At 45.1% G+C, this 115,343-nt stretch carries 90 protein-coding genes, 5 tRNA genes and 1 pseudogene (1 of these 96 running past the window's edge); 58 read left to right on the top strand and 38 right to left on the bottom strand.

What is annotated here, in order from left to right; all coding sequences use genetic code 11:
• Both HC752_RS11530 and HC752_RS11525 read left to right on the top strand, forming a co-directional pair.
• Positions 1–336: the final stretch of a fumarylacetoacetate hydrolase family protein gene (locus HC752_RS11530; protein ID WP_190335271.1), read on the top strand. The gene continues 798 nt to the left of window position 1, outside the view; the window shows 336 of its 1,134 coding nt (coding positions 799–1,134); its start codon lies beyond the left edge, outside the window; its stop codon occupies positions 334–336.
• Positions 337–382: 46 nt separating this feature from the next.
• Positions 383–1,921 carry an aldehyde dehydrogenase (NADP(+)) gene (locus HC752_RS11525; RefSeq protein WP_190335270.1) on the top strand — a complete coding sequence of 513 codons (1,539 nt, stop codon included), beginning with the start codon at positions 383–385 and terminating at the stop codon, positions 1,919–1,921.
• Between the two features lie 597 nt (positions 1,922–2,518).
• On the opposite strand, the gene HC752_RS11520 is transcribed toward HC752_RS11525, so the two are convergent.
• The 5 genes from HC752_RS11520 to HC752_RS11500 all read right to left on the bottom strand — a co-directional run bounded on the left by HC752_RS11520 (position 2,519) and on the right by HC752_RS11500 (position 6,834).
• The gene (locus HC752_RS11520; protein ID WP_190335269.1) at positions 2,519–3,451 is read right to left on the bottom strand and encodes a dihydrodipicolinate synthase family protein; all 933 of its coding nucleotides are present in this window, start codon (positions 3,449–3,451) and stop codon (positions 2,519–2,521) included.
• A complete protein-coding gene (locus HC752_RS11515) occupies positions 3,448–4,173 on the bottom strand; it encodes a 2-dehydro-3-deoxy-6-phosphogalactonate aldolase (RefSeq protein ID WP_190335268.1) in 726 nt (241 codons plus the stop codon). Before HC752_RS11515 ends, HC752_RS11520 begins: the two co-directional genes overlap by 4 nt.
• Complete coding sequence (locus tag HC752_RS11510) at positions 4,163–5,062, bottom strand: 2-dehydro-3-deoxygalactonokinase (RefSeq protein WP_190335267.1); 900 nt, start codon at positions 5,060–5,062, stop codon at positions 4,163–4,165. Before HC752_RS11510 ends, HC752_RS11515 begins: the two co-directional genes overlap by 11 nt.
• Positions 5,063–5,154: 92 nt before the next feature.
• Entirely contained in the window at positions 5,155–5,871 is a 717-nt protein-coding gene (locus tag HC752_RS11505) for a FadR/GntR family transcriptional regulator (RefSeq protein WP_190335266.1), read from the bottom strand.
• Positions 5,872–6,438: 567 nt separating this feature from the next.
• Positions 6,439–6,834, bottom strand: coding sequence for a glyoxalase superfamily protein (locus HC752_RS11500; RefSeq protein ID WP_190335265.1), 396 nt, complete (start codon positions 6,832–6,834; stop codon positions 6,439–6,441).
• 199 nt (positions 6,835–7,033) lie between these two features.
• Between HC752_RS11500 and yjjG the strand changes: the two genes are divergently transcribed.
• Positions 7,034–7,708 carry a pyrimidine 5'-nucleotidase gene (gene yjjG / locus HC752_RS11495; RefSeq protein ID WP_190335264.1) on the top strand — a complete coding sequence of 225 codons (675 nt, stop codon included), beginning with the start codon at positions 7,034–7,036 and terminating at the stop codon, positions 7,706–7,708.
• Positions 7,709–7,832: 124 nt separating this feature from the next.
• Positions 7,833–8,045 carry a hypothetical protein gene (locus HC752_RS11490; RefSeq protein WP_190335263.1) on the top strand — a complete coding sequence of 71 codons (213 nt, stop codon included), beginning with the start codon at positions 7,833–7,835 and terminating at the stop codon, positions 8,043–8,045.
• Positions 8,046–8,213: 168 nt separating this feature from the next.
• On the opposite strand, the gene HC752_RS11485 is transcribed toward HC752_RS11490, so the two are convergent.
• Positions 8,214–8,573, bottom strand: a complete 360-nt coding sequence (locus HC752_RS11485; protein WP_190335262.1) for a glutaredoxin domain-containing protein — start codon at positions 8,571–8,573, stop codon at positions 8,214–8,216.
• Between the two features lie 284 nt (positions 8,574–8,857).
• On the opposite strand from HC752_RS11485, the gene HC752_RS11480 reads away from it, so the two are divergent.
• The 7 genes from HC752_RS11480 (at position 8,858) to HC752_RS11450 (ending at position 15,099) form a co-directional block, all read left to right on the top strand.
• The gene (locus HC752_RS11480) at positions 8,858–9,793 is read left to right on the top strand and encodes an iron chelate uptake ABC transporter family permease subunit (protein ID WP_190335261.1); all 936 of its coding nucleotides are present in this window, start codon (positions 8,858–8,860) and stop codon (positions 9,791–9,793) included.
• On the top strand, positions 9,786–10,733 hold the full coding sequence (locus HC752_RS11475) for an iron chelate uptake ABC transporter family permease subunit (RefSeq protein WP_190335260.1): 948 nt from the start codon (positions 9,786–9,788) through the stop codon (positions 10,731–10,733). The genes HC752_RS11480 and HC752_RS11475 overlap by 8 nt, the downstream gene beginning before the upstream one ends.
• A 115-nt stretch (positions 10,734–10,848) precedes the next feature.
• Positions 10,849–11,607, top strand: coding sequence for an iron ABC transporter ATP-binding protein (locus HC752_RS11470; protein WP_190335259.1), 759 nt, complete (start codon positions 10,849–10,851; stop codon positions 11,605–11,607).
• 43 nt (positions 11,608–11,650) lie between these two features.
• Positions 11,651–12,412 (top strand): siderophore-interacting protein, encoded by a 762-nt coding sequence (locus HC752_RS11465; protein WP_190335258.1) that lies wholly within the window; start codon positions 11,651–11,653, stop codon positions 12,410–12,412.
• Positions 12,413–12,499: 87 nt separating this feature from the next.
• The gene (locus HC752_RS11460) at positions 12,500–13,249 is read left to right on the top strand and encodes a response regulator transcription factor (RefSeq protein WP_190335257.1); all 750 of its coding nucleotides are present in this window, start codon (positions 12,500–12,502) and stop codon (positions 13,247–13,249) included.
• A gap of 226 nt (positions 13,250–13,475) precedes the next feature.
• Positions 13,476–14,390 carry a siderophore ABC transporter substrate-binding protein gene (locus HC752_RS11455; protein WP_190335256.1) on the top strand — a complete coding sequence of 305 codons (915 nt, stop codon included), beginning with the start codon at positions 13,476–13,478 and terminating at the stop codon, positions 14,388–14,390.
• 148 nt (positions 14,391–14,538) lie between these two features.
• Complete coding sequence (locus HC752_RS11450; RefSeq protein WP_190335255.1) at positions 14,539–15,099, top strand: sugar O-acetyltransferase; 561 nt, start codon at positions 14,539–14,541, stop codon at positions 15,097–15,099.
• 191 nt (positions 15,100–15,290) lie between these two features.
• Here HC752_RS11450 and HC752_RS11445 read toward each other — a convergent pair whose 3' ends face one another.
• The 8 genes from HC752_RS11445 to HC752_RS11410 form a co-directional block, all read right to left on the bottom strand.
• Complete coding sequence (locus HC752_RS11445; protein WP_190335254.1) at positions 15,291–15,836, bottom strand: hypothetical protein; 546 nt, start codon at positions 15,834–15,836, stop codon at positions 15,291–15,293.
• Positions 15,836–16,375: a YaeQ family protein gene (locus tag HC752_RS11440; RefSeq protein ID WP_190335253.1), complete on the bottom strand. Its 540-nt coding sequence runs from the start codon at positions 16,373–16,375 to the stop codon at positions 15,836–15,838. Before HC752_RS11440 ends, HC752_RS11445 begins: the two co-directional genes overlap by 1 nt.
• Before the next feature lie 123 nt (positions 16,376–16,498).
• Positions 16,499–17,458 (bottom strand): sensor histidine kinase, encoded by a 960-nt coding sequence (locus HC752_RS11435; RefSeq protein ID WP_190335252.1) that lies wholly within the window; start codon positions 17,456–17,458, stop codon positions 16,499–16,501.
• A gap of 14 nt (positions 17,459–17,472) precedes the next feature.
• Entirely contained in the window at positions 17,473–18,771 is a 1,299-nt protein-coding gene (locus HC752_RS11430) for an HD domain-containing phosphohydrolase (protein WP_190335251.1), read from the bottom strand.
• Positions 18,772–19,012: 241 nt separating this feature from the next.
• The gene (locus tag HC752_RS11425; protein ID WP_190335250.1) at positions 19,013–20,731 is read right to left on the bottom strand and encodes a sensor histidine kinase; all 1,719 of its coding nucleotides are present in this window, start codon (positions 20,729–20,731) and stop codon (positions 19,013–19,015) included.
• Positions 20,732–20,736: 5 nt separating this feature from the next.
• Positions 20,737–21,132: a hypothetical protein gene (locus tag HC752_RS11420; RefSeq protein WP_190335249.1), complete on the bottom strand. Its 396-nt coding sequence runs from the start codon at positions 21,130–21,132 to the stop codon at positions 20,737–20,739.
• Between the two features lie 311 nt (positions 21,133–21,443).
• The gene (locus HC752_RS11415; protein WP_190335248.1) at positions 21,444–22,748 is read right to left on the bottom strand and encodes an inosine/guanosine kinase; all 1,305 of its coding nucleotides are present in this window, start codon (positions 22,746–22,748) and stop codon (positions 21,444–21,446) included.
• Positions 22,749–22,867: 119 nt separating this feature from the next.
• Positions 22,868–23,344, bottom strand: a complete 477-nt coding sequence (locus HC752_RS11410) for a CreA family protein (RefSeq protein WP_190335247.1) — start codon at positions 23,342–23,344, stop codon at positions 22,868–22,870.
• A 131-nt stretch (positions 23,345–23,475) separates the two neighbouring features.
• Here HC752_RS11410 and HC752_RS11405 point away from each other — a divergent pair, with 131 nt between their 5' ends.
• Positions 23,476–24,138 carry a flavodoxin gene (locus HC752_RS11405; RefSeq protein WP_190335246.1) on the top strand — a complete coding sequence of 221 codons (663 nt, stop codon included), beginning with the start codon at positions 23,476–23,478 and terminating at the stop codon, positions 24,136–24,138.
• A gap of 290 nt (positions 24,139–24,428) precedes the next feature.
• Entirely contained in the window at positions 24,429–25,118 is a 690-nt protein-coding gene (locus tag HC752_RS11400; protein WP_190335245.1) for an HAD-IA family hydrolase, read from the top strand.
• Positions 25,119–25,691: 573 nt separating this feature from the next.
• Here HC752_RS11400 and HC752_RS11395 read toward each other — a convergent pair.
• Positions 25,692–26,900, bottom strand: a complete 1,209-nt coding sequence (locus HC752_RS11395) for an aromatic amino acid transport family protein (RefSeq protein ID WP_190335244.1) — start codon at positions 26,898–26,900, stop codon at positions 25,692–25,694.
• A 371-nt stretch (positions 26,901–27,271) separates the two neighbouring features.
• On the opposite strand from HC752_RS11395, the gene HC752_RS11390 reads away from it, so the two are divergent.
• Both HC752_RS11390 and HC752_RS11385 read left to right on the top strand, forming a co-directional pair.
• Complete coding sequence (locus tag HC752_RS11390) at positions 27,272–27,919, top strand: acyl carrier protein phosphodiesterase (protein ID WP_446751436.1); 648 nt, start codon at positions 27,272–27,274, stop codon at positions 27,917–27,919.
• Positions 27,920–27,999: 80 nt separating this feature from the next.
• Complete coding sequence (locus HC752_RS11385) at positions 28,000–29,250, top strand: DEAD/DEAH box helicase (protein ID WP_190335242.1); 1,251 nt, start codon at positions 28,000–28,002, stop codon at positions 29,248–29,250.
• A gap of 174 nt (positions 29,251–29,424) precedes the next feature.
• On the opposite strand, the gene HC752_RS11380 is transcribed toward HC752_RS11385, so the two are convergent.
• Entirely contained in the window at positions 29,425–30,693 is a 1,269-nt protein-coding gene (locus HC752_RS11380) for an outer membrane protein transport protein (protein ID WP_190335241.1), read from the bottom strand.
• Between the two features lie 509 nt (positions 30,694–31,202).
• Here HC752_RS11380 and HC752_RS11375 point away from each other — a divergent pair.
• On the top strand, positions 31,203–32,414 hold the full coding sequence (locus HC752_RS11375) for a glycerophosphodiester phosphodiesterase family protein (RefSeq protein ID WP_190335240.1): 1,212 nt from the start codon (positions 31,203–31,205) through the stop codon (positions 32,412–32,414).
• Positions 32,415–32,667: 253 nt separating this feature from the next.
• Here the strand turns inward: HC752_RS11375 and ltaE are convergent, their stop codons facing one another.
• The gene (ltaE, locus tag HC752_RS11370; RefSeq protein ID WP_190335239.1) at positions 32,668–33,687 is read right to left on the bottom strand and encodes a low-specificity L-threonine aldolase; all 1,020 of its coding nucleotides are present in this window, start codon (positions 33,685–33,687) and stop codon (positions 32,668–32,670) included.
• Positions 33,688–33,692: 5 nt separating this feature from the next.
• Entirely contained in the window at positions 33,693–34,214 is a 522-nt protein-coding gene (locus HC752_RS11365; protein ID WP_190335238.1) for an NUDIX hydrolase, read from the bottom strand.
• Between the two features lie 280 nt (positions 34,215–34,494).
• On the opposite strand from HC752_RS11365, the gene HC752_RS11360 reads away from it, so the two are divergent.
• The 13 genes from HC752_RS11360 (at position 34,495) to HC752_RS11300 (ending at position 46,912) form a co-directional block, all read left to right on the top strand.
• Positions 34,495–36,153: an ATPase RavA domain-containing protein gene (locus HC752_RS11360; protein WP_190335237.1), complete on the top strand. Its 1,659-nt coding sequence runs from the start codon at positions 34,495–34,497 to the stop codon at positions 36,151–36,153.
• A gap of 14 nt (positions 36,154–36,167) precedes the next feature.
• On the top strand, positions 36,168–37,616 hold the full coding sequence (viaA, locus tag HC752_RS11355; protein WP_190335236.1) for an ATPase RavA stimulator ViaA: 1,449 nt from the start codon (positions 36,168–36,170) through the stop codon (positions 37,614–37,616).
• Positions 37,617–37,811: 195 nt separating this feature from the next.
• A tRNA-Cys gene (locus HC752_RS11350) sits at positions 37,812–37,885 on the top strand.
• Between the two features lie 117 nt (positions 37,886–38,002).
• Positions 38,003–38,089, top strand: a tRNA-Leu gene (locus tag HC752_RS11345).
• 122 nt (positions 38,090–38,211) lie between these two features.
• A tRNA-Cys gene (locus HC752_RS11340) sits at positions 38,212–38,285 on the top strand.
• Between the two features lie 499 nt (positions 38,286–38,784).
• Positions 38,785–41,343: a nitrite reductase large subunit NirB gene (gene nirB, locus HC752_RS11335; protein ID WP_190335235.1), complete on the top strand. Its 2,559-nt coding sequence runs from the start codon at positions 38,785–38,787 to the stop codon at positions 41,341–41,343.
• Between the two features lie 20 nt (positions 41,344–41,363).
• Positions 41,364–41,687 (top strand): nitrite reductase small subunit NirD, encoded by a 324-nt coding sequence (nirD, locus tag HC752_RS11330; protein WP_190335362.1) that lies wholly within the window; start codon positions 41,364–41,366, stop codon positions 41,685–41,687.
• Positions 41,688–41,853: 166 nt separating this feature from the next.
• Positions 41,854–42,666 carry a formate/nitrite transporter family protein gene (locus HC752_RS11325; RefSeq protein ID WP_190335234.1) on the top strand — a complete coding sequence of 271 codons (813 nt, stop codon included), beginning with the start codon at positions 41,854–41,856 and terminating at the stop codon, positions 42,664–42,666.
• A gap of 153 nt (positions 42,667–42,819) precedes the next feature.
• A complete protein-coding gene (gene cobA, locus HC752_RS11320) occupies positions 42,820–43,539 on the top strand; it encodes a uroporphyrinogen-III C-methyltransferase (RefSeq protein WP_446751438.1) in 720 nt (239 codons plus the stop codon).
• Between the two features lie 281 nt (positions 43,540–43,820).
• Positions 43,821–43,907 (top strand) — tRNA-Leu (locus tag HC752_RS11315).
• Positions 43,908–43,970: 63 nt separating this feature from the next.
• Positions 43,971–44,044: transfer RNA gene (locus tag HC752_RS11310), tRNA-Cys, on the top strand.
• A 656-nt stretch (positions 44,045–44,700) separates the two neighbouring features.
• Positions 44,701–46,377, top strand: coding sequence for an amidohydrolase (locus HC752_RS11305; protein WP_190335232.1), 1,677 nt, complete (start codon positions 44,701–44,703; stop codon positions 46,375–46,377).
• Positions 46,378–46,696: 319 nt separating this feature from the next.
• Positions 46,697–46,912, top strand: a complete 216-nt coding sequence (locus HC752_RS11300) for a DUF3820 family protein (RefSeq protein WP_190335231.1) — start codon at positions 46,697–46,699, stop codon at positions 46,910–46,912.
• A 90-nt stretch (positions 46,913–47,002) separates the two neighbouring features.
• On the opposite strand, the gene HC752_RS11295 is transcribed toward HC752_RS11300, so the two are convergent.
• Entirely contained in the window at positions 47,003–47,251 is a 249-nt protein-coding gene (locus HC752_RS11295) for a hypothetical protein (protein ID WP_190335230.1), read from the bottom strand.
• Between the two features lie 416 nt (positions 47,252–47,667).
• Between HC752_RS11295 and HC752_RS11290 the strand changes: the two genes are divergently transcribed.
• Positions 47,668–48,954 (top strand): DEAD/DEAH box helicase, encoded by a 1,287-nt coding sequence (locus tag HC752_RS11290; RefSeq protein ID WP_190335229.1) that lies wholly within the window; start codon positions 47,668–47,670, stop codon positions 48,952–48,954.
• 167 nt (positions 48,955–49,121) lie between these two features.
• Here the strand turns inward: HC752_RS11290 and HC752_RS11285 are convergent, their stop codons facing one another.
• Positions 49,122–50,090: a DUF6929 family protein gene (locus HC752_RS11285; protein WP_190335228.1), complete on the bottom strand. Its 969-nt coding sequence runs from the start codon at positions 50,088–50,090 to the stop codon at positions 49,122–49,124.
• A gap of 382 nt (positions 50,091–50,472) precedes the next feature.
• Between HC752_RS11285 and HC752_RS11280 the strand changes: the two genes are divergently transcribed.
• Positions 50,473–51,855, top strand: coding sequence for a DNA-3-methyladenine glycosylase 2 family protein (locus HC752_RS11280; protein ID WP_190335227.1), 1,383 nt, complete (start codon positions 50,473–50,475; stop codon positions 51,853–51,855).
• Positions 51,852–52,340, top strand: a complete 489-nt coding sequence (locus HC752_RS11275; protein ID WP_190335226.1) for a methylated-DNA--[protein]-cysteine S-methyltransferase — start codon at positions 51,852–51,854, stop codon at positions 52,338–52,340. Before HC752_RS11280 ends, HC752_RS11275 begins: the two co-directional genes overlap by 4 nt.
• A gap of 149 nt (positions 52,341–52,489) precedes the next feature.
• Here the strand turns inward: HC752_RS11275 and HC752_RS11270 are convergent, their stop codons facing one another.
• The 6 genes from HC752_RS11270 to HC752_RS11245 all read right to left on the bottom strand — a co-directional run bounded on the left by HC752_RS11270 (position 52,490) and on the right by HC752_RS11245 (position 59,629).
• Entirely contained in the window at positions 52,490–53,413 is a 924-nt protein-coding gene (locus tag HC752_RS11270) for a LysR family transcriptional regulator (protein ID WP_190335225.1), read from the bottom strand.
• A gap of 75 nt (positions 53,414–53,488) precedes the next feature.
• Positions 53,489–55,216: an amylo-alpha-1,6-glucosidase gene (locus HC752_RS11265; protein ID WP_190335224.1), complete on the bottom strand. Its 1,728-nt coding sequence runs from the start codon at positions 55,214–55,216 to the stop codon at positions 53,489–53,491.
• 11 nt (positions 55,217–55,227) lie between these two features.
• Positions 55,228–56,040 carry a carbohydrate ABC transporter permease gene (locus HC752_RS11260; RefSeq protein ID WP_190335223.1) on the bottom strand — a complete coding sequence of 271 codons (813 nt, stop codon included), beginning with the start codon at positions 56,038–56,040 and terminating at the stop codon, positions 55,228–55,230.
• A gap of 106 nt (positions 56,041–56,146) precedes the next feature.
• Entirely contained in the window at positions 56,147–57,085 is a 939-nt protein-coding gene (locus tag HC752_RS11255) for a carbohydrate ABC transporter permease (RefSeq protein ID WP_190335222.1), read from the bottom strand.
• Positions 57,086–57,183: 98 nt separating this feature from the next.
• Complete coding sequence (locus HC752_RS11250) at positions 57,184–58,413, bottom strand: ABC transporter substrate-binding protein (protein WP_190335221.1); 1,230 nt, start codon at positions 58,411–58,413, stop codon at positions 57,184–57,186.
• 25 nt (positions 58,414–58,438) lie between these two features.
• Positions 58,439–59,629: an ATP-binding cassette domain-containing protein gene (locus HC752_RS11245; RefSeq protein ID WP_190335220.1), complete on the bottom strand. Its 1,191-nt coding sequence runs from the start codon at positions 59,627–59,629 to the stop codon at positions 58,439–58,441.
• 463 nt (positions 59,630–60,092) lie between these two features.
• Here HC752_RS11245 and HC752_RS11240 point away from each other — a divergent pair, with 463 nt between their 5' ends.
• Positions 60,093–60,989: a lysine exporter LysO family protein gene (locus tag HC752_RS11240; protein WP_342029469.1), complete on the top strand. Its 897-nt coding sequence runs from the start codon at positions 60,093–60,095 to the stop codon at positions 60,987–60,989.
• A 163-nt stretch (positions 60,990–61,152) separates the two neighbouring features.
• On the opposite strand, the gene HC752_RS11235 is transcribed toward HC752_RS11240, so the two are convergent.
• From HC752_RS11235 to HC752_RS11215, 5 genes are all read right to left on the bottom strand, one after another.
• Positions 61,153–61,698: a beta-galactosidase subunit beta gene (locus tag HC752_RS11235; RefSeq protein ID WP_190335219.1), complete on the bottom strand. Its 546-nt coding sequence runs from the start codon at positions 61,696–61,698 to the stop codon at positions 61,153–61,155.
• Positions 61,695–64,811, bottom strand: coding sequence for a beta-galactosidase subunit alpha (gene ebgA / locus HC752_RS11230; protein WP_190335218.1), 3,117 nt, complete (start codon positions 64,809–64,811; stop codon positions 61,695–61,697). The genes HC752_RS11235 and ebgA overlap by 4 nt, the downstream gene beginning before the upstream one ends.
• A gap of 402 nt (positions 64,812–65,213) precedes the next feature.
• Positions 65,214–65,420, bottom strand: coding sequence for a hypothetical protein (locus HC752_RS11225; RefSeq protein ID WP_238930496.1), 207 nt, complete (start codon positions 65,418–65,420; stop codon positions 65,214–65,216).
• A 71-nt stretch (positions 65,421–65,491) separates the two neighbouring features.
• The gene (gene gabT, locus HC752_RS11220) at positions 65,492–66,772 is read right to left on the bottom strand and encodes a 4-aminobutyrate--2-oxoglutarate transaminase (RefSeq protein WP_190335216.1); all 1,281 of its coding nucleotides are present in this window, start codon (positions 66,770–66,772) and stop codon (positions 65,492–65,494) included.
• Positions 66,773–66,820: 48 nt separating this feature from the next.
• Positions 66,821–68,293: an NAD-dependent succinate-semialdehyde dehydrogenase gene (locus tag HC752_RS11215; RefSeq protein WP_190335215.1), complete on the bottom strand. Its 1,473-nt coding sequence runs from the start codon at positions 68,291–68,293 to the stop codon at positions 66,821–66,823.
• A gap of 110 nt (positions 68,294–68,403) precedes the next feature.
• Here HC752_RS11215 and HC752_RS11210 point away from each other — a divergent pair, with 110 nt between their 5' ends.
• From HC752_RS11210 to HC752_RS11180, 7 genes are all read left to right on the top strand, one after another.
• Positions 68,404–69,336, top strand: a complete 933-nt coding sequence (locus HC752_RS11210; protein WP_190335214.1) for a LysR family transcriptional regulator — start codon at positions 68,404–68,406, stop codon at positions 69,334–69,336.
• Positions 69,337–69,392: 56 nt separating this feature from the next.
• Entirely contained in the window at positions 69,393–70,310 is a 918-nt protein-coding gene (locus HC752_RS11205) for a LysR family transcriptional regulator (protein WP_190335213.1), read from the top strand.
• A 110-nt stretch (positions 70,311–70,420) separates the two neighbouring features.
• Positions 70,421–71,593: an ABC transporter substrate-binding protein gene (locus HC752_RS11200; RefSeq protein WP_190335212.1), complete on the top strand. Its 1,173-nt coding sequence runs from the start codon at positions 70,421–70,423 to the stop codon at positions 71,591–71,593.
• Between the two features lie 78 nt (positions 71,594–71,671).
• Entirely contained in the window at positions 71,672–72,697 is a 1,026-nt protein-coding gene (locus tag HC752_RS11195) for an ABC transporter ATP-binding protein (RefSeq protein ID WP_190335211.1), read from the top strand.
• Positions 72,690–73,640, top strand: a complete 951-nt coding sequence (locus HC752_RS11190; protein ID WP_190335210.1) for an ABC transporter permease — start codon at positions 72,690–72,692, stop codon at positions 73,638–73,640. The genes HC752_RS11195 and HC752_RS11190 overlap by 8 nt, the downstream gene beginning before the upstream one ends.
• Positions 73,630–74,439, top strand: a complete 810-nt coding sequence (locus HC752_RS11185) for an ABC transporter permease (protein ID WP_190335209.1) — start codon at positions 73,630–73,632, stop codon at positions 74,437–74,439. Before HC752_RS11190 ends, HC752_RS11185 begins: the two co-directional genes overlap by 11 nt.
• A 21-nt stretch (positions 74,440–74,460) precedes the next feature.
• Positions 74,461–75,900 (top strand): gamma-aminobutyraldehyde dehydrogenase, encoded by a 1,440-nt coding sequence (locus tag HC752_RS11180; protein ID WP_202987894.1) that lies wholly within the window; start codon positions 74,461–74,463, stop codon positions 75,898–75,900.
• 403 nt (positions 75,901–76,303) lie between these two features.
• Here the strand turns inward: HC752_RS11180 and HC752_RS11175 are convergent, their stop codons facing one another.
• Entirely contained in the window at positions 76,304–78,001 is a 1,698-nt protein-coding gene (locus HC752_RS11175) for an RluA family pseudouridine synthase (protein WP_190335207.1), read from the bottom strand.
• A 232-nt stretch (positions 78,002–78,233) separates the two neighbouring features.
• Between HC752_RS11175 and HC752_RS11170 the strand changes: the two genes are divergently transcribed.
• A complete protein-coding gene (locus HC752_RS11170; RefSeq protein ID WP_190335206.1) occupies positions 78,234–78,587 on the top strand; it encodes a YciI family protein in 354 nt (117 codons plus the stop codon).
• Positions 78,588–78,740: 153 nt separating this feature from the next.
• On the opposite strand, the gene HC752_RS11165 is transcribed toward HC752_RS11170, so the two are convergent.
• On the bottom strand, positions 78,741–80,051 hold the full coding sequence (locus HC752_RS11165) for an RNA polymerase sigma factor (protein WP_238930495.1): 1,311 nt from the start codon (positions 80,049–80,051) through the stop codon (positions 78,741–78,743).
• Between the two features lie 194 nt (positions 80,052–80,245).
• A complete protein-coding gene (locus HC752_RS11160) occupies positions 80,246–80,746 on the bottom strand; it encodes a gluconokinase (protein WP_190335205.1) in 501 nt (166 codons plus the stop codon).
• A 672-nt stretch (positions 80,747–81,418) separates the two neighbouring features.
• On the opposite strand from HC752_RS11160, the gene HC752_RS11155 reads away from it, so the two are divergent.
• The 7 genes from HC752_RS11155 (at position 81,419) to HC752_RS11125 (ending at position 98,916) form a co-directional block, all read left to right on the top strand.
• Positions 81,419–82,321 (top strand): DUF808 domain-containing protein, encoded by a 903-nt coding sequence (locus HC752_RS11155; RefSeq protein ID WP_190335204.1) that lies wholly within the window; start codon positions 81,419–81,421, stop codon positions 82,319–82,321.
• A gap of 462 nt (positions 82,322–82,783) precedes the next feature.
• Complete coding sequence (locus tag HC752_RS11150; RefSeq protein WP_190335203.1) at positions 82,784–83,728, top strand: 2-dehydro-3-deoxygalactonokinase; 945 nt, start codon at positions 82,784–82,786, stop codon at positions 83,726–83,728.
• Positions 83,729–83,880: 152 nt separating this feature from the next.
• Positions 83,881–84,264, top strand: a complete 384-nt coding sequence (locus HC752_RS11145; protein WP_190335202.1) for a hypothetical protein — start codon at positions 83,881–83,883, stop codon at positions 84,262–84,264.
• A gap of 10 nt (positions 84,265–84,274) precedes the next feature.
• Positions 84,275–85,657: a class II fumarate hydratase gene (locus HC752_RS11140; RefSeq protein ID WP_190335201.1), complete on the top strand. Its 1,383-nt coding sequence runs from the start codon at positions 84,275–84,277 to the stop codon at positions 85,655–85,657.
• A 1,171-nt stretch (positions 85,658–86,828) separates the two neighbouring features.
• A complete protein-coding gene (locus HC752_RS11135) occupies positions 86,829–87,701 on the top strand; it encodes a hypothetical protein (RefSeq protein WP_190335200.1) in 873 nt (290 codons plus the stop codon).
• Between the two features lie 11 nt (positions 87,702–87,712).
• The gene (locus HC752_RS11130) at positions 87,713–98,053 is read left to right on the top strand and encodes a non-ribosomal peptide synthetase (RefSeq protein ID WP_190335199.1); all 10,341 of its coding nucleotides are present in this window, start codon (positions 87,713–87,715) and stop codon (positions 98,051–98,053) included.
• A gap of 62 nt (positions 98,054–98,115) precedes the next feature.
• The gene (locus HC752_RS11125; RefSeq protein ID WP_190335198.1) at positions 98,116–98,916 is read left to right on the top strand and encodes an HAD family hydrolase; all 801 of its coding nucleotides are present in this window, start codon (positions 98,116–98,118) and stop codon (positions 98,914–98,916) included.
• A 216-nt stretch (positions 98,917–99,132) separates the two neighbouring features.
• Here HC752_RS11125 and HC752_RS11120 read toward each other — a convergent pair whose 3' ends face one another.
• Positions 99,133–100,503, bottom strand: a complete 1,371-nt coding sequence (locus HC752_RS11120) for an MATE family efflux transporter (RefSeq protein WP_190335197.1) — start codon at positions 100,501–100,503, stop codon at positions 99,133–99,135.
• Between the two features lie 368 nt (positions 100,504–100,871).
• On the opposite strand from HC752_RS11120, the gene HC752_RS11115 reads away from it, so the two are divergent.
• Positions 100,872–101,597, top strand: coding sequence for a carbonic anhydrase (locus HC752_RS11115; protein ID WP_190335196.1), 726 nt, complete (start codon positions 100,872–100,874; stop codon positions 101,595–101,597).
• A 127-nt stretch (positions 101,598–101,724) separates the two neighbouring features.
• Here the strand turns inward: HC752_RS11115 and gatY are convergent, their stop codons facing one another.
• Together gatY and HC752_RS11105 are read right to left on the bottom strand one after the other, a co-directional pair.
• On the bottom strand, positions 101,725–102,582 hold the full coding sequence (gene gatY / locus HC752_RS11110) for a tagatose-bisphosphate aldolase subunit GatY (RefSeq protein WP_190335195.1): 858 nt from the start codon (positions 102,580–102,582) through the stop codon (positions 101,725–101,727).
• A 97-nt stretch (positions 102,583–102,679) separates the two neighbouring features.
• Positions 102,680–103,963 (bottom strand): D-tagatose-bisphosphate aldolase, class II, non-catalytic subunit, encoded by a 1,284-nt coding sequence (locus tag HC752_RS11105; protein ID WP_190335194.1) that lies wholly within the window; start codon positions 103,961–103,963, stop codon positions 102,680–102,682.
• Positions 103,964–104,373: 410 nt separating this feature from the next.
• On the opposite strand from HC752_RS11105, the gene HC752_RS11100 reads away from it, so the two are divergent.
• From HC752_RS11100 to HC752_RS11060, 9 genes and pseudogenes are all read left to right on the top strand, one after another.
• Complete coding sequence (locus HC752_RS11100) at positions 104,374–105,258, top strand: substrate-binding domain-containing protein (protein ID WP_190335193.1); 885 nt, start codon at positions 104,374–104,376, stop codon at positions 105,256–105,258.
• A 75-nt stretch (positions 105,259–105,333) separates the two neighbouring features.
• Positions 105,334–106,836 (top strand): sugar ABC transporter ATP-binding protein, encoded by a 1,503-nt coding sequence (locus tag HC752_RS11095; RefSeq protein ID WP_190335192.1) that lies wholly within the window; start codon positions 105,334–105,336, stop codon positions 106,834–106,836.
• Entirely contained in the window at positions 106,829–107,770 is a 942-nt protein-coding gene (locus HC752_RS11090) for an ABC transporter permease (protein WP_190335191.1), read from the top strand. The genes HC752_RS11095 and HC752_RS11090 overlap by 8 nt, the downstream gene beginning before the upstream one ends.
• Positions 107,767–108,687 (top strand): sugar kinase, encoded by a 921-nt coding sequence (locus tag HC752_RS11085; RefSeq protein ID WP_190335190.1) that lies wholly within the window; start codon positions 107,767–107,769, stop codon positions 108,685–108,687. Before HC752_RS11090 ends, HC752_RS11085 begins: the two co-directional genes overlap by 4 nt.
• A 166-nt stretch (positions 108,688–108,853) precedes the next feature.
• Positions 108,854–109,618, top strand: a complete 765-nt coding sequence (agaR, locus tag HC752_RS11080) for a transcriptional repressor AgaR (protein WP_190335189.1) — start codon at positions 108,854–108,856, stop codon at positions 109,616–109,618.
• Between the two features lie 443 nt (positions 109,619–110,061).
• On the top strand, positions 110,062–112,461 hold the full coding sequence (locus tag HC752_RS11075) for a sensor domain-containing diguanylate cyclase (RefSeq protein ID WP_190335188.1): 2,400 nt from the start codon (positions 110,062–110,064) through the stop codon (positions 112,459–112,461).
• 356 nt (positions 112,462–112,817) lie between these two features.
• Positions 112,818–113,024: a helix-turn-helix domain-containing protein gene (locus HC752_RS25435; RefSeq protein ID WP_446751437.1), complete on the top strand. Its 207-nt coding sequence runs from the start codon at positions 112,818–112,820 to the stop codon at positions 113,022–113,024.
• Positions 113,017–114,200 (top strand): annotated as a pseudogene (locus HC752_RS11065) (MFS transporter). Before HC752_RS25435 ends, HC752_RS11065 begins: the two are co-directional and overlap by 8 nt.
• 113 nt (positions 114,201–114,313) lie before the next feature.
• On the top strand, positions 114,314–114,658 hold the full coding sequence (locus HC752_RS11060; RefSeq protein WP_190335186.1) for a HopJ type III effector protein: 345 nt from the start codon (positions 114,314–114,316) through the stop codon (positions 114,656–114,658).
• Positions 114,659–114,807: 149 nt separating this feature from the next.
• On the opposite strand, the gene HC752_RS11055 is transcribed toward HC752_RS11060, so the two are convergent.
• Positions 114,808–115,343, bottom strand: a 536-nt coding sequence (locus HC752_RS11055) for a transketolase-like TK C-terminal-containing protein (RefSeq protein WP_274602124.1), incomplete at its 5' end; no start/stop codon positions are given.

Here is a 115,343-nt window from a genome sequence, read left to right as displayed (position 1 = left end):
CTTTCCATTGAAGGAAGCGATGGGTTTTCTTTGCATGAATCGTCCGACATGGGAAAAATCAGCCGTTCACCCGAGCAGCTGGTGAGCCAATTGATGGGCAACCATCATCAATACCCCGATGGCGTTGCGCTGTTTTTGGGGACGATGTTTGCACCCATCCAAGATCGGGATGAACAAGGAAGCGGCTTTACCCATAAAGTGGGCGATATCGTGCGCATTCATTCTCAACATTTAGGGCGGCTGCAAAACACGGTCGATCACTGTGAAAAGTTGCCACCGTGGACGTTTGGCGTGCGTGCGCTGTATCGGTATTTGAATACTCACCAGTCAAACTAGGGTCAACCGACTCTAAAACGGCGTTTGGATAAAAGGATGAATCTTTATGGTGAACCTAGGAAAAATCGTGATCGGAGGAGGGTGGGAAAGCGGAGAAGGAGAGCCCATCTATGCCGCGAACCCCAACAACAATCGCCCTCTTTCGCAAGCGTTTCACTCTGCGAGCCTTTCGCAAGTGGAAAGGGCATGCAGAGAAGCAGGGAATGCGAGCATGGCATTCTCTAACAGTGCAAACATCACGCGAAGTGAATTTTTGCGTACCATTGGTGAAGGGTTATTAAGCCGAGAAGCCGATATCGTCCAATTCGGTACGCTCGAAACTGGGTTACCAGAAGCGCGCCTAAAGGGAGAGTTACAGCGAACCGTTGGTCAGCTTAACCTGTTTGCCAACCTACTGGCGAATGGGCATGCGTTTGATGAACGGTACGATGAAGCCCTGCCAGACAGGACGCCGCTCCCAAGGCCCGATTTACGCTTAGTGAAACGCGCAATAGGATCGGTGGCGGTGTTTGGTGCCAGCAATTTTCCCTTGGCATTTTCTGTTGCGGGTGGCGATACAGCTTCGGCATTGGCTGCTGGGTGCCCTGTGATTGTTAAAGCGCATTCTTCGCACCCTTATCTGTCTTATTTTGCGGCTTCAGCCATCGTGGAAGCGGCACAGAAAACCGACATACCTACTGGTGTTTTCAGTATGATTTATGGCAGTGGGAACACCGTTGGTCGTCATTTGGTGACTCACCCAGCCGTGAAAGGCGTTGGGTTCACCGGTTCGAAACAAGGTGGGTTAGCGTTAAACCGTTTGGCGCAGGGGCGCGACGTGCCCATTCCGGTTTATGCGGAAATGAGCAGCGTTAACCCTGTTTTTCTTTCTGCCAAATCCTTAGCTAACCACTCGGAATCGTTAGCAAAAGGGTTATCTGATTCGGTGTGCCTTGGTGCTGGGCAATTTTGCACTAATCCTGGGCTGATTCTTGTTTGTGAGGGAAATGAGACCGAGCCGTTTATACAAAGGTTAACGATGAACACCCACGCTCAACCCGCTCAAACCATGCTCAATAGAGGGATCTATGAGGCTTACTATGCGGGAATAGAACGCTTGGAGTCACTGGGTGCCACGGCGTTAAAGTCGGGCATGAGATCTACAGGTGGTGTGAGCTCGCAAGTCAATGGTAAAGAGAATCAATGTGAACCTGCGTTATATCGCATTTCTGGAGAGCAATTCTTAAACGCGCCGAATGATTGGCAGCCGGAAGTTTTTGGGGCATCAACACTCGTCGTTGTAGCCAAGGATGAAGCGGAGGTTTTGGCGATTCTTCACACGATGGAAGGTCAGCTAACCGTTACATTTTGGCTGGATGCGGAAGAGGATCCCGAAATACACAAACCGTTGATAGCACAAGCGGAGCACATCGCTGGTCGAATCATCTTTAATGGCTTCCCCACCGGAGTCGAGGTGTGTCAGTCGATGGTTCATGGGGGGCCCTTTCCTGCCACAACCAATGGCCAATTCACTTCCGTAGGCTCAACGGCTATAGAGCGATGGTTACGACCGATTTGTTTTCAAAATGCGCCTGACTGGCTGTAAGACCGATTGGGTGTAAGAATGGATAAAAAAAAGCCCGCATGCAGCGGGCCTCTTGTTTTAACCAAGCGAAATCATATATTGACGATGGCATTGTGCCTGAATGCCTCATGATTACCACGTTTGAATTTATTCTCATTCTGAATTTTCGATGTACCACAAATTGATCATGTAACTGACAAGTTAGAAGCTTTTGCATTTAATTTATCCCTAAGCATTTGGGGTTACTTAGGTAGAGCTCCGTCCCTCAATGTTGATTAGGTTTGTTGGCTTTTTGTGAGCTCTATTTTGAATGATCTGAATTTCCCTTTTTTCGTTGGAGTTTGTGTTGGTCACAAGGCGAAGTTACGTGCGGCTTTGATCTTATTTTACTTATATTTGATGGGGTTAATGGAAAAATAGCCAATGGAAACGGGGCTTTTATCTGACATTTCGGGCAAACGCATAAAAATTTTTAAATAAAACTTGCGTATAAATAAGGATGTTCTAAATTTTAATTAAGCTCATTAAGAAAGCTTACTTCCTATAGATGATGTAGATTTTATCCTCTGGGTGGAGGAGAGGCGCCTTTGGCAGAGCTTGACTGTCAAAGGCGTTTTTTTATTTTTCAGATGTGCCTAGGTCAACACGTTCCAAATGGTGAGAGAACGATGAAATGAAGTCATCAATGTCTTGTCTGTCTTCATCGGACAGCTTGTAGTCCGGTTTTCGGCAGTACGACGTTGCAATGAGCCCACGCCTTTTTAGTATTTCTTTTTCTACCGCAATAATGTACTCACAGTGCGTCATCCATTTATTGATGTATTGGAATAACTGCTTGTGCAGTGCCAATGCCTTACTTTGATAACCAGACTGTTGTAGCCGATAGATTTCAACGTAGATTTCAGCAAATGAGCAGCCCGGCATCACCCCTTTTCCTCCGATGTTTAACATATCCAACATATACAGGCCCGCGTAGCCGTTCATGATGACGGCACTGGGGAGTAATGACAGTAAAGCCTGAGCGTATTCTATAGGTGGGTTGCACTCTATTTTGAATACCGCGTGAGAATGACCTTCTGTGATGGCTTTCATTTGCTGTGGTGTTATGGTGACCCTCGTTTCGGTAGGAGCGTACTGAATGAGCACGGGAATATCGACGGCACTCAACACACTTTGGATATGGTGAATAATGTGTTCAGCTCCAGGGTTTAGAAAGTAGGGCGGAAGTAGCATGAGTGAATCCGCGCCTTGCTCTTGGTACGCAATGGCTTGTTGTACCGCCAACTCGGTTGCGTGCTCGGTAACGGATATACAGCTAAAGACGCCTGAATTTGCGGTGGTTTCACAAAACCAACGTGAGAGTGACGTTTTTTCTTTTTGGCTGAGTTTGTAAAATTCACTGGCAATGCCAAATAAAGTGAGCCCTTGGCAGCCTGTACCAATGAGATGAGAGACTAACTTTTTAAAGCTTTTTGTATCGACATGGCCCTTGTCATCGAATGGCATCGCAACGATTGGGTTTACGCCGTAGATATCTTGTGAACGCATCATTTTAATATTGCCCCATGCCTGCTACTCGATTCATTGGTGGATGCTTCTCGGGTAATCCCGTTTAGGCTAGAATCCTGCGGCTCTAGTGACATCCAACTGTCTCGATACGCTTTCGCGCGCCGCTCTAAATCCGAAGGCTTGATGCCTTTCTTATATAAACCGGATCCTAAACCAAACCCATCAACCCCAACATCTCGGTAGGATTGCATCTGCTTAGAATTGGCCTCAATACCGCCTGTAGGGCAGCAAATCATGTCGGGAGGCAACACCGATTTGATGGCTTTCACACCTTGGGGTTGTATTAACTCTGCCGGGAAAAATTTCAGGGCGGTTGTACCATGTTCAATGGCGGCAAAGGCTTCGGTGGGGGTTTGAATACCTGAAAAGACCACGCAATCATGTGCCCGAGCTGTGCGAATAACGTCTGGGCTCATATTGGGTGTGACAATTAATTTAGCGCCCGTCTCGATAACGGGCATCAATTGCTCTACGTTTGTGACGGTTCCTGCACCAATTAACGCTTCACCCTCAAAAGTTTGCATGAGCTGCGTTATGCTTTGAATCGCATTGGGTGAATTCAGTGGCACTTCAATAAACCGGAAGTCATGCTTTATGAGAATACGCGCGATTTCAATAACGTTGTTAGGTTCTACTCCGCGTAATATTGCGATAAGCGGTAAAGCCTTAAACCATTCGTGATCTCTTAATTGTTTAGTATTCATGATTATTTCCACTTTTGTATATTTTAGTCATCCCCTTTAAGAAGCACTGGTCGCCATCCATCCGTTGGTGTTTTATATTTAAATGACTTAGGGCATCGGAATAGGGTTGGCTTAAATGATTGGAACCAATCAGGTAGAGTTTGTTGTCTTTGTTCACTAAAGACAATTCGTGACCAATTAAAAGGCCGGAAATAAACGCATGAACATGCTCTTGCTTTATTTTATTGGTTAAACGGAATGTTCTGGCGCTAAATAGTATGTGATTTAATGGGTTACTGATTCCCATATCCATTCCTTTATAAAACACATCGTTATTGTTCGTTTGTTTTGGCAAAGCTTTACCGAGCAAACTGTGTTCGACCAGTATGGAATACAGCTCCCCTGTCATAACGGTGGAAAATTGGATGAGTTTGCCGTTCTTCCAGTGGGCGTGTTTACTGTGTGTACCGTAGAGAATGGCACTGAAATCTTGGCTCAGTAATTCACTTAATCCAATCAGTTGAACTTCCTCCCCACGCATCACATCAGGGTAGCCAAACGCGTTCTGACAACGGATACCAGGGATGATTTTTCCGATAGCACCAGACAGCAATGGCACGGTTTTGATACCACGTACAATCTCATTAACGGATGCAGGAGCCGAGGCGTAGGGCACTTCACACCAACCCTGCTGGGAGCCTACCATTCCGGCCATGAGTACAGGTAGTGGATCCGATTCCGTTATCCAGCGATCGATAAGGTGGTCGAATTCTGCTGAAAACTGGTTAGGTTTAATGGAAAGAAGCCCTTTCTTCGCGCGAATGGAGTCCAAGCATTCGCCGGATTCCGACATCAAAAATGCTCTAAAGTTGGTTGTTCCCCAATCGACGGCAATCCAGTTTCCCTTCATATATGACTCCATGTATTACTTTATTTTCACTCTTGTAATACAAGAGTGTTAAGCGCAAAACAGTGTATTGTCCTCTTACGATGGTTGGCGAACTAGCGTATTAAATAACGACCGTCCATGTCCTTAACGGTCTTGCTTATTGCACCTAAAACAATGTCACGCATTAGCTCTCGGGCGCGCTCTGGGTTTCTCATTCGGACGGCATTCATCACTCTGTAGTGATCTTCGAGTGCGGGTTTGCTTAGTGTGACGTTTTGTTCCAACGTTCTTGAAAACGATACCGCCATGGTGGTTGTAAGCGCATCGCCGAGTGACATCAAAAATGGGTTTTTAGTTGCCACTAACAATTGCTTGTGAAACGCTATATCGCCACTATGGATCTGTTTTCTGTCACTTTTTTCTAGCCCTTCTGCCATCATGTTGTAGCTTTTTTCAATAGCAGCAAGGTTATCGCCAGTAGCGTTTAATGCGGCAAGCGCTGCTGCGTCGGGCTCTACCATTAAACGAACCTCTAATAAATGGGGCAGAAAAGTGTCAGAGTCCTTGTACTGCGTAACCCAAGAGAGCACGTCATGATCGAGCCAGTTCCATTTGTCTGGCGTATTGGCCACACTTCCTACTTTTGGGGTTATCGTGATTAGCCCTTTACTCGCCAATGTTTGCAATGCACTTCTTACTGATGTTCGAGAGACGCCCATTGCTTGCGCCAATTCGTTTTCTCCTTTGAGGAAGGAGCCTGCCGGAATGTTTTCCTTTAACACGTCGTAAACAATTTGATCTATCGCTAGCGTAGATTTGGATTTCTTCATTTATGAATGCATGATTTCAGTTCTTGTCATACATGCTAGGTTAAAAAGTAACCATAAACAGTGAGGGGTATCTCATTAATGATGTGATTGCAACGAGTCCACTGAGGGGAGCGAATACGTTTAACGGCCTGATATTAATGAGTGAACGTGTTTAAGTAGTGAGTTTCATTTCTTCTGAGGGAAGATCGTTCACTTGTTCAATAAGGTAAGAAAAATGCGCAGTGGCTTGATGCCCAGTCTATTTTTCGGATGGTTATCTTGTTGATAGCTAGGATACTGATGGTTATGGTGTTGATAGCTAGAGTACTGATAGATAGAGTACTGATAGTTATGATAGCGACAGTTTTGATCGTTGTGTTAATAAAAGCGGCGTGGTGATAAATAAGAGGCGTGGTGATAAATAAGAAAAGAGGCAGCTTAATTTTCCTCGACACCGATAAGAGTTGGCGTGTGCCGAGGGGGTCTGAAAATTAAACAGCCAAAGACAAGGATGAGAGATGAACCCTAACATTTACGACGTTAGGCTCTTTATTATTTGCCATTCTGTGTGACCAGAAATGCCATTTTTTATTCGAATCGACCGTCCCGCTCGATGAACTCAATCTTGTACCCATCTGGGTCTTGCAAGAAAAAGAACTTAGCCAAACGCTCGTTATTGTGGAAAAACTCTTTCACTGGTGTTGGGTCTAATCCAAACTCAGTGACGGTATGATAGTGCTTATCGATGTTGTCTACTGATACTGCCAAATGACCGTAACCCGAACCGTGTGTATAGGGTTCTTTCTGATCATGATTGTAAGTCAGCTCAAGCTCGAAACGGGTTTCTTCATTTCTAAGATAGATAAGAGAAAAGCCATCAAAGTCAAAGCGATCTGCGACAGATAAGCCAAGGGCTTTGTGGTAGAAATCGAGCGATTTATCTAAATCGAAAACACGAATCATGGAGTGTATTGCTTTCGTCATGTATTGCTCCTGATCGTTGTTGGTCGCTATTATTGTAGGATTTTGTGATTTGGTGGTGGTATTGGAATACTACATTTCAATTTTATTACATCGTTTTTGAGGTGATGAGCATATAAAATCCGTTTCATTCATTATGAAGCCTCATTATTGAGGTAGGTGACGAGAAACCAAACGCACAAAAATGCAAAAGGAACGTAGTATGAAATACAGTTGGGTATTGTTTGATGCTGATGAAACGCTGTTCAGTTTTGATGCATTCAAAGGCTTACAAACCATGTTTTCCCGCTTAAATGTTGAATTCAGTCAGGAAGATTTTGAAGAATACCAGTTGGTGAATAAACCTTTGTGGGTAAAGTATCAGGATGGGGAAGTCTCCGCGAAGCAACTCCAGGAGGATCGTTTTGTCGTTTGGGCAGAAAGGCTTAATGTGCATCCATCTGAATTGAATCGGTTATTTCTGGATGCAATGGCTGATATTTGTCAACCGCTGCCTTTCGTTGCAGAAACGTTGGAACAAATCAGCCAACATGCTCGCCTTGGGATCATCACGAATGGGTTTACTCAGCTGCAAAGTATTCGCCTAGAACGAACGGGGCTAAGCCATTTCTTCGATCATGTCATCATTTCTGAAGAAGTTGGAACGGCAAAGCCTGATGTCGCTATTTTTGATGCTGCGTTTGAAAGGATGGGGCATCCTGAAAAAAAACAAATCTTAATGGTGGGTGACAACCCTCACTCGGATGTGTTGGGGGGATTGAATGCTGGCATTGATACCTGCTGGTTAAATGTTGATGGAACGCCAGCGCCAGAAGGCATTACACCACACTATGAAGTGAAGTGCTGGAGAGAATTACAAGCTCTGTTACTGGGTTAAATTTGGACTGCACCTCACGGTTTTAAACCACTATTGGTCTGTGTAAGCTTTCTTTGTTTTGTATCATGATTTCCAGAAAAGCGCCGAATTACTATGACCTTAGATTACTAAAGAGAGTGATGTTATGAAGCGTTTTTTTCCTTCGTCTGTCATGCTTACGCCGTTTGTTGTCCGATATTACAATAGTGACAATGCTTTATTCGAATCGGGACGCATCAATTCAGATAACGATGAAGTTCATGAAATGGAAACGGAAAGCAATGAAAGCAAAGAAGCTGAGGAGTCAGGGGCTTCGGCTACGCAATCAATGAGTGAGGCGGGGCAGATTCAAAGTTAAAGCTTGCGTATCTGCCCAAGCATATGAGAACACTTCAGTATAGGAGTGCCGCAGTATAGGAGTGCCGCAGAGAAAATGGCGACGTTTGCCTATTCATCTATTCATCTGTTTGTCTATTTACTCTTTGTTCAGACTGAGTCTGACTCGGTACAGACTAACAAAATCGAGTTAAGCGAACTCTTTTTGTAAGTAAGAAACGATATCACCGGATTCATACATCCACGTTGTTTCGCCGTCTTTTTCAATACGAAGGCAAGGGACTTTGACTTTGCCTCCACCATTTTCTAATTCTTCTCTATGGGTTGCGTTATTTTTTGCATCGCGCAATTCAGTGTTCAGTGATTGTCTTTTCATTTGACGGCGCACTTTCACGCAGAATGGACAAGCATCGAATTGATAAAGGGACAGTTGTTTGGTTTTTTGGTCGATGATTTGCTGTTCATTTTGATCGCGTTTTACTCCTCTTGGAGAGAAAACAAAATTCAACCCTAGGATGACCTTACCCAAAAACCAACGTATCAACTTCATTGTTTGCTCCTTACTGCAGATGTTGCACTGATAATTATGTCGAAACGACCAAGAACTTATCTTAAATCCTGCTCATTGCCAACCAATTGAGAGACTATGTGATATTGAGGATCGCGGTCGGAACGCTGTATATCTAAAGGCGTTTGAGCGTATACCTTTTTAGAAAACGCAATTGCGTGTGCAGAAAGACAAATATTGCAGAGAGAACTGGGATTTTAACGGAGGATAGTATATTTTAAACCGCCTTTGAATAAGAATGATTACTATTGAGGTTTCTGTCGGCGGTGTTTAAGTTCGTTTTTATTTTACTTGTTTTGAGTGCTGGTTCACTTTTTGTTGGTGTTGCTGACTTAAGCTTGCAAAAGTTACTGGTAGGCGATGAAGCCACATGGGAAATTTTGCTCATAAGCCGTATTCCGCGTTTGCTTGCGATTTGGTTGGCAGGCGCGGGTTTGAGTATTGCTGGTTTGATCATGCAGCAGATCAGTCAAAACCGGTTTGCGGCGCCATCGACGTCTGGCACCATTGAATGCGCGATGCTCGGGTATTTAATGAGCATTCTTATCTTCGGGCACGGTGAAAATCTCTTTCTTATCTTTGGCACTTCCATCCTAGGTACGTTGCTTTTCGTACGATTCATTCACACCATACAGTTTAAGAATGCCATTTATGTCCCCTTAGTTGGCATCATTTTCGGTAATGTGGTGTCGGCCGCTTCGACCTTTATTGCTTATAAATTTAACCTTGTTCAAAGTTTATCGACGTGGGCTATCGCGAACTTTTCTACCGTTTTACAGGGGAATTATGAATTACTTTACATCGCCGTACCTATCGCCGTATTCAGTTACGCGTATGCAGCGAGATTCTCTGCCGCGGGAATGGGGAAGGATTTCGCTACAAATATAGGGCTCAATTATCAACAGGTCGTCATTGTTGGCGTGATATTGGTCTCTATGACTTCCGCAAGCATTGTGATGATTGTTGGCGAACTGCCTTTTTTAGGGCTGATCATCCCCAACATTGTGGCGGCTTATATGGGAGATAACATTCGTCGCAATATCCCTTACACAGCGTTATGCGGCGCCATTCTTGTCTTAATTTGCGATGTGGCTGGCAGGTTAATCATCTTCCCTTATGAAGTTCCTATCTCAATGATCATCAGCATTCTTGGTGGATTCGCTTTCTTGTTCCTTATTTTGAAGGGGAAGCATAATGCGTGACAGAGTCGTCTTAACGGGTTTTTTAATCGTCGCTTTGTTGTTTATTTTTCTGTTTGTTGGGTTGGGGCTCAACGCAGATAACTATGAATACTTTTTATCCCGCCGAGTGCCTAAAGTGATGGCGATTGTTATCGCTTCCATTGCGATTGCGCAATCTTCTTTGGTGTTTCAAACCATTACACATAATCGGATATTAACCCCGAGCATCATGGGATTTGATTCGCTCTATGTGCTTATCCAAGTGTGCATTTTAGCCGTTTTAGGTGGGGTGGGTTCGGTGCTGCTAAGTTCCTTTGTTAACTTCTCAATATCCGTCGCTGTTATGGTGGGATTCTCGTTAGTACTTTTTGGTTTCTACTTTCGGAGAGAAAACGCTAACATCATGACGCTTCTACTGACCGGTGTGATTTTCGGGCAGTTATTTTCCAATATAGCGGGCTTCTTTATGATGATAATGGACCCGACAGAATTTTCCTTCCTCCAAGGTGCCATGTTTGCGAGCTTTAATAACGTGAACAGTGATTTGGTTTATATAGTTTTAATTCCGCTTTCCATTGTGATTGGCTGTTTGTATTTCTTACATAATAAGTTGGACGTTTTCTGGCTTGATAAAGATAACGCGTTGAGCCTAGGTGTGAACGTAAGCAAAGTAACGAAGCAAGTCTTGGTGCTGGTTTCTATTTTAATAGCGGTTTCCACTGCACTGGTTGGCCCCATTCTTTTCTTTGGCTTGCTCGTCGCTAACCTGACGAGGCAATGCTTTCAAACCTATCGCCATAAAATACTAATGACGGGTGCTGCTTTAATGGGCGTTTGCATGTTGCTGAGCGGGCAATGGGTGATAGAACGTGCATTTGAATTTGAAACAACACTGAGTGTTATCGTGAATTTTGTTGGTGGTCTGTATTTTCTGTCCCTGCTGATCCGGCGGAAAGTGTAGTTGATGAGACAGAAAATGCCGTTGAGAAGACAGAAAATGCCGTTGAGAAGACAGAAAATGCTGTTGAAAAGACAGAAAGTGCCGTTGAAAAGACAGAAAGTGTAGTGGTTACATCATGATTAAAATTGAAAAACTGACCAAAGCATTTGGTCACTATAAAGTCGTCGACCAAGCCAGTGCGTCTTTTGTAAAAGGTGAGGTGACGTCCATCATTGGTCCCAATGGTGCAGGTAAAAGCACACTGTTGTCCATGGCGAGCCGTTTGCTGCAAAGGGATGAAGGGCAAGTCTTTATCGATACAAAAGAAATCGCAGATTGGGATACGAAGGAACTGGCCAAGCGTTTGGCAGTGCTCAGGCAGTCCAATAACTTGAATATGAGGTTTACGATCCGCGAGCTTGTGTCGTTTGGTCGCTTTCCTCACAGCGGTGGAACGTTAGATAAACATGACATTGACGTTGTCGATAAAGCCATTAACTACTTAGATCTTACGGAAATACAAGACAAATACCTTGATGAACTGAGTGGTGGGCAGAGGCAACTGGCTTTCATCGCAATGGTGGTCGCGCAAGATACGGATTACGTTTTTTTGGATGAACCGCTTAATAACCTAGACATCAAGCATTCACTTCAGATCATGAAGAACATACGGATTCTAGCGCATGATTTAAAGAAAGCGGTGGTGATTGTGATTCACGATATCAACTTTGCATCTTGTTATTCAGACAACATCGTGGCGCTAAAAAAGGGCAGGGTTGTTGCTTGTGGAACCGTGAGTGAGGTCATTCAACCTAAAGTCTTAGCAAAGATTTATGAAACGGATTTCCACATACATGAAGTGAATGGTCAGCGTATTTGCATGTATTACCAATAACTCTGTTACCAATTCAGCTATACCCAATACAAAGGACAAATTAATGGCTCAAGTGTTAAGTGTTAAATCAAAATCGTTTGTCACTCCATCCATGCTCAGAATTACGTTTAGTGGTGAGTGTGTTCAGGCATTTTCTGACGATTTTGCGGGTGCATACATCAAATTAGAGTTAACCGAACAAGGTCAAAGCCACATTGAAAAGGGTGCGTTAGGCAACCCAATACTGAGAACGTATTCCATTCGCCGCCTAGACAAAGAAAACAATGAAATTGATGTGGATTTTGTAACACATGGCAATTGTGTTGAATCGGGACTTGCGTCTTATTGGGCACAACAATCTGAAGTGGGTGAGCGGTTATCTGTTCGAGGTCCCGGCAGTGTTAAGACGATAGAATCGAATGCAGATTGGTGCTTCATCGTGGCTGACATGACAGGCTTGCCCGCGGCATCGACCATACTTGAGAGCCTAGATCGCAGCATGAAAGGGTACGCAGTTTTTGAAGCGAATACGCCTGAAGATATTCAAAAGATTGAGGCACCGGAAAGTGTGAAAATCCAATGGGTGATCAAAAGTGGAGATGAATCACTGGTTTCTGTAGTCGAAAAGCAAGAATGGCTAGAAGGCAAGCCAGGGGTATGGTGTGCGAGCGAATTCACAATAATGAGACAGCTTAGACAATACTTTAGAAATGATCGTGAAGTAGAAAGAGAAGCAATCTACATCAGCAGTTACTGGAAGCACGGGCGTACAGAAGATCAGCATAAAATCGACAAGAAAAAGGACGCAGATCAACAAGCAAAATAAACGCAATAATATTAAACCGTTCACATTGATTTTGCTTCATAATGGGATGATAATGATTCTCATTATTGTCGGTTTGGATATGGAAATATGTTTGACGCGGTCAGGAACTTTAGGCTTTCATCGGCATTGGAAAGCAGCACCAATGAGAAAGTCATTAACCTGTTATTGGTCGAGAATGACCCCGATCTTAATTCTCAACTTTCGGCTTTACTGTCGTCCCAACAATACAATGTAACAAGCTTTGAATTAGGAACGGAAGCACTCGAATGCATAAAGAAGGGCTCGTTTGATTTGATTGTATTGGATATGGATTTACCGGATATAGATGGTTTTGAGCTATTCAATGTTGTCCGTGAACAGTCAAGCGCGCCCATCATTATACTGACGGCTTACGGTGCGGAAACACACGGGCTGAAATTTGGTGCCGATACTTACATCGCTAAGCCGTGCAGCTTCACTGAAATTTGTTTGCGAATTGAAGCCATACTGAGACGCACGCCGTCTTGTGGTCAATCCATAAGACGCTCGTCTCAACTTACCCATGAAGAACTTATCCTAAATAAGTACACGCAGGTCGTAACCGTTCAAACAAAAGAAGAGCCTGCCGATGTTCAACTGACCCCTATTCAGTTCAAGCTGTTATGGACGTTAGCTCAAAATAAAGGCCAGGTGCAATCTAAGTCTTATTTATACCGAGCCGTACTTGAACGTGATTTTTGCCAATATGATCGAAGCTTGGATATGCATTTGAGTCGAATTCGAAAAAAACTGGTTGCAGAAGGCATGCCTTCAACTCGGATAAAAACCGTTCACGGTAAAGGCTACCTGTTTGTATGAAGCAAGTGCGCCTTGAGCGACGGTTTCGCCTCCTTCAAAAAGGAGCGGCCAGCTTTTTTAGCCTTGCAGTATGACGATCCCCTTATCGAAAAGAAGCCGAAAGCCATCGTATCAAATCGCTTGTTGTATTCGAAAGTGCAGGCGAAGAGATCAGATTCAACGTGAGTTGGTCACTCTAACCAACTTTTTTAAGCTAAAACTAGAAAGAGTAAATTAAGGAAAAATAATGAAAACATCGCAAACCTTGCTGAAAAGTGCGCTTATCGGATTAAGCGTATTGTTTGCCAGTGCAGTCACAGCAAAGTCCATTACGGTAGAGCATCAAATGGGGAAAACGACGTTAGAGTCTAAGCCTCGAAATGTGGTGGTTTTAGGTCAAGACAGCCTTGATGTGCTGGATGCTATTGGTATTGAACCTGTAGGGGTTGTGAAGTCGCACTTACCCGCTTATTTAAGCAAGTATAAAAACGACAAGTATCAGGCTGCGGGATCATTGTTTGAGCCTAATTTTGAAGCGATTTACAGCATGAAGCCCGACCTGATTATTGTGAGTAACCGCAGTTCTGGTGCTATGGAAGAGCTTTCCAAAATTGCCCCTACGATCCCATATTTGGCAGAACCTCAAGACTACTGGGGTTCAACAAAGAAAGCTTGGCGTATGCTGGGAGAGATATTTGAAAAGCAAGACGTGATCGAAGCGCTTATTGCTGACAAGCAAAGCCAAATTGAAGAACTTCAAAAACTATCAAAGGATTCAGACGCTAAAGCTTTGGCGATCATTACGGGTGGCGGCAAACTTGCCGCTTTTGGTACCGACTCTCGTTATGGCTACATTCATACGTTGTTTGGTTTCCAGCAAGCGGTAGATAACATTCAAGCTAAGTCTCACGGTGATAACATTAGCTATGAGTTCATTGCCAAGGCGAATCCGGATGTTCTTATCGTATTAGATCGTGACGAAGCCATTGGGGCGTCCAAAGGTGAAGCCAAGAAGCAGCTTGATAACGAACTTATCAAGAAAACCAATGCGTTCAAAAATAACAAAATCACTTATGTCAATGCGCCCGTTTGGTACATTACAGCGAGTGGCGTGACAGCGACTCAAATCATGATCGATGATATGAAGAAAGCACATAATTAGGTCAATAGATCCTAATAATGCAAAGACAGAAAAGTATAAAAAGATCGCAGAGTGTGATCTTTTTTTTTGTCCTTTGAGTTCCCCCTTCTTTTGGTATGACAGAAGCCGCTAATATGAATGACAAAAAATTCAAATTGAAGGTGCCTGAATGTCCACTGAAAAAGAAAAGATGCTTGCGGGTGATTTATATCAGCCTTGGGATGATGAAATTCACAGCGAGCGCGTTGCTTGTCGGCGTTGGATGCAAAAGTTAAATCAGAGCTTACCAAATAGCAAAGAGTGGCAAGATGCCATTGCAGCACTACTGCCTGAAGCGAAAGGTGAGGTTTATTTAGAACCCCCTTTTTACTGTGATTATGGAAGTAACATTGTGGTAGGCGAAAATTTTTACGCTAACTTTGGCTGTACTATTTTGGACGCCAATTCTGTCGACATTGGCGACAACGTTATGTTTGCCCCTAATGTGCAAGTGTATACTGCGACCCATCCATTGGACGTTAAAACACGCATTACCGAGGGGCTAGAATACGCGAAACCCATACGCATCGGCGATAATGTATGGGTAGGGGGTGGCAGCATCATTTGCCCTGGCGTTACGATTGGCAATAACTCGGTTATTGGAGCTGGGAGCGTGGTAACGAAAGATATTCCTGACAACGTTGTTGCTGCCGGTAACCCTTGCCGTATTCTCCGAAGCATTGAGCAGTAAATATTGAGCAGTAAGTGTTGAGCATTGAGCAGTAAGCGTTGATGCTTTATGAAAGCCCGTTCATTCTTGCTTGAATCAACTTCTTGAATATAAATAAACCATGTGTTCCGTTTACGGAAACCCAAAGGGAGCGCCTGTTCCTTTTGGGTTTTCATGGCCAATATAAATGATTATCTAGGCATAAGTTCCCACTAGCGGAAGGTGTTCGATAACCAAGAAGACATTGTCGAAAATATTGAATGTTTCGCAGCCACTGCATTGAGAGATTTACCGATGTAGAAGGCTTTCATCAACTCGGTACGTGTTTTCTCTGCACTGGAGCCATCAATCTTTGCAAGTGTTTCACTGGTGTGAGTGGCATGATCATTTGCTAGGCTAAAATCCATTTGTAAATAGCCTTGGAGTAATAGCCACAATCGTGTACAGCAGAGCAGATCTTTTGGTAATTCAGCACTGAATTTATCGGCGTGCTCATCACCTAAGGTGTGTTGAATGATGTCGCCCATACTTTTTAGTGTATGGGCTTGCGCTTCAACATGGACCATAAGCTCCATTTGGGCTTTGGTGAGCGTCCCTAAAGCCATATCAAAAGGGCTTTTTTCTGGGTTCTTTTGGCAAGCTTGCTCGAATATTGCGTCACATGTTTTGATGATATTAACGTTTCTGATTTGGTCTTCACCCGGAGGGGCTAACTCATTCATGCCAGCAGAAACTAAAATTTCAGTGAGGTTGGTCATTAGGATGCGTCTTTTAGCGTTTCCCAAACGATCTCACAATCACCATTATCGGCGGTAACAAACACAGAATTACCGGTCAGCATCACCGACAAATCCATGGTGCGAGTGACCAACGAGGCGAGTTGTTCAATGCCTTCCCAATCAAATCGGGTGACGGACGCATTCAACATGCCTATCTTGCCTTGATTTTGATTCCACCAAACAGTCGACTTGGTGTTAAAGCTGTAGACGTGCACTTTTTTTGCCAAGCGGGTGGATTTTTTAATTCGTTCCACATCGGGTTCACCGACATCTACCCAGAGTTCGATTTGATCATCTAAGCTCTTCTTCCAAATGTCTGGTTCTTCTATATTTGAAAGGCCTTTGGTAAATTCAAGCCCTTCCTGAGCATTCAAACAAAACGCCACGACTCGAGCCATCATGCGCTGTTCATTTTCAGAAGGGTGTTGAGCAATGGTTAGGTTCAGAGAGTCATAATAATCTCTGTTCATATCCGTTAGCGTAATACGAAATTTGTAAATGGTAGGTTTAAGAGCCACAATTTTTGTCTTTAAAATAAGGTATGAAGGTATTGTATACCCAAGTAGCCTAAAGAGGCAGTGATGATCTAAATTTAATTCAGATTTCAGTAAGATATGGCTAGAAAGCGAGAGTGAGCCCCACTACAGACCCGGTAAAAGAATGGTAAAAGTAGTCCCTACGTTCGGCTCACTGGCAACTTCGATAGATCCCCTATGACTTTTTATGATCTCATAACTTATGGAAAGTCCAAGACCAGTCCCTTTTCCCATCTCTTTTGTTGTAAAAAAAGGTTCAAAAATATGGACTAAGTCCTCGTGTTCAATGCCTTTGCCTGTGTCTCTGACGGTGATTTTTACCCAATCTTTGTCACCCATATCAATGGGCTCTGTTATAACGGTCAGCTCCCCTTTATCTGGCGTCGCATGTTTGGCATTGATAAACAAATTAATGAAGACTTGCTGTAGTTGAGTCGAGGAGCCCATCACTTTGGGAATGTAATCGAGATGCTTCTTAAGCGTCAGTGAATGTTTTATTTCACCGTTCACGACTTTCAAGGCGGTTTCAACGCAGTCATTGACATCGATAGGTGTGAGTTGACCTGTACCTTTATGCGAGGCTTTCTTAAAGTTATGAGAGATTTCTCGAATACGTTCCAGCCCTTGTGTGGTTTCAGTCAGTAAGTCGCTTATGTCTTCTGTTAAGTGATCAATGTCGATGTTCTCGCGATACGCAATATAGGCACTAAAGCCATTTGGGTCATCTTTGCTTTGCATTGCTAACTGGTCAAGGGCGATCAAATCGCGAGTGTATTCTTTCAACAGTTTCATATTTGACAAAGCAAAGCTCACAGGGTTATTGATTTCATGGGTCACACCTGCCGCAAGCTGACCGATTGCCGCCATTTTTTCCGTGTGCACCATTTGCTGTTGGAGCTTGCTTACCTTGTCCTGCGTCTCTTCTAGCGACTTTAGACTCTGATAGAGTTCCCTTGATTTCGCTTCAAGCAACGCTTCCGTCTCTTCTCGACTCTTCTTTTCTTGCAAATAAGCGCGCTTGAAAGACTCAAGGTCAGAGTGTTCATGGGCGTTGTCTTTTTTCATAGGCACTTTCCGCGTCATATGAAGTACGTCAGTGTTGTGTTGTTGTTGCGTTCGTAATCAATCAAACGCCTTAGCATAACTTCATTGATTTCACTGCCTTTCGTTAACATTGCTGAGCCATTGGAAAGCATGACGTCTCGTTTCAAAACATCTCCAATATTCAGTTCATTCACACCAACGCAGTATTCGATTTCATGCACGCCGTCTTGTGGTCGTTCTTGGAGGACTTGCACAAACGTTTTTACTATTTCTCTATCGTATATCGTCCCAGAGTTTGACTTGAGGTAGTTCTGAGCCGCGAACGGAGATTTATGAACCTTGTTATTTTCTCCTGCAACCATATAGTCATAGTCTTTTACGACTCGGAGAATACGTGAAGAAATCGGAATATCCTTTCCTTTGATATGCCCAGGATAGCCAGTGCCATCAAAATTTTCGTCTTGGTGTCTAACCAAAGAGGCGATACTTTGAAATTGAGGAAGTTGAGAGATCAGTTCAGCCCCAAGGTCGGGATTATTTGAAGGAGCAATATGACTTTGCTGATAGTTCTGACCTAAGCGAACGTCGTTGTCGGTACCGATTATTCCGAGTTTGTGCATAATGCCGCACATGTATGTCTGTTTTACATTGGCTTCATCTAACCCATATAGGATCGCGACTTGTTTTGATTGATAGGCGACTCTTTCTATGTCTTGTGCATTGCATCCCGTCCTAAGAGAAATCAGCCCAGTGATCAGTGAAAGTACGTCTCTATAAAGCCCAGATCGACTTTTCAATGTGCTTTTTAACTTTGTGTTGGATTCGCGTAATGCTTCAGTGCGCAGGGCTACTTTTTCTTCCAACGCAACGTTGACCTGCTCTAGAAGTTCGTTTTTAGATTCCAACTCTTTCTGCAAGCGATTTTTTTCTTCTTTCACTTGGAAAAACTTCAGAGATTGCTGCAATGTGAAACGTAAATTATCGTTGTCCCAAGGTTTGCTCAGGTACGAACTTACCCCACCGTTATTAATTGCTCGTACCGTGTCTTCTACGTCACTGTAGCCAGTCAGTAAGATGCGAATCGCCTCTGGCTGAATGTCTTTTGCGTATCCCAAAAAGGTCGAGCCATCCATGTCCGGCATTTTCATGTCTGAAATGATGATGGCTACCTCTTGTGCTTCAAGATAAGAAAGTGCGTCGCTCGGCTCAGTAAATGGGTGAATTTCGAAGTCGCGTCTCAGTACACGCGTTAGCGCTTTCAGTATATCCGCCTCATCATCGAGCAGGACCAATTTGGGTTTGCTAATTGTGTTAAGTACATTAATATCTTCCATGGCATCTCCAATTTCAATTACAGATATACCTATTCCACTCCAGATATACCTATTCAACTCCATATATACTTATTCAACTCCAGATATACTTATTCAAATTCAGATATACTTACTCAACATGCATGCCAATTAAATTTTACTTTCAAATAGTTATTATATTTCAGTGGGTTAGATTTTCAATGGTCATTTCTCATTCACTCGCTGATTGTAAATAACCTTATTTTCAAGGTGAATCTTGTCGCTAAGGGAAATTTTTCATATTCGGTCTCATTTTATCTGCCTCTGCCTCTGCCTCTGCCTCTGCCTCTGCCTCTGCCTCTGTTGCCTCTTTACGAGCCTGCGCTAAGGCTTCGGACGGCAGCCGGATGTTAATTTTGGAACCTTGATGCAGCTGGCTAGTAACGTCTATCGTACCGCTATGCTGCATCACTATATTGTGTGTTAGTGTTAGCCCTAATCCTGTACCATCGCCGACTTTGCGTGTTGAATAAAAAGGGTCAAAAACCTGAGATATTTGATTCGATGCAATTCCAACACCGACATCGGATATCGTGATGCTTACAAAATCGTCTTCATTCTGTGTGCTCACTTCTACACAGCCTTTTGAGCGTCCTTGCATTGATTGAAGTGCATTTTTAAGAACGGCATTAAAGGCTTGTTTGAGTTCCGCTGGGTTGCAAAAGACCAACGCATTACTGTCTAGATTGGTTTGTATGACGGTTTCACTGGGGTATTCATACTTAATTTGTTCCACACATTGCTTTAGGATTTCGTCGATGTTGTTTTCTGACTGAGGAGAATCTTTTTGATAAACAGAGTAACTCTTTAAACCTTGCACGATATTTCGCACTCGATGTGTATTTGCTAATGCATCTTGTAGTGTATTACTAAAGTCATGCTCTATAAAACTCATGTCGTTTTTTTCTACCCAAGTGCTTAGATCGGTAGTGAGTTGGTTGCGTCGTTCATCGTCTTTTTCATTAATGATACTGAATTGGAGAGCCGCGAGGTTTTTATAGCAATCTAAATACTCTATGGCGGTTTGGATATTGCTGTCGACCGTACCTATAGGATTGTTAATTTCGTGAGCAAACCCCGATGCCATCGTACCGATAGACGCCATTTTCTCGTTGTGTATGAGCTTTCCTTGCATCTCTTTTAATTGTCGATTGGTTTCAACCAGATATTCGTTGTTTGCTTTTAATTCAGCGACTCGGTTCTCAACGGTTGCTTCTAAGGCGTCGTTAAGTGCGTCAAGTTGTTGCTGATAGCCTTGGCTGGTTTGTTCCGTTTTAACCAATGTGCTCGCTATGGTATTGAAAGCTTGAGCTAGGTGCGAAATCTCGTCGTTGCCTGTATCGTTCACCCTAATATCTCGTTCACCGAGCGCTAATCTCTCGGCTGCTCCCTGTAAGGAAGTGAATCGTTTCGTTAAAAATGCCCCTAATACGTAGGAGAAAAGTGCAACAAGTGCCATTCCACCTATCATGATGAAGACGCTCCATTTTTTCGCCTCTTCACTCTTTTTGTTGAGTGAGGACATATCCAAACCGATTTGGACTTCGCCATAAACAATATCGGCTACTTTTATCGGTTGAGTGGCATCAAAAATACCATCGGTAATCCGTTCGGCTTTCATCTCAGGCTTTGAATCGCCTTCTGATCGTTTCTCTTCACCTGATGCGGCAAGCGCTTTACCGTCTTTGCCGAGTACTCTTACGTAAAGTAAATCGGTATTCGTCATCAACTCCTGCGTAAAAGCGTCAAGCGAGGCTAAGTCTTGGCTTAGCACCGCGTCTTTAACCGTATTTGTAAACATGCTGGCTATTGTCTCAGCTCGCTGTGCAAAATGGTCATTGTTCGTTGCCTTAAGATAGTTAAGGGTCAAGGTTATGAGCAGTGCAAGGAGCACCGCTTCAATTAACGCGATACCGAAAATGGTCTTAAGACGAAGAGACATGATCGTTATTGCTCCAGTAGATACGTCAATCGTGAGGTATCTATCGCGTTAACGTCGTCCCAATCTCTCTCTTCTGCTTGTACAATCCTTTTAAAATTAGTCGATGTGGCGAAGGGGGGGGGAGGTGTGTATCTTGGGGTGCCCCAAAGGGTGTTGAGTGGTTCCCAAGCCTCTGGAGATGTGTTGGTTAATGCGCGGTAGAGACGCCCCCCAGCAGAGAGAATGCCTTTAGCCACCGCAAGGTAAGCGGAATCGAGAGACCAAACGCACTTTGGTGTAGATACGAAGCCATCTTGATTCATTTTTGCTTGTGGTCGCACTCCCAATGAGCCTTTAGATGAATGACCGTAAATTGGAAAGTTCAACAGGACCAAAAGTAATCGCCAAAGAGTTTTCTTCATTATCTCTCCAATTGATATTCCTAACCCACTAATAATTAAAGAATAGGACATAACCGAAATATTGGAAGCTTGAAACGCTGAGTTGGCTAAAAAATACGCTATAGATGAGCTTGTTAATATAGAACGAGGTGCGGTGAGTTATGCCATGCGGCGTTTTTGCTGGAGTCGAGTGATATACAACTAAAGTGTAAAAATAAATGTGATACGCATCTTTGATAGATCGCGAGCGTTCTTGATACTGGGTGCGCGATGGGTCATCAAAAAAACAGGGCGATTCGCCCCATTTTTTGGTATTTGAATGCGATAGGGTTCTATCTGTCCCAGTAAGTTTCTTCCAAACTGTCTTCTCGTTCTGGCAGAGCGCGGTTTAAACGAGGGGAGTGTTGGGTAAGCACCTCATAACTCACTCGGTTGGCGTATTTGCAAATTTGAGAGAGAGAAGAGTAACTTAAGAAATTTTGTTCATGCTTACTTGAATTGGGCACATTGGATTTGTGGTACTGATTTGCAGCCATATCGTGCAACAAAGAAGACAGTGCGGCATCACCCGCGCCATTGGTGTTCTTGATTTCAAGAGGACCACCGAGATAAGGTGCAATGTGAGAGTACACTTTTAAAGGATGACGACACTCTTGCTTTTTAATGGCACGGCTAAATTCGTATTTGTTGAACTCCGCAATGTTACCCGGTAACAGTGGGAAAGAGGTTTCGCGCTTACTCTCATCTTCCGTATAACCCGCCATGTATAAGCCAACCGGACCGGCAGTACACAAAACGAGGTCTACCCACTCAAGCGCCTTATCGGCTGCTAATAGAGGATCTTTTTCCCCCGTCAGCGCTTCGCCTTCGTCTTCATTCATGGCCACAACGGTGACGTTCTCTTTTAGGTATTCTTGCCACCAACGCTGATTGCCTTCGATAACGTATTTCGTCCCTAAGGTTAACACAACGGGTACATTGTGCTTTTTCGCAAGTTCAACAGCTCGCTGAACCGCTTGCGGCATGGGATCCGTTGGTTCTCCGCGCATCAGATAAGAAGAGACCACCAGCGCGGCGGATTTCTTAAAGACTTTTTCAGGAATGCTTTCTGGCAATAACTGGTTCATTTGCCCGACGTTCAAAGCGAAAGTACGCTCCCCATCATCAGAGATTAATGTGTAACAGCGACCAATCGGACCATCGACCGTTTGAAGGTAGTTCAAATCCATGCGAGAAGAAGTGTTGCACAAATAGCGATATGCATAAGAACCGACTTCGATGTTTTTGCTCATGACGCCTAACAAAACAGATTTGCTGTCCGCCAACACCGAGTAATTATGAAGTGTGTTACCAATGGTATCGCCAGGGTACTCATGAGTAATCAGGTTGTTTTCGGTGAGTTCGCGGTATAAGGCATCCGCTTTTTCTTCTTCGAGTACCAGAGAGTGGCCTTTACTCAAGTCATAGCGTTGAAGAAAGTCATCATCCACTCTCGCTTCGATATCCACAATGGTTTGACCCACGCCGATAATGGTAGGGCGGCTTAATTTGGGAGTCTGACGAATCTGATTAACAAGTGGATCACGTGAATGGGTAGGGAAATAATGTTTGGACTTACGCTGACCGGGAAATTTCATGCTGATACAAGCGATATTGGAAAAACGAAGCGCGGATTCTACACAAATTTAAAACTCAAGTCACCCTAAGTTAAGATGGAAGAATCTGCCCTTGGGGTGACTTATTTATGCAATTGTTTTTATTGCTGAATATCGGCTTTCTCAATAAATGCTTTTGTTCCCCAAAGAGGAACGGTCGATAAGCTGTGCTTGAAGCTGCCCGTTGTTTCCTTTGTTGAATAGGAAAGGTACATCAAAGTTTGAGTATTTGAATCAAAAATACGTCGAATTTTCATGCTCTTGAAAAAGACGCTTTTTGACTTTTTAAAGACCACTTCGCCCGATTTTGATTTATCGATCTGAGCGATCATTTCTGGCGTAATGTCACCGGTTTGACGGCAGGAAATCGAACTGTCGCTTGGATCGGATAGGCTCAAATTGGCTTCTATACTTGCCACATGGCAGGTTACCCCCGTAACAACAGGATCAACCCAAGTATTCAGTTTGATGTCTTTCAAAGTGAACATTCCCAATGAGACGTCACCGACTTCGTCGCTACTATCGCACGCGGTTAAGCCAAAAGCGAGTAGGGGAACTATCGCAAGTTTTTTCAACATATTAGGGCCTAAATAATTAAGTAGAAGTTACGCACCAACCTACAACATTACACGGCGTCCTGCGAGTATTAAATACCTCTAAAGTTAACAGTATTGTTTTTTAAACCTGCTACAGGCATATAGGTACATAAATGATTGTGGTTGCTGGTGGCGGTCTGTATGCTGCTTGCATGTGGTTCAGCATTCAACAGCATTTGCAACTCGTGCATTTGCGCATTTTGGGAAAAAGGCACAAGCATTTGAGTAATCAAAACAAAGAACATCAAGAGCTCGAAGTACATCAAGAGCTAGTAGAAAGGAAAAATCAATGGCTATGCTCGCAGGTGGATGTAAAGTACCCAACAAAAGAGAGCTTGGCAGGGCGTAAGCTTTACAAAGCCTTTCAATCGAACAAAGCTTATACCACTGAATCAGTGAATCGTTCATTTATCGACGATATTGCGGATGAGATATTTATTGTCGATTTTCATCGCCTGACTATCTGTTTTGCAACGTTATATTCAAATCATTGGGAAGAGAAAGAATCACAATCTCTTATCATTGAATTTCTCACTCAAATAATATTAGAACCAGACTTTCCCATTATTATAGGATTTAAAAATGGTGAGCCGATTGGGTGTGCTTTAGGAACTATTCTGGATAAGAAGATATTGATCTCCGACATATATTTGTTGAGCAATGAAAAACACAATTATCTTAATTTTGTTCAGCAAGTCGTTAATTTTATGGGTGATAATTTTGATGTTGATAAATACATAGTTGAACATCATGAATTTATGTTGAGCACTTCGTAGGTAGGCGTTGGATAACACTAGGTATATGGCGAGTTAATTATTAAGCTTTTGATATAAAAATATTTTATGCGTAACGATACCGTACGTAAGCCGCGAATTTCTTTAGGGTAGCGACCTAGTTTATAATCACATTTAGACAAGAACGCGAGATACATAATCACAAGCATCGTGATCGAGATGCCATTTTAGATAGAAACTCATGTTGCCAATAGCAGTTTTTGTCAATTGATCTTTTCAAAAAAGAATGTCTATACAACACTGAAATTTCTCTTAGAGGAGTTGGGTGGAATATGAATAAAATACGTTGCGTTATTTTTGATTGTGAAGGCACCTTGGTTGATAGCGAAACTTTATGCTGTCAGGCGATTGTTGATGTATTCGCCCATTTTAATAAATCAATATCACTCGAAGATAGCCTGAAACACTTTCAGGGAGGGAAACCTGCCGATATTTTGTCTGAAACTTGCCATCGCCTAAATTGCAATCTCTCTCTCGACTTGCTTGAGCCTCTATATCGAGACAGAAAGCAGTCCTTGTATGAAGCCAATCTCAAGCCTGTAAAAGGGGCAAGCTACCTACTAAAGCAGTTAAAACAGATGGGTATTAATGTTTGCATAGCGTCTAATAGTGAAAGTGACAGAATTGCACATGCTCTTAAACTCACCAATCTGGATGGGTTCTTTCACAACGCCATTTACAGTGCATTTGATGCCAATAGCTGGAAACCTGAACCCGATCTACTCCTTTATGCGGCTCTCAATATGGGGGTTTCGCCAAAAGAATGTATTTATGTGGATGACACATTAAAAGGTGTGGAAGCGGGGATAAAAGCAAGGATGCTGACGTATTATTACCGTTCGAGTCAGCCAGAATATCAAGTCGACCATGAGTTGGTGCGCACCATTTCGAACATCGAAGAGCTGCTAAAAGCACTGGAAGAAAAAGATCCGCAATTTAGCTTAAATTTTTCAGCACTTTAAGTGGTAAACACATAAAGCGCGATAGAGCGCGAGCAAAATTCAGCATGAGCATGAGGAAGGTGAATAGGTTCCGAGTGACGGAATAAAAAAAGACATCATTCGATGCCTTTTTAAACGGGTTTAATGGATAATTTCATCTTTTCTCAATGCACGGTTTCTTGGTTTTTTTCTTCGGGCATTTCTTCCTTTGAAACCTTCCCACAACGCTCACAAATTAAAATGTTGCCCTTTTCCGAAATCAGATAATCTTCACTGCCACAGCTTGGACAGGAACAAACTGGTTGAGTATCACATGGGCGTAGAGCGCAGCTTAAAAATTTCAACGGCATATCAACCTCATTATAATTTTGGATTTTACGTCATAAAAAAGATGTTAGGTCACATTAACCGCTTACAGTAACAACGTTTTTGAATATAGCAGTCACATTTTTAGAAATCTATTTGCGTTTTCGATATGTCACCAGATTCACTTGGAAGTGCGCTAAGATTCAAATTTTTTAAATGAAGTTTGAAAGAAAACACGGTTCTCGCTTGCAAAATAAAATTATATTGCAAGCGCTTTGTGATTAAAATCTACCCAGTTGATGCTAGAAATCCGAAAGAAATAAGAAATTGCGTCGAGATGATGACGATACCAGCTAGCGTACATATTAAAAGGCTTGCCGTGCCTCCGGTGACTTTGTATTCAAACTCTTCTGAGTGAATTTTCCGCGCTTTGTGAGCCATTTTGACAGGAAGGAAAATAGCGAGCACAACCAGTGCGATGGCCGCATACCCCAATGCCATAATGAAGCCTTGAGGGTAATACAAAGCAAACGCCATTGGGGGAAGGAAAGTGATGGCAGCGGTGCGGGTTCGTGATGCCTTGACGAAGGATTTAAGACTGTCCCCTAAGAATTCAAACAGACCTAGACTGACACCTAAAAATGACGTTAGCAGTGCTAGGTCGGCAAATACGGCAATGGCATTTTTGATGGCTCCCGACTGAGAGGCATGAGTAAGCGACGCCATAAGTGCACTTAACCCATTTTGATTGGCAAGGTCATTCTGGCTTATCACACCCAGCGTAGAGATTTGCCAAAGGATGTACAAGATTAGAGGTAAAGATGCCCCAATGATCAGTGCCACCCTTAGGCCTTTTATGTCTTTATTCAAGTATTTTACGATGGCTGGAATGCTGCCATGAAACCCAAATGAGGTAAAAATAACAGGGAGTGCAGAAATCAGTAACCCTTGTTGCAGTGGCATGTTCACCAAATGCCCTGTGTTTATGCCTGGTGCCAGAACATACAGAGCCACGCCCATTGCCATCATTTTTACTAAAAACAACACCCGGTTAATTTTATCGACGGATGCGGTGCCCATGGTAACGATCGCCGCAACGATAAGAGTAAATAGAACGGTAGATGTCTCCTGACTGATTGGAAAACTCAAATAGGACACCAAACGTTGATGGAATTGCCCACCCCCTCCGGCAATGTAAGCGGCGCAAAGTGCGTAAAACAGAAACAGCATCGCGCAGCTCGCTACCCATTTTCCTTTTTGACCAAGGAATTGTTCGGCAAGGGTATGAAGAGTGGCATCATGACTTGCGAATTGATGCACTTCCAGCATAAGAAGAGCGGTGTAGACCATTAATATCCATATCAAAAACATGATGACTAACGACGCTAAAAAGCCGATACCTGCGGATGCAAGAGGCAGGGCAAGCATTCCTGCGCCTATTGTTGTCCCTGCAATAATCAATGTGCTGCCAAAGATGCGAGATTTTTGAGTGTTCATTATTTTTTACGACTTTGAGTTTTAAGGGTAAGTTGATCAGTCAGAAATGAAAGAAATCAACTTAGTACGATTTTAGGAATGTGCCAGAACGGAATAAACGATACAAATATGCTTGTAAACTAAAATAAACTTCATATGTACACTTTTTTTTACATTGGTGTGAGTGGCGATGTTTTCTGGAGGCGAGTCAACATTTCAATGATGCGGCAACGAATTTTGATAGGAATTTCCGGTCTATTGATATATAGCTAAATTGAAAGCGGGTACACCAAAATGCCCATTCGGAGAAAAGAGCATGATTGAAGAACATAATGATGAAGAGAACCTTGAGCTTCTTGATGCGATGGAGATTGGGCTAAACCTATCAAACTATGTGCCAGAAGGACTGCCCGAAGACGAATGCTGATCACTCAGTACCGTGCTTGCTACACATGAATTACCTTGCTCATCTTCATATTGCCGACCATTGCAAAAGCAGTTTATTAGGAAACTTATTAGGGGACTTTGTGAAAGGGTCTCCTGAAGGGCGGTATCACAAAGATATTGTTGATGGTATTAAGCTTCATCGATTTGTTGACTCCTACACAGACACCCATCGCTTGGTGACATCTCTAAAACCCCTTTTCCCTAAAGAATTGCGACGGTATTACCCCATAGCGCTGGATATGTTTTGGGATCATTGCCTTGCTAACCGATGGGCAGAGCATCATAACCAGTCACTCCAACAATTTTGTTCAAGCTCGGAGCTGTTAATTCAGCGAAACTCGCCTGATGTTCTACCTTCACGCTATGTCACCCTGTCTTCTCATCTGTGGGAAGGACGATGGATGGAGTCCTATGTCGAGCTCGAAAATATTCAATTTGCTTTATCACGAATCGCAATGCGCCGCCCAAGATTAGAAAAATTGAGTTTGTGCTCAGAAGTGCTTAGTCAGCATTATGAACCGCTTATTGAGGCATTCGATACTTTGTATCCCGATGTTCTGGCACAATCAAAACAATTTTTTAACCAACTGTGACACCTTGTTCGTCCTAGCATCTTTAGGCAGTTTGGGTATACAATCCGCGCTTCCTGTTACAGCTCCCGGATTTGTGAATCATGTCTTTCGAACAACTCGGCTTACAGCCAGCCATTCTTTCCCGCCTTTCTAAACTGAATTTCAAAGAAGCAACCCCTGTCCAAGAACGCGCTATTCCGCTTGTTCTTCAAGGGAAAGATGTACTGGCAGGGGCGCAGACAGGAACCGGAAAAACCGCCGCTTATGGTTTACCCATCATTCAGCGCCTCATCGAAAGCCCTAAACCACGGAAAGACAAACTCGTACGTGGGTTGGTGCTGGTGCCAACTCGAGAACTCGCGCAGCAAGTGTTTGACAACCTGATAGATTACGCAGAAGGGCTCGACATAAAAATCCTTGCGGTTTATGGCGGTACGAGCATGAACGTGCAAACGAAGAGTGTAAAAGGTGGGGTAGACATTTTAGTCGCCACTCCAGGAAGGCTGCTTGATCATGTGTTTACCAAAAACATTCAGCTGACAGAAACGGAAGTGCTGGTGTTGGATGAAGCCGATCGTATGTTGGACATGGGCTTCATGCCTGATATTCAACGCATACTTCGCAAGCTGAATGATGCGCGCCAAACGTTGTTCTTCTCTGCGACGTTTGCAGGAAACGTCAAGAAAGTCGCTTACAAGATTCTGACTGACCCAGAAGAGGTTCAAGTTACGCCAAGCAATTCAACGGCTGAAACCGTCAAACAAATGGTGTATCCAGTCGACAAAAAGCGTAAAGCCGAGCTCTTGGCTTATTTGATTGGATCACGAAATTGGCAACAAGTGTTGGTATTTACTAAAACCCGCGAGGGATCAGACTCGTTAGTGAAAGAACTCAAATTGGATGGAATCAAAGCGGCGTCCATTAATGGAGACAAAAGCCAAGGCGCTAGGCAAAAGGCACTGGATGACTTTAAGTCGGGAAAAGTGAGAGCACTGATTGCGACAGATGTTGCTGCCAGAGGCCTGGATATTCATCAGCTAGAGCAAGTCGTCAACTTTGATATGCCATATAAAGCGGAAGACTACATTCACCGAATCGGTCGAACGGGGCGTGCGGGTAGTGAGGGCTTTGCGGTTTCTCTGATGAGCAGAGATGAAGAATATTTACTCAAGGCTATTGAAAATTTGTTGGATCAGCGTTTGCCTCAGGAATGGTTAGCGGGTTTTGAACCTAGCTTGGTTGAAGAGCTACCAGAAGACAAACCGAGAAAACGTCAAAGTCGAAGTGCTGAAAAACGCAAGATGAAAGCAAAAATGAACATTCACAAAGGTCGCGGTAAAGCGAAAAAATAGGTCTGATTCTCTCTTACTAGTAGCTTTATTAATGAAATAATAGATTTATTAATAAAATAGTGGCTCCATCAATGAAATGGCGATGAAGCTAAGAAAGTAAACAGACCTTAAAGAGAAGGCATCAGTGCGTTTTATCTTAAGTGAGCGTGAATCCAGCGAATACCGCTTATTGCTCTAGAACGTATAGTTCGCTTGTATGCCAACAATGACCAAATTCCCTTTCACTTCATAGTTGTGGTTACTTGCAAAGAAACTGCTTTCCGTGAATTGTTCCCTTGAACGATCCATGTAAGCGAGCCCGAAATCAAAAGACCAATCTTCCGAGTATTGGTATGCCATACCTGCGGTGTACCAAATGGCAGTTTGATCCGGAATGCTTAAGGTGGTGTCTCCTGCTTTTTCATCGAGCGCCAACCCAGCTCGAAGCGTCATTGAAGGATCCAATTGGTAGGTTGCCCCTATTGCCCAGCGCCAGCTGTCGTTATAGTTTTCCCTTTTTAAGAAACAGGTGCCTGAATCAACCGTACACTTATTACCCGTTGCTTTGAATTCGGTGTATTCGCTCCAGTTTGTCCACAAGGCACTGTAATGAATGGCGAAAGCGGTATTTAAATCGTGATAGCCAGAAAACTCGAAAGTCGCTGGCAACGGCACGGCAGCGGTGCTGGGTGCGGTTCCACCGCCAGGAATGGCAACAACAAGCGGTTTATAGTCAGTAAAGTCGCCTTTCAGCTTTGGCGTAGAGCTGGCACGATAAGACAGGCCAAATCGCGTACTTTCATCTAACTCAATAAGAGCTCCGATGTTCCACCCGAAGGTGCCGCCATCGCCTTCCCAACTGAGCAGCTTGTCTGTGCTCTGCTTGTCAAAAGAAGGTGCGCCGCCTCCTAAAAAGCGCGTCGCCTTGCCCATCGCATAGATATAACTGATCCCAGCCCCTACGCTGAACATGTCGTTGACTCTGTATGAAATAGCAGGGTTGAGATTGACAGACTTAATCGAGGTATCGCCAGCAACATCTCCCGACTGAAACGTGTCTTTTAGATCGGTGCCTAATCCATAATTGGAATATAAACCAATACCAAACGCCCATTGATCGTTGATTGGTCGAACGTAGTAACTCGCAGGAATCATTTGTGAAGGAACAATATCGCTGGACGATTGCGCACTGCTCGAACCAACGACATCGATCGCCGCGTCGAAGTAAATCAGTGAACCTGAAAATTGCGCTTGTTCGAATAATGCCATTGTAGCTGGGTTTCTTCCCATAGCCGTCGCATTGTCACCAATGGCGGCATCACCTGCGTAGGCTCTACCTAAGCCGCTGACGGAATCGAACGCAATTTGATAGCCCGCTGCATGGGCACCGCCAGAACCCAGAACAGCGACAATAATGAGTGATGCCTTCAGGGGGGTGGATCTCAGGGGATTTGCTTTTAACATATGACCTCCGTGTCATTTTATATACCCAAGTAACCTCGCCCTTTGGATCTCATCGTCTGTTCCAATTTTTCGTCAAAGAACTGAGAAAAGACGACCATTCCACAGCGTTCTTTTCCTTAAGCCGAATCATAAAATGAGGCTCTGCATCCTAAGTTTGAGGTTACTTGGGTATAGGTATTTCCATCCACATAAACAGATCAATCACTGAATAACAGGTGACCTCATCTGATTCTATGTCGATAGAGACATGTTACTTTCGATGTCCGTTGGTTCTTTTGTCTTGACGCGCCAAATTACTGTCTGAGCAGGGCGGTGAAATGAGTACGAATTAATCGATATTTGTGAAGGTTTACTCTTTGGCGTCTTGTGTGTGTGGGGGAGGGGGGAGGAAATCATATATTGAGAATCTTATCAGCTAAACAAAAGTGCCATAAGTTATTCACTCGTTTGTCATTTTAGGTCATTAACGTGTCTACTTCAGAATAAAAGCAGCTGACAGGAGTCACTAAATGAAGCGTTTACTTAAGGCAATGACAGCAGTGATATTGCTGAGTCCGTCCGTTATTGCCATGGCATATGAAGCCGTACAACTTGGACCTCGCCCTTCCTATTTAATCGAGGACATGGACAGCAGTGCGCTTAAGCGTAAGTTAGAAAAATGCAGCTCAGGTCCATTTTATCGCAGCGACTTCTCAATTGGTCACCGCGGTGCGCCATTGCAGTTTCCTGAACACACCAAAGAATCCTATCTTGCTGCTATTCAAATGGGGGCAGGGATACTGGAATGCGATGTTACTTTTACCAAAGATAAAGAGCTGGTATGCCGTCACTCACAAAGTGATTTGCACACCACTACCGATGTACTGGCATACCCTGATTTAGCCGCCAAATGCACGGTACCTTTCCAACCCGCGAATCCCTCAACGGGGGAAGAAGCGAAAGCAGAGTGCCGTACCTCCGATTTCACGTTGGCAGAATTCAAACGCTTAAAAGGAAAAATGGACGGCGCGAATGTTATGGCGACCACTGTTGAAGAGTACATGAAGGGCACCGCTGACTGGAGGACCGACTTGTATTCCAGTAAAGGCACATTGTTGACTCATGCCGAAAGTATCGCGTTGTTTAAAAAATACGGGGTAAAGATGACGCCTGAGCTAAAATCTCCGGCGGTTGACATGCCGTACAATGGCTTTACTCAAGAAATGTACGCACAGAAAATGGTGAGTGAATACCGCACAGCCGGTGTTCCCGCAAGCGATGTCTTTGCCCAATCGTTTAACCTTGATGACGTGAAATACTGGATTCAGAACAACCCAGAATTCGGTAAGCAAGCGGTGTATTTGGATGACCGCGTTTACAATGATGAGAATTTCAAACCGACACTACAAGGCATGAAAGATCTGGTGGCTTTAGGGGTGAACATTATTGCACCGCCCATGTACGCTTTAGTGACACTGGATTCCGCTGGAAAAATTGTGCCGTCTGAATACTCAACATTGGCTAAAAAAGCCGGCTTGGACATCATTACTTGGACGCTTGAGCGCTCAGGGCCACTAGAGAGTGGTGGAGGTTGGTACTACCAATCAATTAAAGACGCAATCAACAATGATGGCGACACCATGGTGTTGTTGGATGTGTTAGCGAAAGACGTTGGCGTATTGGGCGTGTTTTCAGATTGGCCTGCCACCACAACATACTATGCGAATTGCATGAACCTGTAATTTGTCGTGATGACTGGAAGGTTCGGTCTGCACTGAAAGGTCAATGTCGGTAAAGGGAAGAGTACGCGCTTCCCTTTTTTCTTTAATATCAACACCGCAATCGAAATACAAAAACAGCGTTCGAATTTCTAAAGCACATTCGGGTTTCTAAAGCTAAGTCGAACTTCTAAAACACACTCGGGTTTCTAAAGCTTGGTCGAGTTTCTAAAGCACGGTCGGAATCCTAAAACATGATCGAAACGATCAAATTTGCTCAAGCTTGGGGTGTGTTGATCAGTTCGGCAATGCGGTTTGTGAGCGTTTCAACATCTTGTGAAGACACATCTTTGTGAGTCACAAATCGAATAGGGTTGCTAGGGCTTATTGTGATCCCGTGCTCTTTGAGCTTGTTCGCAATGTTAGCGATATCAATATGCTCATCCAGTTTTGCAAACACAATATTGGTTTGGACTAATTCCGGCTTTACATGAAATCCGGGAATGGCGGCCAAATTTAATGCCAACTGTTTCGCATGCTTATGATCCAATTTGAGTTGCTCGACTTGCTCTGTCATGGCCAGTTTCCCAGCGGCAGCGAGCATACCGACTTGTCGCATTGCGCCACCAAGCATCTTTCGAATACGACGCGCTTTATTGATCAATGTCTTATCACCGAGGAGGAGTGAACCAATCGGTGCAGACAACCCCTTAGATAGGCAAATGGTCATGGAATCAAAGTGCTTGGCTATTTCCAGTATATCCACATCCAAAGCAACCGCGGCATTGTAAACACGAGCACCATCAAGATGGAGTTGTAATCCATGCTGGCGTGTAAACGCACGCGCCTCTTCTAAATAGCTGAGTGGCAGCACTTTTCCGTTAATGGTGTTTTCTAAGCTCATTAATCTTGTCTGAGCAAAGTGAAAATCATCCGGCTTGATCGCCGCCGCCGCTTTACTTAGGCATATCGTGCCGTCTGGTTCATTCTCTATGGGTTGAGGATGAATGGAGCCTAGTACGGCCGCCCCTCCACCTTCATACCTGTAGTTGTGCGCTTGTTGACCACAAAGGTATTCGTCTCCACGGCCACAATGGCTCATTAAGGCAAGTAAGTTTGCTTGTGTGCCAGAGCTGGTAAATATGGCTGCCTCAAAGCCGTGTCTTTTCGCTGCCCATTCTTCTAACTCATTGACCGTAGGGTCGTCCCCATAGACATCGTCGCCCAACAGGGCTTCCGACATGGCTTTTTTCATGCTTGGAGTAGGTAATGTCACGGTGTCAGAACGAAAATCCATAGTATTTAATCCTTCAAATACCCACACAATTTAGCTTTGTAAATGCAGGCGATGGTTTTGGCATCAGTGAGTTCGCCTTGTCTGATAGCGGCTTCGATTTCACTTATAGAATAGGTAAGAAGCTCAATAACTTCATCATCATCACAGGCGAGGCGATTGGTTTGTTTAAGATTTTTTGCGACGAATAAATGTTGAATTTCATCACAGAACCCTGCGAGTGGCGTGACTTGCCCTAACGCGTGCCATTCAGAGGCACTGTATCCGGTTTCTTCTTCCAGCTCTCTTTTCGCACAGGTTGCAGGGGATTCGTTGAGTTCTTTGGTTCCGGCGGGCACTTCTAGCAACCATTTTTTTAATGCTGGTCGATATTGCTTAATCAGCAAAATACTACCATCCGAAAGAATCGGCAGTATAACGGCGGCACCGGGATGCACAATGGTGGTATGAGTGATGTGATTTCCATTAGGAAGAGGCACATCCTCTTCGCAAAGCGCGATATTTTTCCAACTGTGGATTGTGCGAGACATGGCTTTTCCATCGCTTTTTTATTGATACTGCCTGTCTGTTCGTTGTTTTGTAAAGCTCCGATAGGGAAAAAAGTCCAACTTTTGACGTTTCTATTACAAGCATCAATGTGTATTTGATAAAAACCTCATTTATGTAATCAAAGATTTCCTTTTCATAGTTTTTCTGTATATCTGCTATAAGAGTCTAATAAAACAAGATATTACTTGTAACAAAATGATAACAAATGTATAAAAATGCTAATATGTTTATAACCATGTTGCCTAATATCGAGGTGCCTAAATGCTAGGTTCAAATCATCCCAGCCATGCTCAAAAGGCACTGCTTTCAGAACGCATAAATAAGCTGGTGCATGCACTGTCAGATGGGGTGTATGAAAGAGAGCACACCATTAAGCTTTGCTTGCTTGCCGCATTGTCCGGCGAAAGTGTTTTCTTACTCGGTCCTCCAGGGATCGCAAAAAGCCTTATTGCTAAACGCCTAATTCAAGCGTTTGATAACAGTTCCTACTTTGAATACCTGATGACACGTTTTTCCACACCTGAAGAGGTGTTTGGCCCTCTTAGCATTCAGGAATTGAAAGACAACGGAAAGTACGTTCGCTTAACAAAAGGTTATTTGCCAACGGCGCAAGTCGTTTTCTTGGATGAAATTTGGAAGGCGGGCCCCGCCATATTGAACACCTTATTAACGGTGGTGAACGAAAAGACGTTCAAGAACGGAAACGAAATCGAAAAAGTACCAATGAGGTTACTGGTTTCTGCCTCCAACGAATTGCCCGACGAAGACAGTGGGCTAGAGGCGCTCTACGACCGGATGTTGGTTCGTGTGTTCGTTAACCGGATTCAAGACAAGCAAAATTTCCGTTCCATGTTAACGGTAGGAACGCCGCAAGAAGCGCAATTGCCGGAAGGTCTCGCCATCACAAACGATGAGTACCATTTGTGGTTAGAGGAGCTTGATAAGCTCTCGTTATCTGAATCGTGTTTTGAAAAACTCTACCAATTGAAATCGATGCTTGAACAGCGCGTAGAAGAAGGTGTCGATATTTTTGAAACCGACATGTATGTGTCGGACAGGCGTTGGAAAAAAGCGGTGAAGTTGCTGAAAGCCAGTGCGTATTTCAATGGTCGCGATACCATTAACCCGTTGGATCTTTTATTGCTTCAAGACTGTTTGTGGAATAGCCCAGATTCGCGAGATATCGTAACAGAGGTGGTCCGCGAGTTCGCCATTCATTCCGCGTTTGATCAAGGCACCATTAGCCAGCAAATAGAAACATGCAAAGAAGAGTTGGACGACATTCAAGAAGCGCTTGAAAGCCAATATGCGATGCATCTTTCCATGGACAGCACTGGTAAATTGCTGAAAAAAGAAATTCACCACTTCGATACCAGCAACGCCAAGCGTTATCAAGTCGGGCGCGACTCTGGGCTGGTCAAATTGGCCCTCCTTCAAAGCAATATGTCGGTTTGGGAAGGAGAGAAAGGGAATACTCGTTGGGTGTACCTCTCGATGACGGAATTGGAGCGCATCATTAAAGATGGTGGTGGTGATGCTTACGGTTACGTGAACCAAAACACCAATCTTGGACGGCTTAAGTTTGGCTTAAATGCCGATGAGCAGCTCGTGGTTAAGGACATCGCCAATCGCTCCGTGCTGGTGACGTTGGTGACGAAAGATGGGCCAGAACACAGTGTGTTTGAAGAGTGGAGTGCGAAAGCCAGCCATGCTCTAACGCAGCTGACCCACGCAGAGCATCATTTACTTCAGGTGAAATCGGATTTTCATGGCGCTTTACCGCACAGTTTCATCGACCCCGAATTACCTACCCAAATGGAGGCCAGTATTCAAGCGATTAGCCAGCGTCTAGAAGCGACAAAAGCCGAATGTGAAAAAAGTGCATTCCGGATTAAACACCTCAATGAGTATTTCGACTAGGTTAGGGGTGAATCATGTTGGGAGCTGATGGCTTAAACCTCGCATTGATGATTGCAGACTCCGGATTAATCGACGCCGCCGTTAACGATTTGATGGCTCGATCTCAGGTTATGATGGTGGCAGAGAATAACCGTGGCGTAAAAACCTCGATGAAAAATCACCTTTTGAAGTGGCGAGGCAAAGTCAAAAAGAAGATGACGAAGGTGTGTGAAACGGAACATTTTCGTAACGAACTTGCCCTCTACCAAGAAGTGATTCATTGGACGGAAGATGAATTCTTTTTAAAGATTCATGATGTCGTCAAGCGCCTAGAGTGGCACTCAGCGTTTTATTTGCCTTCCCGTCGGTTGCTTGAAAAGAACAAAGGCGTGATCAACCCTATGTTCCCTCATTACTTCTGCGATCAGTGGTATAAAAGCTTGAGTGAAGCACTACAACAGGCTCAGGTAACGGAACTGGAAGCGGATAAAGAAAAATTGTTGGCCGATCTTTATCAGCGCATAGAAACCATGAAAAGCATGGATAAAGTGTCTGAATCGGGTGATGAAGGGAAAGTCGGTAAATTGTGGGACATGGCGTCGGCCAAATTATCGAAATCGGACATTTCTACCATGAAGTATCACGCCGACTTTTTGAAAAAGAACGGTACATTACAAGAGATTGCCGAGCAGCTTGGTCGGATGGCTTGTGAGGTGTCCGATCCCGATTTAAATAAAACACCAAACGAAGAATTGAAAATCGTTGAAGAGCAAAGCGACGAAGCCACCGACGACATTGTTGGTGTTCACGAAAGTGACGACTTAAATAAACTGCTACCCAATGAAACCATGTTTCTGGCTTACCCTGAATTGGAAGTGATTTTCTACAAACATTTGATCGATAAGCGATTGATGAATTACAAAACCCAAGGCAAATCTCGCAAGCTTCGAAAAGTCAGAGCAAAAACGCCAGACAACGCAGAGGTAGAGATAGAGAAAGGGCCATTCATTATTTGCGTTGATGCTTCAGGTTCCATGAGTGGTTTTCCTGAACAGTGCGCCAAAGCGATGGCGTATGCGTTGATGCAAATTGCGTTAGCAGAGGGGAGAGAGTGCTATGTGATCATTTTCTCTACCGAGCAAATTACCTATGAGTTGACGAAGCAAGACGGTTTACGAGAGGCCAGTGATTTTCTTTCATACACCTTTCATGGCGGGACCGATATCGATCCGGTTATCGAAAAGTCGATTGATTTGATGTCTACCTACAAATACCGTAACGCGGATTTGGTGGTCATTTCTGATTTCATCGCACCCAAGCAACCGGAACACATTTTGCAAAAAGTGAATCAGCTTAAAGAAAAGTCCAATCGTTTCCATGCCATTTGTTTGTCTAAATATGGTAACCCTCAATTGATGTCGATGTTCGACCATTGTTGGTCATATCACCCCAATTTGGTTGGGCGAATCTTTAAAAAGTGGTGACGACTCTATCCTTCCTTTCACGATGGGTTTCAGTTGCTAGCAGCGAATTTTAGACAAATAGAGATCAAACTGGCGCCGCTTTGCTTTATTAATCAGCAACCAAATGAAAAACATCAATTTTTGTTTGACTCCTGACGATGGATCCGTAAAGTGTGCTTCGAACGCAATGGAGCGGATAGCTTCAGCGATTCAATTGGCGCCTTGGCAGAGTGGCTATGCAGCGGATTGCAAATCCGTGGACCTCGGTTCGACTCCGGGAGGCGCCTCCATTCAAATGAAAAGATATGGTTAATATAACGCATTGTTAATATAACTTATGGTTAATATAACGGTATCTTTGATGGTGTCTTAACGCTTCAGTTAGCAGCATCGCAACAAGTTTGCGTGCCCTGGTGGTGGAATTGGTAGACACAAGGGATTTAAAATCCCTCGGCGTTCGCGCTGTGCCGGTTCAAGTCCGGCCCGGGGCACCATCAATATGACATTTTTAGTGAACGATTATTGAGATTCATCATCTCAGTGCTCAAACTGACCGACCGACATGTCGGGTCATCCCAATAGCTACTCAAACGTTCGTATTAAGCAAATCAAAAATGGCGCCTTGGCAGAGTGGCTATGCAGCGGATTGCAAATCCGTGGACCTCGGTTCGACTCCGGGAGGCGCCTCCATTGTTCTCTTCTTTCTCTTCTTTCTCCAATCCTGTGTGTCATCCTTGCTGTGCATATATAGAGGGCGATCTAGAACATTGAGAATCCCTAGAATCTGAGCCATCAAAAAGTCACGCTCATCTGGGCATGGAATCCTAGAAATGGGTTCTCCTATTCGCTCAATCAGCCCCAATTCGACTAACGATTTCCATAAAACCGTGAAAGTAGACGAACAGACGGTCTTGCATAATTACATTAATACCAAGATTTCAATTGATAATATTGTAATTTAATTATGTAACTGTATTTAAATTACAATTAAGGAATTGGTCTGGTGTTGATATTAAGTCTTTGTTGTTAAAGATTTGTATGAAATATTTCGATAAATTTGATTAATCTTTATTCGTTTGATCTACCCCTTTAGGGTAGTTTGGGATCGTAATTGATTTACATCATGTTCTCATGTCCTTTCACAATTAAGAATAAGCTCAGTTAAGAATAAAAATCGTCAGGAAGCCTTATGAGCAAGTTGAAGCTAGTCGTAATAGGGAATGGCATGGTCGGCCATCGCTATATCGAAGATTTAGTCGACAAAACGGACGTGTCTGAATTAGACATTACCGTGTTTTGTGAAGAACCTCGTGTTGCTTACGACCGTGTCCACTTATCGTCTTATTTCTCCCATCACACTGCTGATGAGCTTTCGCTGGTTAAAGAAGGCTTTTACGAAAAACACGGCATAACGATGTTGATCGGTGAGCGAGCGATTAACGTAAACCGTGAAAAACAAAGGGTGTATTCAAGCAGCGGGCGTGAGATTCAATACGACAAGCTGGTACTTGCCACCGGATCCTTTCCGTTTGTTCCCCCCATCAAAGGGAACGAAAGCAAAGATTGTTTTGTGTACCGAACCATTGAAGATCTAAAAGAAATCGAAGCGTGTGCGAAGAAAAGCCAGATCGGTGTCGTCGTTGGCGGTGGCTTACTCGGTTTAGAAGCGGCGGGTGCCCTAAAAGCGCTGGGTGTTGAAACGCATGTGGTGGAATTTGCCCCAGTATTGATGGCAGAACAACTTGATTTACAAGGCGGATTGCAGCTTCGTAACAAAATTGAGCGCATGGGCGTGCGAGTCCACACCAGCAAAAACACCCTAGAAATCGCACCGGAAGGTGTCGAAGCTCGCAACGTTATGCGCTTTGCAGACGACACCGAACTCGAAACGGATTTCATTGTGTTCTCCGCGGGCATTCGCCCTCAAGACAAACTTGCCCGTCAAATGGGATTGGGCGTTGCACCTCGTGGTGGTATTGAAATTAATGACCATTGCCAAACGACGGACAACAACATTTACGCGATAGGTGAGTGTGCCTCTTGGAATCAAACCTTCTACGGACTAGTGGCGCCGGGCTACAAAATGGCGACGGTTGCCGTAGACCACTTATTAGGGAACGAAAGCCAGTTTGAAGGGGCGGACATGAGTGCCAAGCTTAAATTGCTGGGCGTGAAAGTGGGTTCTATTGGTGATGCGAATGGTCGCACACCGGGTTCGAAAAGCTACGTTTATCAAAACGAAGAAGATGAAATATACAAACGCATTACCGTTTCAGAAGACGGTAAAAAGCTGCTTGGGGCCGTTCTGGTTGGTGACACGTCTGATTATGGTGATTTGCTGCAACTAAAACTGAATGAAATTGACCTACCTGAACACCCGGATACCTTAATACTACCTGCTCACGCAGGGGCAGAAAAACCGTCTTTGGGCGCAGATTCATTGCCTGAAACCGCAGTGATTTGTTCCTGTTTTGACGTGACCAAAGGCAAAATTGCCATGGCGGTTGCCGAAGGGCATCACACGCTGGCAGACATCAAAGCCGTGACGGGAGCCGGAACAGGGTGTGGGGGATGTATTCCCCTCGTCACTTCCGTTTTAAACGCAGAACTGGCGAAATCGGGCATTGAAGTGAAAAGCGATATTTGTGAACACTTTGCTTATTCGCGCCAAGAACTCTTCCACTTGATTCGCATTGAAGAAATTAAAACGTACGACGAATTACTAGAGAAGCACGGACAAGGGTACGGCTGCGAAGTCTGTAAACCTGCGGTGGGTTCTATCTTAGCGTCATGCTGGGGCGAACACATTCTTAAACCGCAGTTGGTCAAACTGCACGATACCAACGACAACTTCCTTGGAAACATTCAAAAAGACGGCACGTATTCAGTGATACCGAGAATGGCGGGCGGTGAAGTGACGCCAAAAGCATTAGCGGCGTTGGCTCAGGTAGGCGAAGAATACAACTTATACACCAAAGTGACCGGCGCTCAGCGCATCGGTTTGTTTGGCGCACAAAAAGACGACCTTCCAGATATTTGGCGCAAGCTGATAAACGCGGGCTTTGAAACAGGGCAGGCGTACGCGAAAGCCCTTCGTATGGCGAAAACGTGTGTGGGTTCGACATGGTGCCGGTATGGCGTGCAAGATTCAGTGGGCTTAGGTTCGCGCATCGAAAATCGCTACAAAGGCATTCGTACTCCGCACAAAATGAAGTTTGGTGTATCAGGGTGTACCCGTGAATGTGCAGAAGCACAAGGGAAAGACTTGGGTATCATCGCGACTGACGCGGGTTGGAACATGTATGTGTGCGGTAATGGTGGAATGAAGCCAAGACACGCAGACCTGTTGGCCATGGATTTAGACGAAGAGACACTGATTCGTTACATCGACCGATTCATGATGTTCTACATTCGAACAGCGGCACCGCTTCAGCGCACGTCGGTATGGCTAGAGAACCTAGAAGGTGGTGTCGATTACCTCAGAGAGGTCATTGTAGACGACAAGCTAGGGCTGAATGACCAATTGGAAGCCGACATTGCCAAATTGGTATCGGAATTCCGCTGTGAGTGGACCGACACCATCAACGATGAAACTCAGCTTAAGCGTTTCTCGCATTTCATTAACTCTGACAAGCGCGACGACAACGTATTGTTTGTGCCAGAACGTGAGCAGCATAGACCTGCGACGTTCGCAGAAAAACATCCCAATGCCAAAGGCGACATCTTGCACGTGGAACTGGAGGGGTAATCATGACGAAAGGTAAAGCGATCATGTTTGAACAAATTTGCGATATCAACGACATTGTCCCCGGCACAGGTGTTTGTGCGTTAGTGGGCGGGCAACAAGTCGCGGTGTTTCGCCCTACAGAAGAAGAGGCGGTATTCGCCATCAGTAACACCGATCCTTTTGCACGCTCAAACGTACTGTCGCGTGGTTTGATAGGCGAGCATAAAGGGGAGCTATGGGTAGCAAGCCCACTTAAAAAGCAGCGTTTCAACCTAGCGACGGGGGTATGTATGGAAGATGAGCGTTTTAACGTGAAATCTTATCAAGCACGGGTGAATAGTGGCATTGTTGAAATTTCCGCTTAAACTGCGGCGCGTTTCTTGAACTCAAATATCGAAAGGGTTCAAACCTATTGAAATTCAATAGCAAAAAGGTTTCTCGCTCTCCAGTATTTTTCAAGAGCAAGGAAGTGCAAGGAACCTTTGTCTATTCAATTTTAATTTTTAACTTTCTTAGGGAATAAGGTCGAGTATGTCTTACGTAAAACCTGCTGAATTCGTTCAAACTATGATTGATGCTGGCGAAAGCAAAGTGTTTATGTCTACGCGTGATACGCTCATTCGCGGGATCATGGCGGGCGCGGTATTGGCGATAGCCGTAGCCGTTGCCATTACCGCGGCTGTGCAAACGGGCATGCCTATCGTTGGGGCGTTAGTGTTTCCTGTGGGATTTTGTATTTTAAACCTGATGGGCTTTGATTTATTGACAGGTGTATTTGCCTTGGCACCGTTGGCATTATTCGAAAAGCGACCAGGTGTCACCAAGGCGGGCATATTGCGTAACTGGTTGTTGGTCGGTTTAGGTAACTTGATTGGTGCGTTGTCGGTTGCTTTCCTTGTTGCACTGACATTCACAATGAACTTCAGCATGGACCCAGGAGCAGTAGGGCAAGCGTTTATTAAAGCATCGACCTCTCGTACTCTTGGCTTTGCAGAGCACGGCATGGACGGTTGGATCACCGTTTTTGTTAAAGGCATTCTGTGTAACTGGATGGTATCACTGGGCGTTGTTGGCGCAATGGTGTCTAAATCAGTAAGCGGTAAAGTACTGGCAATGTGGTTCCCAATTTTCATTTTCTTTGGTCTAGTCTTTGAGCACGCTGTTGTAAACATGTACTTATTCCCACTTGGTATGATGCTTGGTGCGGAGTTCACTATTACTGACTGGTTAGTATGGAACCAAATTCCGGTGACCTTGGGTAATCTAGTGGGCGGTCTTCTTATCACAGCGATGAGCCTCTACGTGACTCACGCGAAAACCCTTCCAGCTCGTAACGCAAAGTAATCAATATTGAGCTCCTTTCGAGGGGCTCTTTCTCTTTTTCTTTGTCTTTTTCTGATGTTATTAATAGAGCCGACTATGTCTTCTTCTCAATACGCATTTTCCGAAAAAAAACGGACTTCATCTGCAAAAAAACGTGTTCCTGCCGAAAATGGAATGGTTTCGTTGGTTGGCGCAGGCCCTGGCGATCCGGATCTACTCACGATGAAAGGCTATCGTTTGATACAGCAAGCGGAAGTCGTGGTGTACGATCGCCTAGTATCAAAAGAAATCTTAGCGCTGGCGAGCCAAAATGCGGAAAGAATTTACGTGGGCAAAAAGCTCGATTACCACTGTGTGCCTCAGGATCAAATCAACCAAATCTTGGTGGATAAAGCGAACGAAGGCAAGCGAGTGGTTCGTTTAAAAGGCGGCGACTCCTTCATTTTTGGGCGAGGTGGGGAAGAGCTAGAGACGCTTGCTGAACATAATGTAGCGTTTGAAGTGGTCCCCGGTATTACCGCCGCCGCTGGGGCGACCAGTTATGCGGGTATCCCATTGACGCATCGAGATTACGCGCAGAGTGTACAGTTTATTACCGGTCATATTCAAAAAAACGGTCAGGAAATCCAGTGGGACTCGCTGACCCAATCAAACAATACGTTAGTATTTTACATGGGCTTAAAGCAAAGCGGTCATATCGCGAATAATCTTATTACTCATGGGCTATCGGAAGATACGTCGTGCGCGATTATCCAAAAAGGCACCACAAAAGATCAAAAAGTATGGCTGTGTTCGTTAAAAGAACTCCCTCGTGTTGCCAAGGAAGCAGAGAGCCCGTCGCTGATCGTTGTCGGGGAAGTCACTCAACTTCACCACAAGCTAAAATGGTGTTAGCACGCCTCTTTTGAGTTAGCCGAAGATTAACGATGACTTGCTGTAGAAAGAGACCAGTTGCAAGCGCCTTTGTGGTTGGTCTTTTGCTTTTTTGATGTGCTACTTGGATAGAATCTGACCGAACAAACAGGAATTTTAAATTTACCGTTGACTGAAAACAGAATTACGATAAAGTACACCTCGTCTTCAGCGCTTAAGGTGCTGAAAAATAGAAGCAGTTAAATCGTTTCTATGATGGTGTCTTACTTCTTCAGTAAACAGCATCGCAAGAATATTGCGTTGCCCTGGTGGTGGAATTGGTAGACACAAGGGATTTAAAATCCCTCGGCGTTCGCGCTGTGCCGGTTCAAGTCCGGCCCGGGGCACCATCAATATTTCGTTGTGCTTTGTTGGTCATGTTCACTCTGAACAAGCCCCTCAAATTAGAAAATGGCGCCTTGGCAGAGTGGCTATGCAGCGGATTGCAAATCCGTGAACCTCGGTTCGACTCCGGGAGGCGCCTCCATATTCTATTCAACTTTATCAGCATTCAGCTTCATCAATGGCATCCCCTAACTGGCTAAATATCTCAGCGTTTTGTTATCAAATGCATGTTATTTTATGGCGTTAGCTCACACCGTTTAACCCGCCACCATTTATCCCATCACCATTTAACCCAAGCAATGCCCTTTTTCCGATTTCATGAGTGGTATTTCTAGCGTTGGACAATCCATAGTTATCAATAAATCAGTCATGAAAATACGCTTGTTGCATCTGCTTACTGCTATGTTGTCGGTTTTGGTTGTCGGTTTTGCCTGCACAGAAACGCCTCAGAAGTACTCAGACAAGGTCAGATAGACCATTCATTGAGCGTGATCTTCTAAAGGAGCGGAAAGCGTCAAGAATGAAAGAGCAATCGTTAGAAATGCGACTGACAATGCAATTTGCAGAAAGAGAACTGAAGCCATCATTCAACTCTTTGAAAAATTGTAACTAATTGAGTTTGCTAATGGCGTGTTTCTTCCGCAGTATTGTGGGTGTGCCTCGCTTTACATAAGGTCAGCTTTCCGTGTTTGCCATATGATGGGATATTACGTTCAAAAGTGGTTTTTTGGAGGTGAGGCAGGAGTGTATCATTGAATGAAAGTAACCAATGGTTGACCAAATCTTAGCGAGTTAATTATGAATTTATATACGCCAGTCGCCGCTAGCCTTATTTTTGCTTCTTCTTTTTGTTTAGCAAGCCCTGACCTAATCCTGTCTCACGCTGATGTCGTGCCTATGACTGGAGAAACCGAGCGCGCGCAATCTATTGCCATAAAAGATGGAAAAGTCATGGCAGTAGGGAGCAATGCCGACATGCTCCAACTGAAAGGGGAAAATACCGTTGTACGCAATCTCGAAGGCAAAACGGTTGTCCCCGGCTTTATCGACTCGCACGGGCATTTTGCGCAGTACATTCCTTTAATCGAAAGCCCGTATCTCTACCCTGAACCCATGGGGAAAGTGAACTCACTCGACGACATCCGCTCGACAATGAAACCTTATTTTGAGGCGCAAGATCCCAGCCAGAATATCTTACATGTGGCTTTTGGCTACGATGACGCAGAGCTTGAAGAAAAACGGCACCCAATCAAAGAAGAGCTGGATGCCATGAGCTTCGGTTTTGCCTTTTGTGCGGTTCACGTGTCTGGGCATTTAGCCACCTGTAATACGAAAGGGTTAGCATTTATCGGGTATAACGATGAATCCCCCAATCCTGCCGGTGGCGTTATACGCCGAAACGACAAAGGGGAAATGACTGGGGTATTAGAGGAGTCCGCAGTATATGCCATTCTAAATAGCCTGCCTGAAACAACGGCGGAAGACGCAATTCGAAAGTTCACCAAGGCGCAAGATCTCTTTGCCAGTTATGGTATTACGACGGCACAAGAAGGGCTGGCGACTCTGCCCGCGTTATCTGCCATGAAGACGATGGCTGAACAAAACCTAATGAAAATCGACTTAATTGCCTACGCCAAATGGGTGGATTTGGAAGAAGCCGCTTCACTGATGCCAATGAAATCAAGCATCAATGGCTTCACATTAGCGGGGGTAAAATTAGTCGGGGATGGCTCTCCTCAGGGGAAAACCGCCTATCTTTCTAGTCCTTATTATGTCCCGCCACATAGCCATGCCTATGACTATCATGGCTATCCCGTTTTATCTCAGGAAGAAATGAATCACTGGGTTGAAACGGCGTATAAAATGGATGCGCAAATCCTTAGCCACAGTAACGGTGATGCCTCTGCGGATCTGTTACTCAACGCCGTTGAAAGAGCCGATTCAATCTATGGGGTGAAAGATCGCAGAACGGTGGTTATTCACGCGCAAACAACACGTCTTGATCAAATCAAACGCATGAAGAAAAATACGATGATCCCATCGTTCTTCCCTGCACATACTTATTTTTGGGGAGACTGGCATCGTGATTCGGTTTTAGGACCTTGGCGCGCTTCGAACATATCACCAATGGGGTGGGCAAACTCAAATGATCTTATGTTTACCATCCACATGGATGCCCCTGTGCTGTTTCCGGATATGATGACGAATATGTGGACGGCAGTGAATCGTGTGACCCGCACAGGTAAAACACTTGGTGAGCACCATAAAATCAGCCCATACCAAGCGCTCGAAGCCGTCACAATAAACAGTGCGTATCAAAACTTTGAAGAAAACGAGAAAGGCACCATCGAGCCGGGTAAAAGGGCAGATTTGGTGTTGCTAGACAAAAATCCATTAGAGGTCGATACCATGCTGATAAAGGACATACAGGTTCTAGAAACCATAAAAGATGGAATGAGTATCTACAAAAAGTAATGTCAAGGTTTAGGCTCCCAATACATAGGCAGATTGAAGCCGTTTGAAGACAAACACAGCCCACATTTTAGTGGGCTGTTGTCTGTATCGCGTGCCTAAATTCCTCTTTCACTTCAATAGGAGTAAGTGCCTGAAAGGTGAAGAGCCGAAGGGGGCATCCACCATTTGGGATCATGTCTAAATCCTTAACATGACGGGGTTGTGTGGGCGCGTAGCACACCATAAAGGGTGGTTAATATCGTCACTAAGTTGGATAGAATCAGTTTTTGTTCAAAGGATTTGGTATCCTGACGCGAATTGACTCTTGTATGAACTGGTTATGCTAGAAAAAGAAAATTTAATCAAACTGGCTCGGATGCCAATGCCATTTGGAAAATATGCAGGTAGAGCGCTAATAGATTTACCAGAAGAGTATTTGCTTTGGTTCGACAAGAAAGGCTGGCCACAAGGCGAATTGGGTGAACTTTTAAAGCTTTGCCTTGCACTTAAAATTGAGGGCTTAGATTCGGTAGTCAAGCCGCTGAAAAGAATGTGAGCCCGTCGGTATCTTATACGGGTTGGGATAAAAAGCTCAGAGCCTAACAATAGGCTCTGAGCTTTTCATAAGGTGTTCTATACGACAGTCTTAGTGCTTTCTACTTGGGCCGTTGCGTACGCGATCTTTGCCGTTTTCATACACTTCCTGAGATACCCAACGACCAAGCAGCAGTTGATGTTGCTCACCCAAAACCGCAACGAAAGGGCGACCATCAGAATGGCTTGTTGCCAGTGCAATACCCGCCACGCCATTCAACCCTATGCTTCCAGATTCAACAGAAACCAGAAACTGTTCAAGCTCATCCAGCGTTTCAATGATTGGGAGATCGTTGTTCATACTCTTTTCCTGTACTCCGTATTACTCAGGCATGGTGCTGAGGCACCTAGCGTTTTAAGGGGCGTACTGTACCCCACATGAGTGCGTTATCTCAAGGTCTAGAGGTGAACTGTAGAACCTTATCGCCTGATGTATTTACTAATTAATGTATTTACTAATTCACGTATGTTGTCGTGTTGGTGTGTTTTAACACAACGAGGAGGTATACAGAGGCAAAAACCTTTTTGGTAGAGTTTCACCGTTCGAGGCAAGACTTCTGTCTGCCGAAGAAGCAATCTTCGCTGAGCCTAGCATATTCAGTACAGTTGGGTATACTATGCCGCTAATTGAAATTCATGTACCCGTATTGGCTGGCAGGCGGCGTTTAAGCTTGTGTTTTAGCCATCAAAGGTTGTCTGATAAAGGACCTTGCTTCAATGTCATTTTCTTCTCAAGGTTTCGCTCCTGAAGTAGCGAAAGCACTAACCGAAATCGGTTACGAAAAACTTACGCCAATTCAGCAAAAAGCCATCCCTATGGCGCGTAAAGGGCACGATATTTTTGCCACCGCGCAAACGGGCACTGGTAAAACAGCGGCGTTCTCGTTACCGGTGATCCAGCATCTGTTGGATTCGGGCAAGCGGCCTTCACGCTGTACCGCGCGTGCGCTGATTTTGGCTCCGACGCGTGAATTGGTCGCGCAGATTTCAGACAACATTAAAGCGTACACCAAGTACACCTCTCTCAGCGTGGCAGCGGTTTACGGCGGCAATAAAATGTCGTCTCAGGTTCGCCAATTGGAAAGTGGTGTGGATATTCTTGTTGCAACGCCAGGTCGCTTGAGTGAGCACATGCAAGAAGGCAACGTTTCGATAGCGAACCTTGAGTTTCTGGTGTTTGATGAAGCCGATCGCATTCTCGATATGGGTTTCATTAACGCGGTACGCGAAATTATGATGGAAGTCGAAACCGCGCCACAGATTATGATGTTTTCGGCCACCACATCTAGCCAGCTCAACCAGCTTTCTTCGGATATCTTGCGTAAGCCCAAACGCATCAGTGTCGACAGCGAAAACTCGACGGCAGCGACGGTGGCACATGTGGTTTACCCAGTGGACCAAGAGCGCAAAACCGAACTGCTTTCAGAGCTGATTGGGCGTAAGAACTGGCAACAAGTTCTGGTGTTTGTGAACTACAAAGAAACAGCGAACGAGATCGTTAAAGAGCTTAAATTGGATGGCATTAAAGCCGTACTTTGCCACGGTGACAAGGCACAAAGTGCTCGCCGACGCGCATTGGATGATTTTAAAGATGGCAAAGCTCGCGTGATGGTGGCAACGGATGTGGCTGCGCGAGGGTTGGATATTGACTCGCTTCCGCACGTGATCAACTACGACATGCCTTTCCTAGCTGAAGATTATGTTCACCGTATTGGTCGAACAGGGCGTGCAGGTAAGCAAGGTCATGCGGTTTCGTTTGTTAGCCGTGAGGAAGAGCTGACGCTGGTGCAGGTCGAAAATCTGATCAAACAGCGCATTCGCCGCGTAGAACAACCAGGGTATGAGCCCAAGCGACGTGATGCGTATGTTGAAAAACTCAACAGCAAAGACGCTTTTAAGAAACGTCGTGGTCGAACCAATAACCCAGATGCACCGAAAGATCAGGCGTCTGCGGAGCGCAGATTGTCTATGATGAATCGCATTAAGGCGCGTCGGGGTAAATGATAGCGCGTCGGGGTAAATGATAGGGCGTCGCGGTAAATGATCCGTGCGTTGAGGTCAATGACCAGCGCATCATGAGGGCATGACCTTCACCTCATAAGAACAGAAAAGAGCATCCATTGGGATGCTCTTATTCGTTGTATCGTAAGCGTACTGAATCAAACGCGTTGCTACTGAGTCAGGCGGAATTTGAAGAACTCACTGGTGCCGTCGTCATTGTCACTGGCAAGCACACCGCGAATTGCCCGCGATTCATCAAGTGTCACAGAGACGGATTCCACCTTAGTGATCAGCGGTTTCCCTTTAATGGAAACGGGTTTGGCTGCACTCGTGAGGTCGAGTACTTTACCGGATTCAAGTTGAGATACAGGGAAAGAACCGACAAAACTGCCGAGAATTTCACCGTCGTTGTATGCGTCGCCTGTCGCCTCAACCGAGGCCGTAAACACCAATCGTTTGGCTTGTTTCCAATAGGTTGCGCCGGAAAGCCCTGCTTCAAACCCTCCAACCTTTGGCAAGGTAATTTTGTTGGTGCCTAAGTTAGCGATGGAGTCTGTTTTGCCCATGAGGTAATCCTCAAACTGCTGGACGGGGGCCGTGAATATCACGTTTGAGCCACCGTTTCCTCGGTTAAGAAGGAAAACCGTACCTTCAGAAGCGGCTAAACCTTCAATATTGAGTTCTTCAACACCGTAATCACGGCTGGCTCGATACAGTTGTTTGTAGAGAGGAACGAGTGAACGTTCGATTCGGATCTGCTTGTCTTGGCTAACAACAAATGCCCACTCGCGAATGTTTGCCTTACTTCCAGAGCCAAGCATGACAAACGAAGGCTTACCGTTAACGTTGAGTAATTCCATGGCTTCATAATCGGGTTTTACTTTTTTGAGGATTCGCCCATTGTCTTCAACTGGGTAGTGCTTGATGAGATCCTTATCGGCGACTCGGAAGTTTAAACCAATTTTATATAGCCAAGGCGAATCGTCGCCCACGGCATAAACCATATCTTCGGTGTAAACAATTCCGGAAGCGGAAGGGAAGACAGTATTTTGCGTTGGAGTCGACACCGTTAGGTCGGCTGCGTTAGCGGAAAATGGCAGTCCAATGGCAAGAGCGGTAAATAAAAATCCTTTTTTCACTGAAAGTCCTTAGTGTGTTGCGATGCATATCTCAAAAGCTACCATCTACCCGAGCAATGAACCAGATATGTATTCGAAAATTTCCGTTAGTACAAAGGAAATATGAATGCAATCACATACATCGTGTTTCGCTGTGATGTCATACATTTGGCATTTGTGGTCTCTGGCAAATCTGAGTCTAGTATTCCGAAAATCTGGAAAAGTGTGGTGCTTTTCTGAGCGATTACTTCGATCAATATCGTGATCAGGGGAATGTGCATTTGGTGCCGAAAATGGCTAGTTTAGGTTCTCAAATCGCGTAGACTAAATCACATCCGCTTTCTATCGCTTAGCGGCAAAGATGCACCTTCAATCAGATATTCCAAATAAGGAAAGGATACAAATGGAAAATCAGCCACTTTCAATAGAGGAATGTCAGCGAGCGAGAATGGCGAGAGATCATCGGTTTGATGGGCGTTTCTATGTTGCGGTAAAAACAACCGGAATTTTTTGCCGCCCAATATGCCCAGCCAATTTACCGCAGGAAAAGAACGTCATGTACTATTTCGACCAGGCACAAGCCTTACAAGCGGGGTATCGCCCGTGCTTGCGCTGCCGGCCAGACAGTGCACCCAGTTCTTGGGCTTGGAAAGGGGTTGAAACCTCCTTTCAGCGTGCCATCACGTTGATAGAGCAGGGGGCACTGCAATCGGGGAGCATGTTTGATTTATCCGACCGTTTAGGGATATCGGATCGCTACTTAAGAAAGCTCTTCGATCAATACCTTGGCATGTCTCCTAAGCGGTATGCTCAATACCACCAATTGATGTTTGCAAAGCAGCTTCTGCACGAGAGCACAATAAGCATTAGCGACATTGCGTTTGCCAGTGGTTTTAATAGTGTTAGGCGGTTCAACGATGCCTTTAAACATTTATTAAAACTGACGCCGACACAAGTACGACGAGCTGAAAAGGAACCCTCCCAAACCAACCATATAAGGTTAGGGTTCAAATCCCCTATGCACTGGAAACACATGTTGGGCTTTTATCGGATGCGCGCCATTGAAGGGGTTGAAACGATTGGGGATGATTTTTACGAGCGGCATTTTAGCTTAAATGGATCAAAAGGGTGGTTTCGGGCTTCTGTGATTTCTAACCAGCACATGCAGGTTGAATTCGAACTTGATGACATTACCCAGCTGAAAGCGCTGGTGGTGAAGCTACGCCGAATGTTTGATCTTGATGTGAACATCACCGAAGTTGAGCACCACCTAACAGCGATAGCGTCAGATCTTATCCGAGAAAGTGGGATCAGAATCCCCGGTGTTTGGAGCCCCTGGGAAGCAGGGGTAAGAGCCATCCTAGGGCAGCAAGTTTCCGTAAAAGCAGCGATAGGCCAGCTTAACTTGCTCACTGAAAAATTGAACTCAACAGACAAATCAAAAGGCAATTCGGGTATCCGATATTTCCCTACGGCAGAACAAGTGGTGAATGCGGATTTGAGCTTTCTTAGAATGCCCAATAGTCGAAAAGAGACGCTGGCTCGATTTGCAGAGTATTGTTTGAACAATCCAGATGCCGATCCATCTGAATGGATAGAAATCAAAGGGGTTGGACCGTGGACCATTCATTACGCACAGCTTCGTGGTCTATCCCTAGCCAATTGCTTTTTAAGTGGCGATCTCGTCGTTAAGAAGGCTATGGTCCACTATCCAGACATGTCTCCTGACAATGTCGCCCCGTGGGGCAGTTATGCCACCTTACATTGTTGGAATTTACCGCTATGAAAAATGTATCTGAAAACGTTTATACCCTTTTGTCCAGCAAACTGGGTGATGTCACGATCCAAGCGAATGATGACGGTTTGTTAGGCATTTGGTTTGAAACGCATACGACAAAACCACAAGAACTCGGTCGTGAAGATCGCCACCATAAAGTGTTAGCTGAAGCGTGTAAGCAGCTAACAGAATATTTCGAAGGAAGCCGAAAAACCTTTGATGTACCACTCGCAGCAAAAGGCACCGATTTCCAAAAACAGGTGTGGCAGGCATTAACGCAAATACCCTTTGGCGAAACATGGAGCTATCAAGATCTCGCGAACACCATTGGTAACCCTAAAGCGGTGCGAGCCGTCGGGCTTGCCAACGGAAGAAATCCCATCTCGGTGATCGTGCCGTGTCATCGCGTGATAGGCAAAAGCGGCAAGTTAACCGGATACGCGGGCGGGCTAGAACGTAAAGAAGCGTTATTGAAGCTAGAAGGGATTCTTTGAACAAAATATCTTCTGCGCGGGTATCAAATAAAAGTGTTGAGCTGGCAGCGGTCATTATGGCTAGGTCATTTCATTTGTCAGTGCTAGAAACCAAATGGGCATCGTTAACACCGATCTAATAGGCTTTCTTATTTAAAATTAAGGCTTACTCATTGATTTAAATGGTGATTTAAATTGGCAACACAATCGCTCGCTTCTTGTTGAAGAAACGCCATCACGGTTTGTATGGATTGAATCGACTGGAGGTTAGGTGCCACGCCTAGGTAGTAACTGTGGCTGCTTAACAAGGGCGCTTTAATGGGAATGTTTAATCGACCGGTAAGAATGTCGTGATCCAATAGGAATATTGAACTCAACGCCACCCCCATATTTTGCTGCAATGCGACGATGATGGTTTGCTGGTCGTGCAGCATCTTCGATTGATATTGTTTAACGTCAAATTTATCTGCTGATTCATTACTGTATTTGTTAAACCACTGTTGCCAGAGCTTGTCGGTATGAAGCAGCAATAGACAGTTCTTTTTCAGTTTATTGATATTGCTGATTTCAGCGCCAAGTAACGGGCCGGCAACAGGGTAGAGTATATCGTGAAACAACAGTGATAATTCGGTGGGCTGCCAATTGGATGTCGTAATATCGCCTTCTAAAATCGAAATGTCTGCACCCGTTTGATTAGGCGGCAGTGGAGAGTCTGCATAATTGAGTAACAGTTCTATATTAGGGTGCTGTTTCCAAAATTTGGGCAGTCGGTGGGAGAGCCACTGTGCGCCGAATGTGTGACTTAAAGATATCACCACTTCCTGCCGTTGCTTAGTGCTCGTGATTTCGCTTATGCCTGCACGAAAGTGCTGTAGGCCGCTATGCGTATGCTCATACAAGGCTTGACCGTCCGCCGTGATTTCTAGGTTACGGCCTAAGCGAGTAAACAGTTGTGTTGAAAGGAATTGTTCAAGGTATTTTATCTGATGAGACACTGCCGCCTGAGTAACGAATAACTCTTCAGCGGCAAGGCTGAAGCTTTTGTTTCTTGCAACCGCTTCAAACACTTGTAAGGATTTTAACGTTGGAAGCATATCAACGACTCAAGCAGCAACAGATTCATGTTGAACAGCACTGTGGTATTACTCAATGGCATGCAAACACCCCCTCTACTTCAAGCGCGCTGCAAGTAACAGATAGACGGCAGAAGACCATGCAAACGCTCGGTCTCTAAGGCCATCCCCCGTTTTTGCATTATAGTTTTCTGCCATACCTGAGTGTGCCGCCATTTTTACATATTTATCTGCGATTTCATTCGCTAACGAAAACTGTTGAACCGAATCAAGTGCCGAGACCATTAAAAAAGTGGTCGGTGCCCAAATGGGACCCCGCCAATACCCATCGTCATTATAGAGCGGGCTTTTTAGACTTTCCGTGGCAAGGCCGTGATTAGTAAGAAAACGATTGGGCTCACTAACGTTATCGATGAGCTTGTTGCGGATATGAACAGGTAATCGTTCTCCCAACAAGAGTGGTAGGTTGAGAATTAAACTATCGCCATCGGTAACTGCTCGACCAGAATCGAGCTTACGGGCGACAAAGTGGTCACCCGTCCACAGTTGTTCAATTAGCTTTTCTTGTAGGGCATCCGCTTTGTCCGACCATTTACGAGCCGATGTGACCTTGCCCAAACGTTTGGCAATGTTACTCAGCACATCCATTTGTAGAATCAGAAACGTGGCTAAGTCTGGGCTCAACAATGGACCGCCTTGGTTAAAGACCGTGGCATTGTCCCATCCGGAATCGTTGCCATGGAAATACACCGGCAGAGGAGAGAGGATATTTTCCGCAACGAGAAACCAATAGTCAGTCCAGCGACTGAGCACGTGATAAATTTCAGCAAGTCGATCAACGGTGTAAAACTCGGGTGCAGCGTCAATCATTTGAGACAATGCCCAACCGTGAATTGGGGGTTTGGTAAAGTTGAAAAAAGCATATTGGTCGTTGATAAAATCGGGGATAAGACCACACTCGTCTTGGTGATCAAAAATCACCATGACCTGATCATAAGCGAGTTGGGGCTGCGTTTTTGCAAGAGACAATGCCACAAAGCAGTTGTCCCACGACCAGATGTTGATCATCCAGTTTTTAGACATATAGATGGATGGTCTAGTGAGTTGTCCTTTCACTGGCACGCCGTTAGCCCACAAGATATAGTTTGCTTCAATGGCCGTCGCGCTATCGCAGGGTCTCACAGCAATACTCTGAGACAACCAGTGTTCAAAGTCGGCTTTTGAACTTTCAATGGCTTGATCAATTGTTACCTTGGTGAATTTAGGGGCTATGGTTTGAAAAAGGACCATATTGCCTGCCATTCTATTTTCGCTATCGCAACGCCATCGCATGGAAATACGTTCAGCTCGCTCATCTTGCCATGGCGCAGAAACCGCTAAGCTCCCTTGTGTGGTCGAGATCTGTGCTTTGAGATCCTCTTCGAAACAGCCAATATGCCAATCGCCATTGGGTAGGGCTTGGGCTAGGTCAAAGTCTCCCGTTTTTCGCTCTAAACGCAATCCAAGGTTAAACCCTTCGAAATAGAGTGTCTCTTCATCGCCAATGGCAAGCTTTATCCAACCTTCTTTGCTTTTCAACGTTAAACAAGAGGCGGTAAGTTCGGTGGTGAAGGCTACGGTATTGCAGTGATTATCAACGGGAATAATCTGAAATAGACGCCCTAAACGTTCGTTAAGATCGCCGCCCTTGACAGAGCGGATATACAGGCTTTTCTTATCGTGTTTAGGGTCGTCTTTTAACCAAGAGATAGTGAGAAAGCGATTTCTCTTTGAAAAAGGCAGCTTGGAGGCATCCAAAATTGTATCACTCAATAAAGTCAGCATTTCTAATCCTTTTATCCCTTAACTCCACCAGCAGTGGTGCCTTCTACGATGTGTTTTTGTGCAAAGAAAAACAGTACTAATGGTGGAATAACCAATAAAGTCGTGATTGAAGCGATACCGAGTATGTCTATCTCTTTGGTGGTTTTGAACATAGCGAGCCCAAGTGTCAGGGTGTACTGTGATTGATCATTGAGGAAGATAAGTGGCCCTAAATAATCGTTCCATGAGTTCATAAAATGAAAGGTGCCGACTAATATCAGTGCCGGAATCATCAAAGGTAAATGGATTGACCAATAGATCCTAAACGGACCAGCACCGTCCATTTTCGCCGCCTCATCAAGCTCTTTTGGTATGGTCATGATGTATTGGCGCAATAAGAATACGAAGAAGGCCTCGGAAAAGAAGGCTGGAATGATGAGTGGTTTTAGAGTGTTGAGCCAGCCAAGAGCATTAAATTCCATATACAAAGGAATCATTTTTACTTCCCACGGGATCATCATGGTGGAGAGCAATAAAATAAACAGAAAGTTACGACCTTTAAAATCGAAACGCGCAAAACCGTAAGCGACTAAAGAAGAAGAGATAACTTGACCAAAAGTCGACAACAGCACCACGGTAACGGTATTCATGGTGTAAGTTTCAAAAGGCTGGCTATTCCAAGCAATAACAAAATTTTCCCAACGAAAAACATCCGGAATGAACTTTGGTGGGTACTCCCATAACTCAGGCTCTGACTTGACGGCACTTAAAAAGGTCCATACGAATGGCATGATAAACAGGATCGACAACATCAGCAGCAAAATGTATATGTGGCTCTTACGCATGATCAAAGGCTTCCATTTCTAATGAGATTTCATCGGCTCAAGTCCCGGCGTTTTACTGCGTTATTTAAAGTGCTAACGGCGATATTTAAAGTGTTATCGGCGATATTTACGGTTGGGTTTTCTTGCTTTTTATTTCGGATTCGTAATACACCCATGCTCCAGACGACTTTATGATAAGACCTGAGAGCGTCAAAATGATGAGGAACATAACCCAACTAGCGGCCGAGGCGTAGCCCATCTCGAAATACTCAAAAGCGTTATCGTAGATATACATGGCAAAGAAATAGGTGGATTGAAGCGGTCCGCCTTTTGTGAGGAGCAGTGCGATGGTCAGCTGTTGAAAAGCGGTGATGACACTGGTGACCAGCACAAACAAAATCACGGGAGACAGCATGGGCACGGTAATCGCGAAAAACTGGTAATACGTTGGCACGCCGCTAATGGTTGCTGACTCGTACAAATCTTGGGGAATGTTCTTTAACCCAGTTAGGAATATCAACATGGTGGTACCAAGCCCCCAAAGGCTGGCGATGACGATTGACCACAACGCCCAATCGGGAGAGCCAAGCCAGTTTGGCCCATCGATGCCTGCAAAACTCAGCATATAATTTAAAATGCCATATTCATCGTTATAGACCCAACCCCATATTGTTACGAGCGCCACGCCAGATATGACGGACGGGATGTAAAAAATGGTGCGAAATACACCAGCGCCAACCACTTTTTGATTCAGCAGCAGGGCAAGTAGTAGGGAAATAAGCACGTTGTAAGGAACAAATAGGGCAGCAAACTTGACGGTAACCCACAGTGATGCCCAAAAGTCGGGGTCTTCTGTGGTCATTGTGATGTAATTGTCGAGCCCGACAAATGTGCGTTCACCGACCACGGGCCAATCATAAAAGCTCATCACGAAAGAGAGGGCAATTGGCCCAGCCGTAAAGGCGAGAAACCCAATGATCCACGGGGAAATAAAAAGGTACGGCGTCAGAGCATCTTTTCTTTTTTGAGCGCGATGACGTTTCTCATCCCATACTTCATTACTCATAGCCGACCTGTATTGTGGTTAATGTTTGGAGTAGAGAGAAACAGACACCTCGTATCTGCTCTTCTCTAATGCTTAGTTAAAGACTCGGTTAACAAACCCTAAAGATGCCTTTTCGATTTCTTCACAGCCGTATTTAAATTCTCTTCCGCGCTTCCTTCGCCAAGCATGGTCGCTTCAATGGCGTAAGCGACGTTTTTAGAAATCTTGTCCCAGTTTTTATGTTTCAGGAAAGCTGGGAGTTGTTTATCCGAGCGCGCTAGCATCTCATAAAACGGTTGGTAAACAGGGTTTGTGGTATAGCCTAATTCTTGCGCAACACTGTTGCGTACCGGAAGGTCGTTTGTTCGCATTTTCACGGCTTCAGGAGACATATAGTATTTAACAAAGCGCCATGCTAAATCCTGATTTTTGCTGTCTTTAGCGATCGATATTGCAGCTGCATTGACGGCCGATTGCGAGGTTTTGTCACCAAATTTAGGTAAGAGCGCAACGCCATAATTGATTTTGGCTTCATCAAAGTCTGCTTTATCCCAAATGGCACTTTCAAACATCGCGACTTTGCCGCCTGCAAACAGCGATGAACCTGATGTCACGTCGCCAACACCGTATACCACGGCTTCTTCTTTTTTCACCATTTGGCTAAAGGTGTCTAGCATTTCGATCGCTTGTGGGCTGTTAACATAGCCATCGATCGCGGTGCCATCTTCACTAAGAATGGTCGCGCCGTTAGACCAGAAGAACTGTTCAAAATCAAATAAATCGGGTTTGGCTGGTACAGCGAAGCCATACGTTTTGCTCTCTTTATCACGAAACTTGGCAGACTTTTCTCGTAAGTCTGACCATGTCCAATCCGCGGTAGGATAGGCCACATTGGCAGCATCAAACATGTCTTTGTTGTACCACACAATGTGAGTGGTAAAGCCCACTGGCATGCCATAGACTTGGCCACCTATGGTTGACGAGTTGATCAGCCCTTGAGGAATGTCCTCCATGTTGAGTTCTTTGGTATCGCGCTTAATGAGTTCATTTAAAGGCTGAAGAGACACTTGATACTTAGGGAAATTCCACATGTACATGACGTCTGGCGGATTGCCACCACCAAATGAGGCGATAAGCTTTTTGTCATACCCTTCAGCGTACGCTTCAACCCGAATCGTTGTGCCTGGATTTTGCTCTTCAAATTTCTTGGCAATCGCCTTTTGAATGTCCAAACTTGTGCCACCATCCCAGGTAGCGAAACGCAATACTTCTTCTGCACTGGCCACTGGTGCCAAACACACGCTAATGACACTTGCGATCGCTGCACATAGTTTTATCTTGGTATTCATCCTGAATTCTCCGTGATATTAAGGCTTACAAAGCCATCAGCTGGCTTGTGTCCTCGGTTAGTTTGCGTGGTAGCGCTTTCCCACTTTCGTCGAACAGCAAGCAGCTACTAGATTCAAAGCCAAGCTCAATTGAGGTACCGAATTTGATCGGTTGCGTACCGTTGCTCGAGCAAATTAACGTTATTGTTTTGTCGTTTAATACGGATTCACTGTAAATGATGCTTTCAGCCCCTAGGCGTTCGACTACCGTCACCATTGAACAAATTGAGTATGTTGTATTGCGGTCAATAGTGAACTCATGTGGTCGAATGCCTAATGTGAATTGGCTGCCAATAGGGTATGACACGAGGGCATTTAACTCAGAAGTCGCGTTTAAATCGCCAGTCAGCTCTAATTCGTTAGCCGATTCTAATTCTATGGTGACGTCGCGGTTAAACATGGGTGACGATATCGTGACGCTGTTGCCTTGTATAGCAACCAACTCGGCGGGTAAAAAATTCATCTTAGGTGAGCCAATAAACCCCGCGACAAAAAGATTGGCAGGGCGGTGATACAGCTCTAGAGGCGTAGCAAACTGCGCCACATAACCGTCGTGAAGAACCACCACTCGGTCTGCTAATGTCATCGCCTCAATCTGATCGTGAGTGACATAAATCATGGTGGCTTCAAGATCGTGGTGCAATTTTGCCAGCTCGGTTCGCATGCTGACACGAAGGGCGGCATCTAAATTAGAGAGGGGTTCGTCGAGTAAGAATATTTTCGGGTTTCGAACAATCGCTCGACCAATGGCCACTCTTTGCCTTTGCCCCCCTGATAGCGCTTTTGGCTTTCGCTTTAGCAGCGGCGTCAGTTGCAGAATATCAGCGGCATTGTGAACCAACTCGTCTATTTGTTGTTTGCTTTTTCCTTGCAGTTTCAACCCAAACGACATGTTTTTATACACCGACATGTGAGGGTAAAGTGCATAAGACTGAAACACCATAGCGAGGTCTCGCTTAGCCGCAGGAACGAGGCTCATTTCATTGCCGTTTATAAACAGCTCACCCTCGGTGATCTCTTCGAGGCCAGCGATACTGCGCAGCAATGTTGATTTTCCACACCCAGAAGGACCAAGAAAGCAGACGAATTCTTTATCTTTAACCGTTAGGTTTATATCTTTTAGGACATCGACGTCACCGAACGATTTTTTCAACCTACTGATTACAAGATCTGCCACATTCCTTTCCTTATGGGTTACCTCTTTATCGGAAAGTGAGTATTTATAATGGTTAACAAAAGGTAAAATTATTTTTGATGTTTTAAGTATTAGTTAAAATAATACTTAAACTATTGCCGTTTGAATCGATGGAAAATACATCGAAGATGTTTGAAGCTCAGAGCTTAGTGATGTTGAACGTTTAATTTCATCTAACACACTGTATTTATTTAATATAAATATTAATTACCGTTACCGTCGGTCATTCAATGGGTTCGATTACGCAATCATTAGGTGGTGATTTATATGCGCGTTGTTTTTTATGGAAAGCGACAAGGCTTTATCCTGTGGAACACAGGAAGAATGGTATTTATTTGGTAAAAATGAGAGTTTAAACATTTGTAAATCCACCCTTCAAATTATCCTTTTTCTCTGGCGTAATGTAACTATTATTTTTATCATTTTTCGTATTTAGGAAGGAAAAGTGAACGGGATTTTAATTGTCATCCTGCCTTTGTTTATTGGCTATTTAATTAAAGTATCAGATAAAAACAGAATCCATCATGTTGGTATGCTGAGCCGTTGGTTGGTGAAACTTATTTTGTTTGTCATGGGAGTAAGTGTCACAAATTTGGATAATTTTGGCTCTAATATTGCTCAGGTCGCCACAATCTCTAGTGTGTTCATGCTCTGTATCGGCGGATGTTTCCTCATTCTTTTTCCTCGTTTAGAAAGATGGCATCGCATAGAAACAAAGCGTTCAGGCAAGGAAATACCATTGGCGGTATTAATGAAAGATTCTGGCTTGGTGCTGGGTGTGGTGATTCTCGGCGGCGTTGTGGGCATTGCGGGTGAATGGTCACGAGAATGGCTGAACTTTTTAAGTGAAAGTATCTTGGTTGTTCTGTTGCTGCTCATTGGTATTGAGCTCAGAAATAGTGGCCTGACGTTAAAACAGATCATTCTTAATCGACAGGGCTTAACAATTGCATTATTTACGGTTCTGATCAGTTGGTTAGGCGGTTTATTGGGCGCAGTCATACTGGGGCTGCCTATTCTTCATGGCATGGCAATGGGGTCAGGGTTTGGTTGGTATTCGTTGTCAGGGATTTTAATTGGTGAAGGTCTTGGCCCTGTATTTGGCAGTGCAGCATTAGTGGTTGAGTTGGGGCGGGAAATAGCCTCGATTTTATTGATTGGTTTTGCTATTCATCGATATCCGGCCACATCGATTGGGTATGCAGGGGCAACGGCGATGGATTTTACGTTGCCGGTTATACAAAGTTACGGCGGCATTAAAACGGTGCCCATATCCATAGTCAGTGGATTCGTGCTGAGCTTATTGGTACCAATATTGATCCCCTTTTTTCTGTATTGGTAGTTCTTTATTGGTCATATCGCTTACGAACATATTACGCTTTAGCCAAATCGCTTTCTTATTCAGTGTCTAGCCGAACCTTTAAACTTTCTACCTTTAAGCTTTCCACCTTTAAGCTTTCTAATGGATTCCATTTGTTTGGCTAGATTTTATTTGTTTAAAAATTTTATTTGTTTAAAAAATAGTTGTCTTCAATGGTCACTTTTAACACCACTTTACACACGTTCATGTTCTCGGTGTTTTCAATCTTTGCTCCTTCCATATCCGCGGTTTTTATATCCGACCCATGGTTTTGGGTTTTCTGGCGGCAACGTAACGTTGATGGATTCACAAATCGGTAGGCATAGTCATTGTCGAAGATGGCGATTTGCCCAGAAGTCAGTGTTACTTCTTCTCCTTTCCCTTCAAAGGCGCCACGGTCAGTTTCATCGCTGTAATCACGGACCACGGATAAGTGTGATTTTTTGGCGAATTCGATGGTTTCTTCCCCTGAGAAATAATAATGAATATCGATGTAGCGTTGGTTACCAATGAAATCATCGGTATGTTCCCGAGCACCTTGGTGGACACGGTACACCAAAGAGTCACCAATCGAATGCATGACCCCTTTTTCAATATGCTTCGCGTTTTCTATCGCCTCAATACACCTTTGCCATTTAACACCTCGGGAATAAATGGCTTTAAATTGTGAAAGGTCGTCAAAAATAATCATGATTGGGTCTGCTTATCGGTTGCCACATGAGGGCTGAAAAAATCGGTGTCGAATTTGTGCTTCATTAAGGATGGTATGTCGATATCTTTTCGATCAAACGGAATGATTGTGAATCCATATTGAAATTGATCTAGGTACACGCGATACGAATCCAGCACTTCACTGCCCCATGAATTGGACCCCAATCCCATCACTTGATGATCAAGATTTAACGTAATGTAAGGGCTTTGCTGTAAGTCTGGGGTATGTTGCGCGTCATGCAGATTCTTGCTGCTGTATCGCCAAGCGCTGAAGTTAATGACCTGCTGTGGTTTGATGGCAATGCCATGACCCAGTGCGCTAGAGAAAGCGGTCCAACGAACGTCTTGGCGGTTGCCGTTGTTCTGAGGAAAAGGGTAATGTTCGAACATGTCATCAACGGTGGAATGATAAACGTCGATAATATTGGCTTGCATGCTGTCTTGATAGTTTTCTTCCGGACCACGGCCATAATATTGAACGTGTTGTAACGTTTTATCGATACCGATCTCAAGACCAATGACGGCGATAGGGTGAGGGTACTCGCCATAACGCTCTCCTTGCAATTCGATATTAAGTTGCCCATGTGGAGAAATTTGAAAACGGTATCGGCATCGCACACCAAAATCAAACACCGGAGGCGCGATGATACTTTCAGTGGTGATTTCGATGTTCCCTTTTACCTCTTCGGCTTTAATGGATCGAAAGTGCTCCTGCATAATATCGAGATGCGTGGGTTTCCAGTGCTGGTCATAATTCGGGCGATGATTGTCTATGACGGGTTTAAAAAAGTTGAGTGTGGGCGACGTGGCTAGAAGTTCATTGCCGTTGACACACCATGAGGTGAGTTTGCCATTAACCTTAGAGAAGTTCATTGAAAACCCTAGGCCTTTGATCAGATAATTGAGCCTGCTTTCGATCAGTTGCAGCTCGCTAGAATGGCTGCGGGTGAACGTGGTTTGCTTCGCCTCGTTTTCACACAATTGAAATTGATAAACAGCCACCTCGTGATTGGCTTGACTGTAAGCGGTTGGCGTATCTTTCACTATCGAAATGTTAATAAAAGCTTCTCGATCACCAATGACCGATGTCAGCGAATCGAAAGAGAGATCAAGCGTAATTTGACGCTCTGAGTTCGCGGGTAATTCATTGACTTTAAAAGTAAACGTGGAGACGGATTCGCCTTCTGCGCGAATGTCGGCAATAAACGTAAAATCGTTGATATCCGAAAACCAAAACCGATTCGAAACAATGAAACGACCACTGCGCGGATCCACTGACGCCATCTTAATTGGCGCGATGACCTGTTTGTACTCTTTCAGTCCGGGTCCAGGAGTTTGGTCGGAATAGATGAGACCATCGAGACAAAAATTGTAGTTATTGGGGTAGTCACCAAAATCCCCACCATATTTGTAGAACACTTCGCCGCTGTCGGTATGACTCAAAATGCCATGGTCGCACCACTCCCATACAAAGTGTCCTTGAATGGATGGGTGGCGATAGAAGACATGTTGATATTCGGTTAACCCCCCAGGGCCGTTGCCCATGGCATGAGCATATTCGCAAAGAATGCGCGGTTTGGGGTGGGGGAACTCACCGAGGGCGTTCATTAATGGTACTCGGGTGTACATGGTGGAGATGACGTCAACCACCTCGCCATCGCGATCTTCTTCGTAATGAATTAATCGAGTTTCATCAATTGCTTTTGCGGCTGCGCACATGGCACGGATGTTACACCCATAACCGGATTCATTGCCGAGTGACCACATGATGATGGATGGGTGGTTTTTTTGCGCGTGGATGTGGCGCTCTATGCGCTCGACAAATACGGGTTCCCATAACGGATCGTCCGTAATGAAATTCGGTTTACCCGCATTGGCGAAGCCGTGACTTTCCACGTCGGTTTCTGCCATAACAAACAATCCGATGACATCGCACAGCTCGTAAAAACGTGGATCATTAGGATAATGCGCAGTACGTACGGCGTTGATATTGTGCTGCTTCATGAGCAATAGATCGTTTTTCACGCGCTCAATACTCACGGCTCTGCCTTTCACTGGGTCATTATCGTGGCGATTGACACCATGTAACATAAGGTATTGATCATTAACGTAGAATAAGCCATCTTTCACGCAAATATCACGAAAGCCAACCCGTTGAGGGATCACTTCCAATACGTCGCCACTCACTGACTTTACGGTGATGACCAACAAGTATAGATAGGGATTTTCGGCGTTCCATTTCTCAGGGTTGGTGACCTTGATCTCGAAACAGTCCGTGGCCTCTTTGTTGATGGCGATGACGTCTGTCGTACCGCTATGGATTTCTTCTGCTTGGTCAATCAGGGCATATTCAATCAAGACCTTACTAGGCGAAGAGAGGTTTTCTAATTCGAATTGGCATCGAAGTGTGGCATCGCGATAATCGGCATCGAACTGGGTTGTTACGGTAAAGTCACTTACGTGAAGCAAAGATTGCCCGATGAGATAAACGTCTCGGAAAATGCCGGCACTCCACCACATGTCTTGATCTTCTATATAGGTGGAATCGGCCCATTGCATAACGCGTACGCTCAATAAGTTTTCGCCCTCGACATGGATGAAGTTCGAAATATCGAATTCGGCGGACAAACGGCTTCCTTTGCTAAACCCCACCCACTGCCCGTTAACGTACACCTCAAAATAGGTTTCAACCCCGTCGAAACGGATGAGGGTTCGCTTATTTTTCCATGATTCATCAAGGTGAAACGTCCGTTGGTATGCGCCGGTTGGATTGTCCGTGGGCACATAAGGAGGGTCGATTGGAAAGGGAAAGCCTTCATCCGTATATTGCAGTTTTCCGTGCCCCTCCAGTTGCCACATACTTGGAACTGGAATATCAGCCCATTGATGTTGATAAGTACAGTAGAAGGATTCTGGCACCAATAGAGGATGAGTAAAGAACTTAAACTGCCATTGACCACTCAGTAACAAAAAATGGTCGCTTTGTTCGCGATCAAAGGTTTTGGCTTGTTGAAAGGAGCGATAGGCAAAGAAGTAACTTCGAGGAGGTAAACGATTTTGCTGCAATTTATGGATGTTTTCCCAATTGTTCAATGTGCCTTTCCCTCTTTCTTTTTGTACGCGGATGCCTTTGTACGCGGATGCCGTATGGGTGTGTTGTTCGAATTTTGTTCACTGATGGCCGATAGTAAGTAAAAAATTGAATAAATTACAGGTCTGAGTTTTGACTTCTTATGTAGTGTCACATTTAATTGATTAAACTATCTGTAAGAGTGCGCAAGGGTAAAGCCAATGGTGAAATTACCCTCGGGAGGTTGGAATGACATGTGTTTTCACGATGCCATCCAATGCTGTGTGCCTTCTGTGGGGGGGATGGGATGAAGATTCGTTAGACATGACGAAGTGATCATTGCTTGTGTGAACAACGTCCATGTTGCCCCAAGGCGTTAAGGGCAACGCGTTTATTGTGGCTTTCAAACGCAACCTCAGACTTGTCTAAGAAACGTGTTCCGTTTTTAAAATCGCGTACAGGTATTCATCCCACCACTCGCCGTCTTCTCGGTGAACACACTGTCCAAAGTGCCCCTCGCGCCTCATGCCCCGTTTTCTCAGTGTTTCCATTAATCGATCGATAGCGAAGACATAAGACAGCCAACACACAGAGTGGTCAATGTACCATCGGTTAAATGCACCGTCTGTCAAATGCACCGCGTGTCAAATGCAAAGGGTGATAAACGCTTAGTGACGTATTTTTCCTTGTTGAAGTCGGTCTGCTATTTAACCAATGTTTTAAAAAGTAAACGGAATTTCGCAAGCCCTTCTTCTGCTATTGCATTACTCATGGTTAATGCCGGTAAGAAGCGAATCACATTGCCATAAAAGCCACAAGCGAGCATAACCAGCCCATAAGAAGGGGCGTTAGCGATTATTGCTTTTGTTAATTCGGTGTTTGGCTCCGTTGCCTTCCCATTTGAAACAAACTCTATTGCAATCATTGAGCCTTGGTTTCGAACATCAAGGATTTGTTTAGGGTAGTGTTCTTTTAATTCCGTTAACCTTTGTTTGAAGATAGCGCCAAGTTCATTGGATCGCTGGATTAGGTCTTCCTCTTCAATAATTTGCAACACGGAAAGCGCAGCTGCACACGCCACGGGAGAGCCGCCATAAGTGCCTCCTATGCCTCCAGGTAGGGGAGCATCCATGATTTGGCTTTTTCCAACAACGGCAGAGAGTGGCAGACCGCCAGCAATCCCTTTCGCCATACTGATTAGATCCGGTTCAATGCCGGAGTGTTCCATAGCAAACATTTTGCCAGAGCGACCAAACCCAGATTGAATTTCATCGGCAATGAACACAATGCCATGTTCATCGCAGATCGCCCGTAATCGCGCTAAAAACGCTTTGGGGGCTGGATAAAATCCCCCTTCACCCTGTATGGGTTCGATGATAATGGCTGCAACATCGGTAGGGGCGATGTCCACTTTAAACACATTGTCGAGTGCCTTTAAGGCATCGTGGACAGAAATATTGTGTTGTTCAATTGGGTAAGGAGTATGGTAAACGTTGTCGGAAAATGGCCCAAAGAGGTGCTTATAAGGTGTGATTTTGCCAGTCAGTGCCATGGTTAAGTTGGTTCGTCCGTGAAACCCGCCGTGGAAAGCGATTACCCCTCGACGGCCAGTATAGGCTCTGGCAATTTTGATGCAGTTTTCAACAGCTTCAGCCCCACTGTTAAGGAAGATGGCTTTCTTCTCAGATTGGCCAGGGGCGATTGCAGTGAGCTTCTCGGCTAACTCAATCGCCACTTCATACGGGTTAACCATCAAACAAGTGTGACTGAACTTATCCATCTGAGCTTTAACGGCGGCGACCACTTTGGGGTGGCTATGACCCGTGTTACAAACGGCGATGCCGGAAGCAAAATCGATATAACGATGCCCCTCTGCATCCCAAATTTCGGCATTCTGAGCCCTTTCAACAAAGATAGGGTATACGTTGCCCATCCCCCGAGCGAACACATTGTCTTTTCTTGTTTGCAAATTTGAATTTTTCATACTCTTCCTCGAAACTGTCAATCTTATTGTTTCTGCCCATTTTGGCGGTTAGCGATCGAGCCCACCCATGCACAAGTATTTGGTTTCCAGATAATCATCCAGACCATATTTGGATCCTTCGCGACCGTTACCCGACTGTTTTACACCGCCAAATGGGGTGGCAGCATTGGAGATAATGCCTTCGTTAATGCCTATCATGCCGAAGTCCAATGCTTCCGATAGCCGCCAGATCCTACCGATGTCTCTGGAGTAGAAATACGCGGCCAAGCCGTATTCGGTGTCATTTGCCAACGCTATGGCTTCTTCCTCTGTATTAAAAGAAATGATGGGCGAGACGGGGCCAAAGATTTCGTTTTTAGCGATAGGCATGTCGTTGGTGACATTGGTGAGAATGGTCGGCTGGAAGAAAGCGTTGCCTAATTTGCCACGCTTGCCCCCTAAGGCTAGCACAGCGCCTGCGAAAATAGACTCCGTGACCAATGCCTCAACTTCATCAACCGCGTCGCAGCTGATCATAGGGCCTATTTGAGTGCTTTCGTCTAATCCATTGCCCATGTTCAGTTTTGCAACTGCGGCGGTAAACTTTTGTGTAAATTCCGCGACCACGCTCTTTTGCACCAAAAGGCGATTGGTACAAACGCACGTTTGACCCGCATTACGATATTTAGAGGCGATTGCGCCTTGAACCGCTGCGTTAATGTCGGCATCGTCGAATACAATGAACGGTGCATTTCCCCCAAGCTCCATAGACACTTTCTTAACGGTTGTGGAGCATTGAGCGATAAGGCTTCGACCCACATTGGTTGAGCCAGTAAAGGTGAATTTCGCAACATCAGGGTGTTGTGTCAGCACTTTTCCAATCGCACGGGCATCGCTGCCCACCACCACATTAAATACGCCAGCTGGGATGCCGGCTCGTTCAGCCAGCTCAGCCATCGCTAAGGCCGAGAGCGGGGTTTGGGTGGCGGGTCGCACAACAAAAGTACACCCCGCCGCCAGCGCCGCCGCGGCTTTTCTGGCAATCATGGCATTAGGAAAGTTCCAAGGGGTAATGGCGGCTACAACCCCAACAGCTTGCTTGATAACAATAATTCGCTTATCGCTCGATGGGGATGGGATAGTGTCGCCATAAATGCGTTTTCCCTCTTCAGAAAACCACTCGATATAGGCGGCACCATAAGCTATCTCGCTTTTTGCCTCTGCCAGAGGTTTACCTTGCTCTAGAGTAAGGATGCGAGCCAAATCGTCTTGGTGTTGCATCATCAAAGTAAACCAATTCCTGAGCAGCACGGCGCGTTCGTTGGCCGTTTTCGAGGACCAAAGCGTAAATGCCCCCTTTGCTGCCTCGATCGCCAACTCCGCTTCGGCCACGCCCGCATCGCTGACCTGAGCAATCACCTCACCATTGAATGGATTCGTAACCAATAGCTGTGACGCACTGCTATGCCAGCTTCCGTTAATATAGGAAAAACGCTTAAGCAGTTGCTCATCATTAAAAACCGTTCCTTGTTTGCCTTTCATACATTGTCTCCGATACTCAATATTGTTTATTGAATACTGGTCTTGTTCTCGGTTAAATATTAACCTATCAACCCAATGTTTGATAAAAACTAAACTAAAAGGGCTTCTAAATGCGCGCAGAGTCGATCATTCCAAAACCCATTACAGAGTATGATTTGCGGTTGCTGAGGATATTTGTATCCGTTGTGGAGCATGGCGGGTTTTCCGCCGCTGAAAATGCATTGGGCATCACCCGCTCGACCATAAGTGTGCATATGTCCAGCCTTGAAACCCGGATGAACCTTAAGCTTTGTCTTAGAGGGCGATCTGGTTTTTCCTTGACAGAAGAAGGGCAAGCCGTTTATCGAGCGGTGATCGAACTGTTCGAATCGCTCAATGATTTTTCACTCATGGTAGGCACACTGAGTAAAGAGCTCAGTGGCGAGCTTGTTATTTTATGCGCCGATCAGCTCGATGACGTGAAGCAGATAAAGTTAGCCAAGACGATAGAAAAGGTGCATGAGAAAGCACCCAATTTGCACATCGTATTGGACGGAGACTCGATTTCCAATATTGAAAGGCTATTGTTAAAAGACAAGGTTCATTTGGGGATATTTCCCGGTTACCAACATATCGAAGGGCTGAGCTACACTCGGCTTTCCAGTGAACCTATCTATTTGTGCTGTAGCAACACACACCCTTTCTTTCATAAAGTGGATTCTCAAATCACTCAGGAAGAATTATCAGCCGCGCTCACGATTCATCCCGGCATTGATATTCACCATGAAGGGAAAGAACAGCTCAAAAAGCTAAACCTGTGTGCACGGTCGTATCAGTTTGATATGCGAAAAACAATGATCTTGTCGGGGCAATATCTGGGCTTTATGCCGCAGAGCTATATTCAACAAGACCTAAATTCGGGAACGCTAAGGATCATTAAGCCGAGTGAACTGACGTACCAATTTGATCTCTCTTTGGTCAATAAAAAAAGACCGAGAGAAGCCAGAAAAGTAGAGCTTCTACAAGATGCGTTTACTTCCGTGTTTGCGTTGGCGAAACAATAAGGTGGGCGCTGTTCGACGACGCTTCGTTTGTCAAAGTTAATTCAAAAAGGGGACTTATGAATTTTACCTTGAAACAAATACATCATTTTGTCACCACCGCTGAGACTTTATCCGTCAACAAAGCGTCCAAAGAGCTAAACCGCTCCCAGTCCGCCATCACCAATTCTCTTGCAGAGTTGGAAAGCTCACTAGGGGTAACCTTGTTTACTCGTTCACATAAAGGCATGCTATTGACCCATGAAGGGCATAAATTTCTCGTTTCATCTCGGCGAATTATGGCAACGGTGGCCGACGCTTATGACGATTTGGCACGCGTTGAAGATGCAACTTCAGGCGAGCTTGTTATCGGGATAACGAGTTTGCTCTCGGGTTACTACCTGTCTGATCCACTGCGCTACTTTTCACAAAGCTACCCCAACATCAATGTTAAGCTGCAAGAAGATGAGCATAAGTTTATTGAACATCAATTATTAAACGGAGAAATTGATGTGGGCATCCTCATGTTGCAGCAGCTTGTCGAGCACGATGCCTTTGAAACCCAACTTTTGATCTCATCCCCTTTAAAAGTGTGGTTGCCGATCAACCACCATTTACTCGATAAGACCAGTATTAGCCTAAAGGATTTAGTCGACGAATCCATCATCAGTCTAACCGCTAACCAAATTGATCAAACCATTGATCTCATTTGGCAACGGTATGATTTAAAAGTCCGCCCTTGTGTTCGTACGGAGTCGGTTGAAGCCGTCCGTAACCTTGTTGGTGCTACGCAAGGCATTGCCATCGTGCCCGATTTTGCCTATCGCTCTTGGACACTGGACATGCAGCGAATAGAGAGCATTCCAATCCGTGAGCCTTTGCCCTCCATCGACATCGGTTTAGTTTGGAGAAGAGGAGCCCCCCCAACATGGACAACAGAAGAGTTTATTGACATTGTTCGCGACCACTCCGTGAAAGCAAATAGAGCCGTTTTGTAAGGGTATAAGAAAAATCGATACCTTATTAACGAATAAAAGCGTTACAAATTTTTAACATCTACCCATAAGATGATTTTGAGCATTTACAAAAATCACAACGGGGTGTTGTTATGCAAAATTCGAAAAAACGGTGTGTCAGCACACTATTATCCACTGCTTTTTTGACTGCTTTAGTGTCTTATCCAGTTTATTCCTCTGATGCTATTCTTAAACTAGAGAAAGGTGAGGGCGAGCTAAATATTGTTGCTTGGGCAGGATACATTGAACGTGGTGACACTAATCCAGCATTCGATTGGGTGACTCGTTTCGAAAAAGAAACGGAATGTAAAGTTAATGTTAAAACCGCAGCCACATCCGACGAGATGGTGGCATTGATGAATGAGGGTGGTTTTGATCTCGTTACGGCTTCTGGCGATGCCAGTTTACGTTTGATCGCCGGTAAAAAGGTTCAAGAGCTCAACTTAAAACTGATCCCAAGCTATTCCAAGGTTGATCCAAGACTGCAAAATGCGCCATGGCATACCGTTGATAATAAGCACTATGGTGTGCCTTACCAGTGGGGCTACAACGTTCTTATGTATAGCAAAGACGTCTTTAAAGAAGCCCCAGATAGCTGGAATATTGTCTTTGAGGAGCAATCCCTACCCGATGGAAAATCCAACGCCGGACGAATTCAAGCGTTCGATGGACCTATCTATATTGCCGATGCGGCGCTCTATCTGATGAGTTCAAACCCTGAACTCGGAATCAAAAACCCTTACGAACTCACTGAAACTCAGTATAAAGCGGCGCTGACTCTGCTCCGTGCGCAGAGAAAATTGGTGGGTCGTTACTGGCACGATGCTTTCGTTCAAATTGATGATTTCAAGAATGAGGGTGTTGTTGCTTCCAGTTCTTGGGGCTTTCAAGCCAATGTATTGAAAGCCGAAGGTGAGAACATAGGAACGGTGGTTCCAAAAGAGGGGGTAACGGGTTGGGCGGATTCCACCATGCTTCATGCGGATGCGAAGAACGTGAATTGCGCCTATCGTTGGCTTGAACATTCCATCAGTGAAAAGCTGCAAGGTGACTTGGCTGCATGGTTTGGTTCTGTACCGTCTGTGCCTGCTGCCTGTAAAGGGAATGAACTGCTTGGCGCGAAAGGTTGTGAAAACAACGGTTATGGTGAATTCGAGAAAGTCAGCTTCTGGCGTACACCGGTTAGCCAATGTGCAACGCAAGAACGGTGTGTTCCATACTATCGTTGGGTATCAGATTATATTGCAGTCCTTGGTGGTCGGTAATACCTCATCCTCTGGCTGGGTTCTTTTCGGGGCCTAGCTGGATAAAAGTTTCAATTGTTCAATCATTTAGGATAAGTCATGGCCGCTGTATCTTTTTCTAATGTCACCAAAGCTTTTGACACGATGAAAGCCGTTGATGATGTGAGTTTTAAAATCCCTGAGGGTGAATTCTTTACCCTCTTGGGGCCGTCAGGCTCGGGGAAAACAACGTGTTTGCGTATGATTGCCGGTTTTGAGTTCGCTTCTACGGGAGTGATCAGTATTCACGGTGAAGATGTCGCGACAACGCCACCCTTTCATCGGAACGTGAACACGGTGTTTCAGGATTACGCCTTGTTCCCACATATGAACATCAGAGACAACATTGCGTATGGGCTCATGGTGCGAGGTGTTCCAAAAAGTGAACGCCACCTTCGAGCCGACGAGATGTTGGACTTGGTGCAACTTCCAGATATTGGAGATCGAAAGCCATCACAATTATCCGGTGGTCAACGTCAACGAATTGCTATTGCTAGGGCATTGATTAATAAACCCAAAATCTTATTGCTGGATGAGCCACTCGGGGCGCTCGATTTAAAGCTACGTGAACAAATGCAATTAGAACTCAAAAACCTTCAGCGCCAAATAGGCATTACATTTGTTTTTGTCACTCATGATCAGCAAGAAGCCTTATCCATGAGTGATCGCATTTGCATTTTTAACGATGGCAAGATTGAGCAGATTGGGACACCCAATGAAATCTACGAAGCGCCTAAAACCAAGTTTGTGGCAAAATTCGTTGGCAATGTCAACCTGTTCGAAGGCGACGAAGCGGAAAGGCTATTCCAACATGCTTCATTAACCATGCTGCGTCCTGAGCGAATCTTCATCACGGAAGAGCGCCAAAATAGCACCAAAATCACGGGGGAGGTCGTTGAGCGTGAATACCTTGGGTCGGTTGTTCGTTATACCGTTAAGTGTGAGGGCGAATTATCACTGATCGTTCATCAGGTGAACCACGGATTTAGCCCGTTATTCCCTCAGTATGTCGTGGGCAGTAGGGTGTATTTAGGTTGGTCTAAGTCCGCAGCTCATGTGCTAACGAAAGGAGCCGAGCATGCCTAATACAACCCAGCTAGACACCGCCCCAAGTGTGTCACTTTGGGCTACTAAGGCTTCTGTGTGGCTTTACCGTCGACCCAAATTGGTATTGATGCTGCTGCTGATTCCTCCTGTCCTTTGGCTAGGAATCATTTATCTGGGCTCGTTGGCCAATTTACTGGTGTATTCCGTTTTCGGATTGGATGAATTTACAGGTCAGGTACGTTATGACCTGACATTGCAAAACTTTGTGGAGTTGCTTAGACCCGCAAATTTGGATGTCATTGTGCGAACCACCGCTATGGCATTCATGGTGAGCTTGGGGTGTGCGGTCATCGCCTTCCCAATTGCTTACTACATGACTCGTTACACCAACGGTAAAACCAGAGCGCTATTCTACTTAGGCGTCATGTTACCGCTCTGGTCTAGCTATCTTGTTCGGGTGTATGCATGGAAGTTAATCCTAGCAAAAGAAGGGGTGATAGGCTGGGTTGCCGAGCACCTTTACTTAGACTGGTTACTAGACGGTATCTTGGCGATCCCCGTCATTGGAGGACCTTCGCTGTCGTTTTCCTTGTTGGGGACATTCATCGTCTTTGTGTACATCTGGCTTCCGTTCATGATCTTGCCCATTCAGGCAGCCATTGAGCGCATACCCAAGTCCATGCTTGAAGCGTCATCCGATTTGGGGGCGACACCTAAACAAACCTTTTGGACAGTGATTTTACCGTTGGCAATCCCTGGCATCGCCGCAGGGTCGATTTTTACTTTTTCATTAACATTAGGCGACTACATCATTCCTGGCATTATTGGTAACTCGACCATGTACATGGGGCAGGTTGTCTATATCCAGCAAGGTACGGCGGGTAATCTGCCTTTTGCGGCGGCATTTTCCATTGTACCAATTGTCGTGATTGCTATTTATCTTAGCGTAGTGAAACGAATGGGGGCTTTTGATGCACTCTAAACAGAAAGCACCGATAGGTCTGAAGTTGGCTGCCTTTAGTGGCATGCTGTTTCTCCATATTCCAATAACATTTATCTTTTTGTATGCATTTACAACAGAGCAAAAAAGCTACCAGTTTCCCCCACCGGGCTTAACGCTAAAGTGGTTTGAGCGTGCATGGGAACGATCCGACGTATGGCGAGCAATGGAACTGTCATTGCAAGTGGCGGCGTTATCCACACTGATTGCTATTGTGTTGGGGACACTGGCGGCCTTGGCGCTGTCGAGGTACACCTTTTTTGGTCGAGATACATTTTCCATGCTGCTGGTTTTGCCCATTGCATTACCTGGGATTCTTTCAGGCTTAGCCCTTAGGTCCACATATGGCACCTTCGAGATCCCGTTCAGCTTCTGGACCATCGTTATCGGGCATGCCACTTTTTGTGTGGTCGTGGTTTACAACAATGCGGTTGCCCGCTTAAGGCGTACAAGCGCCAATCTGATTGAAGCGTCTATGGATCTTGGTGCGAATTCTTTTCAAACATTTCGTTACGTCATACTTCCAAATTTGGCGACCGCGCTGCTTGCAGGAGGCATGTTGGCCTTTGCACTGAGTTTTGACGAGGTTATTGTCACCACGTTCACCGCAGGTCAGCAAACCACCTTACCCATTTGGATGTACCAAGAACTGATCCGTCCAAGAGATCGTCCAGTAACCAACGTGGTTGCTATTGTAATTGTTATTATCACAACGTTGCCGATTATGGGCGCGTATTATCTAACCAAAGACACTGACAACGCCGATGGGTCAGGGAAATAAGAAATCATGAGGAAGACAGACATGGAAACAAAATATCAAGATAAAGCGTTGATAAATGGTGTCTTTGTAACTGGAGAAGGCGAAGCGGAATCAATATACAATCCTGCAACGGGCCAAGTGATTGCTCAAATTCAAGAAGTGAGCAGAGAGCAGCTCAACAAAGCGGTATCCGCGGCGCAGCGCGCTTTTGATACGTGGGGTCAGACGACGCCCGCCGAAAGAAGCGGCATGTTACTCAAAGTAGCCGATTCAATTGAAAAAAGAGCCGAAGAGTTTGCCCGAATCGAAAGTGACAACTGCGGTAAACCTTATCTACGTGCTTTAAACGATGAGATCCCCGCGGCGGTTGATTGTTTTCGGTTTTATGCTGGTGCGATCCGCTGTATGCACGGTCCGGTTGCTGGAGAATACCTAGAGAACTTTACCAGTATGATTCGACGCGATCCGGTAGGCGTTGTTGCATCCATTGCGCCATGGAACTATCCATTGCTCATGGCGGCTTGGAAGTTGGCACCAGCACTCGGAGCAGGCAATACTGTGGTGCTCAAGCCTTCAGAACAAACACCATTAACGGCGTTGTTATTGGCAGAAATCATGGCCGAGATTCTTCCTAAAGGCGTTGTGAATGTCGTGTGTGGTCGTGGTGACAATACCGGGCAGAGCTTAGTGGAGCACCCCGCCGTCAAAATGGTATCCATCACAGGTGACATTACCACTGGGCAAAAAATTCTGGCCTCAGCCTCCAAATCCATTAAAAGAACGCACCTTGAATTAGGGGGGAAAGCCCCTGTTATCATATTTGACGATGCCGATATTGGGAAAGCGGTGGACGCCGTACGAAACTTTGGCTTTTATAATGCAGGGCAAGATTGCACCGCGGCATGCAGAGTGTACGCCCACTCAAAGATATACGATAAATTCGTAGAAGCGCTAGCCGTGGCGGTATCCACCATTAAATATGGCACTCAAGATGAAGAGGGCGTAGAAATAGGGCCTTTGATCACCGAACGTCAGCGTGGGCGTGTAGCCAGTTTTGTCGAAAGAGCATTGTCCGCAGGGCACATGGAAGCAGTAACTGGCGGTAAAATTGTCGACGGAGATGGCTTTTTTTATCAGCCAACTGTCATAGCTGGAGCAAAACATACGGATGAAATTGTGCGCCGAGAGGTGTTTGGCCCCGTTGTTTCCGTCACTAAGTTTTCAGAAGAAGATCAAGTCATCGACTGGGCAAACGATACTGATTACGGGCTGGCTTCTTCGGTATGGACGAAGGACATCAGTAGAGCAACAAAGGTTGCGAAAAAGCTTCAATATGGCGCAACTTGGATTAACACGCACTTCATGCTTGCAAGCGAAATGCCCCATGGAGGCATGAAAATGTCGGGCTATGGTAAGGATCTTTCAAGCTATGCTTTGGAAGATTACACCGTGCCCCGCCACGTGATGATCGCCCATGACTAACACAAGCCCGATTCGTCTCAACGGCAATCACATTCAAAAGGGTGGAAAAGGTGAGTGGATGATGATTCGTTCCATATCCGCTAACGACCCAGCTGGTGTTAAGAAGTGACCCTATTTTTTACGCAGGGTATGCTAGTTTGCGCAGGACAGCTTAGGTTTTACGCCCTGACAGGGGGCGGTATTACCTTACATGTCTGTTGGAAACTGCCCCTAGCATTAGATGTGGTCACCATGTTCTGAGGTGGCTTGTGAAACGCCACCTCAGAATGGGTTTAGGAAATGCGTTCCGTTTTTAATATTGCGTACAGGTATTCATCCCACTACTTGCCGTTTTCGCGGTGAACGCTCTGTTTTGTCAATAGGCACCATTTATCTCACAAAAGGCACCATTTATCTCACAAAATCAGAATTCGGCTTCGACGTGAAATGACATGGGTTCCTTTGTGTAAGGGTGATCAAACGCGAGCCATTCCGCATGCAAATGTAAACGGTTGGCTTTGGTGCCATACAAATCATCCCCCACAATTGGCATGCCTAAACCTAGGTGGTGGGCACAGTGCACTCTTAACTGATGCGTTCTGCCGGTTTTAGGGTAAAGCCGCACTTTGGTTTTGCCCGATTTTACCGAAACCACTTCCCATTTGGTCTCGGCCGCTTTTCCGTGTTCGTAGCAGACAAGTTGCCTTGGGCGGTCGTCTGGATCGCCCCTTAGAGGAAGGTGAATGTCGCCATTAAGTTGAGTTAGCTCCCCCTCAAGCATGGCTATATAGCGCTTTTGCACACGACGCGTAATAAACTGTTTTTGCAGGCTCTTGTTAGCCCGTTTTGTGAGGGCAAACACCAAAATACCCGAGGTAGACATATCCAATCTGTGGATAACAAACGGCCCCTCGACATCCTTAAATTGCTGTTGCAGCCTATGGTAAACCGAGTCCTGAATAAATCGGCCTGGCACAGAAAGAAACTCCGCAGGCTTGTGCACCACAACGATGGCGTTGTCTTGATAAAGAATATCGATCTCTTTGCCTTCTGCTGGGTTGTCAAGTAACGGGTTATCGTCCAGCTCCATGCCTTCCAGCATATGCCCAAGAATGGGGTGGCATTTGTTCTGACACGCTGGGTAGTATTTTTTGTGCTGGCGCACTTCCGACTTAGGCGAAACGCCCCACCAAAACTCCGCCATGGCAAGTGGCTTTAAACCATGGGTAAACGCATAGTGCAGAAGTTTAGGCGCAGCGCATTCGCCGGAACCGGCGGGTGGAATGGGGTTGCTCGTTGCGGCAAAAATGTCCAGCAGTGATTTCATGTCGCCCGATTGATTCAGAAATCGATACTGGTCGAACAGTTTGTTTTGCAGTTTGGCGGACAACACTTTGCGTTTTTCCATCAGAGATTCGAGCTGAAGAGTCAAGCCATCGAGCTTTTCCTGTACTTGATCGATTCGCTGTTGCCATTCAAGCTTTAAATACTTCTGTTTGTTCTTTTCGGCAACGCTTTCTTTGCCTAATTGTTCCATCAAAGAGTCGAACGCAGTTTGCGCCAATGCCTTTTCGGAAACCGCGAGTTCAGCGTCTGCTCGCTGATTTTTCCTACGAGCCCTGCTTGCAATCATAAGTTGGCGATGCGCCTCTATTTCCTCATCTCGCTGGCGTTGTAGTACGTTGATGGATGCGTTTAGTGACGCTATCTCTGGGTTCGACTTTAGTTCTGTCACGTGACTGTTGATCAGCGTGACTTCTTCCAACTCATCTTGGTAGAAACTGTCTTCAGCAAGCATATCGAATACTGGAGGGACAAACCCAGGCAATAAATTTTGATCCGCAATTTTGCCCGAGAATGCAGACAAAAACCCGATTTCCGACTGCTCTGTTTCGACCAGCAGTACACCAAACATTTTGCCTTTTCCGGTTGCCTCATCGCCTTCCAACCCAAAGTTGTGTTGCCATTCGTGTTGAGTTAGCAGGTGTTGTTGCAACTGTTCCACGGCTAGTACACAAAGGGGATGAGGTTGGTAGTAAAACGGAAAAGTAAAACGCTCGGGAAGCGAGTAAGCCTCGGTAGACGATTCAAAAGAAGTGAAACAAAGCGGCGTCTTCGACATATTGGCTTATATACTCAACGGGTAAGGGAGCGGTGAATTCTACGGATTTCGTTTAAAAAGTCATGTCCGAATTTATTTTTAATCTAATCTTATGAAAAGTAAGGGAATATTTAAAAAAACGGAAATGAGTTTGGAAAAAATGTCCCCCAATTCAAAAATGGATCGTCTAGGGAGTAACTAACCAAACTATCGTGAGTTAGTTCCACAAGTGTGTTTAACAAGGAGAAAAAGAATGAGTCATTACATGTTGATTTACGTCGGCGGCGATCCGGAGTGGGCGCAAAATACCACCCCCGCCGAAATGGAAACCGCCATGCAAGCTTGGGCGGAATGGATGGAAAATCTTGGCGAAAAAGGTCAGTTAGTCGAAGGAGGCGACCCGCTTAACTACGGCGGAAAACGCGTTGATTCGGCAGGGGTGGTGACCGATATTGCGGCGAGTGAGTTCAAAGAGCTGGTTTCAGGTTACTCCATCGTGAAAGCAGAGAGCATCGATGAAGCCGTTGAAATCACCAAAACGTGCCCAATTTTCAATCATCCAGGTTGCTCGGTAGAAGTGCGAGAAATCATGGAAATGGGTGGGTAAAGAGCGGTCTCTACCAGCTGGGTAGTTAGGTTAATCCACGTGAACAGCCGCTTAGGTTAACAGCCAACCTAGGCTGCTTTTTGTATTCGTCAATGAGTTTTTGGCTTGAGTACCTGCATTCGTTATTTCAAAGCCAGGCGAATCGGAACGAGATTACCCTCGTAAAAGATGAGTGAGCTGTTGCCTCATCAGTCGCTGCTCATGAGGTGTTCCGCCTTTTTCACCCGATGCTTTTGCGTACGCAAAGGCTTTGTCTTTATCGCCAGCCATGGCGTGCAGGTGAGCCATGGTGGCATCGAGCATGTGCGTTTTGGATAAAACGGGCGAACTCCCAAGTTTTGTCACCACAGCCATAGCCTGTTGCGAGAAGCCTGCGTAACCAAGAGCAACCGCTAAGTTGAGCCTAGCGACGTCGGAATTGGTGTGCTTCACCAAAGATTTGTAAAGTTCAACAATGTCTTTCCAGCTTGTCTCTTCGAATGTCTGGCTAGTGCAGTGTTTCTCTGCAATTGCGGCTTCGAGAAAAAAGCGCCCCTCTATGGAGGGTTGGGTTGCTTTTGCTATGGAAAGCATTGTACAGCCCGCGTTTATGTATTGAGCGTTCCATAGCTGGCGGTTTTGAAGATTGAGGGGAATCAGCGCATCGTGCTCATCTAAACGTGTATCGATCCGTGCAATGTGAAAGTGCATCAGCGCAAACAGTGACAGGGTTTCTTTGTTGGGAAGAGTGGGGTGTTCGATCACCAGCTTCATCAGCGCAATGGCATCTTGGCACAGTTCTTTTCGAATCGCCGACTTGTGATCGGAGCAATGAAAACCTTCATTAAACAACAGATAAAGAACAGTATGAACACGCTCAATAACACGTTGATAATCGCTTTCATTGGGCAGTTGATCAGGTAAAGCTTTTAGCTGCTGTTTGGTTCTGAGTAGGCGCTTTTTAACGGTTTCTTCAGGTAATAACAAAGCACTGGCGATGGAGCGGTTATTGAAACCACAAAGTGCTTTTAATATAAACGGAATTTGGTTTTGTGGCTTAATGTCGGTGGTGCAGCAAAGAAAGATCATCCGCAGTTGCTCATCACGAATATAGGGTTCGTGGAACGATTCATCCACCGAGTGGCTCATGGTCCATTCACTTGCAAGCAAATCAGAAAGCTGCTCTGAAAGCTTGAGCTTATTCTTTTGAGATCGAATAACGTCAATGGCGCGATTCCGAGCGGTTTGAATTAACCAGGCTTTGGGGTTATTTGGCAACCCGTCCTTATGCCATTTGAGAAGGGCTGTATTGAACGCTTCGTGCATCATGTCTTCCGCTAGGTCGATATTGTGATTGCCGAAGATACGGATCAACGAAGCCAGAATTTTGGGTGATTCAGCGCGATACAGCGAAGATAGGGTGTTCTCAACATTCATTCTTTTGACCAAGGCACTTTTTTGATTCACGTGAAGTATAGCGGACATACCGATTCGATGAGTCTATCAGAGTGTTAGCGTCATGAATGAGATGAACACGATGCGTTCTTTCAGTGTGCCGCGTATGGACATATACGGCATCCGTTAAAGAGGGAGTTATCATGTGCTAAAAGAGGGGGCGCAAGGCGTTTGCCGATTACGGCTAAATTGACCAAAGGCTGTTGTTATCTTCTCCATTACGTTCAATTTTTCATGGCTTTTATGCTGTTAAGGGCAGAGGCGAGCACGTCTTCAACGTGAGCGGAAACATCGATCGTGACGGCTTCTGAGGGAAAGGGTTCGACCAACGTACTGAACTGGCTTTCCAACATGTGCTTTCCGTTAAAGTAGTGATTAGGGCGAGAGCGATGCCGTGACCAAATGGTGTCGAAATCACCTTTTAGATACACAATGGTAAGGTCTTGAACACCTTTTCGGAGAATGTCTCGATACTCTGGTTTGAGGGCTGAGCACGCAAGCACAATGTGGTCGTTATCGGTCAGGAGCGAATTCAGCCTGTGCAACCAACCCAGCCTGTCTTGATCCGACAGCGGAATGCCTTGTTGCATCTTTTCGATATGTTGGGCGGTATGGTAATCGTCGCCATCAAAAAACGGGGCCTTCAGCGCCAGAGCAAGCTTGCTCCCGATGAGGCTCTTACCACAACCTGAAACCCCCATGACTAAAATTTTCTGGTTATTCATGGAACACCGTGTCCTTTGTGTGTTAATGCAGGTCGTCAGCACGTAACATCGTGATTGGGCCTGATACGGTCATCTTACTGAACGGGACTCGTGACAGGTACTGCTCAGCGATAAAATATCCGGTTTTCATTGAAGCTATCCCTATTCAGGTTCTCTCACCGCTCGGTGCTGATTTTAAGGTTACCGATAGTGCTGCGTTGCTTCCATCACTTTTCCGCACGATTCCCCTTTTCATGGCGTTATCTATTCAATCAAAACTGAGTATATGGAATTCCAATTGATGAATGGGTAAGAATTCCATTTTTCTTCTGTCGTGCGCTTAAGAAATGAGCGGCTAAGTAAGGTAATGGTCGTCGAGAAAAAACATAGAGAAGTCGAGAAGGCAATGACGATTAAGAAGAAAATGTTTCAATTTCGGGACTTTCCCCCGACTTACACAGAAAACACTCGAATTGAGTTGGTTATTTATCGGGAATGGTACGGTAACTGATTGTTAACTAAGAAAACGTAATGAGGAGAGTGAGCTAGAAAATTAATATTTTTAAATGTAACAGAATGTTGTAATGTATTTCATAACGTTTCCATTTGAACGTTTTTTTGACGAGGTAGAGAAAACTCCATGTTGGATCGCCGAGTATTTTATTAGATGTCGTTGCTATTCAGAAGGATTATATGGCTGGTTTAAGTCTTTTAACGTTGTTGGATGATATTGCTACGGTTTTGGATGATGTCGCTGTGATGTCAAAAGTCGCAGCAAAGAAAACGGCCGGAGTTTTAGGGGATGATCTCGCGTTGAACGCTCAGCAAGTGTCGGGCGTTCGTGCTGAACGAGAAATCCCCGTAGTGTGGTCAGTTGCTAAAGGTTCATTCAAAAATAAGCTCATATTGGTGCCATCAGCGCTTTTAATAAGCTCTGTTGCACCGTGGTTGATTACGCCTCTTCTGTTAATTGGAGGGCTTTTTCTGTGTTTTGAAGGAGCAGAAAAAGTATTAGAGAAAATGTTTCATGCATCAGAGGAAGAAGATGAACCTGCTTCTGTCTCTGAGCACGTGGAAAACATAGGGGAGTACGAGAAAAAGAAAATTACTGGAGCGATTCGTACTGATTTTATTTTGTCGGCTGAAATCGTAGTCATTGCACTTGGTACTGTTCAAAACCAACCCCTTACGACTCAGGTGTTGGTGTTGAGTGTGATTGCACTACTGATGACCATCGGAGTTTATGGTTTAGTTGCGGGTATCGTTAAACTCGATGATCTTGGCTTTTATCTGCAAGAAAAAGGGCAAGGTACGGGGTTTATTGCCGTAATTGGTGATGGGTTTGTTGCGTTTGCACCGAAGCTCATGCATATGCTGACAGTCATCGGTACGATGGCCATGTTTTTGGTGGGCGGGGGCATTGTGGTTCACGGTGTACCGATGATTTATCATTTAATTGAAGCCATGATATCGTCCATTCCCTCGATACCATTTATAAACGACTTTTGGCCCATCTTATTTAATGGCTTGGCAGGATTTATCGCCGGTCTCATGGTTGTTTTCACAATGACTATAGTACGTAGGGTGCGATCATAGTACGTAGGGTGTGATCATAGTACGTAGGGTGCGACCATACTACGTAGAGTGCGATCATAGCCCATGGTATTTGAGTCCCCAAGGCTCAGTAAACAGAAGCACAGCCTAAGTGGTTGTGCTTCTGTTGTTTAATATCACGGACGTAAGGCTCTAACATTGTCAAAGCCTTTGGATAGGGTCTAACATTTCAATGTGTTTTTGGTGATCGGATGCTGCCACGATTCCTAGCCTTTGGTGAGTTTAGATGCTCGTGAGTTTAGAAGCTGATGAATTTAGGTGCCGATGACATTGGAATTGAAGCAGAAGTTCTGGGTCAGGCAAATGACTATGATGGGGAACAAAAGGTTTAGGTTTTTGCTGCCCATTTGCCAAAAGAAAGCCCAGCGTTACTCTGTACAAGTTTAAAAGAACAGAGCAATAGCGTGAAAAGATAGGTGAGTTCTAGATTAGGAACAAGATAGAATGAAAACGCACACAGCCAGTGTTATAGCGATGGATTGGGGCTCAACCATGTTGAGAGCTTATCTGCTCAGCGATAAGGGCGAGCTTATGGGAGAGAAAAGCTTTCCTTGGGGTGTTCTTCAATTACCTGAAAGTGACGGTAAAAAGCTGACTTACGAACAAGTGTTTTATGCCGCAGTCGACGACTGGTTGATGGCTTTTCCCGTCTTACATGTCTATTTAGCGGGCATGGTAACCAGCAAAATAGGTTGGGTAGAAGTGCCGTATGTTGAAGCGCCTTGTGCCATTGAAGATATTCATGCCGGTGGGCATTCGTTGCTGACCAAAGATTGCCAATTGGTGAATTTGATTCCTGGGGTGTGTTATCAAGGGCATCAAATGAACCTCATGTGCGGCGAAGAAACGCAGCTACTGCCGTTCTTGAATTGCTGGGAGCGAACTTACGATGGCTGGGTTGTTCTCCCTGGTACGCATTGCAAGTGGGTTCTCATTCAAAATCTTCAAATTTCCGAATTTCAAACCTACATGACGGGGGAGTTGTATTCGCTTTTTAGAAAACACTCGATACTCGCATTTGGGGACAATGAAGAGAATACCTCGCTCGATATTGATACCTTTTTAAGGGGCGTGAACGCAAATTTGAGTTCTGTTGGAATCTTGTCCAAGCTGTTTTCTTGTCGAAGTGCTGTTTTGTTCGATGAAGTGGAAAGTGTACACCGATTTTCTTATCTGTCGGGTCTACTCATTGGTGCTGAAATCAAAGAAGCGAAAACAGCATTAGGCGGTTTGCCTGCTGAAATTTCATTGATAGGCGATGAACACTTGTGTGATCTTTATCGGATGGCTCTGAGGTTTTTTAAATCGGAAATGAACATCAAGCAATACAGTAACTCGGCTGCACAAGGCATTTGGGCTATGCATTCCTGGATACAAGCCAACAAATAACTTAGGTTTGCCGAGGGGGCACGGGGTGTGTATTGAGGTCGATATGTTGTTCATACAACAATATTTGATCCGCTGACCACAAAAACGTTGAAATATCGACTTAATTAGAATGATAATGGTTATCAATAAGATTTAGTTTAATTGAGTCGATCATGAAAGAGTCTGCCTTTTTATATCAAACGTTTTATCAAGCGGAAGATCGTTTTCGACTTCATTTCGAAGAAAACGGGTTTGAGCATGAAGTGGTGTTTAGCTACATACAAGCTACGCTTAATTTAGCATCTTGGTATGGTAAGGGGACAGACTTTGCTAATCCACTGTTGGAAGAGTTGTTTCTTCGTAGAGTGTATTACAATCTTTTAGACACCATCAACGGTGCCTCCAACTGCCGGATTTTACGGCAAATCTGTTTAGATCAAATTCACGGTCCTCTTATTGCTCTAAAGCGGCATTACTGCCATTCATTAGCGGGCTACGAGCGTTTTCTTTCGCTACAAAAAGACCTGCAAAATATCCAATACACTACCGATCTATGAAGGAATAAGAATGACCACTTACCGTATTGAAAAAGACAGCATGGGCGAAGTGCAAGTGCCAGAAAGTGCATTGTATCAAGCACAAACTCAACGCGCGGTAGACAACTTTCCAATCAGTGGCATCACCATGCCCGCTAAATTTATTCAGGCTTTAGCGTTTGTGAAACAAGCGGCGGCGAAAAGCAATGCCGAGCTTAACTTATTAGACCAAGACGTTGCAGATGCAATCGCATCAGCCTGTCAGGAAATCATTGATGGTCGGCACATAGAACAGTTCCCCGTAGACGTGTTCCAAACGGGGTCTGGCACCAGTTCGAACATGAATGCGAATGAAGTGATCGCGACACTTGCCTCTCAAAAATTAGGCAAAGACGTTAACCCGAATGATCACGTTAATATGGGACAAAGCAGCAACGATGTTATTCCTACTGCTATCGCGGTGAGCGCAGCACTTGCCGCTGAAAAACAACTTCTTCCGGCCTTGAAGTACCTAAGCGATAAAACAGAGGAAAAAGCGCTGACTGTGGAACACGTGGTTAAAACGGGTCGAACGCACCTAATGGATGCGATGCCAGTCACTTTGTCGCAAGAGTTGCGTGGTTGGACATTCCAAATCGACGCCGCACAACGTGGCATAGAAGAAACGTTACCTCGCGTCAAGGCTCTGGCTCAAGGGGGGACCGCCGTTGGCACGGGCATTAACGCTGTCCCCGAATTTGCCGCTTTATTTGCAAAAAATATGTCAGCAGCAACAGGCGTAGAATTCGTTTCGAGCGAAAATTTCTTCTATAACATGTCGAGCCAAGATGCGATTGTAGGGTTGTCTGGTCAGCTAAAAACAGGCGCGGTTGCCATCATGAAGATCGCGAATGATCTTCGTTGGATGAATTCGGGGCCATTAGCTGGGTTAGGGGAGATTGAGCTGCAAGCGCTTCAACCGGGTTCTTCCATCATGCCGGGTAAAGTGAACCCCGTTATTCCTGAGGCAGCTGCAATGGTAGCAGCACAGGTAATGGGTAATGATGCGACCATCACCATAGGTGGTCAGTCTGGCAATTTCCAGTTGAACGTTATGTTGCCGGTCATCGCGCTGAATATTATCCAAAGCATAGAGCTCTTGGCGAACGCGTCTATTCAGTTAGCAGACAAAGCCATCTCGACGTTCAGTGTACGTGAGGATAACTTGCAAGTGGCGCTTGCTAAGAACCCAATTCTAGTGACAGCGTTAAACCCCGTAATAGGTTACGCGAAAGCCGCAGAAGTGGCGAAGAAAGCTTACAAAGAACAACGCGCGATAATCGATGTCGCAGTAGAAGAAACGGATCTAACGCGTGGAGAACTTCAAAAGCTGCTCGACCCAGCAAAATTAACGAAAGGCGGTATTGCCCAGTAATTTTGTATGTGCACGAATTAAGTCCACAGTACAGACGGCAGTCATGACTCAGGCACTTCGGTGCCTGTTTTTGATCGGCTTTCGAATATTGCCCCCCAGAACACTCACTTGCTTGCTTGTTCTCTTCCTTATTCTCCCTTCTTTCTTATTCTCTTCCTTTCTTGGTGTTTTCTTGGTGTTCTCTTGGTATTTTCATTGTGTGGTTGTTCCATTTTTCCGATTTTTTGCACTCTATTTCAGAGCGATGATATGGGCAAGACGCAAATTTTTAAGCAACAGGCGTACGCAAGTGACCTTGGTGGGTAGAGCAATAGAAATGACGTCATACATAAGTGGAGTGTTGATATATAGGATTTAGATCACATAATATTGTAATGATACGTATGAAGGTAAATATTAGAAAATAATATCAGCATGTTTTTTGGAATAAATGTCACGAATAGAATAACATTCCATGAAGTTTGATAGCGCGATTGCTTACATTTTTGCACATGATTTACGCTAATTTTATATTTATATAAACAATAAGTTAAGGTGAAAATAAACACGGTGAATATTTGGCTCTCATATATAATACAGGTCACGTAAACAAAATTATTTTCATGTTCTTAGTTGTAAGAGCAATTACATTAATTAGTATGAGAAACTCTTTCGTCGCGGATTTAACGTAATCTTTAATCTTCGTTAATTGGCTAAATTGAAATGTACCCATAATTATTTTGTGAAAATATTGTTTTATATTTGTTGCGTAATAGGTGCGTCCAGAAATTAATAGGGCGCAAGGGTACAAGTCTGCACACCTTTCATTACTTAGATGTAAAGTTTTACGTTTTGCAGTAACTCATTTGAAAGTAATGAGTTGAGTGTAATTATGTTTTGAGCTGAGCATGCTGATGGTTAATTATTAACACATCACCGTGCATGCTATGGGCTTAATCCATGGCTTTAAATAAGCATTAATGAAAATTCTAATGAACGCTACTCCATGCCGAATCACCCAGCGATTCTGGTAGGGGGTACTTTGTATTTATTTCACTGGGTCATTATTTATTTTTGTTTCTGCTGTTATATGCGTTCTTACTTAATTTATTAAGTAGCTCGACTTTTGCTTTTAATATAACCAGAAAACCTGTTTTCGAGTGCTTTCAAATCATTTCGTCGGGAGCTGAGCATGTTGGAATTTGAAATATCGGACATTAAAGAAGAGCATTACAAACTGCTTGCGGATTTTTATGGTAGAGATTTAGGAGGAGAAGCTTTCTTTAAATGGAAACACTTCTTAGACCCTAATTATAAAAAGGAACGAAACCGGAAAGGGATTTATTATAAATCATTATCAAGTTGCCTTGGTATATTCATGTCCAAGGTGTACGAGTATCAATTTAATGAAAGGCACTTTGTTGTCAACTTAATGGGTGACTTAGGCATATCAAAATCTGTTAAATCATCACGTGTTTTAATCGATTTTTTCCAACACGCTCATTTAGACGGCGTGGATTTAGAAATCTGCTATTCCGATGATAGAAAAATTAAAACCTATAAAAAAATCTTTGAGAAGTATTTTACGGATTCGACGCAAGTGATCCCCTTTGTCGAATTGGTGTTAACCAGCAGACATATTGAGAGCTACCAATTCTTTGATCCTTACGACATTTCAACCTTTTCGCTCAGTAACAACCTAGGGCGAGAAAAGAACCGACAAGCCATCGAATACACAAAACTTCACCCTCTCTACGACGATATTCATTACGTTGAGAAGGAAGGTCGGTACGCCATCATTGGCGTGAACGGCGAATGCGCAGAGATTTTGGATATGTCGGGTACCAGTGATCGGCATTTTGAATGGTCGATAAACGTGGCGATGAATTTTCACAGCCGCTGCAAAATACTTATGCCAAAGCCACGCATTTCCAATCTGGTTCAACTCACCCAAAGCAGCGTGACGTCGGAAAAACCCATCAACATGCTGATTGGGTTCCATAACACCACTATTCCAACCTTTGACCCAGAAAATACTTGGGTCTGCCGAATTGATAGACGATAAGAGAGAACACAATGAAAAAAATTATCGCTTCCCCTTACTCTTATTTGTTTTGGAACGAATACAAGCTTAATCCCGATCGTTATGACTACAACATGGTGTATGGTCAGCGCATTTCGGGCGATCTCAATATTCATCAGTTAGAAACCGCATGCGCTAAATTGTTTCACGATCACGTGCTATTCGGAAGGCACATCCGTGAAGAAGATGGCATGTTGTACTGGGTAAAGAATACGACCACGCCGAGCTTTCAACATTTCGATGGACGAAAAGGCTATTCGCAATTCGTTCAAGCCCCCATTCTATTGGACAAGGGACCACTGTATCGAGTTGGGTTGTTCAAAATTGGCGAGAACAAGTACGACTTTGTCATTGTTGTTAGCCACCTGCTTTTAGGGGGGGCCTCATTAGAAGAATTTGGAAATGTACTCAGTCAGTACTACAAAGGCGATTATAGCTATGCCTGGTTATCTGAGGCGGAGATTCACCGTACGAATCTCGATATGCAGAGAAGCGTGGATGAACTCATTGCAGAAGGCGGGGAAGACTATTGGAGGGAGAAAGTACGCCATTTGGACTTGAGTGACGCGATTCCATTTGCGCGCTCCCGAGAGGTTCAGGTCGACGTACAGGCCGTTAACTTTACTGTCGCAAAATCTGAGTGGGAAACGTTAAAAAAGCAGTCTTCACTTCGTCGTATTTCTCCTTTCTTTGTTTTCTCACAGGTTTGGGGTGCGTTGATCGCCATATGCAGTGGGGTAGAGAGCTTTGGTTTAGGGTATCCCATTGCCATAAAAGAAGGGCGACCAATATCATTGGGTTCCAATGTGAACTCCGCTGTGTTACCGATAGATATCAGAGGAGAGCGCTCGTTTAAAGATCTCTACAATGAAAGCGTTTCTTCCCTTGGAAAAGCCGATAAAAAAGGCAAGCGGCGTTACAATGAATTGCCTACGCTGAACCTTGCGAAAGCAAGCGGAATCCGAAATGTGGATGTCGCAATATCTCAGGCGGTAAGACGCGATATTGGCTTATCCATTGAACATTGTGACGTTCAAGAAATGGAGGATGTTCACGCCGATATCGGTTCTGCCAAAATTATTGTCGAGTATATGGAGAGTGAAACGCATTTTGATTTCGCTGTTCGATTCCGCAGTTCGGTCATTGATCCGACTTGCGCTCAATCGTTACCAGAGTACTTTTCTGCGCTGCTCAAACAAGGCATGCTGAATCCCGACGCGCCATTGAGTTCGTTTGTGCTGTCACCAAAGCAGGAATTACAGCGGTTGAACCACTTTGGCTCAACAAACGATGAAACCACATCAACGCTATTATCCATCAGCCCACGTTTTGAGCAGATGGCGATGGATTACCCAGACAATATTGCACTCAAAGACAGCCATATTTCTCTCACTTACAAAGAAGTGAATGAACGCGCGAATCAATTGGCTGCTGAAATACGAGCGCTGTATTTTTCCAGCCATGGCAAGTCCATTGAACCGGATTGTAAGATTGCCATATTCAAAGAGAAATCGATTCAGTTTCTTATCGATGCCATCGCCATTCTGAAGACAGGCGCAGCCTATGTTCCAATGGCAGTTGATTATCCCTCTGAGCGAATTCAATACATTCTTACAGACACACGTGCGTGCATGGTGTTGACCGACGGTGAATCGCGGGGGGGACTCAGTGACGCCTGCAAGAACCTAGACGTTTCCCCTTATTTGTTAGCCACCGACAACGCAGAATTGGGCAAATCACGCAGCAAAGCCAACCTACCGCCCGTTGCCAGCGCACGCGACCTTGGCGCGATCATCTATACGTCTGGCACAACAGGAAATCCTAAAGGCGTGATGGTTGAACAACACTCAATCACCGCGCTAGTGGTGGAACCGAGCATCGTGGAGATTGAATCTACCGATGTCATTCTTTTCTTATGCAGCCCTGTATTTGATGTGTCGAGCTTTGAAATCTGGGGTGCATTGCTCAACGGGGCAACACTCGTGATTCCGGGTAATACGAAGGAAATGGCCAGTGATGTAGCGGGTTTTAAAGCCATGTTGCAGCAGTACAACATCAACATGATTGCGACGACTACTGCGTTGTTTGACCACCTTTATGTGTCCGATAATACCGTTTTTAATTCACTTAAATTCCTGATGATTGGCGGGGAAGCGTTAACGCCTTCTCTCATGAATCAAATCGCGAACCAAAAACCTCGTCCAGACATCATTGTGAATGGGTACGGTCCAACAGAGTCGACAACCGTGTCCGCGGCCTATCGGATTCAGCCTAACGAAAACCACAAAACGCTGCCTATTGGTCGTGCGATACTCAACCGAAAATTGTATGTATTGAACAAACAACGCACGTTCGTGCCTGAAGGCGTTGTTGGCGAACTGTATATTGGCGGAGCTGGCTTAGCTCGTGGGTATTTAAACCGAGAGGACTTAACGCAGTCTAGTTTCGTCGAAAACCCATACGCCACCGAAGACGACATCGCACTGGGTTTTAACAAAATGTACAAAACGGGCGATTTAGTGCGTTGGTTGCCGTGTGGCAATTTGGAATATTTTGGGCGTAACGACAGCCAAGTCAAAATTCGAGGGTTTAGGATTGAATTGGGGGAAATCGAAGCCGCCATTGTTGAGATTGAGGGCATTGCTCAAGCGGCGGTGATCGACCGAGAAAATGAAGGCGTTAAGGTGCTTGCGGCTTATTTTACGTTTGAAGGGGCGGCCGTCGACTCTGAAACCATTCGTGAAACCTTAGAAGCCAAACTGCCTGAGCATATGGTGCCTTCGAGCTTTACTCCGCTAGAAAGCTTGCCTATTACGATGAATGGAAAGCTGGACAAATCAGCGCTACCGGAGCCCACCTTTGAAGCGTCGGATCAGTACGTTGCCCCGAGCAATCAAGTTGAGCGCGATCTGTGCGATGTTTGGACGCGAGTATTGGCTGTCGAGTCTGTTGGCGTAACGGATAACTTTTTCCGAATTGGCGGGGAATCGATACTCGCGATTTTGGTGACAACTGAGCTGAGAAAAATAGGCTATGCGTTGGACGTAAAAGACATCATCAGTAAGCCAACCATTGCGAAGCTTGCAAAACAGATTGAAAACAACAAACAGATGCTAGCAGAAGAGGGATTATGTGAGTGCCTAAACGAGCAAGGCAAGCTCGGCGGAGACGTCCCTCTGAATCCGATTCAGCAATGGTTTTTTAACCAATCCTTTGACAATCAGAATCACTGGAATCAAGCGTTTACCTTTTCAATTCCAAACGAGATTGAGGTGGACGAACTGACAAGCGCATTGAGAAAAGTGGTTGAGCAGCACGACATGCTACGAGCGCGTTTTGGCTTGGAAAAGGGGGAGGTGATTCAAACTTATGACGCGAGCCTATCGCTTCCCGACATCCACATTGTGGCGGTAGGGGAAGATCACGCTGCCGATCAAAGGGCATTAACACAGCTTCAGTCGGACTTCGATGTATTTGAAGGACCGCTATGGCGTGCCGCCTTGTTGAAGAACGCCTCTCAGAACACCACTCACGTCTTTTTTGCGTTCCATCATTTGATTATGGATGCGGTGTCGTGGCGGATCTTAACCAATGATATTAAACATGTGATCGAAGGCGGAGAGCTTGCCAATAAAGGCACAAGCTACCGTCAGTGGGGGCAATTACTGAATGAATATACTCAAGCGCATCCCAGCGAAAAAGAGTATTGGCGTTCGACCTTAGAAAGCGTGGAATGCCTGCCTGTTGCGAAAGAGGCATCGACGCAATCCACGTTCTCTTTAAACCGCACATTAACCAGCAAGCTACTGCGCTGTTCAAATCAGGGCTATCACACTGAAATCAATGACTTGCTACTCGGTGCCTTGACGATGGCATTAAAAGCAGTGACAGGGAAATCAACGCAACACATCTTGCTGGAAGGGCATGGCCGTGAGGCGATAGATGAGCGTGCCGACGTCAGTCAAACGGTGGGGTGGTTTACCAGTATTAGCCCTATTGCGTTAAAAGCCGAATCCAGCATTGAAGACACGATTATCTCGACCAAAGAAGCGATCCGGCGTCTACCTCAGAAAGGTGCGGCGTTTGGTGCTTTTTATCACCACCCCGATTTTGGTGAAAGCGCTCTGCCTAATGTCAGTTTTAACTACCTTGGGCAACTCGCCACCAAAGGACGCGAAGAACATTGGACCATTCGTCCAGATAATGCGGGGCAAACCATTGGTGATGGCAACCATGATACGACCGCACTGGCATTAAATGGCGTGGTTTTGGACGACCAACTGGTTATCTACATCGATTCGCGCTTAGATGCTGAAGTTACCCAGACTGTTGAAAAGGCGTTGGAAGACACGCTCACCCGTGTCATCGAACATACGGCTATGTTAGGAATGAAAGGTGGCATCAAAACGCCAAGCGATTTCCATGTCCCTTCACTTTCTATTGACCGATTAAGGCGATTACAAAACACGTTTGACGATATTGAAGCGATTCACCCTGCAACACATTTGCAGCGCGGCTTGGTGTTCCACAGCCTTAACCACCCCAATGACGACGCCTACCGAGTCCAGTTGTTGCTCGACTACACCTGTGATCTTGATGTAGACATGTACATCACCGCATGGGCTCTGGCCGCTGAGACGTTTCCTATTCTACGGACCAGTTTTGATTGGGAAGAGGGCGAGATCATTCAAGTGGTGCACCGCCGTGCGAAGCTCACAGAAGAGGACTTCGAGTACGTTGACCTAAGCGCACTTTCGCCAGATCAACAAGAAATAGAAATCGGGAATATTCAACGTCTAGACAGGCAAAAAGGGTTTGATTTATCCCAGCCACAACTGATTCGATTTGTTGTCATCAAACTCTCGGATCAGCGTTACACCTTGTTGAAAACAGAGCATCATGCCATTTGTGATGGCTGGAGTATCCCGTTGTTGTTAGGGGCAGTGCACGAGTATTACGATGCTAATGTGTCTGGCAGCACGATAAGCGTGACGCCTGAAAGTACCTACCTTGATGCCCAAGCGTTTTTATCAAGCCATCAAAAAGAAACGGACGCGTTCTGGCAAGGTAAGAAAGCGCAATTCGAACAAGCAAACGACGTCAGCGTCATGTTCGACAAAAAGGTGTCTTTGGCTGACATACATGAAATAGCAAACCCGCAAGAATCGAAAGTACAGATCAACGCAGGCGCGTATCATGAACTTAAAAAGCGGTGCTTGTCGGCAGGGGTTACAGCGAACGTTGCCTTACAGTTTGCTTGGCATAAACTGATTCAAATTTTCACCCAAGATGAACAAACCAACGTCGGAACCATCGTTTCAGGGCGAGCGCTTCCGATAGAAGGCATAGAAAAGAGCGTCGGGTTATACATCAATACATTGCCGCTGACGGTCGATTGGCAAGCAGACGATTCGGTTCAGCAAGTGCTTAACGACATTCAACAATCCATTTCGGAGTTAAACAGCCACAGCAATGTTGCCCTGTCGGAGCTGCAAGCGGGGGGTGAGCGTTTGTTCCACAGCATCATGGTGTTTGAAAACTACCCAATGCCCGAAGAGGTAACCGAAGGAATCGGTGCCCATATTGAATTCCGCTCGTCTGTTGAAAAGCTGGATTATCCGCTGGTCTTGATGGCTTACGAGCATAACGAATCGTTGAGCCTTATTCTTAAATACGGTCAGGATTGGCTGGGTGAGGTGTCCGCGCAGCGATTGCTTGACCTACTGGTGGGTATATTACAGACCGCACTCGTCGATACGACGGTGGCTCAGAAGTCGATAGTAGCTGCGCCTACATACTCTGTGAGCGGATCAAGCCGAAACGCGCGATCCGAGAACACGCTTCAATACTGGTTTGAACATCATGCTTCCCAGAGCCCAGACGCGGTTGCCCTAGAGACGGAACAACAGCGGCTCACCTATGAAGAGGTGAACAACAAAGCCAATGCGCTGGCTCGCTACATCCAGCAATGGTATCGAGAGACGCACCAAACCGAGCTGGAACCAGACACTTGCATCGCCCTGTATCAAGACAAATCAGCGGATTTAGTGATCAGTATGCTGGCGATACTCAAAGCGGGGGGCGCTTATGTTCCAGTGTCCACCACTTACCCAGTGGAACGGGCGTCGTTTATTCTCGCGGACACGGGGGCTCGCTTGATCTTAGCAGACCGTCATTCGCTAAAAGAGGGCGAGGCACTGCAAGCTCGGCATGCCAATGCCCGCTGGGTCGCGGTCGATCGCTTAGATCTGAATGATGAGCCGAGCGGTAATGTGGCGAGCCATGGCAATAGCGGGTGTTTGGGTGCCATCATTTACACCTCGGGCACCACGGGTAACCCGAAAGGGGTGATGATTGAACAGCACTCGATGGTCGATCTGGTCGTTAACGCGAATTACATCGATATCGATAACCGCGATACCTTCTTGTTCTTGTCGAGTCCAGTGTTTGATGCGGCAACGTTAGAAATTTGGGGCGCGCTGGCAAACGGCGGCAAGCTCATTATTCCTGCGGATACCAAAGAACTGGCGAGCAATATAGAACGCTTTAGGGATGCAATCGAAGACGTGTCCATTCTTTGGGTCACACGCAGTCTGTTTGATTACCTCTACCTTGCCGACAACACACTTTTCAAAAACTTGAAATACTTACTCGTTGGGGGAGAAGCGTTAACACCAGAGATCATGAAAGAGTTGGCTGAATCTTCTGACAGACCCACTCACATTCTTAATGGCTATGGCCCTACGGAGTGCACCACGTTTACGACAACGTATGAAATCCAAGCGGGTCTTTCATATAAAAGCATTCCTATTGGTTCGGCGGTCTCCAACCGTGAATTGCATGTGTTGGATCCGCAGTTACAACCGTTACCTCAAGGTGCCATCGGTGAGTTGTATATTGGTGGGACAGGGCTTGCCCGAGGGTATTTAAACCGACCAGAACTGACAGAAAAAGCGTTCCTAGAGCGCCCATTTGAACCCGTCTCTGATGGCGAAAATCAACCCAGTAGGTTGTACAAAACAGGCGATCTTGTCCGCTGGTTGCCTTGCGGCAATTTGGAATACCTTGGTCGCAACGACTGCCAAGTCAAAATCCGAGGTTTCCGTATCGAATTGGGTGAAATTGAAAGCACGCTCAATCAAATAACGGGCGTCAAACAAGCAGTGGTTATTGATTTGGATGAAGACGGCAACAAATCACTCGCCGCCTACATTGTGCCAACGGAAAAAGGCTGCCTAATGGAGGCGGTGCGCCAATCGTTAGAAAACCAGCTTCCAGACTATATGGTGCCATCTAGCTTTACGTTCATTGAGAGCGTGCCACTCACTGTGAACGGAAAACTCGATAAACGAGCGTTACCCGAACCAACCATGGTCGACAATGACAATTATGTGGCGCCGAGAACGCAGATAGAGCGGGATCTTTGCACCGTCTGGATGCAGGTGTTGGAACACAAAAAGATTGGCGTGAAAGACAACTTCTTCCGAATTGGCGGCGATTCTATCCAGAGTATTCTTGTAACGACGGAACTCAGAAAGCTCGGTTATGTGTGCACCACTCGCGCTATTTTTGAGAACAAAACCATTGAGATGCTTGCCAAGCACATTGCAGATAATGACATTCAAAGTGACATTGTCACGGAGCAAGGCAATCTTGTGGGTGAATTTGATTTGCTGCCCATTCAACAGTGGTTTAATGAGCTGAAATTAGCCAACCCGAACCACTTCAATCAGTCGTTTCTGATTCAAGTACCCAACTTAGACGAGAGCCGATTAAATGCCGCAATACAAAAATTGGTGAACCAACACGATGCGCTGCGGTTACGTTTCTCCTGCCAAAATGGCAACGTTGTGGCGCAAGAATACATTGAACACATTCATGTCCCTTCCGTTTTGTGTTGTGACGTGTCTTCCACCCAACATCAAATTCAACATTTGATGACGCAATGGCAGAGTGATTTCGACATTGAAAACGGCCCCCTTTGGCGTTTTGTGTATTTAGACGGTGGCGAAAATGATAGCGGCGAGAGCAAAACGTCAATGATTTACTGCGCGTTTCACCACTTGGTCATGGATTCCGTGTCTTGGCGAATCATCGTTGACGAACTGGAAAGATTTTACAATGGCGAACAACCACAAGAGAAAGGGACGAGTTATCGCCAATGGGTGCTAGCGGTTCAAGACTACGCAGAAAACCATGCAAGTGAGCAGGATTACTGGTTAGAGCAAACGAAAGATCAGCCGGATTACCAACGTCATTCAGACGCGGTGTCAGAGACGTCAAAAACCCAAGTGACACTGGATCCTATCCGAACGTCGAAGCTGTTGTCTGAGGCGAACCACGCCTACAAAACGGAAATTAATGATTTGCTGTTAACGGCGTTGGGTATGAGCCTCAAGAACTGGCACGGCAGCGAGGACTCGTACATCACCTTGGAAGGCCACGGCCGAGAAAACATTGGCGAACCGTTCGATATCAACCAAACGGTTGGGTGGTTTACCACGGCGTTCCCAGTCAAAATTCTTAGCCAAGATAACCTAGCGTGGAGCATTCGTACCAACAAAGAAACCTTGCGCCGTATTCCGCAAAAAGGATTGGGGTATGGGGCACTACGAAGTTTCTTACCGCCTGATGTGAATCGCTTGCAGCATCAACCTTTGCCAAAAGTCAGCTTTAACTATCTTGGCCAGTTCAACGCGAGCCAGGAAAAGAAAAACTGGTCGCTCGTCAATCAATACTCCGGCGAGGAAGTCTCGGCAGAGAACAAGAGTGATAACGTGCTTACGGTCGCGGGTAGGGTACAAGACAACCAACTGCACATGGACGTATTAGGGTGTTTGACGCAGGAAAAGGTGGATCGAATTGCCCAAGATTTCATGGATAGCTTAGAAGCCATTATTGATCACTGTACTCAAGCAAACTTATGTGAAACCTTTACCCCGAGTGATTTTCCTAATTCGAAGATCAGTTTGGAAGAGCTGGATCGCATTCAAAATCAATATGATATCGAATCCGTGTATCAAGCAACGGGCGTCCAACGCGAATTGATGTATTTCAATCGGATGAACCCCGATTTTCAAATTGACCAAAACATCACCGAAATTAAAGGCGACTTTAACCCTGAACTACTGAAGCAAGCGTGGAACTTTGCCGCCCAACGATACGATGTGTTAAGAGCCGGTTTTACCGACAAAGCGTTTGCAGGGTGTCCTAACCTGTTCATTCAAAAGACGGTGACGATACCGTTTGAAATCCTAGATTGGTCTGTGGTCGGTAACGATCAATTAGAGCAACAAATACGTGATAAAACGCTGTTAGAGCGAAATACACCGTTCAACATAGAGCAGGCGCCACTCATTAAGCTTGTGTGTATTCGCGCATCGCAAGACCGCCACTTCCTGATACAAACCTTCAATCATATTTTGTTTGATGGGTGGTCGGTTGGGATTTTAAATGCCGAACTGATGAAGGATTACCAAGCGCTGAAACAAGGAGAGCCTGTTTCAGTGACGCCACTCAGTTTTGAACCGTTCCCTGAGTATTTGCTTCACACGTTTGATCGCGATGGAGCCAAGGCATTTTGGGATGACTACTTACAAGGTGCCTCTTTGAATCAACGTTTGCCGCTGTCTAATGAAAAACCCATAAACACGCGCGTTGAAAAGCGGATGAAAGGCATTGCAGGGCAGCTTTCACAAGATCAAACAAGAAGGCTCTACCAATTTGCAGAAGCGAGTGGGTATACACCAAACCAGATAACGCAACTGGCTTGGTGTGCGACGTTAGCCGAGTTTTTGGATACCGAGGATATTTGTATCGGCACCACCATGAGTGACCGGCCGGCGGAAATCGACAATGTTCAATCGTTATTTGGGTTGTTTGTGGCCAGCCCAGTGTTACGGGTCAAAGGGGTGAGCCATAAATCCGTCGAGAAGCATTTGGACGAGATCGCGCTCAGCCAGCTGGATAGGCAGCAATACGCCTTCCATGAACTCAATCATTACGACGAGCATTGGGTACCTACCTCTCCATTTGGCAGTTTGTTTGTGTTTGAAAACATGCCCGATGGTGAGACAGACGAAAAGCCGCCTTTTGAATATGAGGTAGTGGATGTGGTGAGTGGCAGTAACCACCAAACGGTTTTGTGCTTGGTCCCAACGCCAAATAACCTAATGTTAAAGTTATTTTTTGATTCTAACGAGTTGTCTAAGCATCACGTTCAGGCCGTATTCGATCGATTCGTCCTGAATGTTGGCAGGCTAACGGAGTCACAAGACGTGTTGTCGAAACGCTTAAAACATGTTGTTGAAGGAAGAAAAGCAATCGCTTTATAAAATCCTATTATCATGGTCAATTTAAGCCGCTATTTGGCGGCTTTTTTATAAAGGAAGAGCATATGTATCAAGCAGTTGTGTCGGATCTCGATGGGACTTTATTGAACAGTCAAGGGGCGTTATCACGTGAAACGATTCGTGTCCTTGAAGAATTTCATCACGATGGCGTAGTGGTTATGGTGGCGACTGGGCGTTTTGATACGGACGCAAGGCGTGTACTTACGGAGCTATCTTTTAATCCGGTGATTGTGTCCTGCAATGGGGCGATGATCAAAGGGGGAGAATCCCACCCGCTCTTTACACAGTGTTTACCGAAAGTGCTAAGTCAATCGCTACTGAACCGAGCCGTGGATCTTCCATTCCATATTACGGTATTTTCAGAAAAAGGCTGGCATATGGTGGAAGAAAACCCATTCTTTGAGGATTACATTGCGCAGTCGGGGCTAACCTGTGACTACACCACCGAAGATGAGATAAAAAACATCGAAGCGCTGAAAATTCTGCTGCAAGGCAGTGAAGAGCAAGTGAACCACTACTGCACGATATTAAAAGACGAATTTGGTGCGCAGACCAATATTTGTAAGTCGTCCCCCAATACCCTCGACATTGTGATGAAAGGGTTGTCTAAAGCCGAGGCCATTAAGCACTTTTTATCGAAAAAAGGCATCGACATGGTTAACGTTGTGGCTTTTGGCGATGCAATGAATGATTTAGAAATGTTGCAGCAAGCCGGTGAAGGGGTCGTTATGGGGAATGCGATGGATGAATTAGTTAAAGCCCTTCCGCACTGCACCATAACTCGGTCAAACGATGACAATGGGGTAGCCTATTTTCTGAGGTCTTTAAAAGAAACGGCGGAGTAATGGGCTCTGGAATACTCCAAGGCTTAACCCGCTGAGCGCCGATAAAAAAGCTCCGACTCAAGCGCCGGAGCTTTTTTGTGTTTTTAAACGTTTCGTTTGCGACACCGAGGTTATTTATCTATTCCAAGTTCAGGTATTTATCTATTCCAAGTTCAGGTTATTTATCCTGAGTTTAGGTATTTATCCCAAGTTCAGGGTATTTATCCTAGGTTCAGGTTATCTCGCCATATAGCTGTAGCGAATAGACTCATCTTGCTTGTGTATCCAATACAGCCGTGCCGACAGCAATAGAGCCGCTGCGGATAGACCAACAATAAAACCAACCCAGAAGCCAGCGGCACCCATGGGTTCGCCAAAGAAATCGGTCATTCCGAATGCGTATCCGGTAGGCAGCCCAAGCAGCCAATACGAGACAAAGGTGCAATAGAATATGGCTTTCATGTCTTTATAGCCGCGTAGTGCACCCGCCGCGATAACCTGAATGGTATCAGTGAGTTGATAGGCCGCAGAGAACAGAAGCAAATGCATGGCAAAGGTAATCACAGGAGCACTGTCGGTGTAAAGCTGTGTAATGGCTTCGCGAAAGATAACGGTTAGAATGCCAGTGAATACGGCAAGTGAGCAGCCAACGATAAATCCAACAATGGCCGATACCTTCGCCCCTTCCGCATTGCTTTCTCCAAGTTGATGCCCAACTCGAATACTGATTGCGGCGCCTAAGCTGAGAGGGAACATAAAAATAAGCGACGAATAATTAAGCGCTATTTGGTGCGCCGCCACCACGATGGAACCAAGAGGCGCGATAATGATGGCGACAACGGAAAAAAGCGTCACTTCGAAAAAAATAGAAGCCGCAATCGGGAACCCCAATTTAAACAGCCTGCGCTGAGCACTCAATTTAGGTCGATACAGTTTAGCAAAAGTGCCAATAGGTTTAAGCTTTCGCGCCGTCACTACATAAAACACCATGGCAGACAGCATTAACCATTGAACAATGCTGGTGGCAACGCCACAGCCAACACCACCGAGTGCTGGCGCGCCCAATTCTCCATAAACAAACATCCAGTTCAGCGGGATATTAGCGACGAGACCAATAAAACTGATGACCATCGCAGGTTTGGTCAGTGACATACCATCGGTGTAACTTCTGAAAGCTTGGAATAGCATCACCGCAGGAACGGCGGGCATCACCATCGTCATATAGCCAGTCGAAATTTCTTCCAATTTCGGCTCAACGTTCATCAGCCCCAATATCCATTGCACTTGCAGGAAAACCGCAATAATAGGCACGCTAACAAATAACCCCATCGCAATGGCTTGTTGTACTTCATTGGCAATTTCGTCTTTACGATTCGCGCCATTTAACTGAGCAACAATCGGCACCAACGCCATTAATATACCGATTCCAAATAAAATCGTCGGCAGCCAAATGCTGGTGGCTATTGCCACTCCGGCGAGATCGGTCGCACTCACGCCGCCCGCCATGACGGTATCTACAAATCCAATGCCAGTTTGCGCAATGGATGCGAAAAGAATGGGCGTAGCCAATTTAACTAGGCGTGATATTTCATCTTTATAGGTTTGCACGTGTGCTCCATTGTTTGAGTATGAGACTACTCAATATCGATGAAAAACATAATAAAGAATTGCTCAAGAAGAGCATAGGAATAATCCAAGAAATTTCGTAGCAAAGTTGGGATTAGAGTGAATGACTAATAATAAAGATATTAATAAGTTAGCCGCGATTATGAGGGGGAATCCGAGCGTCTTCTTGCCATGCGTAAAGAGTGACGGCATATGCATAATGTTACAATGGTTCAATATATAAGAAATGGAATCATTAATTGCATACGAATAGTTAAGAGTGTTTCGCAATATAGTATTTCGACGGTTTGCATACCTCATCTTTAATTGGTTAATGCGTGCGAATTGTTAAATGAAAGAGGCAACTATATATGGAAAATGTAAAACTTAAACTGCTCGTTGGCTTGTTGGTTTCATCCTTTGCTTTTCCTTCTGTGGCGATAGATTGGTCATACAAAGGAGAGCATGGTGTTGATGAATGGGCAAAACTTTTTACCATGTGTGGGGAAGGTAAAAATCAGTCACCAGTGAATATCTCTGATGCGCTAAAAGCGAAAAAACAACCCATAACGCTGACTTACCATGGTTCTGCAACCGAAGTTGTGAATAATGGGCACGCGATTCAAGTCAATGTGAGCGGGCATAATACACTTACATTAGAAGGCGGCGAATACGAACTGAAGCAATTCCACTTCCATACACCATCTGAAAACACCATTTTAGGAAGGCAGTTCCCGCTGGAAGTTCACTTTGTGCATGAGAATACCAAGGGGCAACTGGCCGTCGTTGGTATTATGTATGAATTGGAATCTAAGCCGAACCAGTCTCTGAAAGCGTTATTGAGTGACACGCTTGAATCGAAAGAGAGAAAGCCGTTAGAGACAGGTTTCGATTTGGCGCAGTTGCTGCCAGATGAGCAGGACTACTATCGTTTTAATGGCTCACTGACTACGCCGCCATGCAGTGAAGGTGTACGTTGGGTCTTGATGAAAGAGCCTTTGGGTGTGAGCAAAGAGCAAATAGAGACATTTGCTCAGTCGACGGGCATGAATGCACGTCCAATTCAGGCAATTAATGGGCGTATTGTTGTAAAGTAGCCGATACAGAGTAGTGAAAAAGCGCCCAAGTCGTTTGCTTTAAAATAGGCGCTTTCGATTCCATCAAGTGTCGAGTGTCGAGTGTCGAGTGTCGAGTGATGAGTTCCAGGCTTTATACCCAAGTCGTCTAAAGCTTCCCATCGCTTCGGCACATTAAGATCTTTTCTCTGACTAACTTTGCCATGGCTGCTTTTGGCGCTTCGTTGTAAATTCTCGGATCATTGACGTTTGGATCTTCATTGAACGCATTCTTTAAAGAGTTTGCAAAAGCGATTTTTAATTCGGTCGCTACGTTGACTTTAGCAACGCCATGAGAAATGCAACGCTGCACATCCGCAACACTGACACCAGAAGCACCGTGCAAGACTAATGGGATGTCGATGAGTTTGGCGATGCGCTCAAGGCGAGCAAAATCCAATTTTGGTTCGTCTTTGTAGAGTCCATGTGCGGTGCCTATTGCTATGGCAAGCGAGTCGATATTGGTTTGTTCGACGAGTTTTACCGCGTCATCTGGATTGGTATAAGGGTCCGCGACCGATTCGATAATTAAATCATCCTCTTGACCAACAAGCTGACCAATCTCCGCTTCTACACAGCAGCCATAAGCATGACAAAGTTCGACGGTAGCCTTTGTTAGCTTAATGTTTTCCTCTAAGGGCAGGGCACTGCCATCGACCATGGCTGAGCGAACGCCAAGCCTCACTTTTTGTTCAATATCCGCGAGATCATGGTGGTGATCAAGGTGAACGACGACTTGAATATTTCGCTCATACGCAGCGGCATTGACCATATGAATCAGTTCTCTAGCACCACCGTATTGGTAAGTGCCTGGCGTGCCAGCCAAGATAACGGGAGATTCCATTGCTTTGGCGGTATCTAATATGACTTGCACTGTTTCGAGGTTGTGAAAATTAAACGCAGGAACGGCATAGCCTTCATGTCGTGCTTTGTGTAACCAGTAGTTGCTATTTATGATGTTATTCATAAATTTTCCTTTTTAATGAGTGCCTTGCGTTAGTCGTTACCCAAGGTGATTAACAGCGAGAGCAAGCGGTAAATAAAGTGAAAGCGACGACGTGTGCCTACGTATTGGATCGGCACGCTTGGCTATAGGTATGTGTGACTTCCATGATCTTATCCAGCACAATTTCTTTCGGGTGACTTGCAATGTGTCCACCCGCTATTTTCTTGGATTGATTCGGCAAATACTGGCTTAGCAAAGTCATTGGTGGAGGGGACTGAATTAAATTTTCAAACAATATGTCTACAGCCAACTTGACCTTTTTATTTGGCCAGTAGTATCGAATACGATCACTCAGGCTGTAGTGTCGGTCGATATATTGTTGTATGCCCGAGCTTGTGTAGTGGTGTTGCCAGTAAGTGGGCTCGTCCATCATGACCGCTTCGATCACCTGCTTCAGGTTGGACGCCTTGCTTTTGCTTATCCATTCTTGTTCCACGTCTGCCAAGGCAAAAAGTGCCTCGCGCAAAGCAAACGTTAATGCCGGCCCCACTTTTAGAATGGCGAAGTGATCGTCGACGAGTTGTCTGTAAGCGCTTGGGCGCTGATAGTCGGTGGAATGCGCTTCAAACAACAGATGTTGGTGTCCTTCTATCATACGGCTTAAAGGTTTTGCCTTTTCGGTATCGTAGTGTGCAACACTATGGTGATCAAACTCGACGCCGGGCTGTACAACTAACCCAATAACCCTATGCCAAACCTCTTCTAACCCCATATTTCTAAAGGTTAGTTTATGCACCATAATCGTTTTTTCTGCCGCTTTGTCGTGTGTGACTTCCATCGTGAGATCCAATGGCTCCAATGCGCCACCGGGTGTAGGCACTTCGGTTCCAATAACATAGACAGGAGCCGGACCGCCTACCGTTTTCCATGTATCTTCAGCCACTAAGCAAAGGACGGCTGCTCGACGTGCGATAGTTTCGTCACTAAGCGGTAATGGGTCGTCAGCACAAGACATGGAACAGTCGAGGTGAATTTTTCGAAATCCAGCTTCAATGTAACTCCGAATCAAGCTTTTAGACTGACTCATCGCTGCCGCCGCTGATTCAGACCGCCAGCAATTAGGGCCAAGATGATCACCGCCCAAAAGCACCCTGTCTAAGGGAAAGGAAATGGACTCGGCGATGGAAAAAACCAATTGCTTGAATTGCATTGGGGTCATTCCCGTATACCCACCAAATTGGTTGACTTGATTAGAAGTGGACTCGATGAGAACAGCCTGACCATCTTGTAAACTCTGCTTCAAGGCCGCCTCTAACACCAAGGGGTGTGCAGAGCAAACAGAATAGATACCGACTCTTTTTCCCGACTTATGCTGTGCGACCAAATCTAGCAATTCATTCACATTTAAACCTTTCGAAATCTTTTCTTTTGTCGTCGTTGAAATTTAAAAGAAAGATATCATAAAAAACAAAAGGTAGATCACGTAGATTGAAATATCGTCAAAATAGGTTGCCCAACGTGACTTATGTCTCATTTATGCGTTTATTTAAGGGTTCCAACGCGGATAACAGTACCGAACTGATAGATGTATTGATAAAAATTGATCGACATCTAACTTGCGTTAACTTTCTTTTGCTTTTTATATCTTGTTGTATCATTTTTGTATGTGCTGAATTTGGTGGTCAAAAAATGCACAGATCACGAGTTGACCCAAAATGGATACATGAGGATTCAGTTACGTATATGGCAGGTCGCCAAAAGATAAAGGGACGACGCACGTCCTAATTAAACGTGGAATACAAGGAAAGTAAGATGAAAAATATCAAGCACTTATTTACTTCGCTATCAGTGTTGACGGCGTTCTCTATGAATGTTTACGCCGCCAATGAATACACCCTTTGTGTCTCTTTGCTTACTCAATCACACCCATTTTATATTGCCCTAGGTGACGGTTTAAAAGCGGGAGCGAAAGAAAACAAAGCCAATCTAAACGTGTCCATCGCTAACCAAGATCTGGCAAAGCAAATCAGCGATATTGAAGATTGTATTATTAAAAATGTAGACGCAATTATCATTTCCCCCGTCGATTCCAAGGGCATAAGAGGACCGTTGAAAAAGGCAGAGCGCGCTAATATCCCTGTTCTCACCGTTGATATTGGGGCAGAGAACAGCAAAGTCGTTTCCCACATCGCAACCGACAACTACGGCGGTGGGGTCGAAGCCGGAAAGCTGGCTAAAAAGTACCTGAAAGGCACAGGAACCGTGGTGATGCTGTCTTACCCTGGCATTTCTTCAGTGGAAGACCGATTGCGCGGTTTCCGCGACGCGGTAGCCGATACGGAGATTAAGATTGTTGCCGTGCAGCCAGGGAAAACGCGTGAAGAATCCATGACCTCAACGATTAATATGCTCCAAGCCAACCCAGAGACAGACCTCATTTTTGCCTTTGGCGATGACATGATGATAGGTGCTGGTTTGGCTGTGACCAAACAATCTTCAAAAGCGGTTGTGATTGGCTTTGATGGTATGCCCGAAGGCATAAAGGCAGTGGATGACAATGCACATCTGATCGGGGTTGTGAAACAGGATGCTGACACCATGGGGAGAACCGCCGTAAAAGCCGCCGTAGACCACTTAAACGGTAAGCAAGTCGACGCTGAATATCCGATTGTGCCGGTTCTCTACACCGGAATGTAATTAATGGTGAGAATGCAAATGTAATTATGAGAATGAAATAGAGCCGAACCGCTCTATTTCATTCAGGACATCGTTATGGGAAAAATCCTGTTAGAAACAAAAGATCTAAGCAAACATTTTGGTGCGATAAAAGCGGTGGATGGGCTGACGATTCAGCTCTTTGCAGGGCGAGTCCATACGATTTTGGGTGAAAATGGGTGCGGAAAGTCTACAACGCTTAAGATGTTGGCAGGCGTCCACTCTCCAACGAAAGGGCAAATCTTACGTAATGGTCGTGACGTCGTTTTTAAGTCGCCCATGGAGTCAAGAGAAAGCGGAATCGCGATTATTTTTCAGGAGCTTTCTCTATGCAATAACTTGACTGTGGCAGAAAATATTTATGCCAACAATGAACCTCAAAAGCGAGGCATCATTGATGATTCAAAAATGATAGAAGACACCAAAGAACTTCTAGATAAGTACAAAATCCCCATTTCTCCAACGATCAAAGTCAGTGCGTTGTCTATGGCACAAAGGCAATTAGTCGAAATAGCCAAAGGGCTCAGCTATGTTTCCGACGTGGTTATTTTCGACGAGCCCTCTTCTTCGCTCTCAGATTCGGAAGTGGACATTCTCTTTCGCATTATTGCTGAACTGAAATCCGATGGAAAAGCCATCGTTTATGTCAGTCATAAAATGGCTGAAATCATGAGGATTTCTGATGACATTACGGTGATGCGTGATGGGAAATATATCCGTACAGTGGAGAAAGAGAAAACGGATATTGACTCATTGATCACCATGATGGTCGGTCGAGAAATGGACGATATATACCCCGCCAAAATCGATGAATTGCAAACGTTAGGGGCACCTGTACTTAAGGTCAGAACGCTAACGAATCCTGCTTATTTCCAAGCAATCAGTTTTGATCTTCATGCCGGTGAGGTTGTCGGCTTTTTTGGGCTTGTCGGCTCCGGCCGGTCAGACGTCATGAATGCACTTTTTGGTATGTTGCCTTATCAAGGAAGTATCGAAGTGAAAGGCAAGTCGATAAACATATCAAGCCCAAGTGTTGCGATAAGCCATGGAATGGCATTCGTAACGGAAAACAGAAAAGAAGAAGGCTTAGTGCTGGAGCACAGTGTGCATGTGAATTGCAACTTAACCTCTTTTGAAGAGGTGGCAACGGCAGGGATCCTAAGCCCTCAAGAAGAGCGCCGTATTACAACCGGCAGCATCAAAAAAATGAACATAAAAGTGCACGATGAACACCAAGCTGTCGGCTCACTGAGTGGGGGAAACCAACAAAAGGTTGTATTGGCTAAATGGCTAGAAAAAAAACCAGACATTCTCATTTTAGATGAGCCGACAAGAGGGGTAGATGTTGGAGCGAAATTTGAAATCTACAGCATCATTCGAGATTTGACGGCCACAGGGACCGCCGTGATTTTGGTTTCTTCGGAATTACCCGAAGCGTTGAATATGAGCGATCGTTTGTTTGTTATGCGCAATAAACGCATCGTTAAAGAACTGAAAACCGCTGGATTATCTCAAGACAAAGTGATGGTGTACGCGACAGGAGTGGATACAAATGATTAGGATGTTCGTAAAAGAGTATGGTGGAATTTTAGGTGGGCTCATTCTACTTATCGTTGTGTCTTCACTTCTCTCTGAATACTTTTTGTCGATGAATAATTTCACCAACATATTGCTACAAACGTCGATTGTTGCCATCGTTGCATTTGGGATGACCTACGCCATTTTACTGGCCGGAATAGACCTGTCTGTTGGTTCTATTGTGGCCTTGACGGGCTTGGTATTGGTTGTGGGGCTGACGTATGGATTGCCATTTTCACTCTTGTTGCCCGTCGCACTGGGTGTGTCCATATTATGTGGGTTCGCCAATGGTTTTATCACTACATGGTTGGGTGTGCACCCTTTTATCGTCACAATGAGCTTTATGGGCATTTGGCGTGGTGCGGCAATGCTCACAAGCGACGGTAAAGCCATTTCTCTCTATGATAATGCTCCTTTCGAATATGTATTTAATGGCTACTTATTTGGTATTCCGTTTCCCATCATCCTATTAATCACGATGATCGCACTGAATCACTTTCTGTTATCTAAAACCACATTCGGTAGAAAGATATACATTGTGGGCGGGAACCCTGAAGCCGCAGCTTATTCTGGAATAAATGTCACCAAGACAACGATTTACTCTTACATGATCACTGGGCTAATGGCGGGTATAGGCGGAGTCATGTTGGCTTCTCGTATGTTTTCGGCTCAACCAACGTCAGCCAATGGCATGGAATTGGATGCCATTGCCGCCTGTGTTCTTGGCGGAACATCGTTAACGGGGGGCAGAGGCACCATCATCGGTACGCTTATTGGAGCGCTCATCATTGCCGTTTTAAGTAATGTGATGAGTTTAATGAACGTCGATTTTTTTGTCTCTCTCATTGTAAAGGGAATCGTGATTCTTATCGCGGTAGGAATCGACGTGTATAAAAACAAGAAAGGTCAAGGATGAAAATTGTCACCATTGGAGAAATTGTTGTAGAAATCATGGCGATGGAACTCAATCAGTCACTCTCTCAAACGGGCTTTTTTTCAGGGCCTTTTCCGAGTGGTGCGCCTGCAATCTTTATCGATCAGGTGGCGAAACTGGGTGTGGAATGTGCCATTGTGTCCGCCGTAGGAAACGATGGGTTTGGGGAGCTCAACATTAACCGGCTTCGCAGTGATGGCGTCGATGTGAGTGGCATTACGGTGTTAGACAAAGAAACCACCGGAAGTGCGTTTGTGACGTATCATTCGGATGGCAACCGTGATTTCATCTTCAACATAAAAAATGCGGCGTGCGGAAAGTTAAGCTTAGAAAATGCAAACCTAGAGGTGTTTAAAGGTTGTACACATCTTCATGTCATGGGGTCTTCGCTCATCAGTGATGACATAGTGCAGCTGACTCTTGAAGCAATCAATCAAGTTAGGAGCTGTGGGGGGACGATCTCCTTTGACCCGAATATTCGTAAAGAACTGCTGGATGAAAAAATGGCTCGTTCACTCCTGACAATCCTTGAAAATACGGATACCTATTTACCAAGTGAAGCCGAAATTACCACGCTGTCCAAGTTTGAGGATCAGAGCGCGGCAATCAACGAGTACTTTGATCGTTTTAACGTGAAGGAAGTGGTTTTAAAGCGTGGCTCGAAAGGCGCGATGGTTTTTACTCCGACGAAGGAATACATCCAGCCCCCTTTTGCTGTGGATGAGGTGGATCCGACAGGAGCAGGGGACTGCTTTGGCGGTGCGTACATTGCCTGTCGAATAAGGGGGCAAAGTATAGCGGACGCGCTGTGTATCGCAGCAAAATGTGGTTCGCGTTCCGTCACGGTAGCGGGTCCGATGGAAGGCACATCGCGGCTGGAAGAGTTAAACGAATTCTAGAGTGCTAGGGTTACAGGAGAGGCTGAGCGTTATCGTTTGGGGAAGAGTGAATCTGCGTTACTTCTCGGCTTCACAAGGGCTAATTGTTATCAAAATTATCCTCATGTACAATCCTCGCTTTGATTGATAGCGCAAAACTTTACAGCGAAGAGGGTAGCTTCTCAAAATGAGTCAAACGAGTAAAAGACGGGAAAGTATACTAAGTAGGCTGAATTTAAACGGCAGTGTTTCAGTCAATGAGCTATCCGAATTACATGATGTTAGCTTAGTAACAATCAGGAATGACCTAGACTACCTAGACGAAAAAGGTTTGCTCATACGTTCACATGGCGGAGCCATTCGTAACCAATCTTCGTTAGCCGAATCCTCAAACAAAATAAAACTCACACACCACACGCCAGAAAAACTCGCGATAGCAAAAGAAGCGGTCAAACACATTCACCCTAAAGATGCGATCATTCTCGGAGCGGGCACAACGACAGAATACATAGCAAAACTCATTGCAGACAAATCTGATTTAGTCGTGATGACTAATGGGTTGAATATTGTGTCAACTTTGGCTAATTCGTCTGGTTTGGATGTCATGATCACGGGGGGAACGTTACGTTGTGATAGCCAGTCCTTTTACGGGCCGCAGGCGGAGTCAAGCCTAAAAGATTACCACTTTGATAAAATTTTTGTGGGTGTCGACGGTATTCACTTGGACTACGGCATTACGACGCACAGTGAGCATGAGGCGCGTTTGTACCGAGTGATGTGCGAGTCCATAAAGACCACAATAGTGGTGACAGATTCCAGCAAGTTTGGGAAAGTGAGTGTGTACAAAGTCATTCCGTGTAACGCTGTAGATATTTTAATTACCGATAGCGGAATTTCGGAAGAGCACAAGCAAGCGCTCACGGAACAAAACATAACAGTCATTATTGTTTAGAAAATCAGAATAATTAAACCCAATACAATTAAACCCAATACAATCTCTTTTGTTGGGGATCCGTTGCGCTCTAGTGATCGTTGGCTAGAGCCTATTTGTCCCTTTTAATTCTTCCATTATTGATTCTAGTGATTCCTCACATTATTAATAACCCTATTATTTTGTGGCTCATTTTTGATACTTACTTGCAAGTAGGTACTGGTATGGGTCGAATTCGTTCAATAAAAATTGGACACTGGGCGCCTAACCAGAACAAAGCCTGTGCAAACGATACCCTTATATCGGTGCAAACCCTTATGTTGGTGTCATCCTCTATGTTGGTGCAGACACTTTGTCATTGTGAAATCTTTTATTAGTTTGAAGCTAGGTTGGGTCGTTCTGTTACAGATATGGATGTCTGTATACGGAGTCAGTAGTTCCGATTGAGCGAGGTTTGGTACCCTATGAAGTACCTGTCAAATTACCATCGAAATAATTTCATCATTCTCAGTATGATCATCGCTTTGATTGATGTGCTTTTTGTATTCATTAGTATTAATTCATCAAAACAATCCCTTTCTGTTTCAATCAAACAGCAGGCTCAGCAAATTACTCAGAGCTATCAAACCGTGTTGGAACAATCAAAAACCGACATGAGTTTGTTGGCAACCGTCATTGCTAATGATCCCAATGTAAAAAGCTTAATCAGGGAAAGTTTCAATAGTCCGCAGCAGGAAAGCGACATCAACGCAGTACTTAATGATTTGCTTCGGCAAAAACTCACCAACCAACTCAAACCTGCTTGGCAACTGATTCAAGAGCGGTACGACATTAAAACGTTGCAGGTATTTCTAGCGCCAGACGCAAAAGCTTTTTTGAGATTGGACCAACCCAATCTCTATGGCGATTCCGTCGATGGTGTTCGGGATACGGTAACCAATGTGATGGCCAATGGGGAGGTGCAAGCGGGATACGAAGTAGGGCGAACGATTGCAGCGCTTAGAGCGGTGGCTCCGATTTTTGACGATTATAATGGCAAGGGTAGTGCGAACGTTATTGCTGCCGTTGACGTCGGAATCCCTCTGAGTAACATGCTCAAACGGATAGAAAGTCATATAGAGATCGGCGCAGGCGTAACGTTACGCATTTCTTCCATTGCAAAATCCATGTGGTTAGATTTTCAGGAAGACTACCACAGAATGCAGTACATTGAAGGCTGCCTGTGCATTATCAAGCACCAATCTGCTCCTATATTTTCAGGGTTGATTCGACAATTGGCGGACGCGTCGTTGATCAAGCAAGGGATCAGGCAAGACATCATTGAATTTGATGGAAAGCCGCTTAATGTGATTCAGCTTCCTATTATTAGCTATGCCGATGCGTTAAAGGGGAGCAATGAGGAAGCCGGTAAAGTGTTTTTTTGGAAAGACGCATCGCCACTTTACGCACAGTATTCTAAAGCGGTGAAACAAGCCATAATGTGGGGGGCGCTTGGCTACATTCTGGCCGAGATCATCATTTTATGGGTATTCATGGCGAGCATAAAAAGCCTCGAAGCCGTGATTCGCGGACACACCGAAGATTTGGAAGAAAGCCAAAGTAATCTCGTTCAGGCGCAACGCATCGCAAATACGGGGAGTTGGTCGTTAAATTTGGAAACCGATTCTCTTTATTGGTCCGAGCAAATCTACCGTATTTTCGAGCTAGAAGAAGGCGAAAACGAGCCATCCTATCAGCTTTTTCTAGATGTCATTCACCCTGAAGACAGAATAAAAGTGGATAGCGCCTTTCGTGAATCTTTAGAAAATAAAACGCCTTTCTATATAGGTCATAGGCTATTAATGCAAGATGGCCGAATAAAATATGTCATCCAAGAAGGGAAAACGCTGTTCTCATCGAATCATCGCCCAGACATCACCGTGGGTGCCGTGAGGGATATCACCGATACTTATCTTGCGCAGGAAAAAGAAAAGCTGGCAGCAAGTGTATTTAAGCACGCACATGAAGGCATTTTCATCAGCGATGCGAAGTTGGATATCATTGACGTCAATGACGCTTGCCGCCTGTTTTCTGGCGTTACGGCTTACGAGTCAAAAAAGATAAACCTATTGGAATACCAAAATAGGTTTATGCAGCCTAATCAGTTTGTTGAAATGACCCAAGCGTTAGGCAAGGAAGGGCATTGGAATGATGAAATTTGGATTAAGCGATCCAGTGGGGAAGAAGTCGCACTGGATTTGAACATCACTTCGATACGAAATGAATACGGACAAATTACTCATTATGTCGGTATTTTCTCGGATATCACTATCAAAAAGCGGCAGGAAGAGCGTTTAAATTACATTGCACATTTTGATTCGTTAACTGGGTTGCCAAACCGTATTTTACTGATTGATCGACTCAACCAAGCCATGCTTCAAACAGAGCGTTCAAAGCGACACATTGCCATCTTATTTTTGGATTTGGATGGATTCAAAAAGATTAATGACGGTTATGGACATCAAGTGGGTGACATGATGCTAAAGCATGTTTCTGAGCAGTTTCAACACAGTATTCGAGCTGGTGATACCGTCACGCGGTTTGGGGGCGACGAGTTTGTTTTTGTGATTCAAAATGTCTGTAAACCCTGCGCCTATGACATTCCAATTAGCCGAATTTTGGAAGCCGTATCAGTACCTATGGTTTATGAGGGACACACATTACATGTTTCCGCCAGTATCGGGATTACCTTCTACCCTCAACCAGACGGCAGGCCAGAGGCTGAGACACTCATTAAGCAAGCGGATACTGCAATGTATCAAGCCAAGGCGGCAGGTAAAAATGGGTTTAGAATTTTCGATGACGGATGCGTGCAGGAAACCTAATACTCGTTGTACCTTAATGTCTGAAAGATCGGATATTCGTCGTTGTGGACATTCTTAATTCCCTTCATACTTCTATGCGTTAACGAGAAATCGAGCGCATGAGGTATGAACGAAAATAATAGGTATGAACGAGAACAATAGGTATGAACGAGAACAATAGGTATGAACAAGAACAATAGGAGTTGTGCCTACCCTCGTTGCCAACGCCTTGATCTGATTGGGCCGGCAGAGTTATTCTCCTTTGCCAACCAATTCAATAAACCACCTACAGAATTTGAAATTGCACATTCGGGTTGAAGGTATTGCTCATCTTATAGGATTAAGCCGCCGCCCACTCAACCGTATCTTCCAGTCGGATTCAAAATTCAGCCCGTCAGTATGTGATTAAAGATTGCTTAAATTTCGCCTGTGCTCGCCTAAGAAATAGTGATTTAACACTAGCGCAAATCGCTATACTCTCAGGGTTTGCCCGTGGCGATAATTTGCGAAATGTTTTTCAACATCAATACGGCATAAGCCCAATGGCATACCGCCAGCGATTTAAAAGGAAGACAAATGAATAAGAATGTTTGGCTTTTGTCCTTGTGTCAGGCATTGCTCATGACGGGCAACATAGTGCTGATTTCGGTTGTTGGTCTTATTGGGAAAGAGATTTCTCCGAGTCCAAGTTTGATTACGTTACCTGTCGGTCTGCAGTTTTTAGGGCTCATGGCAGCGACGATACCAGCATCTTTGATCATGGGGAAATTGGGGCGAAAAAAAGGGTTCAGTTTAGGGAACCTGTTTGGCATTGCAGGCGCGTTATTGGCAACGTTCGCGTTAAGCCAAGCTCACTTTGGGCTATTTTGTGTTGCGACGGCTTTGCTCGGCGTTGGCATCGGATTCGGGACACTGTATCGATTTGCGGCTATTGAAGTTAGCCATGAAACTGCCCGCCACAGAGCGATATCGATATCGATGGCGGGGGGTGTTTTGGCTGCCGTGCTGGGTCCGAATTTGGCGGTCATGTCTCATACCCTATACCCTGAAGGGTTATACATTGGTGCGTTTGTCGCGGTTTTATTACTCAATATGATGGCACTGATTGTGTTACAGACGATCGCGTTTCCTGCTGTTCAAGACAATAAGAGTAATGAAGTCAGCGATTCTGTTCGAACCATCATTAAGAAACCTAACGTCATGACTGCGGTATTTGCTGCAATGGTGTCTTACGCTGTAATGAACTTATTAATGACGGCCACTCCACTTGCGATGCTTGGCTGTGGCTTTGACTTTATACGCGCGCGGCTGGGGTCATCGAATGGCATGTTTTAGGCATGTTCGTCCCTGCATTTTTTACAGGGCGTCTGATCGAAAAGTTTGGGGCTCGCGCCATGATTGTGACCGGTGGATTTATCTTTATTGGTTGCATAGCTATTAATATTCACGGTCAATCCATTTGGCACTTTACCATGGCGTTAATTTTGCTTGGTGTTGGGTGGAATTTCATGTTCATTTCGGCGACGGGTCTATTTAGCCAGTCCTATGCGACCAAAAATAGAGCCAAAGCTCAGGCATTCAATGAATTCTTTGTATTTGGTTGCGTTGCGATAACGGCAATGTTGTCGGGATGGTTAGAAGCGACGGTTGGTTGGCAGAAACTCAATCTTTATGTGGCACCGCTCGTTATCGCCGTTTTGGTGGTCTTTATATTCAACGCAAGAAAAGCGAATAAATCCGGCAAAGCTGTCATCGGGTAGGGTAGAGTGTAAAGCTGTCATTGGATAGAGCGCAAACCTTTAAGTATTTGGTCTGGCTGGGTATACTGCTCAGCCTACTTAAAGCGAACAAAATGATTAAAGGAATGCTCATCATGGATTTACAGGCACTTCTCACGACGTTATCCGAGTCTCCAGACTCAGTACAATTTTCAGACGTCATTTCAGTGATTGACTCAAATTACGAGTTCACCCCAACAGAGTTTCAAAATGGCGATACGATGAATGAAGCAGGGCAAAACAACGGCTCATGTAAAATTTTTGCGTTCGCGAAGATCCAAGGTTTAGACCCAAAGAGCACGCTTTCGTGCTTTGGCGATTTTTATCGTAAAGATGTGTTAGAGAACCCAGAAGGTGATGATCACCAGAATATTCGTAACTTTATTCAGTTTGGATGGGAAGGTATTCGCTTTCAAGGTCAAGCATTAGCGCAGAAATAAGCTTTTCTTTTTAACGCCTCAAATATAAAAACCGAATAGAAAAGAGTTCTATCCGGATATAAGGTTATGAACCCATGGGTTCGGTTGGTAAGAAAGAAAAATGCCCTACTCGTAAGAGCAGGGCATTCGATTTAATGGCGTTGGTTAGGTTAAGCCAACAACTCGTTTGCTGTCTCGACCACGTTTTCAACCGTGAAACCGAACATCTTGAACAATTCGTCTGCTGGTGCTGATTCACCGAATGTCGTCATACCGATAATGCGGCCATCAAAGCCCACATACTTGTACCAGAAGTCGGCAATACCCGCTTCCACGGCGATACGCGCTGTGATGTCTGAAGGCAGTACCGACTCGCGGTAAGCCGCATCTTGCTTGTCGAACGCATCCGTTGAAGGCATAGAGACCACGCGTACTTTCTTACCAGCTTCCGTCAGTTTGGCGGCGGCTTCTACCGCCAGCTCGACTTCCGAGCCCGTCGCAATCAAGATAAGCTCTGGCTTGCCGTCGCTGTCTTTCAGGATGTAGCCACCTTTTGCGATGTCTGCCACTTGTGCAGCGTCACGAGCTTGCTGCGCGAGGTTTTGACGAGAGAAGATAAGCGATGTAGGGCCATCTCTGCGCTCAATCGCCAGTTTCCACGCTACCGCCGATTCCACTTGGTCACACGGGCGCCATGTGCTCATGT

Origin of the sequence: Vibrio sp. S9_S30 (genome assembly GCF_014694455.1) — a bacterium.
Lineage (GTDB): Bacteria > Pseudomonadota > Gammaproteobacteria > Enterobacterales > Vibrionaceae > Vibrio.
Note: the sequence above shows the minus strand (reverse complement) of the source record. Positions and strands in the feature narration are given on the sequence as shown.

Excerpts from the sequence above, each read along its gene's own strand:
- HC752_RS11525 (WP_190335270.1), top strand. The coding sequence starts at position 383 with ATGGTGAACCTAGGAAAAATCGTGATCGGAGGAGGGTGGGAAAGCGGA.
- HC752_RS11520 (WP_190335269.1), bottom strand. The coding sequence starts at position 3,451 with ATGATGCGTTCACAAGATATCTACGGCGTAAACCCAATCGTTGCGATG.
- HC752_RS11515 (WP_190335268.1), bottom strand. The coding sequence starts at position 4,173 with ATGAATACTAAACAATTAAGAGATCACGAATGGTTTAAGGCTTTACCG.
- HC752_RS11510 (WP_190335267.1), bottom strand. The coding sequence starts at position 5,062 with ATGAAGGGAAACTGGATTGCCGTCGATTGGGGAACAACCAACTTTAGA.
- HC752_RS11505 (WP_190335266.1), bottom strand. The coding sequence starts at position 5,871 with ATGAAGAAATCCAAATCTACGCTAGCGATAGATCAAATTGTTTACGAC.
- HC752_RS11500 (WP_190335265.1), bottom strand. The coding sequence starts at position 6,834 with ATGACGAAAGCAATACACTCCATGATTCGTGTTTTCGATTTAGATAAA.
- yjjG (WP_190335264.1), top strand. The coding sequence starts at position 7,034 with ATGAAATACAGTTGGGTATTGTTTGATGCTGATGAAACGCTGTTCAGT.
- HC752_RS11490 (WP_190335263.1), top strand. The coding sequence starts at position 7,833 with ATGAAGCGTTTTTTTCCTTCGTCTGTCATGCTTACGCCGTTTGTTGTC.
- HC752_RS11485 (WP_190335262.1), bottom strand. The coding sequence starts at position 8,573 with ATGAAGTTGATACGTTGGTTTTTGGGTAAGGTCATCCTAGGGTTGAAT.
- HC752_RS11475 (WP_190335260.1), top strand. The coding sequence starts at position 9,786 with ATGCGTGACAGAGTCGTCTTAACGGGTTTTTTAATCGTCGCTTTGTTG.
- HC752_RS11470 (WP_190335259.1), top strand. The coding sequence starts at position 10,849 with ATGATTAAAATTGAAAAACTGACCAAAGCATTTGGTCACTATAAAGTC.
- HC752_RS11465 (WP_190335258.1), top strand. The coding sequence starts at position 11,651 with ATGGCTCAAGTGTTAAGTGTTAAATCAAAATCGTTTGTCACTCCATCC.
- HC752_RS11460 (WP_190335257.1), top strand. The coding sequence starts at position 12,500 with ATGTTTGACGCGGTCAGGAACTTTAGGCTTTCATCGGCATTGGAAAGC.
- HC752_RS11455 (WP_190335256.1), top strand. The coding sequence starts at position 13,476 with ATGAAAACATCGCAAACCTTGCTGAAAAGTGCGCTTATCGGATTAAGC.
- HC752_RS11450 (WP_190335255.1), top strand. The coding sequence starts at position 14,539 with ATGTCCACTGAAAAAGAAAAGATGCTTGCGGGTGATTTATATCAGCCT.
- HC752_RS11445 (WP_190335254.1), bottom strand. The coding sequence starts at position 15,836 with ATGACCAACCTCACTGAAATTTTAGTTTCTGCTGGCATGAATGAGTTA.
- HC752_RS11435 (WP_190335252.1), bottom strand. The coding sequence starts at position 17,458 with ATGAAAAAAGACAACGCCCATGAACACTCTGACCTTGAGTCTTTCAAG.
- HC752_RS11430 (WP_190335251.1), bottom strand. The coding sequence starts at position 18,771 with ATGGAAGATATTAATGTACTTAACACAATTAGCAAACCCAAATTGGTC.
- HC752_RS11425 (WP_190335250.1), bottom strand. The coding sequence starts at position 20,731 with ATGTCTCTTCGTCTTAAGACCATTTTCGGTATCGCGTTAATTGAAGCG.
- HC752_RS11420 (WP_190335249.1), bottom strand. The coding sequence starts at position 21,132 with ATGAAGAAAACTCTTTGGCGATTACTTTTGGTCCTGTTGAACTTTCCA.
- HC752_RS11415 (WP_190335248.1), bottom strand. The coding sequence starts at position 22,748 with ATGAAATTTCCCGGTCAGCGTAAGTCCAAACATTATTTCCCTACCCAT.
- HC752_RS11410 (WP_190335247.1), bottom strand. The coding sequence starts at position 23,344 with ATGTTGAAAAAACTTGCGATAGTTCCCCTACTCGCTTTTGGCTTAACC.
- HC752_RS11405 (WP_190335246.1), top strand. The coding sequence starts at position 23,476 with ATGATTGTGGTTGCTGGTGGCGGTCTGTATGCTGCTTGCATGTGGTTC.
- HC752_RS11400 (WP_190335245.1), top strand. The coding sequence starts at position 24,429 with ATGAATAAAATACGTTGCGTTATTTTTGATTGTGAAGGCACCTTGGTT.
- HC752_RS11395 (WP_190335244.1), bottom strand. The coding sequence starts at position 26,900 with ATGAACACTCAAAAATCTCGCATCTTTGGCAGCACATTGATTATTGCA.
- HC752_RS11390 (WP_446751436.1), top strand. The coding sequence starts at position 27,272 with ATGTGCCAGAAGGACTGCCCGAAGACGAATGCTGATCACTCAGTACCG.
- HC752_RS11385 (WP_190335242.1), top strand. The coding sequence starts at position 28,000 with ATGTCTTTCGAACAACTCGGCTTACAGCCAGCCATTCTTTCCCGCCTT.
- HC752_RS11380 (WP_190335241.1), bottom strand. The coding sequence starts at position 30,693 with ATGTTAAAAGCAAATCCCCTGAGATCCACCCCCCTGAAGGCATCACTC.
- HC752_RS11375 (WP_190335240.1), top strand. The coding sequence starts at position 31,203 with ATGAAGCGTTTACTTAAGGCAATGACAGCAGTGATATTGCTGAGTCCG.
- ltaE (WP_190335239.1), bottom strand. The coding sequence starts at position 33,687 with ATGGATTTTCGTTCTGACACCGTGACATTACCTACTCCAAGCATGAAA.
- HC752_RS11365 (WP_190335238.1), bottom strand. The coding sequence starts at position 34,214 with ATGTCTCGCACAATCCACAGTTGGAAAAATATCGCGCTTTGCGAAGAG.
- HC752_RS11360 (WP_190335237.1), top strand. The coding sequence starts at position 34,495 with ATGCTAGGTTCAAATCATCCCAGCCATGCTCAAAAGGCACTGCTTTCA.
- viaA (WP_190335236.1), top strand. The coding sequence starts at position 36,168 with ATGTTGGGAGCTGATGGCTTAAACCTCGCATTGATGATTGCAGACTCC.
- nirB (WP_190335235.1), top strand. The coding sequence starts at position 38,785 with ATGAGCAAGTTGAAGCTAGTCGTAATAGGGAATGGCATGGTCGGCCAT.
- HC752_RS11325 (WP_190335234.1), top strand. The coding sequence starts at position 41,854 with ATGTCTTACGTAAAACCTGCTGAATTCGTTCAAACTATGATTGATGCT.
- cobA (WP_446751438.1), top strand. The coding sequence starts at position 42,820 with ATGGTTTCGTTGGTTGGCGCAGGCCCTGGCGATCCGGATCTACTCACG.
- HC752_RS11305 (WP_190335232.1), top strand. The coding sequence starts at position 44,701 with ATGAATTTATATACGCCAGTCGCCGCTAGCCTTATTTTTGCTTCTTCT.
- HC752_RS11300 (WP_190335231.1), top strand. The coding sequence starts at position 46,697 with ATGCTAGAAAAAGAAAATTTAATCAAACTGGCTCGGATGCCAATGCCA.
- HC752_RS11295 (WP_190335230.1), bottom strand. The coding sequence starts at position 47,251 with ATGAACAACGATCTCCCAATCATTGAAACGCTGGATGAGCTTGAACAG.
- HC752_RS11290 (WP_190335229.1), top strand. The coding sequence starts at position 47,668 with ATGTCATTTTCTTCTCAAGGTTTCGCTCCTGAAGTAGCGAAAGCACTA.
- HC752_RS11280 (WP_190335227.1), top strand. The coding sequence starts at position 50,473 with ATGGAAAATCAGCCACTTTCAATAGAGGAATGTCAGCGAGCGAGAATG.
- HC752_RS11275 (WP_190335226.1), top strand. The coding sequence starts at position 51,852 with ATGAAAAATGTATCTGAAAACGTTTATACCCTTTTGTCCAGCAAACTG.
- HC752_RS11270 (WP_190335225.1), bottom strand. The coding sequence starts at position 53,413 with ATGCTTCCAACGTTAAAATCCTTACAAGTGTTTGAAGCGGTTGCAAGA.
- HC752_RS11265 (WP_190335224.1), bottom strand. The coding sequence starts at position 55,216 with ATGCTGACTTTATTGAGTGATACAATTTTGGATGCCTCCAAGCTGCCT.
- HC752_RS11260 (WP_190335223.1), bottom strand. The coding sequence starts at position 56,040 with ATGCGTAAGAGCCACATATACATTTTGCTGCTGATGTTGTCGATCCTG.
- HC752_RS11255 (WP_190335222.1), bottom strand. The coding sequence starts at position 57,085 with ATGAGTAATGAAGTATGGGATGAGAAACGTCATCGCGCTCAAAAAAGA.
- HC752_RS11250 (WP_190335221.1), bottom strand. The coding sequence starts at position 58,413 with ATGAATACCAAGATAAAACTATGTGCAGCGATCGCAAGTGTCATTAGC.
- HC752_RS11235 (WP_190335219.1), bottom strand. The coding sequence starts at position 61,698 with ATGATTATTTTTGACGACCTTTCACAATTTAAAGCCATTTATTCCCGA.
- gabT (WP_190335216.1), bottom strand. The coding sequence starts at position 66,772 with ATGAAAAATTCAAATTTGCAAACAAGAAAAGACAATGTGTTCGCTCGG.
- HC752_RS11215 (WP_190335215.1), bottom strand. The coding sequence starts at position 68,293 with ATGAAAGGCAAACAAGGAACGGTTTTTAATGATGAGCAACTGCTTAAG.
- HC752_RS11210 (WP_190335214.1), top strand. The coding sequence starts at position 68,404 with ATGCGCGCAGAGTCGATCATTCCAAAACCCATTACAGAGTATGATTTG.
- HC752_RS11205 (WP_190335213.1), top strand. The coding sequence starts at position 69,393 with ATGAATTTTACCTTGAAACAAATACATCATTTTGTCACCACCGCTGAG.
- HC752_RS11200 (WP_190335212.1), top strand. The coding sequence starts at position 70,421 with ATGCAAAATTCGAAAAAACGGTGTGTCAGCACACTATTATCCACTGCT.
- HC752_RS11195 (WP_190335211.1), top strand. The coding sequence starts at position 71,672 with ATGGCCGCTGTATCTTTTTCTAATGTCACCAAAGCTTTTGACACGATG.
- HC752_RS11190 (WP_190335210.1), top strand. The coding sequence starts at position 72,690 with ATGCCTAATACAACCCAGCTAGACACCGCCCCAAGTGTGTCACTTTGG.
- HC752_RS11185 (WP_190335209.1), top strand. The coding sequence starts at position 73,630 with ATGCACTCTAAACAGAAAGCACCGATAGGTCTGAAGTTGGCTGCCTTT.
- HC752_RS11180 (WP_202987894.1), top strand. The coding sequence starts at position 74,461 with ATGGAAACAAAATATCAAGATAAAGCGTTGATAAATGGTGTCTTTGTA.
- HC752_RS11175 (WP_190335207.1), bottom strand. The coding sequence starts at position 78,001 with ATGTCGAAGACGCCGCTTTGTTTCACTTCTTTTGAATCGTCTACCGAG.
- HC752_RS11170 (WP_190335206.1), top strand. The coding sequence starts at position 78,234 with ATGAGTCATTACATGTTGATTTACGTCGGCGGCGATCCGGAGTGGGCG.
- HC752_RS11165 (WP_238930495.1), bottom strand. The coding sequence starts at position 80,051 with ATGTCCGCTATACTTCACGTGAATCAAAAAAGTGCCTTGGTCAAAAGA.
- HC752_RS11160 (WP_190335205.1), bottom strand. The coding sequence starts at position 80,746 with ATGAATAACCAGAAAATTTTAGTCATGGGGGTTTCAGGTTGTGGTAAG.
- HC752_RS11155 (WP_190335204.1), top strand. The coding sequence starts at position 81,419 with ATGGCTGGTTTAAGTCTTTTAACGTTGTTGGATGATATTGCTACGGTT.
- HC752_RS11150 (WP_190335203.1), top strand. The coding sequence starts at position 82,784 with ATGAAAACGCACACAGCCAGTGTTATAGCGATGGATTGGGGCTCAACC.
- HC752_RS11145 (WP_190335202.1), top strand. The coding sequence starts at position 83,881 with ATGAAAGAGTCTGCCTTTTTATATCAAACGTTTTATCAAGCGGAAGAT.
- HC752_RS11140 (WP_190335201.1), top strand. The coding sequence starts at position 84,275 with ATGACCACTTACCGTATTGAAAAAGACAGCATGGGCGAAGTGCAAGTG.
- HC752_RS11135 (WP_190335200.1), top strand. The coding sequence starts at position 86,829 with ATGTTGGAATTTGAAATATCGGACATTAAAGAAGAGCATTACAAACTG.
- HC752_RS11130 (WP_190335199.1), top strand. The coding sequence starts at position 87,713 with ATGAAAAAAATTATCGCTTCCCCTTACTCTTATTTGTTTTGGAACGAA.
- HC752_RS11125 (WP_190335198.1), top strand. The coding sequence starts at position 98,116 with ATGTATCAAGCAGTTGTGTCGGATCTCGATGGGACTTTATTGAACAGT.
- HC752_RS11115 (WP_190335196.1), top strand. The coding sequence starts at position 100,872 with ATGGAAAATGTAAAACTTAAACTGCTCGTTGGCTTGTTGGTTTCATCC.
- gatY (WP_190335195.1), bottom strand. The coding sequence starts at position 102,582 with ATGAATAACATCATAAATAGCAACTACTGGTTACACAAAGCACGACAT.
- HC752_RS11100 (WP_190335193.1), top strand. The coding sequence starts at position 104,374 with ATGAAAAATATCAAGCACTTATTTACTTCGCTATCAGTGTTGACGGCG.
- HC752_RS11095 (WP_190335192.1), top strand. The coding sequence starts at position 105,334 with ATGGGAAAAATCCTGTTAGAAACAAAAGATCTAAGCAAACATTTTGGT.
- HC752_RS11090 (WP_190335191.1), top strand. The coding sequence starts at position 106,829 with ATGATTAGGATGTTCGTAAAAGAGTATGGTGGAATTTTAGGTGGGCTC.
- HC752_RS11085 (WP_190335190.1), top strand. The coding sequence starts at position 107,767 with ATGAAAATTGTCACCATTGGAGAAATTGTTGTAGAAATCATGGCGATG.
- agaR (WP_190335189.1), top strand. The coding sequence starts at position 108,854 with ATGAGTCAAACGAGTAAAAGACGGGAAAGTATACTAAGTAGGCTGAAT.
- HC752_RS11075 (WP_190335188.1), top strand. The coding sequence starts at position 110,062 with ATGAAGTACCTGTCAAATTACCATCGAAATAATTTCATCATTCTCAGT.
- HC752_RS11060 (WP_190335186.1), top strand. The coding sequence starts at position 114,314 with ATGGATTTACAGGCACTTCTCACGACGTTATCCGAGTCTCCAGACTCA.